This window comes from Consotaella salsifontis (assembly GCF_900167365.1).
GTDB lineage: Bacteria > Pseudomonadota > Alphaproteobacteria > Rhizobiales > Rhizobiaceae > Consotaella > Consotaella salsifontis.
The window spans coordinates 1-104785 of record NZ_FUXL01000015.1; the positions used below are offsets into that span (position 1 = coordinate 1).

84 protein-coding genes, 1 pseudogene and 1 riboswitch are annotated in these 104785 nt (G+C 63.7%); of the genes and pseudogenes, 41 read left to right on the forward strand and 44 right to left on the reverse strand.

Going from position 1 to position 104785, the window contains the following annotated elements:
• Window positions 1-389, reverse strand: a 389-nt coding sequence (locus B5D38_RS17455; RefSeq protein WP_131829958.1) for an NAD(P)/FAD-dependent oxidoreductase, incomplete at its 3' end; no start/stop codon positions are given.
• A gap of 182 nt (window positions 390-571) precedes the next feature.
• Between B5D38_RS17455 and B5D38_RS17460 the strand changes: the two genes are divergently transcribed.
• Together B5D38_RS17460 and B5D38_RS17465 are read left to right on the forward strand one after the other, a co-directional pair.
• The gene (locus tag B5D38_RS17460; protein WP_078709731.1) at window positions 572-1495 is read left to right on the forward strand and encodes a uracil-DNA glycosylase family protein; all 924 of its coding nucleotides are present in this window, start codon (window positions 572-574) and stop codon (window positions 1493-1495) included.
• Between the two features lie 127 nt (window positions 1496-1622).
• On the forward strand, window positions 1623-2882 hold the full coding sequence (locus B5D38_RS17465; RefSeq protein WP_078709732.1) for an MFS transporter: 1260 nt from the start codon (window positions 1623-1625) through the stop codon (window positions 2880-2882).
• A 284-nt stretch (window positions 2883-3166) separates the two neighbouring features.
• Here the strand turns inward: B5D38_RS17465 and B5D38_RS17470 are convergent, their stop codons facing one another.
• Window positions 3167-4126, reverse strand: coding sequence for a DMT family transporter (locus tag B5D38_RS17470; RefSeq protein ID WP_078709733.1), 960 nt, complete (start codon window positions 4124-4126; stop codon window positions 3167-3169).
• Between the two features lie 461 nt (window positions 4127-4587).
• Here B5D38_RS17470 and pepN point away from each other — a divergent pair, with 461 nt between their 5' ends.
• A complete protein-coding gene (gene pepN, locus B5D38_RS17475; protein ID WP_078709734.1) occupies window positions 4588-7233 on the forward strand; it encodes an aminopeptidase N in 2646 nt (881 codons plus the stop codon).
• Window positions 7234-7394: 161 nt separating this feature from the next.
• On the forward strand, window positions 7395-9698 hold the full coding sequence (locus B5D38_RS17480; RefSeq protein ID WP_245319332.1) for a PAS domain-containing sensor histidine kinase: 2304 nt from the start codon (window positions 7395-7397) through the stop codon (window positions 9696-9698).
• A gap of 66 nt (window positions 9699-9764) precedes the next feature.
• Here B5D38_RS17480 and B5D38_RS17485 read toward each other — a convergent pair whose 3' ends face one another.
• The 12 genes from B5D38_RS17485 to ccoN form a co-directional block, all read right to left on the reverse strand.
• Window positions 9765-12737 carry a bifunctional [glutamine synthetase] adenylyltransferase/[glutamine synthetase]-adenylyl-L-tyrosine phosphorylase gene (locus B5D38_RS17485; protein WP_078709735.1) on the reverse strand — a complete coding sequence of 991 codons (2973 nt, stop codon included), beginning with the start codon at window positions 12735-12737 and terminating at the stop codon, window positions 9765-9767.
• Window positions 12685-14175: a sensor histidine kinase gene (locus B5D38_RS17490; RefSeq protein WP_078709736.1), complete on the reverse strand. Its 1491-nt coding sequence runs from the start codon at window positions 14173-14175 to the stop codon at window positions 12685-12687. The genes B5D38_RS17485 and B5D38_RS17490 overlap by 53 nt, the downstream gene beginning before the upstream one ends.
• On the reverse strand, window positions 14175-14891 hold the full coding sequence (locus B5D38_RS17495; protein WP_078709804.1) for a response regulator transcription factor: 717 nt from the start codon (window positions 14889-14891) through the stop codon (window positions 14175-14177). Before B5D38_RS17495 ends, B5D38_RS17490 begins: the two co-directional genes overlap by 1 nt.
• Before the next feature lie 104 nt (window positions 14892-14995).
• Complete coding sequence (locus tag B5D38_RS17500; RefSeq protein ID WP_078709737.1) at window positions 14996-16516, reverse strand: Do family serine endopeptidase; 1521 nt, start codon at window positions 16514-16516, stop codon at window positions 14996-14998.
• Between the two features lie 135 nt (window positions 16517-16651).
• Window positions 16652-16810 (reverse strand): cbb3-type cytochrome oxidase assembly protein CcoS, encoded by a 159-nt coding sequence (gene ccoS, locus B5D38_RS17505; RefSeq protein ID WP_078709738.1) that lies wholly within the window; start codon window positions 16808-16810, stop codon window positions 16652-16654.
• Entirely contained in the window at window positions 16807-19104 is a 2298-nt protein-coding gene (locus B5D38_RS17510) for a heavy metal translocating P-type ATPase (protein WP_078709739.1), read from the reverse strand. Before B5D38_RS17510 ends, ccoS begins: the two co-directional genes overlap by 4 nt.
• Window positions 19105-19245: 141 nt before the next feature.
• Window positions 19246-19716, reverse strand: coding sequence for a FixH family protein (locus B5D38_RS17515; RefSeq protein WP_078709740.1), 471 nt, complete (start codon window positions 19714-19716; stop codon window positions 19246-19248).
• A complete protein-coding gene (gene ccoG, locus B5D38_RS17520; protein WP_078709805.1) occupies window positions 19713-21272 on the reverse strand; it encodes a cytochrome c oxidase accessory protein CcoG in 1560 nt (519 codons plus the stop codon). Before ccoG ends, B5D38_RS17515 begins: the two co-directional genes overlap by 4 nt.
• A gap of 157 nt (window positions 21273-21429) precedes the next feature.
• The gene (ccoP, locus tag B5D38_RS17525) at window positions 21430-22341 is read right to left on the reverse strand and encodes a cytochrome-c oxidase, cbb3-type subunit III (RefSeq protein ID WP_078709741.1); all 912 of its coding nucleotides are present in this window, start codon (window positions 22339-22341) and stop codon (window positions 21430-21432) included.
• A complete protein-coding gene (locus tag B5D38_RS17530; protein ID WP_078709742.1) occupies window positions 22331-22507 on the reverse strand; it encodes a cbb3-type cytochrome c oxidase subunit 3 in 177 nt (58 codons plus the stop codon). Before B5D38_RS17530 ends, ccoP begins: the two co-directional genes overlap by 11 nt.
• A complete protein-coding gene (gene ccoO, locus B5D38_RS17535; RefSeq protein ID WP_078709743.1) occupies window positions 22507-23307 on the reverse strand; it encodes a cytochrome-c oxidase, cbb3-type subunit II in 801 nt (266 codons plus the stop codon). The genes B5D38_RS17530 and ccoO overlap by 1 nt, the downstream gene beginning before the upstream one ends.
• Window positions 23308-23317: 10 nt before the next feature.
• The gene (gene ccoN, locus B5D38_RS17540) at window positions 23318-24946 is read right to left on the reverse strand and encodes a cytochrome-c oxidase, cbb3-type subunit I (protein ID WP_078709744.1); all 1629 of its coding nucleotides are present in this window, start codon (window positions 24944-24946) and stop codon (window positions 23318-23320) included.
• A gap of 73 nt (window positions 24947-25019) precedes the next feature.
• Here ccoN and B5D38_RS22095 point away from each other — a divergent pair, with 73 nt between their 5' ends.
• Window positions 25020-25301: a hypothetical protein gene (locus B5D38_RS22095; RefSeq protein ID WP_131829959.1), complete on the forward strand. Its 282-nt coding sequence runs from the start codon at window positions 25020-25022 to the stop codon at window positions 25299-25301.
• Between the two features lie 100 nt (window positions 25302-25401).
• Here the strand turns inward: B5D38_RS22095 and B5D38_RS17545 are convergent, their stop codons facing one another.
• A complete protein-coding gene (locus tag B5D38_RS17545; RefSeq protein ID WP_078709745.1) occupies window positions 25402-26259 on the reverse strand; it encodes a universal stress protein in 858 nt (285 codons plus the stop codon).
• Between the two features lie 373 nt (window positions 26260-26632).
• Here B5D38_RS17545 and B5D38_RS17550 point away from each other — a divergent pair, with 373 nt between their 5' ends.
• From B5D38_RS17550 to B5D38_RS17565, 4 genes are all read left to right on the forward strand, one after another.
• The gene (locus B5D38_RS17550) at window positions 26633-27673 is read left to right on the forward strand and encodes a DUF475 domain-containing protein (RefSeq protein WP_078709746.1); all 1041 of its coding nucleotides are present in this window, start codon (window positions 26633-26635) and stop codon (window positions 27671-27673) included.
• A 332-nt stretch (window positions 27674-28005) separates the two neighbouring features.
• A complete protein-coding gene (locus tag B5D38_RS17555) occupies window positions 28006-30456 on the forward strand; it encodes an EAL domain-containing protein (protein WP_078709747.1) in 2451 nt (816 codons plus the stop codon).
• Between the two features lie 82 nt (window positions 30457-30538).
• Window positions 30539-31114 carry a DNA-3-methyladenine glycosylase gene (locus tag B5D38_RS17560; RefSeq protein WP_078709748.1) on the forward strand — a complete coding sequence of 192 codons (576 nt, stop codon included), beginning with the start codon at window positions 30539-30541 and terminating at the stop codon, window positions 31112-31114.
• A 434-nt stretch (window positions 31115-31548) separates the two neighbouring features.
• Window positions 31549-31842: a DUF1289 domain-containing protein gene (locus B5D38_RS17565; RefSeq protein ID WP_078709749.1), complete on the forward strand. Its 294-nt coding sequence runs from the start codon at window positions 31549-31551 to the stop codon at window positions 31840-31842.
• A gap of 151 nt (window positions 31843-31993) precedes the next feature.
• Here the strand turns inward: B5D38_RS17565 and B5D38_RS17570 are convergent, their stop codons facing one another.
• The 13 genes and pseudogenes from B5D38_RS17570 to B5D38_RS22750 form a co-directional block, all read right to left on the reverse strand.
• Window positions 31994-32461 carry a Dps family protein gene (locus tag B5D38_RS17570; protein ID WP_078709750.1) on the reverse strand — a complete coding sequence of 156 codons (468 nt, stop codon included), beginning with the start codon at window positions 32459-32461 and terminating at the stop codon, window positions 31994-31996.
• 115 nt (window positions 32462-32576) lie between these two features.
• The gene (locus B5D38_RS17575; RefSeq protein WP_078709751.1) at window positions 32577-33053 is read right to left on the reverse strand and encodes a hypothetical protein; all 477 of its coding nucleotides are present in this window, start codon (window positions 33051-33053) and stop codon (window positions 32577-32579) included.
• A gap of 177 nt (window positions 33054-33230) precedes the next feature.
• Window positions 33231-34163 (reverse strand): alpha/beta hydrolase, encoded by a 933-nt coding sequence (locus B5D38_RS17580; protein WP_078709752.1) that lies wholly within the window; start codon window positions 34161-34163, stop codon window positions 33231-33233.
• A gap of 434 nt (window positions 34164-34597) precedes the next feature.
• Entirely contained in the window at window positions 34598-35092 is a 495-nt protein-coding gene (gene rirA / locus B5D38_RS17585) for an iron-responsive transcriptional regulator RirA (RefSeq protein ID WP_078709753.1), read from the reverse strand.
• Between the two features lie 200 nt (window positions 35093-35292).
• Window positions 35293-36375 (reverse strand): ABC transporter ATP-binding protein, encoded by a 1083-nt coding sequence (locus tag B5D38_RS17590; protein WP_078709754.1) that lies wholly within the window; start codon window positions 36373-36375, stop codon window positions 35293-35295.
• Window positions 36376-36396: 21 nt separating this feature from the next.
• Window positions 36397-37188 (reverse strand): ABC transporter permease, encoded by a 792-nt coding sequence (locus tag B5D38_RS17595; protein ID WP_078709755.1) that lies wholly within the window; start codon window positions 37186-37188, stop codon window positions 36397-36399.
• Complete coding sequence (locus B5D38_RS17600; RefSeq protein ID WP_116002819.1) at window positions 37185-38063, reverse strand: ABC transporter permease; 879 nt, start codon at window positions 38061-38063, stop codon at window positions 37185-37187. The genes B5D38_RS17595 and B5D38_RS17600 overlap by 4 nt, the downstream gene beginning before the upstream one ends.
• Before the next feature lie 97 nt (window positions 38064-38160).
• Complete coding sequence (locus tag B5D38_RS17605) at window positions 38161-39267, reverse strand: ABC transporter substrate-binding protein (RefSeq protein ID WP_078709757.1); 1107 nt, start codon at window positions 39265-39267, stop codon at window positions 38161-38163.
• Window positions 39268-39440: 173 nt separating this feature from the next.
• Window positions 39441-39797 (reverse strand): annotated as a pseudogene (locus B5D38_RS17610) (cell wall hydrolase); the annotation flags it as partial.
• A 262-nt stretch (window positions 39798-40059) separates the two neighbouring features.
• The gene (gene minE / locus B5D38_RS17615; RefSeq protein ID WP_078709759.1) at window positions 40060-40323 is read right to left on the reverse strand and encodes a cell division topological specificity factor MinE; all 264 of its coding nucleotides are present in this window, start codon (window positions 40321-40323) and stop codon (window positions 40060-40062) included.
• A complete protein-coding gene (gene minD / locus B5D38_RS17620; RefSeq protein WP_078709806.1) occupies window positions 40320-41135 on the reverse strand; it encodes a septum site-determining protein MinD in 816 nt (271 codons plus the stop codon). Before minD ends, minE begins: the two co-directional genes overlap by 4 nt.
• 51 nt (window positions 41136-41186) lie before the next feature.
• A complete protein-coding gene (gene minC, locus B5D38_RS17625; RefSeq protein ID WP_078709760.1) occupies window positions 41187-41939 on the reverse strand; it encodes a septum site-determining protein MinC in 753 nt (250 codons plus the stop codon).
• A gap of 209 nt (window positions 41940-42148) precedes the next feature.
• Window positions 42149-42283 (reverse strand): hypothetical protein, encoded by a 135-nt coding sequence (locus B5D38_RS22750; protein WP_280949399.1) that lies wholly within the window; start codon window positions 42281-42283, stop codon window positions 42149-42151.
• 331 nt (window positions 42284-42614) lie between these two features.
• Between B5D38_RS22750 and B5D38_RS17635 the strand changes: the two genes are divergently transcribed.
• From B5D38_RS17635 to B5D38_RS17645, 3 genes are all read left to right on the forward strand, one after another.
• On the forward strand, window positions 42615-43124 hold the full coding sequence (locus tag B5D38_RS17635; protein ID WP_078709762.1) for a copper chaperone PCu(A)C: 510 nt from the start codon (window positions 42615-42617) through the stop codon (window positions 43122-43124).
• 215 nt (window positions 43125-43339) lie between these two features.
• A complete protein-coding gene (locus B5D38_RS17640) occupies window positions 43340-43813 on the forward strand; it encodes an Hsp20 family protein (RefSeq protein WP_078709763.1) in 474 nt (157 codons plus the stop codon).
• A gap of 82 nt (window positions 43814-43895) precedes the next feature.
• Window positions 43896-44393 carry an Hsp20/alpha crystallin family protein gene (locus B5D38_RS17645; protein ID WP_078709764.1) on the forward strand — a complete coding sequence of 166 codons (498 nt, stop codon included), beginning with the start codon at window positions 43896-43898 and terminating at the stop codon, window positions 44391-44393.
• A 130-nt stretch (window positions 44394-44523) separates the two neighbouring features.
• Here the strand turns inward: B5D38_RS17645 and B5D38_RS17650 are convergent, their stop codons facing one another.
• Both B5D38_RS17650 and B5D38_RS17655 read right to left on the reverse strand, forming a co-directional pair.
• Entirely contained in the window at window positions 44524-44784 is a 261-nt protein-coding gene (locus B5D38_RS17650; protein ID WP_131829960.1) for a hypothetical protein, read from the reverse strand.
• Window positions 44785-45105: 321 nt separating this feature from the next.
• Window positions 45106-45687 (reverse strand): NAD(P)H-dependent oxidoreductase, encoded by a 582-nt coding sequence (locus tag B5D38_RS17655; RefSeq protein ID WP_078709766.1) that lies wholly within the window; start codon window positions 45685-45687, stop codon window positions 45106-45108.
• On the opposite strand from B5D38_RS17655, the gene B5D38_RS22100 reads away from it, so the two are divergent.
• Together B5D38_RS22100 and B5D38_RS17665 are read left to right on the forward strand one after the other, a co-directional pair.
• Window positions 45679-46014, forward strand: a complete 336-nt coding sequence (locus B5D38_RS22100) for a hypothetical protein (protein WP_131829961.1) — start codon at window positions 45679-45681, stop codon at window positions 46012-46014. The two genes, B5D38_RS17655 and B5D38_RS22100, sit on opposite strands and share 9 nt — an antisense overlap.
• Before the next feature lie 141 nt (window positions 46015-46155).
• Window positions 46156-46992, forward strand: a complete 837-nt coding sequence (locus B5D38_RS17665; protein ID WP_078709768.1) for a universal stress protein — start codon at window positions 46156-46158, stop codon at window positions 46990-46992.
• A 204-nt stretch (window positions 46993-47196) separates the two neighbouring features.
• On the opposite strand, the gene B5D38_RS22755 is transcribed toward B5D38_RS17665, so the two are convergent.
• On the reverse strand, window positions 47197-47331 hold the full coding sequence (locus tag B5D38_RS22755) for a hypothetical protein (protein ID WP_280949400.1): 135 nt from the start codon (window positions 47329-47331) through the stop codon (window positions 47197-47199).
• Window positions 47332-47610: 279 nt separating this feature from the next.
• On the opposite strand from B5D38_RS22755, the gene B5D38_RS17670 reads away from it, so the two are divergent.
• The 6 genes from B5D38_RS17670 to B5D38_RS17695 all read left to right on the forward strand — a co-directional run bounded on the left by B5D38_RS17670 (window position 47611) and on the right by B5D38_RS17695 (window position 55228).
• A complete protein-coding gene (locus B5D38_RS17670; RefSeq protein WP_425349339.1) occupies window positions 47611-49191 on the forward strand; it encodes a peptide ABC transporter substrate-binding protein in 1581 nt (526 codons plus the stop codon).
• A gap of 285 nt (window positions 49192-49476) precedes the next feature.
• Window positions 49477-50400, forward strand: coding sequence for an ABC transporter permease subunit (locus B5D38_RS17675; RefSeq protein WP_078709770.1), 924 nt, complete (start codon window positions 49477-49479; stop codon window positions 50398-50400).
• Window positions 50397-51320, forward strand: a complete 924-nt coding sequence (locus B5D38_RS17680; RefSeq protein WP_078709771.1) for an ABC transporter permease — start codon at window positions 50397-50399, stop codon at window positions 51318-51320. Before B5D38_RS17675 ends, B5D38_RS17680 begins: the two co-directional genes overlap by 4 nt.
• 3 nt (window positions 51321-51323) lie before the next feature.
• Window positions 51324-52352, forward strand: coding sequence for an ABC transporter ATP-binding protein (locus B5D38_RS17685; RefSeq protein WP_078709772.1), 1029 nt, complete (start codon window positions 51324-51326; stop codon window positions 52350-52352).
• Window positions 52345-53367: an ABC transporter ATP-binding protein gene (locus tag B5D38_RS17690; protein ID WP_078709773.1), complete on the forward strand. Its 1023-nt coding sequence runs from the start codon at window positions 52345-52347 to the stop codon at window positions 53365-53367. Before B5D38_RS17685 ends, B5D38_RS17690 begins: the two co-directional genes overlap by 8 nt.
• A gap of 277 nt (window positions 53368-53644) precedes the next feature.
• The gene (locus B5D38_RS17695; protein ID WP_131829962.1) at window positions 53645-55228 is read left to right on the forward strand and encodes a sensor domain-containing diguanylate cyclase; all 1584 of its coding nucleotides are present in this window, start codon (window positions 53645-53647) and stop codon (window positions 55226-55228) included.
• Between the two features lie 108 nt (window positions 55229-55336).
• On the opposite strand, the gene B5D38_RS17700 is transcribed toward B5D38_RS17695, so the two are convergent.
• The gene (locus tag B5D38_RS17700) at window positions 55337-55864 is read right to left on the reverse strand and encodes a MarR family winged helix-turn-helix transcriptional regulator (RefSeq protein ID WP_078709775.1); all 528 of its coding nucleotides are present in this window, start codon (window positions 55862-55864) and stop codon (window positions 55337-55339) included.
• 335 nt (window positions 55865-56199) lie between these two features.
• Here B5D38_RS17700 and B5D38_RS17705 point away from each other — a divergent pair, with 335 nt between their 5' ends.
• The 5 genes from B5D38_RS17705 to B5D38_RS17725 all read left to right on the forward strand — a co-directional run bounded on the left by B5D38_RS17705 (window position 56200) and on the right by B5D38_RS17725 (window position 62724).
• Complete coding sequence (locus tag B5D38_RS17705; RefSeq protein WP_078709776.1) at window positions 56200-57975, forward strand: N-acetylglutaminylglutamine amidotransferase; 1776 nt, start codon at window positions 56200-56202, stop codon at window positions 57973-57975.
• Window positions 57976-57978: 3 nt separating this feature from the next.
• Complete coding sequence (ngg, locus tag B5D38_RS17710) at window positions 57979-59691, forward strand: N-acetylglutaminylglutamine synthetase (RefSeq protein ID WP_078709777.1); 1713 nt, start codon at window positions 57979-57981, stop codon at window positions 59689-59691.
• A 2-nt stretch (window positions 59692-59693) separates the two neighbouring features.
• The gene (locus B5D38_RS17715) at window positions 59694-60848 is read left to right on the forward strand and encodes an osmoprotectant NAGGN system M42 family peptidase (RefSeq protein WP_078709807.1); all 1155 of its coding nucleotides are present in this window, start codon (window positions 59694-59696) and stop codon (window positions 60846-60848) included.
• Window positions 60849-61048: 200 nt separating this feature from the next.
• The gene (locus B5D38_RS17720) at window positions 61049-61687 is read left to right on the forward strand and encodes a trimeric intracellular cation channel family protein (RefSeq protein WP_078709778.1); all 639 of its coding nucleotides are present in this window, start codon (window positions 61049-61051) and stop codon (window positions 61685-61687) included.
• Window positions 61688-61792: 105 nt separating this feature from the next.
• Window positions 61793-61994: riboswitch (cobalamin riboswitch) on the forward strand.
• Between the two features lie 52 nt (window positions 61995-62046).
• Window positions 62047-62724 (forward strand): energy-coupling factor ABC transporter permease, encoded by a 678-nt coding sequence (locus B5D38_RS17725; RefSeq protein WP_078709779.1) that lies wholly within the window; start codon window positions 62047-62049, stop codon window positions 62722-62724.
• Window positions 62725-62808: 84 nt separating this feature from the next.
• Here the strand turns inward: B5D38_RS17725 and B5D38_RS17730 are convergent, their stop codons facing one another.
• Entirely contained in the window at window positions 62809-63231 is a 423-nt protein-coding gene (locus B5D38_RS17730; protein WP_078709780.1) for a MerR family transcriptional regulator, read from the reverse strand.
• Between the two features lie 72 nt (window positions 63232-63303).
• Between B5D38_RS17730 and B5D38_RS17735 the strand changes: the two genes are divergently transcribed.
• Window positions 63304-63534 (forward strand): heavy-metal-associated domain-containing protein, encoded by a 231-nt coding sequence (locus tag B5D38_RS17735; protein WP_078709781.1) that lies wholly within the window; start codon window positions 63304-63306, stop codon window positions 63532-63534.
• A gap of 98 nt (window positions 63535-63632) precedes the next feature.
• Window positions 63633-65759: a heavy metal translocating P-type ATPase gene (locus B5D38_RS17740; protein WP_078709782.1), complete on the forward strand. Its 2127-nt coding sequence runs from the start codon at window positions 63633-63635 to the stop codon at window positions 65757-65759.
• 54 nt (window positions 65760-65813) lie between these two features.
• On the opposite strand, the gene B5D38_RS17745 is transcribed toward B5D38_RS17740, so the two are convergent.
• The 3 genes from B5D38_RS17745 to B5D38_RS17755 form a co-directional block, all read right to left on the reverse strand.
• Window positions 65814-67199, reverse strand: coding sequence for a mannose-1-phosphate guanylyltransferase/mannose-6-phosphate isomerase (locus B5D38_RS17745; RefSeq protein ID WP_245319344.1), 1386 nt, complete (start codon window positions 67197-67199; stop codon window positions 65814-65816).
• Window positions 67200-67503: 304 nt separating this feature from the next.
• Window positions 67504-68457, reverse strand: coding sequence for an HWE histidine kinase domain-containing protein (locus tag B5D38_RS17750; protein ID WP_078709784.1), 954 nt, complete (start codon window positions 68455-68457; stop codon window positions 67504-67506).
• An 869-nt stretch (window positions 68458-69326) separates the two neighbouring features.
• Window positions 69327-70016: a LuxR C-terminal-related transcriptional regulator gene (locus B5D38_RS17755; RefSeq protein ID WP_165690896.1), complete on the reverse strand. Its 690-nt coding sequence runs from the start codon at window positions 70014-70016 to the stop codon at window positions 69327-69329.
• A gap of 259 nt (window positions 70017-70275) precedes the next feature.
• On the opposite strand from B5D38_RS17755, the gene B5D38_RS17760 reads away from it, so the two are divergent.
• A complete protein-coding gene (locus tag B5D38_RS17760) occupies window positions 70276-71073 on the forward strand; it encodes a LuxR C-terminal-related transcriptional regulator (protein ID WP_078709786.1) in 798 nt (265 codons plus the stop codon).
• A gap of 251 nt (window positions 71074-71324) precedes the next feature.
• On the opposite strand, the gene B5D38_RS17765 is transcribed toward B5D38_RS17760, so the two are convergent.
• Entirely contained in the window at window positions 71325-71789 is a 465-nt protein-coding gene (locus tag B5D38_RS17765) for a response regulator transcription factor (RefSeq protein WP_078709787.1), read from the reverse strand.
• A 468-nt stretch (window positions 71790-72257) separates the two neighbouring features.
• Here B5D38_RS17765 and B5D38_RS17770 point away from each other — a divergent pair, with 468 nt between their 5' ends.
• The 5 genes from B5D38_RS17770 to B5D38_RS17790 all read left to right on the forward strand — a co-directional run bounded on the left by B5D38_RS17770 (window position 72258) and on the right by B5D38_RS17790 (window position 87040).
• Complete coding sequence (locus tag B5D38_RS17770; RefSeq protein ID WP_245319335.1) at window positions 72258-72977, forward strand: sugar transferase; 720 nt, start codon at window positions 72258-72260, stop codon at window positions 72975-72977.
• The gene (locus B5D38_RS17775; protein WP_078709789.1) at window positions 72956-74968 is read left to right on the forward strand and encodes a non-ribosomal peptide synthetase; all 2013 of its coding nucleotides are present in this window, start codon (window positions 72956-72958) and stop codon (window positions 74966-74968) included. The genes B5D38_RS17770 and B5D38_RS17775 overlap by 22 nt, the downstream gene beginning before the upstream one ends.
• Window positions 74965-83055, forward strand: coding sequence for a non-ribosomal peptide synthetase/type I polyketide synthase (locus B5D38_RS17780; RefSeq protein ID WP_245319338.1), 8091 nt, complete (start codon window positions 74965-74967; stop codon window positions 83053-83055). The genes B5D38_RS17775 and B5D38_RS17780 overlap by 4 nt, the downstream gene beginning before the upstream one ends.
• Window positions 83052-85865: a condensation domain-containing protein gene (locus B5D38_RS17785; RefSeq protein WP_078709790.1), complete on the forward strand. Its 2814-nt coding sequence runs from the start codon at window positions 83052-83054 to the stop codon at window positions 85863-85865. Before B5D38_RS17780 ends, B5D38_RS17785 begins: the two co-directional genes overlap by 4 nt.
• A gap of 101 nt (window positions 85866-85966) precedes the next feature.
• Window positions 85967-87040: an alpha/beta hydrolase gene (locus B5D38_RS17790; protein WP_131829963.1), complete on the forward strand. Its 1074-nt coding sequence runs from the start codon at window positions 85967-85969 to the stop codon at window positions 87038-87040.
• Between the two features lie 59 nt (window positions 87041-87099).
• Here the strand turns inward: B5D38_RS17790 and B5D38_RS17795 are convergent, their stop codons facing one another.
• Complete coding sequence (locus B5D38_RS17795) at window positions 87100-88227, reverse strand: glycosyltransferase family 4 protein (protein WP_207552986.1); 1128 nt, start codon at window positions 88225-88227, stop codon at window positions 87100-87102.
• 149 nt (window positions 88228-88376) lie between these two features.
• Between B5D38_RS17795 and B5D38_RS17800 the strand changes: the two genes are divergently transcribed.
• Both B5D38_RS17800 and B5D38_RS17805 read left to right on the forward strand, forming a co-directional pair.
• Window positions 88377-89381 (forward strand): glycosyltransferase family 2 protein, encoded by a 1005-nt coding sequence (locus B5D38_RS17800; RefSeq protein WP_245319340.1) that lies wholly within the window; start codon window positions 88377-88379, stop codon window positions 89379-89381.
• A complete protein-coding gene (locus B5D38_RS17805) occupies window positions 89378-90517 on the forward strand; it encodes a glycosyltransferase (protein ID WP_078709792.1) in 1140 nt (379 codons plus the stop codon). The genes B5D38_RS17800 and B5D38_RS17805 overlap by 4 nt, the downstream gene beginning before the upstream one ends.
• Before the next feature lie 99 nt (window positions 90518-90616).
• Here the strand turns inward: B5D38_RS17805 and B5D38_RS17810 are convergent, their stop codons facing one another.
• Window positions 90617-90802, reverse strand: coding sequence for a hypothetical protein (locus tag B5D38_RS17810; protein ID WP_078709793.1), 186 nt, complete (start codon window positions 90800-90802; stop codon window positions 90617-90619).
• A gap of 160 nt (window positions 90803-90962) precedes the next feature.
• On the reverse strand, window positions 90963-91688 hold the full coding sequence (locus B5D38_RS17815) for a 4'-phosphopantetheinyl transferase family protein (protein WP_078709794.1): 726 nt from the start codon (window positions 91686-91688) through the stop codon (window positions 90963-90965).
• Between the two features lie 185 nt (window positions 91689-91873).
• On the opposite strand from B5D38_RS17815, the gene B5D38_RS17820 reads away from it, so the two are divergent.
• Window positions 91874-94033: a Wzz/FepE/Etk N-terminal domain-containing protein gene (locus B5D38_RS17820; protein ID WP_165690897.1), complete on the forward strand. Its 2160-nt coding sequence runs from the start codon at window positions 91874-91876 to the stop codon at window positions 94031-94033.
• 154 nt (window positions 94034-94187) lie between these two features.
• Window positions 94188-95318, forward strand: coding sequence for a glycosyltransferase (locus B5D38_RS17825; RefSeq protein WP_280949401.1), 1131 nt, complete (start codon window positions 94188-94190; stop codon window positions 95316-95318).
• Here the strand turns inward: B5D38_RS17825 and B5D38_RS17830 are convergent.
• The 3 genes from B5D38_RS17830 to B5D38_RS17840 all read right to left on the reverse strand — a co-directional run bounded on the left by B5D38_RS17830 (window position 95287) and on the right by B5D38_RS17840 (window position 98710).
• The gene (locus B5D38_RS17830) at window positions 95287-96300 is read right to left on the reverse strand and encodes a hypothetical protein (RefSeq protein ID WP_078709796.1); all 1014 of its coding nucleotides are present in this window, start codon (window positions 96298-96300) and stop codon (window positions 95287-95289) included. The genes B5D38_RS17825 and B5D38_RS17830 overlap by 32 nt on opposite strands.
• A gap of 125 nt (window positions 96301-96425) precedes the next feature.
• Window positions 96426-97541: a GDP-mannose 4,6-dehydratase gene (gene gmd, locus B5D38_RS17835; RefSeq protein ID WP_078709797.1), complete on the reverse strand. Its 1116-nt coding sequence runs from the start codon at window positions 97539-97541 to the stop codon at window positions 96426-96428.
• A complete protein-coding gene (locus B5D38_RS17840) occupies window positions 97496-98710 on the reverse strand; it encodes a glycosyltransferase family 4 protein (RefSeq protein WP_078709798.1) in 1215 nt (404 codons plus the stop codon). Before B5D38_RS17840 ends, gmd begins: the two co-directional genes overlap by 46 nt.
• 503 nt (window positions 98711-99213) lie before the next feature.
• On the opposite strand from B5D38_RS17840, the gene B5D38_RS17845 reads away from it, so the two are divergent.
• The 4 genes from B5D38_RS17845 (at window position 99214) to B5D38_RS17860 (ending at window position 104418) form a co-directional block, all read left to right on the forward strand.
• Complete coding sequence (locus tag B5D38_RS17845) at window positions 99214-100740, forward strand: oligosaccharide flippase family protein (RefSeq protein WP_165690898.1); 1527 nt, start codon at window positions 99214-99216, stop codon at window positions 100738-100740.
• A gap of 89 nt (window positions 100741-100829) precedes the next feature.
• The gene (locus tag B5D38_RS17850; protein ID WP_245319341.1) at window positions 100830-101600 is read left to right on the forward strand and encodes a methyltransferase, TIGR04325 family; all 771 of its coding nucleotides are present in this window, start codon (window positions 100830-100832) and stop codon (window positions 101598-101600) included.
• Window positions 101601-101623: 23 nt separating this feature from the next.
• Window positions 101624-102973 (forward strand): polysaccharide biosynthesis/export family protein, encoded by a 1350-nt coding sequence (locus B5D38_RS17855; protein ID WP_165690899.1) that lies wholly within the window; start codon window positions 101624-101626, stop codon window positions 102971-102973.
• 8 nt (window positions 102974-102981) lie between these two features.
• Window positions 102982-104418 (forward strand): hypothetical protein, encoded by a 1437-nt coding sequence (locus tag B5D38_RS17860; protein ID WP_078709802.1) that lies wholly within the window; start codon window positions 102982-102984, stop codon window positions 104416-104418.
• 51 nt (window positions 104419-104469) lie between these two features.
• On the opposite strand, the gene B5D38_RS17865 is transcribed toward B5D38_RS17860, so the two are convergent.
• On the reverse strand, window positions 104470-104785 hold a 316-nt coding region (locus tag B5D38_RS17865), incomplete at its 5' end, for a 4Fe-4S dicluster domain-containing protein (protein WP_207552987.1).

Below are 104785 nucleotides of genomic sequence, written 5' to 3' on the forward strand. Positions count from 1 at the left end.
GCCTTCTCGGCGAGCCAGCGGCACAGCGGCCCGAGCTCGACGACGAAGCAGCCGCGATTGTGCATCAGCTTCGGCATCAGCATCGTCGGCAGGCGAATGCCGCCCTGCGGGCCGTAAACGTGGAAGCGCTCGGCCTCGACCGGGATCGCATCCGGCCCGCCCTCGCCGCGCCATTCCGGCAGCAGACGGTCGAGCGCCGAAGGGTCGAGCACGCAGCCTGAGAGAATATGCGCGCCGACCTCCGAGCCCTTCTCCAGAACCACCACCGAAAGATCAGGGTCGAGCTGCTTCAGCCGGATCGCCGCCGACAGGCCTGCAGGCCCGGCACCAACGATCACAACGTCGAACTCCATGCTCTCTCGTTCGGGAAGCGTTCCGACGTCGCTCATCTTTAAGTCCTTCAATCGTCTATGCGCATCCCTGGCGCTAACGCGCCCGAACGCGTGCGGCAAGAGCAGCGGCCTTGAGAAATGTCGGCAAAACAGGAACAATTTGGCCTGATGGAACGTGCCACGACGGACGTCCAGGAAGGACGGTCGCTTTTTGTCGCGCCTTCCCCTAAGACAAAGCCATGAGCAACAGCGCGGATCGCAGACCCGGACGAGAGGCGGCGGCCCTTCTCGCCTTCTACGCCGAGGCCGGCATCGACGTGCTGGTCGGGGAAGCGCCACGCAATCGCTTCGCGGAAACCGAACAAGAGGCCGCCGCGCAAACCCGCGCCAAGAACAGGGCCGAAACGGCCGCACCGCAGCAGAGAGAAGCCGCAAGCGCTAGAGCATCATCCGGCGACGAGGCCACTCGCGCCGCGCCGCAACCGTCGGCACCCCAGGCATTTGCGACGGTGCGGGTCGCGGTTCCCGACGACGTCGCCATTGCCGATGCTCGCGAGCGGGCACGTTCGGCGGCGTCGCTCGAAGAGCTGGAGGCCTCTCTCGCCAGCTTCGAGGGCTGCAATCTCAAAGCCACGGCGCGGTCGCTGGTTTTCGGCAACGGGGCGGCTGATGCCGACCTCATGTTTATCGGCGAGGCTCCGGGACGGGAGGAGGATGCAGCCGGCGCTCCCTTCGTCGGCCGCTCGGGAAAGCTCCTGGACCGGATGCTCTCTGCCATCGGCGTTGAGCGGCAGGCGGTGCGCGTCACCAACACCGTGCCCTGGCGCCCGCCGGGCAACCGGCCGCCGACGCCGGCCGAGACGGAAATCTGCCGCCCCTTCATCATCCGCCAGATCGAGCTGGTGCGCCCGCGAATCATCGTCTGCCTGGGCTCGCCGGCGGTGAAGGCCGTGCTTCGCACCGACGAGGGCATCATGCGCCTTCGCGGGCGCTGGCTGAGCTTCACTTATGGTGTGGAGCAGGAGGAGATCGTGCCGGCGATGCCGATGCTTCATCCCGCCTATCTCCTGCGCCAGCCCGCCCAGAAGCGCCTCGCCTGGCGCGATCTCCTGGCCCTGAAGGAGCGGCTGGACGGCGACGGGAAGGGCTCGCAGCCCTCCTGAGCGGGTTATTTTTCCCGGGCGCCTTCTCGCCAAGTTCATCGAAATGCGATACGGCGCGGCTAGTCGGCCCAAACGAGCGACGAAATTCGCCCCGCGATCAGCATCCCGCGAACATCAGGCCACCTTCATGTCTCTCCCGATTCTCCCCATTGCGGCATTGATGTCGTCCACCTTCTTTCTTCTTGCCGGCGCCGGGCTGCAGGGAATCCTGCTGCCGGTTCGCGCGTCGATCGAGGGTTGGTCGGCCTATGAAATCGGGTTCCTCGGAACGGGCTACGCCGTGGCGTTCACGGCGAGCTGCCTGGTTGCTCCGCGCATCGTTCGCAGCGCCGGCCATGTGCGCACCTTCGCCAGCCTCGCAGCGCTTCTGGCCATCGCGGTGCTGATGAACGCGCTGATCATCCATCCCATCGCCTGGGTGCTGATTCGCGGCCTGTCGGGCTTTGCGCTCGCCGGGTCCTACATGGTCATCGAGAGCTGGCTCAACGAGCGCGTCACCAACGAGACGCGCGGCACCGTCTTCTCGATCTACATGATCGTGACCATGGTCGCGATGATGGCGGGTCAGTATGTCATGCCGCTCTCGCGGCCCGAGCTCGACACGCCCTTCATGCTGGGCGCCATTCTATTCGCTCTCGCGGTGATTCCAACGGCGCTGTCGCGCGCCCCCGCCCCTACGCCGCTGACCGTCGTCAAACTCGACGTGCCGATGATCTACCACAACTCCCCGGCGGCCGCCGTCGGCGTGTTCATGGCGGGCGTCATGGCGAGCGCGTGGAGCAACATGGCGCCGGTCTTCGCGGAACGGCTCGGCTTCAACACGACGGAGATCGCCACCCTCCTGGTGGCCACGATGGCCGGCGGCATTGCCTTCCAGTATCCCCTGGGCCGCTTTTCGGATCGCATGGACCGGCGCTACGTTATGGCCCTCGTCGGGCTGATCGGCGCGGCCGTCTCGGCGATCGCCACGTTCTCGGGCTCGGTAAGCTCGGCCTATTTCTTCGCGATCGCCTTTGCCATCGGCGGCGTCATGTACCCCTCCTATTCCCTGGCCGTCGCTCACGCCAACGACTACGCTGCGGAAAAGGACTTCGTGACCATCTCGTCGGGCCTGCTCATTCTCTATGGCTTCGGCACCATGGGCGGCCCTCTCTTCGCGGCCGCCCTGATGGCCAAACTCGGCCCACGCGGCATCTTCGTGGCGACGCTCGTTTCCATGGCCGCCTTCGCGATCTATCCGTTCTACCGCACCTTCCGGCGCGAGGCACCGCGGCAGGAGGATCGAACAGACTTCCAGACGATCCCCTTCGCGCGGACACAAACGCCGGCGACTTTCGTGCTCGATCCGCGCGCGGAGGCCGCCGAGCAGGTCGTGGAAATGCGCTGACGCAACAACGGCGGCAGTGGCGGTTTCTTCAATGCCGCCAATTGCTTGGGTGGGCTGCTTGAATCACCGCCCATGTCGGCCAGCCGCCTCTCCGGTCGGCATATGCAGCGGTGGTCGATCGCCGCTGCATATTGCACGATCGCTACATGATTTTCCCTGGTTCATCCGACGGTTAGGGGGATTAACCGATCCTTCACCATATGATGAAGAGCCGAATGCGCCGGCCGCTCAACATGAGCTCGAAGGCCGGCCGGCAAAGGATTCATGCGACTCGCGTTTTCCGGTCAACCGTTGGGCGTTGTCACCCGGCGAGCCTTGTTACGCTCGATACCGAGCTGATGCTCACGATAGATGATGAAGACGCCGGCGCCGATGACGATAAGCGATCCGATGATCGTCGTCAGAGAGATCGTCTCGTCGAACAGGAACACGCCAACGCCGATGGCCAGGATGAGCGAGCTGTATTCGAAGGGCGCGATCGTGGAGGCGTCGGCATAGCGATAGCAGCCGGTGAGAAGCAGCTGCCCCATTCCGCCACAGAGCCCGGCGGCGACGAGGTAGGTCGCCTCCATCCGCGTCGGCACCTTCCAGCCGAAGAAGATCGACAGGAGAGCAATCGCGCTGCACATGATCGAGAAATAGAGAACGATCGTCGCCGTTCGCTCCGTCCGCACAAGCCTGCGCACCTGGATAGCCGCGACGGCGCCGACCGCAGCCGCCGCCAGGGCGATGACGACGCCCGAGGTTTCCGCGTTGCCGAAGCCTGAGCCCAGAATGGTCAGCTTGGGCGCCGAGACGACGAACACGCCGGCAAGCCCGACGATCACCGCCGTCCAGCGGTAGGAGCGCACGACCTCGCGCAGGAAGATGGCGGCGAAGACGACGGTGAGAAGCGCCGAGGCATAGGAGATCGCGACAAATTCCGGATAGGGCAGCCGCGTCAGGGCGAAGAAGCCGAGCCCCATCGAGGTGACGCCCACGATGCCGCGCCAGACATGGCCAAGCAGATCGTTGGTCACGAACGCCGTTTTGAGAATGCCGAGCCAGCCGAGATAGGCGGCGACGGGCACCAGGGCGAAGAACGAGCGGAAGAAGACGATCTCGCCGGGCGGCACCTCGGGACCTGCCGCCTTGATGCAGGTCTGCATTCCGACGAAGAAGACGACGGAGACGATCTTGAGGCTGATGCCGAGAGCGGTGTTCGGCTGCGCCGTCACCGGCGGCGAGGAAGGAGACGAGTCCATCGTTCTATTTGATCTTGCGGCAGGAAGGACCGGGAGGGCGCGGGCGAACACCATCTGCGACAGCGGAAGGACGTACCGTCCGCTTAGAGGCGGCCCAGCGCGGGCGTCAGTAGCTCAGGTCTTGGGAACGGAACATCGTCCCCGGCGGGCCTTTCGGCGTTCGTGGCCGGGCGCAAGACAGCGAAGGATCGGCGCGGTCGAGGCGCGCCAAAGGTGCTTGACGCAGCGATGGCGAGCGCACGAGGATCATCAGCGAAACTCCGGATGAGAATGCGAAGGTGGGCGGAGCCGACGCAGCATTCGGCATCGGACTGTCTCATCTATAGCGTTGTCGACCAGCGTCGAGAAAGAAATCTGCATTTCGTGCACCAAAACGGTTGCCTCACATCCTTCGCGCCGTTGGCAACCACGTGAGGCGCCGCTAATCCCTCGGGCAGAGGGTTATGAAAGTGAGGAAGGCCATGGAAACCGATCAGGGACAAATCATCCGGCTCGAGGACTACCGGCCGTCCGATTTCGTCATCCACCGCGTGGACATGACGGTTCGACTGTTCGAGGGCTTCGCAGAAGTCAGCTCCAAGCTCACGATGGAGCGGCGGGCGGGTACCTCGCCCTCGACGGCGCTGGTTCTCGACGGAGATGAGCTGACATTGACGGCGCTCGCGCTGAACGGGACGCCTCTTCCTGCGGAGCGCTACGCCGCCAAGGCAGACGAGCTTCGCATCGAGGAGCTTCCGGCCGCGGGTCCGTTCGAACTGACGGTGGAAACGCGGATCGCGCCCGAGGCCAACACCAAGCTCATGGGCCTCTACCGTTCCAACGGCATCTGGTGCACCCAGTGCGAGGCGGAGGGCTTCCGCCGCATCACCTATTATCTCGACCGGCCCGACGTGCTCGCGGTCTTCCGCGTGCGGGTCGAGGCGGACCGGCGAGCAGCACCAATTCTCCTGTCAAATGGCAACCCGGCCGAAAAAGGCCCGCTCGCCGAGGGCCGGCATTTTGCGGTCTGGGACGACCCGTTTCCCAAGCCCTGCTACCTCTTTGCCCTGGTCGCCGGCGATCTCGACGCGCTGCACGACAGCTTCGTCACGGCGAGCGGCCGCGACGTGGCTCTTGCCATCTACACTGAAAAGGGCCTGAGCCCACGGGCGAGCTACGCGATGGACGCGCTGAAGCGGTCTATGACCTGGGACGAGCGCCGGTTCGGCCGCGAATACGATCTGGACGTTTTTTCCATCGTCGCGATTTCCGACTTCAACATGGGCGCGATGGAGAACAAGGGCCTCAACGTCTTCAACCATCGCTACGTGCTTCTCGACGCCGACACGGCGACGGACGCGGACTATGCGGGGGTCGAGACGGTCATCGCCCACGAGTACTTTCACAACTGGACGGGCGACCGCATCACCTGCCGCGACTGGTTTCAGCTCTGCCTCAAGGAGGGGCTGACGGTCTTTCGCGACCAGGAATTCAGCGCCGACGAGCGCTCGCGCCCGGTCAAGCGCATCGCCTCGGTGCGGACCCTCAAGGCCCATCAGTATCCCGAGGATCAGGGGCCGCTTCAGCATTCGGTGCGGCCACACGAATACCGCGAGATCAACAACTTCTACACCTCGACCGTCTACGAGAAAGGCGCCGAGCTGGTGCGCATGATCGAGACCATCCTCGGACGCACACGCTTCCGCGCCGGCATGGATCTCTATTTCGAGCGCCACGACGGCGAGGCCGCGACGGTAGAGGACTTCATCCGGTGCTTCGAGGAAGCGGGCGAAGTCGATCTGTCGCAGTTCATGCTTTGGTACGACCAGGCGGGCACACCCACGCTCACCGTGGAAAGCGCCTTTGACGCAAAGGCAGCCACGCTCACGCTGACGTTGCGCCAGGAGCTGACGCGCGGCGCGGCGAAGACCGGCATCGAGCCCATGCATATCCCGATCCGTTTCGGCCTTGTCGGCCCGAACGGCGAGGACATGAGCTTCGAGACGGTTTCGGGGGCAAAGGTCGAGGGCGACGTCATCCACCTCACCCGGCGCGAGGAGCGCGTCGTCTTCGGCGGCCTGGGGAACCGACCGCTGCTGTCGATCCTGCGTGACTTTTCTGCGCCCGTCACGCTCATCAGCGATGAGACGGAGCAGGACCGCCTCGCCCTCGCCCGGCTCGACCCCAATCCCTTCAACCGCTGGCGTGCTCTCTCCGACTCTGTCAGCGCGGAGTTGAAGCGCGCCACCGAGAGTGCAAGCTCGGGCTCTGCCTCTAGGATCAACCCCGACATCTGTGAGGCGCTCGTATCCGTCGCCGCCGATGGGCGTCTGGACCCCGAGCTTCGCGCCCAGACCCTGTCGCTTCCCGGCGAATCAGAAATCGCCCGCCTGATTGGGGAAAACATCGACCCCGACGCAGTGCATGCGGCCCGCAACGACATGCTGCGAGCCGTCGGAGAAGCCGGCCGCGAGGTCTTTTCGGCGCTGCGGGCCGAAATGGCCAATGACGCGCCATTCTCCCCCGCCCCGGAAAGCGCCGGCCGTCGAGCTCTTGCCAATGCGGCGCTCGAATACGTCGCAGTAGGCGCGAAGGACCCGGCCATCGCGGCGCGCCAGTTTGCCGCAGCCCGCAACATGACCGACCGGCTCTCTGCTCTCTCCGTCCTGATCAACCACTTCCCCGAGGCTCCGGCGAGCGTCGACGCTTTGGCGCTGTTCTATGAACGCCATAAGGGCGACACCCTGGTCATGGACAAGTGGTTCGCCATTCAGGCCGCCGTGCCGCGCCCTGAAACGCTCGAGGCGGTGCGCCAGCTCGAGAGCCACCCGCTTTTCACCCTGACCACGCCGAACCGCGTGCGCGCGCTGGTTGGCACCTTCGCGTCCGGCAATCAGGTGGCCTTCAACCGGGCGGACGGCGACGGATATCGCTGGGTCGGCAGGAAGCTTCTGGAGATCGACCGCCTCAATCCTCAGGTCGCGGCGCGCGTGGCGACAGCCTTCCGCTCCTGGCGCAGCTTCGAGGCAAAGAGACGAGCTGCCGCGCAGGCAACACTCGAGGATTTGGCGAACCAGCCGAACCTTTCAGTCGACCTGCGGGATATTGTGGATCGTTCGCTTCGCTAGTTGACTCAGGCACACTTCCGAGTCCGGCGCAAGGTCTGGACAAGGTGATTCGCATCTGATCAATTGTTAACGATTCGGAATGAGGGTTCCGGATCGTGCGGCGGAACACGAGGGATCAGATGATGGGGGCGGACGCGTCAAGCGTGCCGATTAGGAGACGTTTGCTCAATTTTCTGGATTGGGCAACTCTCTGGAACAGGCTCGCGGTCTCGCCCCGCGCCACCGCCAGGCGGGTGCTGTCTCGCCCGCTGGCGTCTACGGATTTCCTTGGCCGCTCCATCCCGATATTCGTCGTGCTCTTTCTGGGCGGCCTCGCCTGTGCCCGGTTCGCGACGCTGATCCAGGATGAGCATGACGCAGAAACGGCCGCGCGGCAGAAGCTGCAGATCGCGGCCAGCCTCCTTCAGAACCGTGGCGTTGCGGCTCCGCGTCCGGCGGAAGGCATGGCGGCAGAGGCTTCCGCGCTCTTGAACAGCGCGCTGCCGACAGAGCTGACCTCCGGCGGCATTTTCGCGCTCGTTTGCGATCAAAGCGGCAAGGTCATCGGCACAACGGCGGGCTACGACCGCTTCGTCGGTCGTCGTCTCGGCGAACTGCTACCCGGCGTTCACCCGCTCCTGATGTTCGGCGTCCAGGCCGGCGTTCTCGATTCGACCTTCGACGGCGAGGACGCCATCGTCGTCAACGCCCTTTTGGATCAGCCTCTGGGCTCGATCACCCTGATCCAGAACGAGGCGGACATCCTCGCCCCCTGGCGCAGCGCCATCTCCACCGAGGTCACCCTTTACGCCATCACCAGCCTGCTCATGCTGGCGATCCTTCAGGGCTATTTCCGTCAGATGAGCCACGCGCGGGAATCCAACAGCCTCTATGTAGAGGCTCACCAGCGCGTCGATACCGCGCTGGCGCGCGGCCGCTGCGGCCTTTGGGACTGGGATATCGCGCGTGGCCGCATGTACTGGTCCCGCTCGATGTACGAGATCCTCGGCATGCAGCCGGGCGAAAGCATCATCTCCTTTGCCGAGGTTGCCGAGCGCATCCACCCTGAGGATGGCGATCTCCTCCTTATCGCGCGGGCCACCGCCGCCGGCAAGCTGACCAATCTCGACCGTAGCTTCCGCATGCGCCACGAGAGCGGAGAATACCGCTGGCTTCGCGCGCGAGCCGAGGTGATGCGCTCCCTTGATGGCGACATCCACGTCATCGGCATCGCCATCGACGTGACCGACCAGCAGACGCTGGCACGCCGCAGCGAAGAAGCGGACATTCGCCTCTTCAACGCCATCGAGAACATCTCCGAGAGCTTCGTCCTTTGGGATAGCAATCGCCGCCTCGTGCTGTGCAACACCAAATATCAGCAGGTCCTCGGGCTCACCGAAGAGGAAGTACGGCCGGGGACGCCTTATGCCACAGTCATGGCCCGCGCCCGCAAGCCCATCGAGAACCGGCCTCTCGCCAACTCCAGCCTGAGCTCCGGCGAACGGGTGATGGAGGCGCTGCTGCCGGACGGACGCTGGCTGCAGATTTCGGAGCGGCAACTGACCGACGGCGGGTTCGTGTCCATCGGCACTGACGTCACGCCACTGAAGATGCACCAGGAGCGCCTGAGCGACTCAGAACGCCGGTTGATGGCGACGATCAGCGACCTTTCCGTCGCCCGGCGCGACGCCGAGGCCAAGGCCCACCAACTTGCCACCCTCAACCGCAGCTACGTGGTCGAGAAGGAGCGCGCCGAGGCTGCCAACCGCGCCAAGACGACGTTCCTCGCCAACATGTCCCACGAGCTGCGCACGCCGCTCAACGCCATCATCGGCTTTTCCGAGATCATGTGCCAGGGCAGCTTCGGCCCCCTCGGCTGCGAGCGCTACACCGAGTACGCCTCCGACATCCATCAGAGTGGCCACTATCTCCTTCGCCTGATCAACGACATTCTCGACATGTCCAAGATCGAGGCCGGTCGCCTGCTGCTGACGCAGGAGCCGATGAATCTCGCCGATACGATCGCCGACGCCATGAACATCATCAAGGTTCAGGCCGAACAGAAGTCCATCAGGGTCAAGGCGCAGATCGAGCACAACCTTTCGGTCGTCGCGGATCGCCGCGCCGCCAAGCAGATCCTCTTGAACCTTTTGGCCAACGCGGTGAAGTTCACCGGCAACGAGGGAGACGTTGCCGTCCGGGCGCGAACGCTGGGTGACGCGGTGGTCATCTCCATCTCCGATACCGGCATCGGCATTCCGCGCTCGGCGCTGGAGACACTCGGCCGTCCCTTCGAACAGGTGGAGAATGAGCTCACCCGCACCAACAAGGGCACAGGACTAGGCCTCGCGATCGCACGCTCCCTGATCGAGCTTCATGGCGGCCGCCTGCGCATCGCCTCGACGGTCGGCGAAGGAACGGTGGTGTCGCTTCGCCTCCCGGCGCGTCACACGGATAGCGGCGACAGCTTCGACGCTGCGGCCTGAGCCTCGTCGGCCGAGCATCCTGCCATGGCTTGCCGCCCGCATCGGACGGGCGGCGTCTTCCCGCTCTCAATCCGCCGAAGGCTTTTCCGGAAACGGCAGGAGCGAGAGAAACGCCTGCCGCACAGATCCGGCAATCTCGTCGGTCGTCGTCTCGATCTGATCCTGGCTCGGAAGATCGAGCGTTTCGGCGATGCGGTCGGCGAGGCCCGGCGGCAATTCGCCCACTCTCCAACACCCTTGGGGTCCCAGACGCATCAGCTGAATGATGCGGGTGAAGGCCTGCATCGCCATTTCCAGCGACAGCCCCAAGCCAAGGCTCGGAATGACGCCGGCGCGTTCCGCCACCGCGATGACCTCGACTGTCGGGCACCCGATGAAATCAAGCGAAACGCGCCCTTCGAGGATTGCCCACTGCGCGATGAACTCGAGGTCGATCAGTCCCCCCGCTCGCAGCTTGAGATCGAGAGCCCCGCGCGCCGGCTTGTCCCGCTCAATGCGAGCCCGCATCGCCGCGATATCGTTGCGGATCGAGCTTTCATCGCGCGGCTCGCCGAGAATGTCCCTGATCGTCGATTTGACCTCGTCGATGAAACCGGGATCACCTGCCACCGGTCGAGAGCGCGTCAGCGCCATCCGCTCCCAGGTCCATGCCTGGTCCTTTTGATAGCTGCGGAAGGAATCGATGTGCGTGGCGAGCGGCCCCTTGTTGCCGGAAGGTCGAAGCCGGAAGTCGACCTCGTACAGCACCCCCTCACCCATGGGAGAGGACAGGGCCGCAATCAGGCGTTGCGTCAGCCTCATGTAGTAGACCGACGTCGGCAGCGACTTGTCGCCGTCCGACTGCTCGGCGCCGTCGTCGTGATCGTAGAGCAGCATCAGGTCGACGTCGGACCCCGCCGTCAGCTCCCGGCTGCCCAGACGCCCCATGCCGAGCAGCACCATGCGCCCGCCCGAAACACGGCCATGGCGCTCGATGAACATGGCCTCCACCGCCTCGAACGCCGAGGCGATGACCAGATCGGCGATGTTCGAGAAGGCCGCGCCGGCGCCTTCGCCCTGCATGGTCCCCGACAGAAGGCGCGCCCCCACCAGGAACTGCTGCTCGGAAGCAAAGATGCGAAGGCGCGCCAGCGTGTCTTCGTAATCCTCCGCATCGTGAAGAAATGCCTCCAGCCTTTCGGCGAGCAGCGCCCGCGTCGGCGTCTCGCGGTAGAAGGCGGGATCGATCAGCGCATCGAAGACATGAGGCCGCGCGACGATTGTGCCGGCGAGGCGCGGCGCGCTGGTGATGACCAGCGCGAGAAGTTCGAGCAGTTTCGGATTGGCCGCAATCAGCGCGAAGAACTGTAGCCCCGAGGGAAGTCTTTCCAGGAAGGCGTCAAACGCCGCGAGCGCCGCGTCGGGATCGCGCGCGCGCCCGAAGGTGCGCAGGAGAAGCGGCAGGACGCGCGAGAGCTGGGTGCGGGCAGCGTCGGACCGCGTCGCGCGATATCGCCCGACGCCCCAGGCGCGGATGACCCTGGCAATATCGTCCGGACGCTGGAAGCCGATTTCGGTCAGATAATCGACAAGACGTGAGTCCTCGTCTCCGCCGAAAAGCCGCCCGATCCGGGAGTGCTCCGGCAGCGGGCCGCGATCGCCGGCGAAAAGCTCACCAAACCGCTGATCAACCACCTCCATGTGCCGCATCAGCTCGGCGGAAAATGCGGAAAAGTCCTTGAAACCAAGGAGCTTTGCGATCCGCAGGAGCCCTTCCTCGTCCTCGGGCAGACTGTGCGTCTGCTCGTCGGCGACCATCTGCACGGCGTGTTCGACCCGGCGCAGGAACCAATAGGCGACGATGAGCTCGCTCGCGGTCTCCTTGGCGATCCAACCGCCCTCGACCAGCTCGTGCAGCGCATCCTCCGTGGAGCGCACACGCAGGCGCGGCGAACGCCCGCCCGCGATGATCTGCTGGGTCTGAACGAAGAACTCGATTTCCCGTATGCCACCACGCCCGAGCTTGACGTTGTGGCCGGCCACCGCCAGCCCCTCGAAGCCGCGATGCCGATCGATCCGCTCCTTCATCGCCTTGATGTCGGAGATCGCAGCGAAGTCGAGGTACTTGCGCCAGATGAAGGGCGTGATCTCGGAAAAGAAGTTGGCGGCGGCGGCCTGATCGCCCGCGATGGTTCGCGCCTTGACGAAGGCGGTGCGCTCCCAGTTGCGCCCGCTGCTTTCGTAATAGGAGAGCGCGGTTGATACAGGGATGGCCAAGGGCATGGCGCCAGGGTCCGGCCGCAGCCTCAGATCGGTGCGGAAGACATAGCCGTCGGCGGTGCGCTCGCCGATCATCCGCACCAGACGGCGCACCAGGCGCGAATAGATGTCGACGGCCTCGCCTGGATCGAGAATGGCCGGCGCCCGCGAGTCGAAGAAGCAGATGATGTCGATATCGCTGGAGTAGTTGAGCTCCCGTCCGCCCAGCTTGCCCATGGCCAGAACGAAGAGGCCCGCTCCCTCCTCCGGTCGATCCCGATCAGGCAGACGTATCTTTCCGGTCCGGTCGAGATCGAGCAGGCAGAAGCGAAGCGCTGCCCCCACCGCGGCCTCGGCGAGATCGGAAAGGTCGGCGGTCGTCCGGCGCGCGTCGGCTGCGCCAAAAAGATCCCGCAACGCGATCAGGAGCGAGGCTTCATTGCGCAGCCGGCGCAGCTGCGCCATCAGCCGCGTCTCCGAACTCTCCGTGCCGGGAAGCTGCCGCAACTCCTCGACGACGGCGGTAATGCGCGCCCCTGCGTCCTCCTGAAACAGGCGCTCCAGCCAATCGGGGTGGATGAGGATCAGCGAGTTGAGGAAGGAAGAAAGATCGAGCACGGCCGAGAGGCGCGCACGATCCGCTTCATCCCCGGCCTCGAGGAAATGCCGAAGCGCCGGCAGGTCCTCCGCTGTGGCACGCTCCGCAAGATCGCGCAGCCATTCCGCAGCCCGATCCTTGTCGAGCGGCTCAGGATGGATGGGTCCGCCGATCTTCAGCCGGCTCGTCCCGCTTTCGTTCATGAGCCTCGGTTCCTCCTCTAATCGGCAAGTCGAGCGTTATGCGAAGTCCCGGCCCTGCGTCGCCGAGAACGACACGGCCGCCATGAAGCTGGGCAATCGCCTGGACGAGGGAAAGCCCCAGCCCCGAGCCAGGCTTCGAGCGGCTTTGATCAAGTCGAAAGAAGCGTTCGAGAACCCGTTCGCGCTTATCCTCCGGAATGCCGGCACCATTGTCCACCACCGAAAGCTGACAATGATCGTCCTGTCTTGCAAGCGACAGGGTGATGCGTGTCGGCCCTTCCGCTGGTTGCGCATACTTGAGAGCATTGTCGATCAGGTTGGAAAGCGCCTGCGCCAACAGCTCGCGGCTGACTTCACTCATCACCGGTTCGCATTCCCCGACGACCAGCTTGGCACCGGCCTCCTCCGCCAGCGGTTCGTATAGCTCGGCAACGTCGGCGACGATTTCACCGAGGTCCACCCTGGTCATCATCGCGGGGTGGAACCCGGCTTCGACCCGAGAGATCATCAGAAGAGCGTCGAAGGTGCGGATCATCTGGTCCGCCTCGCCTATCATGCCTTCGAGCGCCGCGCGTTGCGGGGTACTTTCCGGGCTGTCGCCGAGTGCTGCCTCGGCGCGGTTGCGCAGTCGCGTCAAGGGCGTCTTCAAGTCATGCGCGATGCTGTCGGAAACCTGCCGCTGCCCTTCCTGAAGCAGGGCGATCCGCGCCAGCAGCCGGTTCAGATTGTCGGAGAGCCGGTCGAATTCGTCGCCGGCTCCAGTCACGGGCAGACGCTCCGAAAGGTCGCCCGCCATGATGCGCGCGCTCGCCTCGCTCATCCGGTCGATGCGCCGCAGCGCCCGTCGTCCGACGAGAAGCCAGGCCGCCAACGCACCCGCCGTCATAAGGGCGAGCGCGAAGATGACGGTGCGCTTCACCAGCGCGTTGAAGCGCTCCTCGTCTCCCTGATCCCGCCCGATGAGTAGGTGCATGCCGTTGGGCAATTCCTCGATCTGGGCAACGGCCCGATGGATCTGCCCGCCGTCCTTTTCGCCGAAGCGCTGATAGAAGAAGGGTTCGGAGATATACCCCTCACGATCGAGAACGCCCGCAGCGAGACTCTGGACGTTGCCGGCCAGGATGCGGCCGAGCGGATCGGTGAGGAGATAAAGCGAGGCGCCCGGCTGGCGCGAGCGCACGGCGATCGTCTGCACAAGTCCGATGATTCCGGCGGCCTGGTAAATGCCGTCGATATCCTCGATTTCGTCGGAGATGGCCTGCCGGCTTTGGGACAGCAGGATGTTTGACGCGGTTGCGTTCACATAGACGACGAGGACCAGGGCAAACACGGCGAAAAGCAGCAGGAACACCGCCGAGAGGCGCACCGCCGCCATGCGCGACAGCGCCTTGAGGCGCTTACCGAAGCCCCGCCTGCCGCCGTCTGCGGACGCCGCCATCAGTCGTCGGTGCGCATGATGTAGCCGGAGCCGCGCACGGTGTGGAGCAGCGGCTTATCGAAGTCGCGCTCGATCTTCGAGCGCAGGCGCGAGATATGGACGTCAATGACGTTGGTCTGGGGGTCGAAGTGATAATCCCAGACGTTCTCCAGAAGCATGGTGCGCGTGACGACCTGCCCGGCGTGCTTCATCAGATATTCAAGCAGGCGAAACTCTCGCGGTTGCAGCACGATCGGCTTGCCGCCGCGTCGCACTTCGTGGGACAGCCGGTCGAGTTCCAGATCGCCGACCCGGTAAACGGTTTCGATGTCGCTGCCTCCGCGGCGACGGCCGAGCACCTCCACGCGCGCCAGCAACTCGGAAAAGGCGAATGGCTTGGTAAGATAATCGTCGCCCCCGGCCCGCAGCCCGGTCACGCGATCGTCCACCTGTCCCAGCGCGGAAAGGATGAGAATTGGAGTGGTGTCGCTGCGCCCGCGCAGCGCCGCGACCACGGAAAGCCCGTCCTTCTTCGGCAGCATCCGGTCCACCACCAAGACGTCGTAAGCGCGGGATGTGGCCATGAACAGGCCCTCGTCTCCGTCGCCGGCGTGGTCGGCAACATGACCGGCCTCGCGCAACGCCTTGACGAGATACTGGGCGGCTTCGTGGTCGTCTTCGATGATCAGGATGCGCATGGACGCAAGGTCTGGTTTCGATTCGGCGAAGACCATCATAAGGCCCTCCGGCAAGGGGGGAAACGACAACGGCGGCAGATCGTGTCGATCCGCCGCCGCAGGAAACCACGGGTTGCTTCACCCGCCAGTGACGGGAGGCGGCGTCAGCCCTTGGACAGGGGCAGCGCCACGAAGCGGTTCTGACCGTTGGTGCGCAACTGGAACAGGGCCGCCTTGCGCCCCGCATCGTTGGCGCTCTTCAAGGCCTTGTCCACATCGCCCTGGGACTTCACGTCGTTGCCGTTGATCGAGACGATAACGTCGCCGGTTTCGATGCCCTTGTCGGCCGCCGCCGAGGACGGATCGACATCGGTGATCACCAGCCCTTCGCCATCATCGGAAGGCGTGATGGTCAGCCCATAGCCCGAGAGCGAGGAGGTTGCGGCGCCGGGACGCGAGGGCGCGTTGTCGGTTCCCGCATTGGTCTCCTTGTCCAATGTCGCGAGGTCGCCCAGCGTCACCGACACCGTCTTCGATTTGTCGTTCCGCCAGATGGTGATGTCCACCTTGGTGCCGGGCCGGAAGGCCGCGATGGTGCGCGACAATTCGCGCGGGCCGTCGACCGTCTGGCCGTTGACCGCCGTGATGACGTCGCCCGTCTGGATACCCGCTTCCGTCGCCGGCGTATCGCTGTCCGGCATGGTGACGATGGCGCCCTTCGGCTCCGCCAGCCCCACGGCCTCGGCGATATCCTTCGTCACCGCCGAAATCTGGACGCCGAGCCATCCGCGCTCGACATTGCCGTGCTCACGAAGCGACTGGACGACGCTCTTGGCGACGGTTGCCGGAATGGCGAACGCGATGCCGACATTGCCGCCCGAGGGCGAGAAGATGGCGGTATTGACGCCGATCACCTTGCCCTGGAGATCGAAGGCCGGGCCACCCGAGTTGCCCCGGTTCACGGCCGCGTCGATCTGAAGGAAGTCGTCGTAAGGGCCAGCGCCGATATCGCGGCCGCGCGCCGAGATGATGCCGGCGGTCACGGAGCCGCCAAGACCGAACGGATTGCCGACCGCCACGACCCAGTCGCCGACGCGCACCTTCGAATCGTCGCCGAACTCGACATAGGTGAACTTGCGGCCGTTGGGATCGACCTTCAGAACCGCGAGATCGGTGCGCTTGTCGGCGCCAATGAGCTTGGCCTTGAGCTCCGTTCCATCGTCCAGCACGACGGTGAAGTCCGAGCCATCCTCAACCACGTGATTGTTGGTGACGAGATAGCCGTCATCGGAGATGAAGAAGCCCGACCCCTGCGCCATCGCCTTGTGCGGGCGAGAGGGGCGCTGCCCGCCATTGGGCATGTCGGGATTGCCGAACTGGAAGAAGCGGCGCAGCGGATGGTCCGGCGGCAGATTGCCGAACGGATTGTCGAAGTCGCTGCCGTCCGACATGTTCGTGTCGACGTTCTCCGTGACACGCACGGAAACGACGGCCGGCGAAACCCTCGACACCACGTCGGCAAAGCCGAAATTCTGCGCCGGCGCCTCGACCGTCACCGGGTCGGCGAAAACCGGGAGAGTGGAGGTCATCACGCCTCCCGAAAAAGCGAGACCGGCTGCTCCGGCCGCGAGCACGGCCGCACGCAGACGATTGCGACCGCTCTTCTTTTCAACATCGTTCCGCATCGGAGGTCCTTTTCCAGAGATTTTCTGCGACGCGAGGCGCAACGGCCTGCCGTCTTCGAGACTCTAGATAGGTGAACGGAGATTACCGGACCTTTTCGATGAGATGACGGTTTCGTAAGGTGCGATCCTGCGCACTTAGCGGGGCGGGAGCGGCTCTTCGTCATCCTCGAGAATACGAACCGCGTCGCCCTCCAGATCATCGAACTGCCCGTTCCGATAGGCCCAGAGAAACCCAAACAGTCCGGCGGCTCCGAGTCCCAGCGCGATCGGGATCAGAATGACGAGGACGTTCACGCGGTGGCCTCCCTTTGCGGCGCGGCGCGGCGCGGCTCCTCGGCTGGCACAATCGGCCGGCGGAAGGCAAGACGCAAACGCAGCGCATTCCCGACCACCACGAGCGACGACGCCGACATGGCGATCGCGGCGACGAGAGGTGTCACGCCGCCGATGACGGCGAGCGGCACGGCGATGACGTTGTAGAGAATCGCCAGGGCGAAGTTCTCCTTCACTGTTGCCAGAACGCGCCGCGACACGTCGAGCGCCGTCATTACGGCATCAAGGGAACGGCCGGTGAAGATGAAGTCGGCGCTCGCCCGCCCGACATCCGATGCCTCGGATGGCGTGATCGAGACATGCGCTGCCGCCAGCGCGGGTGCGTCGTTGATGCCGTCGCCGACAAAGAGCACGGCCCCTTCCCGGCTGAGGGATTCCACGGTTTCGATCTTCTGGCGAGGAGAAAGCTCGCCGAGAGCTTGATCCTCAGGAATACCGAGTGCCCGCGCGGTGCTCGAAACGCTCTCCTGCCGATCACCGGAGACGATCCACACTGGCAAAGAGGATGCGCGAAGGGTCGCGATGGTTTCGCCAGCCTTCGAACGGAGCACGCCCTCGACCGGCACCGGCCGCGCGGTTTCCCCCTCCGCAGCCAACCACAGGCTGGCCGGGGCCTCTTCTGATGCGTGCTGCGCCGAAATCCCGCCGACAAAGGATCGCTTGCCGAGGCGAATCCGCCTGCCGTCGGAAAGGCTGCCCTCCAGCCCCTCGCCCGCCGTCTCGGTCACGGCATCGAAGGCAGAATATGCGATCCCCCTCGAACGGGCGGACGAGACGACCGCCCGCGATAGCGGATGACGGCTGGCGCCAGCGAGGCTGGCGGCGAGCGCCAGCGTCTCGTCCGTCACCGTACCGGCGACGGCGAGACTGTCGGGCTCGGTCAGCGTTCCCGTCTTGTCGAACACCGCCTGTCGGATCTCCGCCATCCGCTCAAAAGCGGAGCCGGTGCGCACCAGGATGCCGCGTTGAAGCAGAACGCTGGCCCCGACGACCTGGGCGATCGGAACCGCCAATCCGAGGGCGCAGGGACAGGTGATGATGAGAACGGCAATGGCTGCGCGCAACGCGTCGTGCCAGTCGCCCGTGGCCACCATCCATCCGGCGAAGGTGGCGAAGGCGAGGATATGGACCACCGGTGCGTAGGCGGCGGCGGCGCGGTCGGCCAGCCGCATATAGGCGGCCTTGCCCTGTTCGGCAGCCTCCATGAGGCGAACCATCTCGGCGATCAGGCTGTGCTTGGCATCCGCCGTCGCCTCCACCTCGACCGTGGCCGTCAGGTTCAAGGCTCCCGCCTCCACCACATCGCCCGGCACCAAGGCCGCGGGCAGACTCTCCCCGGTGGCGAGCGAACGGTCGATATCGGTGCGGCCGCGAACGAGGCGGCTATCGACGGGGAAGCGCTCGCCGACCGGCACCTGAAGCCGCATGCCGGGCCTCACCTCGTCGATCGGCGCGTAGCCGACCTCGCCATCTCCATCGATCACCATGGCGCCCTTGGCGGCCATGCGCGTCAGCCGGGCGATGGAGCTGCGTGCCTTTTCCCGCATCTGCTGGTCAAGCACTCGGCCGATGAGGAGGAAGAAGAGCAGCGTCGCCGAAGCGTCGAACCACGTCTCGCCGCCGCCGAAAAAGGCTTCGTAGATGCTCATGCCGAGCGTCAGGAGGACGGCGAGAGAGATCGGAACGTCCATGTTGAGATGCCCGCCCCGCAGCGCGGCCCAAGCCGAGCGGTAGAACGGCTGGCCGGCATAGAGCACGGCGGGCACGGCAATCAGGCCTGAGATCAACTGGAAGAGATGCCGCGTCTCGCCCTCCGCGCCCGACCAGACGGAAACCGAGAGAAGCATGATGTTGCCGGCGGCAAAGCCCGCGACCACGAGCGCGCGCACGAGAGCGCCGAAAACCGGATCGGAGCGGCCATCGTCCTCCGACAAGTCCATCGGCGAGACGGTATAACCCAGCCGTTCCACCGCCTCGACCACGCGATAGGGATCGTCCATCGCTTCATCGACGACGGCCCGCACGCGCCGCGTCGAGAGATTGACGCGCGCCGACGCCACGCCGTCGAGGCGCATCAACCCTCTCTCGATGGTGGTGATGCAGGCAGCGCAATGAACTTCCGGGGCGAAGAAGACGAAGCTCAGTCGCCCCTCGCCGTCGGCGATGCCGGAGCGCAGGAATTCCTCCCGCCGAAGGTCCCGCGCATCCGGCGCGAGCTCGGTTTCGGAGACGCTCGATCCCCCGCAGCAGCTCATGCGGGCCTCCATGTCAGCATCATCGAAACGACCTCATGAACGGCCGAAGGATGATGCGATGCCAAAAGAGATAAGGACGGGCGAGCGCAAGGCGAGCCCGCCCCTTAGTCGCCACCACCGTCACCCGGTGCGGAAAGTTCGTCAATTGGAGATGACGAACCTGTGGGTCGTCACGAAGGAATCCCCCTCGCGGCCGACAGCCTCCACCGTCGCATCCCAAAGACCGGGTCCGAGGTTCGTTTCGGCGGTCAGCCGACCGTCAGTGTCCAACGCGGCGTTGAGAACATGATCGTCGGTGTCTGTCGTCGGGCGCGTCATCACGATGCGCGCCTTATCCGCCGGCGGATTGCCCTGAGGGTCCCTGAGGTCGACCGTGACGCGCCGCTCGTGAACGTCAAATTTTGCCGTCCAGCCAAGCGCCTGCTGGCGGCGCGCCGCCGCCAGCTTCTCGTTGAAAAGCTGGCTCTCGACATAGGAATTCTCGACGACGAGGCCTGACCACGTTCCCGTCGCGATGAACGCCATGGTGAAGTTCACCGCGATGACCACGCCGAAAAACAGCACCATGATCACCGCCATATGGGTGCCGGTGAATTCACGCGTCTTGGTCATCGGGCAACATCCTCAGGGGCTTCGAACACGGCGTCGATCGTGGTTCGTTCACCGCCATTCACATCGGAGATCACGAAGGTGAATTCATGGCGCGGCTCGGCAAGCGCCTCCGTCGGCGCGATCACCAGGACACGCTGCGTCAGCACCCGGTCCGGCTCGGCCCGAAGCACCACCGAACGGTCATCCCGCATCACCACGCCCGGCAGCTCGAGCGTCGCGCCCGTGAGGCCGCTGATCGAGACGGAAAAGTCTCGCGGCACCGTGACCATGTTCGAGATCTTGAGCGTATAGCCGTTGCGGATGGAGCCGTCGGACAGACGCACGTAAAGCGGATTGCGATCGTGGGCGACCGCCGCTCCGAGCCGGTCACGCGTTGCCAGCGAGGCCACCATGAGCAACCCAATGAGCAGCCAAATGCCGAGATAGATCAGCGTCCTCAGCCGCACCATCTCGCGCCAGCGGAAATGCACGAATCCGTCGCGCAGCTTGCCCGTGGCGTCGCGCACCTTGCTCGGCACGATGTGGCCTTCGGCGTCCTTCGCCCGCGCCATGTTGGCATTGTAGTCCGAAAGCGTCGCATAGGAGATCAGTCCGCGATCGCGCCCGACGCGTTCCATCACGCCATTGCAGGCGTCGATGCACAGCGCGCAGGTGATGCACTCCAGCTGCTGGCCCTGGCGAATGTCGATGCCCATGGGGCACACGGCCACGCACGCCTTGCAGTCGACGCAGTCGCCGACCGGGAGCCCCTGCGCGATCGCCTTCTTTTGGTGGCGTGAACGCGGCTCGCCGCGCCAATCGTTATAGGTGACGACCAGCGAGTTCTCGTCGAGCATCGCCGCCTGAATGCGCGGCCACGGGCACATGTAGGTGCACACCTGCTCGCGCATCAGACCGCCGAAGATGTAGGTCGTGGCGGTGAGGATGCCGATCGTGCTGTAGGCGACGGACGGCGCGTCGAAGTGGACGAGTTGGCCCAGAAGCGTCGGCGCGTCGGCGAAATAGAAGATCCAGGCGCCGCCGGTCAGGATGGCGATCACCAGCCATGTCGAATGCTTGGCAACGCGCTTCCAGATCTTGCTGAGGGTCCACGGCGCCTTGTCGAGCGCCATGCGCTGGTTGCGATCGCCCTCGAAGAAGCGCTCGACCACCAGGAACAGATCGACCCAGACAGTCTGCGGACAGGTATAACCGCACCACACGCGACCGGCCACCGATGTGATCAGGAAGAGCCCGAGCCCCGCCATGATGAGCAGGCCGGCGACGTAGTAGAATTCCTGCGGCCAGATTTCGATAAAGAAGAAATAGAAGCGCCGGTTGGCGAGATCGACCAACACCGCCTGATCGGGTGCGAAGCTGCCGCGATCCCACCGAAGCCACGGCGTCAGATAGTAGATCGACAGCGTGACCGCCATGATGATCCACTTGAGCCGGCGGAAACTGCCGTAGGCCCGCTTGGGGAAAATCTTCTTGCGGGCGGCGTAGAGAGAGGGGCGCTTCTTCTTCAGGCCGCTGTTCACGGCCTCGACGTTGAAGTTTTCCACCTCGTTCTGGATCAGCATGGACATCCTCCGTCTGGAGCTGCGGAGATGGTCAGTTCAGACGTTTTATGAAACTCAGGTAATATACGTAGAAGGACGCAGTTCGCTCGTAAAAGGTCCTGTCCGGCGGCATTTGGCACCGCCGGACAGCGGGTCACGAATTGGCGAGCACCTATTGGGCGGACGCCTGTTCGACGGTGGCGCCGCCGAGCGAGTACACATAAGCGGCGAGTTCCTTGACGGTCGTCTCGCCGAGTCGGGGCAGCCACGCTGGCATCACGCCGTGACGCGGCCCTGTGACCTGGGCAATGATGTCGGACTGCTTGCCGCCATAAAGCCAGATGCCGTCGCTAAGGTTCGGCGCGCCCAGCTCGTGCATCCCCTGCCCGTTCTCGCCGTGGCAAGCGGTGCAGTTGTCGGCGAAGACCTGCTGTCCGGCCGTGGCATCGCCGGACGAAGCCTTCTGGCCGGAGAGGCTTAGCACATAGGCCGAGACGTTCTCGATCTGCTCCGCGTCGAGAATGCCGTCACGCCCGAAGGCCGGCATCTCCGAAAAGCGGGTTTCGTCGCTACCGCTGCGAACGCCGTAGGAGATGGTCTGGACGATGTCGTCGATCGTCCCGCCCCAGAGCCAGTCGTCGTCCTGCAGGTTCGGGTAGCCGGGACCGCCCGTCGCGCCGGCGCCATGGCACTGGACGCAGTTGACGGCGAAAGCCGAGCGGCCCGCCGCGCTGGCGAAGCGGAAGAGATCGGCGTTCTGCACTACCTCGGCAGGCGTGGCCGCCGCGATCTGATCGCGGAACTGCGCCTGTTCCTGCGTGGCTTCGGCGACCTCTGCCTTGAGCGCGTCGCGGCTATTCCAGCCGAGCACGCCCGAGGTCGCCGAGTGAACCAGCGGAATCGCCGGATAAAGGACCACATAGACGATCGAGAAGAGAATCGTCCCGTAGAACGTCCACAGCCACCAGCGCGGCAGCGGCGTGTTGAGCTCCTTGATCCCGTCCCAGGAGTGGCCGGTGGTCTCAGTGCCCGTCGCCGCATCGACCTCCCTGCCGTGGGCGTCTTCGACTGGGTCATTCACCATCGACGTGATCCTCCTTGAAGGGAATGGCGGCGGCATTCCTGGCATTCGCGGATGCGCGCGGATTTAACAGAACGAAGCCGATCGCCACCGCGAAGAAGACGAACATGAAGGCCAGCCCCCAAGAGTCGGCGAACTGGCGCAGCATCGTGTAGGTCGCGTTGTCCATCAGCGCTGCTCCCCAGGCGCCGGATTATAGGCGGCGACGTCGACCAGCGTGCCCAGCATCTGCAGATAGGCCACCAGCGCGTCCATCTCCGTGATGCGGGAAGGATCGCCGTCGAAGTCGCGCGCCGTCACCTTGGGATAGCGCTGCTCCAACCCCGCCGTGTCGGCATCCGGCGTCGCCTGAGCCGAGAGGTCCGCCTTGGCGTTCTCGACGTCCTCGTCCGTATAAGGCACGCCGACGCGCTGGTTCGCGACGAGATGGGCGGCGATGTTCGGAACCTCAAGCGGCGTGTTGGCGAGAAACGCATAGGTGGGCATGATCGATTCCGGCACCACCGAGCGCGGGTCCTTGAGATGGGCCACGTGCCACTCGTCGCTATAGCGTCCGCCGACGCGGGCGAGGTCCGGCCCCGACCGCTTCGAGCCCCACTGGAAGGGGTGGTCGTACATCGACTCCGCCGCCAGCGAATAATGCCCGTAGCGCTCCACCTCGTCGCGGAACGGACGGATCATCTGGCTGTGGCAGTTGTAGCAGCCTTCGCGGATGTAGATGTTGCGACCGGCCAACTCGAGCGGCGTGTAGGGGCGCATGCCCTCCACCTTCTCGATGGTGTTCTCCAGGTAGAACAGCGGCACGATCTCGACGATGCCGCCGATGGTGACCACCAGGAACGACAGGACGAGGAGCAGCGTCGCGCTGCGCTCGATCTTGTCGTGATGGCGGATCAGTCCGCGGGCGACGGGGTCCGCCTTCACCTCAGGCGATTCCCCTTCCAGCGTATTCCCTTTGTCCTTGGCCATGATGCTCTTCCTACTCGGCCGGCTGCAGGGCGGCTTCGCCCATGGGGATTTCGGTCCGCTCGACGCCGCGGATCGTCTGGATGATGTTGTAGGCCATGATCACGCTGCCGCTGAGGTACATGACGCCGCCGAGGAGACGCATGATGTAGTAGGGATGCATGGCCGCGACCGTCTCAGCGAAGGAGTAGACCAGGAAGCCCTGATCGTCGTACTCGCGCCACATCAGACCCTGCATGATGCCCGAAACCCACATCGACGCCGCGTAGATGACGATGCCGATGGTGGCGAGCCAGAAGTGCCAGTTGACCAGACGCAGGCTATAGAGCCGGTGACGCTCCCAAAGCCGCGGGACGAGGTAATAGACGGCGCCGAAGGTGATCATGCCGACCCAGCCGAGCGCACCGGAATGGACGTGTCCGATGGTCCAGTCGGTGTAGTGCGACAGCGAGTTCACCGCCTTCACCGACATCATCGGGCCTTCGAAGGTCGACATGCCGTAGAAGGCGACGGCGATCACCATCATGCGGATGATCGGATCGGTGCGCAGCTTGTCCCAGGCGCCCGACAGCGTCATCAGACCGTTGATCATGCCCCCCCAGGACGGCATCCACAGCATCACCGAGAAGACCATGCCCAGCGTCTGCGCCCAGTCGGGCAGAGCCGTATAGTGAAGGTGATGCGGGCCTGCCCAGATGTAGAGGAAGATCAGCGACCAGAAGTGGATGATCGACAGGCGATAGGAATAGACCGGCCGGTTGGCCTGCTTGGGAATGAAGTAGTACATCATTCCCAGGAAGCCGGCGGTGAGGAAGAAGCCGACCGCGTTGTGGCCGTACCACCACTGCGTCAGCGCGTCCTGCACACCGGAGAAAGCCGAATAGCTCTTCGCGCCAAGGAAGCTCACCGGCATCGACAGGTTGTTAACGACGTGGAGCATGGCGATGGTGACGATGAAGGAGAGGTAGAACCAGTTCGCCACATAGATGTGCGGCTCGCGCCGCTTCACGATCGTGCCCAGGTAGACGACGAGATAGGCGACCCAGACGACGGTCAGCCACAGATCGACATACCATTCCGGCTCGGCATATTCACGCCCCTCGGTGATGCCGAGGACATAGCCGGTCGCGGCCAGCACGATGAAGAGCTGGTACCCCCAGAACACGAACCAGGCGAGATTGCCGCCGAAGAGGCGGGCCCGACAGGTGCGCTGAACGACGTAGAACGAGGTCGCCAAAAGGCCGTTGCCGCCAAAGGCGAAAATCACCGCCGAGGTATGGAGAGGCCGCAGGCGCCCAAAGTTGAGGTAGGGCTCGAGATTGAGAACCGGCCAGGCGAGCTGTGAAGCGATCAGCACGCCAACGGTGAAACCGACGACGCCCCAGAACACCGTTGCGATCACGCCGGCGCGCACTACATTGTCGAGATAGGCGCCCGTATCCCGCGCGCCGAAGATTGAAAACTTGGAACCTTCGGACGGCACGGTCTCCACCCGCCGAAGAAAGACGACCGTGGTGATCGCCAACACCAAGAACAGCACATAGGCGTGCGCCCTGAACGCATCGTCCGCCGCGAATGCCGCGCCCAACAGGGCCAGGAAGGCGGCGATCGCGACGACGATGGTCTCCGTCGCAAATTTCATTGGCAGGATCCTCTCCCAGAACGAGCGAACTCTGATTGTCTAGAATAACTCCAATCAGAGCCTTCTGCGATAATTGACCGCACTGTCGGTCACATTGATGTTAATCAAGGCGGGGCTTCGCCGCGTGATTCTCATTGCGGATTTGAACAACGACAAGCTGTACGGCTACGGAAACCGAGCGTCCAGCCCCGCGCGGGCGACGGTGTCGCAAGTCTGGCGCATCTGGGAGATTGGCTGGACGCCGTGGCGTCTGGGTAACGGGATGGGCCGATACGCCCATGCCGTGCATTTGATGCGCAGATGCAGGCGCCGCGCGCAGCGCGGCACCTCGTCCGAAAGAGCCTGTGAGATCTGATCCTCATCACGCGTGATCGCGGAGCCGTGAGGACCTTCGCTGGATCGGTCAACCAGCATGAAGACAGAGCTGCAACCGCCCTGTCCGCGCGCCGCCGGCGCTAGCGGACCAGCAGGACGGGCACCTTGCAGGTGCGCACCATCTCCGTGGTCGTGCTTCCGATGAAGAAATTGCGGATTCGGCCGTGACCGAACGCTCCCATCACCAGAAGATCAATGGCCTCCGCCTCGATCCGACCTGAAATGACCTTCTCCGGCTCCCCCGGCAGTGTCAGCGATTGAACCGAGTAGCCGGCCTTCTTCAGCTTACCGACCGCCTCCTCCATCCGCATCTTGTCTCCGCTGCCACCCGATCCCGCCATCACGACGTCGATCGCCACGCCCTTCAAGAGGGATTTGTCGACCAGGAAATCCACGGCCTTCATCACGGCGGGGCCGCCATCGAAGGCGATGAGAGCGCGTCGGACCGGCCGAAATGCCCGCGACGTCACGAGGACAGGCTTGGCGCTACCGCGCACCACCCGCTCGAGATTGGAGCCGAGATGGGCCTTGGCGAAGTCGGCGCCCTCTCCCCGCTTGCCGATCATCACGAGATCGGTGAATTCCTCGGTCTCGTTGACGGTATCAGCGACGTCGCCGTGGCGGAGACGGATGGTGATATTGCCCTTCACTCCGGCGCCCTGCAGACGCGCTTTTGCTTCTTCGAGAAGAAGACGGCCGCGCTTCTGCGCGAGCTTGTCGCTCTGCTCGTCCAGCTTGGCCTGCTCCAGGTCCAGAGCCTTGTGCTGATCACCATCCGGGCTGGGCGCGAGGTTGACGGACGCGCCCGTCGCCTCGCCATGACCCAGGACATGAAACAGAAGAACATCCGCGGAAAGGGCGGTGGCAGCCCATGCGGCGTGATCACAGACGCTCTTCGAGTACTCCGACCCGTCGATGCATACCAGGATCTTGGTCATCTTCGACTCCCGTCAATCAACCAAGCCCACGAAGAAGCCAGTCTGCGAGTGTGGGCTACCTGATGGCACGATTATCCCATGAAGCTGCTTTCAAGCTTGTTTCCATGGTAGGCGATATTTAGGAAAAGGTCGTGCGAGATTTTCCTAATATTCTCGTTGGCTCGATATTCAGGAAAGCTTTCTATCGGCAGAACACGCGTTGTTGCCACAAGCGAGCGCCACGTCGATTTGGCCCCAGCACGGCTGCCTGCCCGCTCCGATCATGCAAAAAAGTCGGGCTTCCGGCTGCTCCTGCCATTGCACTTGCCGGCGGGTTCCCACACATCGAGCAGCAGATGCCGTGCGGGCGGTCGGCGGTTGGTCTCGGGTATTCATGTCAAACTGGCGCATCTTCAAGTGGACGGGGCTGTTCACACTCCTGGGCCTCGGCCTCGCCACCTGGCTCGGCTGGTCCACGACCCATTCAGGACACGGCATGCTGGCGGTCCTGTTCATCTGCGCGGTTCTTGCGGTGCTCGAGGTTTCCCTCTCCTTCGACAACGCCATCATCAACGCGAAGATTCTTGAGCGGATGTCGCCCGTCTGGCAGCGGCGCTTTTTGACCTGGGGCATCTTCATCGCCGTTTTCGGCATGCGGATGATCTTTCCGCTTATGATCGTCGCCCTCGCCGCCGGCATCAGCCCTCTCAGCGCCTTTAACATGGCGATCCGCCATCCGTCGGAATACGCGCACATCATGGAAGGGTCGCGCCTGTTGATCGATGGCTTCGGCGGCAGCTTCCTGATGATGGTCGGCCTCCAGTACTTCTTCGATGCGAAGAAGGAAGTGCATTGGATCGGCCTGCTGGAGAAGCGACTGGCCCGGTGGTCCTCGCTCAAGGGCATCGAAGTCGGATTGCTGGTCGCCTTCATCCTCCTCTTTGCCCATCTCCTGCGCCCGGCGCAGTCTCTGACCTTCATGAGCGCGGCATTGATGGGGCTGCTGACGTTCCTCGCGATGGAGGTCCTCGGCCAGGTTCTGGATGCCTCTCGTCCGCAGATCGACGCGGCCAAGCGGGGCGGCATCGGAACATTTCTTTATCTCGAGATGCTCGACGCCAGCTTTTCCTTCGACGGCGTGATAGGCGCATTTGCGCTGTCCACGAACCTGTTCGTCATCGCCATCGGCCTCTCGATCGGAGCGCTCTATGTCCGCTCCATGACGATTCTTCTCGTCGAGCGTCAGACGCTGGGCGAATACCGCTTTCTCGAACACGGCGCCTTTTACGCCATCCTTCTCCTCGCGATCATCATGTTCGCCCAAACCATCGTCGAGATTCCAGAAGTGGCAACCGGCCTCGTCGGCGCGGGGCTCGTGATCCTCTCGCTGCGCTCGTCCGTTCGCTACAACGCGATCTGCCACCCCAAGCAATAGGTGAGACAGCCCCGCCTCCATTGCTGATCATGGAGTTTATTGCTCTGCGCGCGACGTGAGCCTTCCCACCCTGTCTCGGAGCAGATCGTCAAGCTGACTTTCTACAAGCGGAACCGCATCTTAAAGTTTGGCGCTCATAATCGAGACGATGAGGTGCTCGCTGCCGCGTCGCGATCGTGCTTGCCGTTTGGCCGCACCAAAGACCCGTGGATCTGTTGGAGGCAGGCGTTTTGCTTCTCCTTCGTCCGATCCCTCGAAGTGCGATGAAAGACATGATCCGATATTGCGGTTGGTTGGCTGAATAATTGCGTAGGAAAGAGAAACGTCCGCTGATGTCCATCCGCCTCAAGCTCATGATCAGCGGCCTTGCCCTCACGCTGGTGGCAGTGGCGCTCGGTGGATTCGCACATGTCCTCAATGGGCGGATCGCATCCAGCGCGTTCCTCACCTATGACGAGACGATCAACGCCGTGCGCGAACTCAATGAAGCGCAGACGCTGCTTCGGCAAGTCGTCTCCTCTCGCACCCAGGCGAAGCGCGAGAACGTCCCTGTCGACCGGCAGGCAGCGCTTATCCAACTCACGTCGGAATTCGGCGAGATCTCGCAGCACCTGCGCCTCGCCGCCGCCAACGCCACCTCAACGGCAGCCGCCGAGCAGACCCGCCGCATCGATGAATGGCTCAACCGGCTGCTCAAGGGGCGCGCCGCGCTGGGCAGCCCCGAGCTGTATCAAGAGCTGTCGGCGATCGACCAGGAAATGACCGGTGCTCTGACGACCCTCACGGCCGGCGGCGCCCAAATGCGCAAACGCGTCGAGGAGGAAACGAGCTCACTGACGAGCCGCGTCCAGATCGGCATCGCCATCGCGGTGCTCATCGGCCTCGGCATCACGGTCGCCCTCCTGCGCTCGATCGTCCCCCCGCTCAGGAGCGCAGTGGATCTGGCTTCGGCGATCGCCAGCGGCAATCTTCAGACGAACGTCGAGCACCACGGGAGCGGGGAAACAGGCGAGCTCCTGCGCACGCTGGACACGATGCAGAAGAAGATCGCGGCGGACTTCGGCCGCATCGAAACCTTCCTCGCCGAGCAGGAGACAAACTACTCCTGCCAACTCTCGATTCAGAACGCGCGCTTCGACGCGGCGCTGAACAACATGACCCAGGGCCTGTGCATGTTCGACACAGCCGGACGACTGGTTATCGTCAACCGCCGCTTTGCCCAGATGTTCGGCATGCCGCAGCTCGGCGTTCCCCTGGCGCAGGTGGGCTTTACCGCCGATCTTCGCCTCCTGCTGGAGCCCAACGGCAAGCAGGTCTTCTCTCATGAGCTGACGGACGGCCGCATCATCGAGGTTTCCAGGCAGGAGATGGAAAGCGGCGGCTGGGTCGCAACCCTCGAGGACATTACCGAGCGACGCCAGGCCGAGAACCGCCTCGCCCACATGGCCCGCCACGACGTGTTGACGGGTCTGCCCAATCGTCTTCTCTATCGGGAGTATCTGGAACAGGTCCTCGGCACGATCGAGGACCGGCAAAAGATCGCCGTTCTCAGCTTTGACCTCGACCGGTTCAAGGCGGTGAACGACACCATGGGCCATCCCGCCGGCGACGAGCTGCTGCTTCAGGTCACTCAGCGCATCAAGAGCTGCATCCGCAGAACCGACATGCTGGCGCGCATTGGCGGCGATGAATTCGCGGTCATTCAACGCGCCCGCCGCCAGCCCGACGTGGCACGGCAGCTCGCGGAGCGGTTGATCGCGGCTTTCGAGGACCCCTTCGTCATCGATCGGCACGAGGTCTCGATTGGCCTCAGCATCGGCATCTGCGGCGCGCGCGGCATCACGCATCCCGATCCGTCGCGTGCCGCGGATCTCTTGTCGAAAAACTGCGATGTCGCGCTTTATCAGGCCAAGCGCGAAGGCGGTAACACATCCCGCTTCTTCGAGGCCGAGCTCGACGAAAAGGTGCAGGAGCGCCGGCGCATGGAACTCGACCTGCGCAACGCGCTGCATCGTGGCGAATTCGAGCTGTTCTACCAGCCGTTCATCGACACCAGCGCCGGCGCCATCGCGGGCTTCGAGGCTCTCCTGCGCTGGCGGCATCCTCAGCGGGGCTTTGTCTCTCCGGCCGAATTCGTGCCGATTGCCGAGGAAGTGGGCCTGATCGACAGCATCGGCGCCTGGGTCCTGGAAACCGCGGCGACCCATGCCGCGGGCTGGCCCAGCGATCTCAAGGTGGCCGTCAACCTCTCCCCGCTGCAGTTCCGTAAGCGCACCCTGGTGGACGATGTCGCGGCGGCTCTGGAGCGCGCCGGACTGCCGCCGGAAAGACTGGAACTCGAAGTCACAGAGTCGCTGTTCCTCATGGATACGCCGGCTGTTCGCTCCGCGCTGGAAGGATTCCGGGCGCTCGGCATTCAAATTTCGATGGATGATTTTGGGACCGGCTATTCCTCCTTGAGTTATCTGCGGCGCTTCCCGATGGACAAGATCAAGATCGATCAGTCCTTCGTGCGGGATCTGGAAGACCCCGGCAACCTCGCCATCGTTCGGGCCGTCATGGGATTGAGCCACGCGCTCAACATGACCGTGCTGGCGGAGGGAGTTGAGACCGCCGAACAGCTCGAGATGCTGAGGCAGGAGGGCTGCACAGCCGTTCAGGGCTACTATTTCAGCCCGCCCCGCCCTGTCTCGGAACTTCCGACCGTGCTGTTCGAGATTGCCGCGCGTCTGGAGGAGACAAATGCGGCGAGAGGGGAGATGGAGGCCCGCGAGCGAGCCTGAGGGCATTGGGCGTCTAACCTCGTCTCGCATTGCCTCGGATGATATCGCGGTTGGCCAACCGTCTCCTCTTGCCGTGCCAGGGATGCCGTTGAATATTCCGAACGAAGCTTTCTTTGATCGACCGGCGGCATCCGTCGCGCAAGACCTCGTCGGTATGCTCCTGCTCTTTGATGGCGTCGGTGGACGGATCGTCGAGACCGAGGCCTATGACGAGAACGATCCGGCCTCCCACTCCTTCGTCGGCCGAACCGCGCGCAACGCGTCCATGTTCGGCCCTCCCGGCCGAGCCTACGTCTATCGCTCCTATGGAATCCATTGGTGTCTGAATGCGGTGTGCGAACCGGACGGAACCGGCGCCGCTGTCCTCATTCGCGCCATCGAGCCACTGTTCGGGCTGGATGTGATGGAGCGCCGGCGCGGCGTCGCCGATCCGCGAAAGCTATGCTCCGGCCCCGGCCGCCTTTGCCAGGCTCTCGCAATCGACCGTAGTCACGACGGCATCTCGCTTGTCCTGCCCCCCTTCTCCTTGACCGGAGACGCGACAGATCATGATATCGTCATAGGGCAGCGAATTGGCATCACGCGCGGCGCCGATACGGCGTGGCGCTTCGGCATTGCCGGTTCGCGCTTTCTCAGCCGCCCGTTCAAGAAGCGGTGAGCGGTCAGGCGTAAGCGCGCTGGCTGGAAGGGGTTGCCCGGGAAGCGCCGACAGTTCGCGGGCCTGGAATGGTGGAGGAGAACCGTGATGATCCGGCAGCACACGAAGCCTGCCAAACAGGCTACGGTCACCGAAACGGAAGCGGCGGACACTGTCTGCCGGAAATGCGGAGGAACCGGCGAGGTGGACGGGCATGTTTGCCCGCAATGCAAGGGCACGGGCCGGATAGCCGAACTCGTCAATCCCGCGTGAGGTTGGCTTTCTTGGCCGGGGTCACATGACCAGCGCCAGAACAGCGCGATCAAAATTCGGCGGTTGATTTTTCATCGGGCGACACGAGATGTGGCGCAGGCTTGGCGGGATGGGCACCCCATCTCGCAGAGTTATGGTTCGCCCCTCGCGTCGGGGTAGGCACTGAGTGCGGAGACCTTTTATTGGCGAAGACCTGGGCCAACGCCCCCTCCCCCTGCATCGATGTCTGCAAATACAAGCGCAAGGGGCGCTGCATCGGCTGCGGCATGACCAAGGACGAGAAGAAGGCTTTCGGCCTTCTCAGGGAAAAGGACGCCAAGAAGGCGTTCTTCCGCGTGCTACTGGATCGCCTAGCGGAACAGGGTGGAGCGGCGTTCTGGGCCACGGCCTATCGTCGCAAATGCGAGAAAAAGGGCCTGCCCTGCCCTCTCGACAAGCTGGACCTCTCCGAAGACGCGGAAGAGCCTGCCGCCTGATGCTCGGCGACCGTCAATACCGTTACCTTGGCGCGGCCAGCACGCGCGCCCCTTCGCATGAACGCAAAAAGGCCCGGCCTATTTGGCCGGGCCAGCGATCAATCGATCGGATTATCGCTCGGCGCGCTATCGCCGGCCAAGCAATGCGCGATCAGAGATGAGAGCGCAGCATCCACGCGAACTTGTCATGCGCCTGGATGCGGCCCGTCGCCATATCGTTGGTGCCCCAGTCGCCATGCTTGTCCGAGACTTCGGCAAGGGCGGTGAAGGTGGCCGACAACGTCTCCTGATCGGCGAGCAGCATCTCGATCATCTCGCGATCGCTGGCGTGACCATCATGCTCCTTGATGGCGCTGCGATCTAGGAACTTCGAGTAGCGGCCCTCGGCGTGAGCGTCCAACGCCTTGATGCGCTCCGCCACCTCGTCCTGAGCCTCGAAATGATCCTCATAGATCTTCTGGAACAACGCATGCAGCGGCCCAAAAGCCATGCCCGTCACGTTCCAATGGAAGTTCTGCGCCTTCGTCGTCGCGACCGCGACATCGGCCAAAGCCTGGCTGAGCCCCTCGACGAGTTCCTCTTTCGCGGTCGGATCAATCTTCGCTGCTATCAGTGCCATCGACTCTCTCCTATCTCGCTTGGCCATGGCCAGCGTGGCACAGGCTCTTTTGGAATAATTCCAAACTAGAGCCAAAGCCTCCCAGCTTCAAGGGCGCCCGCGCGCGAACGTTCCGCTAAACATCAAGCCCCTTCACGAGTCCGGCAGACAGAAAGCGCATCCACCGCCGGCCTTCCGACCTTACGCGCCACGCGATGAGGACTCCAGCGCCAGTCGCATCGTCCCGCCGCCATGCCGCAATCAGCCGCAGCAGCCAGCACTCGTCGTCTGAAACGGCTTCCGCGCCCGGACGATAAAAGGAAAGCCCGCGAGGAGCGTGATCTTCCAGGCCACGGAAAAAAGCGACGGCATAGCGCTCCAGCGAAGCCGTGGGCTCGCCCGCGAGGAGAAAGCAGGCCCGCTCCAGGTCAGGACGTGGCGCGAGACGGCTCTTCATCACCATCCAGCGCAACCGGTTCAGCTCGTCACGCTCTCTCGGGTTGAGATCGAACCCGGAGCGACACTCGCAGGCACCGCCCGCCTTATGACAGGGAAAGGCAAGAACCTTGCCCTCGCCCTGCCAGGAGTCCGCCTGCCGCGCCAGCAAACCCATCACAACCATCCTCGCATCGGAATTCGATAAACTGGATAATTGCAGTCAATATTCCTGTCAATCGTCCGGGCCATGACGCAGATCAAACCGGCGCGCCCGCTCGATACCGCCGCCGCAGCGCCGAGCGGGATCACGACGGGAAAAACGCGGGCACCTCGAAACTCGCGCAAGGCTAATTTAGGCGGCTGTCCCGAACTTGGTCAGCCAGGAGCCATACCATTTCGGCCATTCGGCCGAAGGAGAGCCAGGCTTGCCCATACCAAAGCCATGTCCGCCGCTCGGCAGGCTATGCAACTCGACTGGCACGCCGACGCGCTGACATGCCTGCTGCATCAGCACGCAATTTTGAACGCTGCAGATGGGATCGTCCGCCGTCTGCACGAGAAAGACAGGAGGGCAGTCTTTTTCAACGTGGCTGTCTATGGACCATTCGGCGCTCTTTGCCGGATCGGGCTTCTTGCCGACGAAGATGCTGTAGGTCGACGTCGTGTCATAGGGCAGGCGAAGAGTGATCACCGGATAGATCAGGGCTGCCGTCGCTGGCCGCGCCGAAAGATAATCCGCCTTATCGATGGGATCATAGGTCGGCTCGTCAGCCCGCGTCGCCACCAGTCCCGCGAGATGCCCGCCTGCCGAGAACCCGAGGACACCGATGCGGTTGGTGTCGATCCCGTAGGCCGCAGCATTGGCGCGAATGAGCCGAACCGCCCGCTGCGCGTCCTGAAGCGGCGCGAAGCCGCCCGCGCTCCATCCCTCGCCCGGCAACCGGTAGTGCAGCACGAAGGCGGTAATGCCCTTCGCCGCCAGCCACCGCGCCGCGGGCATGGCCTCGTTGTCCATGGAGATTTCGCGATATCCGCCGCCGCCCAAAACCAGCATCGCCGCACCATTGGGGTGCGCCGGCCGGATCACTTCCATCGCCGGCGAAGAGATGTTGCTCACCGCGCCGTTGATCAACCGCTCCGACTTGTCGATCGGACCGCCGCCGCCCGGCGCATCGCCAGGCCACATCGCGATGACATCGTTCTTTTCCACAGCGTCGCCCGCCCATGCCGGCCGCGTGAAAGCCGCCGCGGCAGCAGCCACAAGAAAGGATCTGCGAGATAGCACGTCGTGTCCCCTCCGTGCTCCAGCCAATATTCACCCACCGCCGATGACGCGCCTCCCCCGTGATCGACGTTAGACGAGCATCGATGAAAAGATTCCGAGCTCACGCCAGGAAGACGGAGAACCGTCGACCAGGATCGCAGAGCACGCATCCAACGCCCTGTTTTTAAAGCATAAAGATGGTTAAAAATCTGCGACTTTTCCGCATCATCCCGGCGACAAGATGCGGAGCGCACGCCAAGCGACCACAGCGCGAGGCGACGAAACTGTCGCGTCACGGAAAATGATGTCATGGGAGGGCGATCGTCCGCTACCGCGATTTCAGCCGCACCGCCGGGGCCGTCGCCGACCTGCGATACTGCCTGGAAGCCCCGCTTCTCTCTGGCGAGCCCCGTCGGTTCCGGCCGCGACCTGCGTCTGGCCGCTTTCGGCCGCTCTTAGCTGGCAGCCGCCAGAGCTCCCGGCACGGTAGTACCGCCACCGGGCGCCTCCGGACCGTCCAGTCCGAGGCGGGCGCGGATCGAACCCCGCTCCGCGACGAGGCTCTGGATGGTGAAGCCGCCAAGGGCGTTCAGGAACGCGTCGAGCGCCGCCTTGAGCGCGGCATTGAGCGAGCAGCTATTGATGAGCGGGCAATCCACCGCGCCCGTCTCGAAGCATTCGGCGAGCGCGAAGCTCTCCTCGGTCGCCTGAACCACTTCCTTCAAGGTGATTTCGTCGGCCGGCCTTCCCAGCCGGATGCCGCCATTGCGCCCGCGCACAGTCTCCACGAAGCCGGCTTCCACCAGCGGCTGGAGGATCTTGAACAGGAAGAGTTCAGAGACGGCATAAGCGCTGGCGATCTCGCCGACGCGGCTGAGCCGACCCTCGGTGTTCGCCGCGCAGTACATCAAAATACGGATCGCGTAGTTCGTCTGGCGTGTCAGACGCATCACGAGCCTCCATCAAGCGAAGTCGCTGACGGGCGCTATGGCTTAAAGCCTCTCCGTCGCTCACCTCGGAGACCCGCCCTACGATCAGGCCGCCTGGAGCAATTCGTGGCCGCCCGTTTCCTGAGCGATAGAAACCACAAATTTAGAAAGACTCCAAGAACTTTCGCCACCGCAGGGGGTGGAAATGCGAAAAGTCCTGGTTATTCCGCCGCTTCCGGAAGCACGACGGGTCCGCTCTCCAGCACCTGCAAGTCGCCGGGAGCAAAGTGAACCGTCGCGTTTGCGCCGCGCGGCGGAGGCGGCGAAGCGGGATTGTTGAAGGTGTCGAACAACAGCGTGCTGCCGCCGATCCGCAGGCGGATTCGCACCACCGAGCCGAGGAAGCTCACGTCCTCGATCGTGCCGTTCAGGCGGTTGGTCGCCTCCGGCCGAGGCGACAGAGAAACGGATTCAGGCCGCAGCGCCAGGGTAAACTGTTCGGCAGACGGACTGGCGGCCAAGCCCGGCACCGCCACCGTCTGGCCGTCGATGGCCGCGACCCCCTCGCCCACCGCGACACCATCCAAGGCGTTGAGCGTACCCACAAAGGACGCAACGAAGCGCGAGCGCGGATGATTGTAGATTTCGAAGGGCGTGCCGATCTGTTCGGCGCATCCGGCATTCATCACCACGATGCGGTCCGACATGGAGAGCGCTTCCTCCTGATCGTGAGTGACGAAGATGGTCGTGATGCCCAACTCGCGCTGGAGGGACCTTATTTCCTCCCGCAGGGAAACGCGGATCTTGGCATCCAGCGCCGACAGCGGTTCGTCGAGCAGGAGCACCCGTGGGCTCGGCGCAAGAGCGCGGGCGAGCGCCACGCGCTGCTGCTGGCCGCCGGAGAGCTGGTAAGGATAGCGATGGGCGAGGTCCGGCAGCTTGATGAGCTCCAGAAGCTCCATCACCCGCCGCGCGATCTCGGCCTTGCCCTGCCCCGCGACCTTGAGTCCGAAGGCCACGTTGTCGAACACCGAGAGGTTGGGAAACAGGGCGTAGGCCTGGAACACCATGCCGATATGCCGCTTGTTCGGCGGCAGCCGCGTCACGTCCTCGCCACCGATCCTGACCCGTCCCGTCGTTGCGCTTTCGAAGCCCGCGATGATGCGCAGCATCGTCGTCTTGCCGCAGCCGGAGGGGCCGAGGAGCGAGATGAACTCGCCCTTGGCAATGGTCAGGTTGAAATCCTTTAGAACTGCGTTCGGTCCGAAGCTCTTGCCGACGCCCTCGATCTCGACGAAGCTCATGGCTCTGCTCCCTGGAAAATCCTAGCGCCGTTGCCGCGCTTTGTGCGCCGGTCGCGCCCCGAGTGACTGCATGAGAACCATGCAAGCCCACGTCACGGCAAAGGCGATCATCGCCAGCGCCGAAGGCTCATAGGCACGGTTGGTACCGATCAGCGCAAGATAGGGCCCGAAGGCCGGGCGGTTGAGAAGGCTCGCTAGCACGAACTCGCCGATGACGATGGCAAATGTCAGAAACGCACCGGATAGAACGGCGGCACGGACATTGGGAAGGATCACCGTGGCGAGAATCCGCCCCCGGCTGGCGCCGAGGCTCTCGCCCGCCTCCGTCAAGGTGCGGATGTCGATGGCGCCCATACCCGTGTCCACAGCCCGGTACATGTAGGGCAGCGACAAGGTGACGTAGCCGAGGACGAGCAGAACGTTCGTCCCTCCCGCCGTCGCGGTCAGCGGCACCAGCGAGGACGAATTGTACATCCTGATATAGCCGAAGACGAGAACGATGGGCGGAATCACCAGCGGCAGCAGCGTGATGAACTCGACCACGGAGCGCAGGCGCGGGAAGCGCAGCCGCACCCAGTAGGCCGTTGGCACCACCAACAACGCGCCGAGCAAGATGGCCGCGACGGCAGCCACCACCGAGAAGGTGAAGGTATGGCGGAACTCGGGGTCGGCGAAGACAACCCTGTAGGCCTCGAAGCTCCACACGCCGCGAATCATCGACAGCGAAAACTCGAAGGTCGCCATCAGCGGCAGGAGAAAATAGGCCGCCGCGACGAGAATGACGATCGTCGGACCGAGACGCGATCCCTTCATCGCTGCCATCTCTCGGCGCGCATGCGCAGCACGATATAGAGAAGGTTGGAGCAGCCGGTGATGAGGATCATCCCGAAGGCCAGCGCATAGCCGAGGTTCGGGTTGTAGAGAACATCACCGCGAATCTGCGCGTAAAGAAGGATCGGCACGATATTGAGCGAGGAACCGGTCAGCGCATAGGCCGTCGCAACCGCGCCGAAGGCATTGGCGAATAGCAGCAGGAAGCAGCCCAGTAGCGAAGGCAGGAGCACCGGCAGCGCCACATTGGTCCAGTATTGTCGCTTCGTCGCCCCGAGGATCAGCGCCGCCTCGCGCCATTCGCGCTTCAGCCCGTCGAGCGCCGGCACGATGATGAGCACCATCAGCGGGATCTGGAAATACATGTACGTGACGGTGAGCCCCCAGAAGGAGACGACGTTGAAGCCCATCCGGTAGATGTTGATGCCGAACGTATCCCTGAGGAAGAGTGTCACCAGGCCCAGGCGCCCCAACGTGGCCAGAAAGGCGAAGGCGAGCGGGATGCCGGCAAAGTTCGAGGCGACGCCCGAAAAGGTCACGATGGTCGGCCGTATCCAGCCCGGCAGGCCGCCATGCACGATGGCATAGGCGAGAAAAAAGCCGATCACGGCGCCAAGGCCCGCCGAAGCCACGGAAACCTCGATCGAGATGCGGTAGGCGGCGACGATGTCGGGCGAGAAGAGGCCGGCGAGATTGTCCAGTGTGAACGCGCCGGTGGCATCCTGAAACGCGCCGACCACGAGATAGGCCGTCGGCGCGATCAGAAAGAGAATGGCGAAGGCGAAAAACGGCACGGTGCCGAGCCAGCCCCACGATAGCCGTGCCCCCTGCCATCGCGCCGGACCGCGCACGGTCACGGCAGCCCCGGCGTCGTCGGCGGCGCTCACTGGGCGCCTCCACTATAGTGGAAGGCGGCAATAGCCGCCGTCCACCCTGTCGGGGAAATACGCATGGTCACTTGACGGCAGCGCCGACGACCTTGTCCCATCCGTCAGCGATGGCCGCCTTCGCGGCGTTCTGATCATCGAGGCTCGGGAACACGGCCTTCTCGTAGTTTTCCGCCGGCGGAAGCTTGTCGAGCAGATCCTGAGGGATCTTTCCGGCCTTCGACATCGCGTTGAAGCGGATCGGGTGGCAGTAGCCCTTCAGCCAGGTGAGCTGACCTTCGTCGGAATAGAGATACTCCATCCACAGCTTCGCCGCGTTGGGATGCGGCGCATAGGCGCTGATGCCCTGAACGTAGACGCCGGCGACGACACCGGAGGACGGAACGGCGACCTCGAGCGGGGGGTTGCCCTTCATGCTGTCGCGCATGGCGAGAAGATTGTAGTCCCAGTTGAGCGCAACCGGCGTGGTGCCCTGGGCGATCGGGGCGGCCTCCGCGTCGACCGGAACGAAGTTGCCCTTCTCGTTAAGCTCCTTGAAGAAGGCGAGCCCCTTGTCGGCAATGTCCTTGCCGTCCTTGGCACCGGCCGAAAGGCCCGCGCCGTAAAGCGCCATGATGGCATTGTTGGCCGTGCGGGGATCGCCCGCCAGAGCCACCGCGCCCTCGTAGTCGTCCTTGAGCAGGTCGGACCAGTCCTGCGGCACGGTCTTGATCACGTCGGTGTTCACGCCGAAGGCGAGCACACCATAATAGTCGCCGTACCAAGCGCCATCGGCATCCTTCGCATCGTCCGGAATCTCGTTCCAGGTCTGCACCTTGTAAGGCATCAGCAGACCGTCTTTTTTCGCCGTCGGGCCGAAGGAGAGGCCGACGTCCAGAACGTCGGGAGCCTGCGGCCCCTTGTTGCCCTTATTCGCCTTCACCGCCTCGATCTCGTCGCCCGAACCGGCCATCGGGTTCAGCTCGTTGATCTGGATGCCGTACTTGGCCTTGAAGCCCTCGATCATCTCGCCGTAATTGCACCAGTCGTGCGGCAGGGCGATGGTCGTGAGCTGTCCCTCAGCCTTGGCCGCGGCGACGAGATCGTCCATTGAGGACGACTGGGCGGCGGCAAGACTGGTCGACATCGCCAAGATCGCAGCCAGCGATCCAACACGGCCGAGATGGTCAGTCATAGGATTCCCCCTGTGGATGGCGAAGCCGACATCGGCCGCCTTAGTCACGGCCCGCGTAACATGACGCGATGACACTTCCGTGTCACTGAAAAAAGGTCGTCAGGCTTCGTTACTCACGGCCAGAAGCGCCTTTGGGGAAAAGGCGCGAGGCGGCGGCGCCGCAGTCAGCGCAGCTTGATGTAGAAGGCGTTGCCGCCGGCGACCGCCGTATAGAACATGTTGTCATAGGGAAAGGAGAGGCCGGCCGTGTGGAAGAACTCGGCTGATCCGACCTGCGCGTGGCGCGCGCCCCTCAGCACGAAGTCGGCCATGCGATAGGCACGCTCGCGGCTCTTCGGCTCCGTCATCGCGCGGGTCAGCGCACCGGGCGCGAATTGGTTGCGCTGGCCGACGACGGCGCAGACGCTGCCCGGAAAATCCTTCGACTGGACGCGGTTCATCACCACCGTGCCGACCGCGACCATCCCCTCCTCGCTGGAGCGATTCGATTCGAAGTACATCACCCGCGCCATGCAGTCGCGCTCCGAAAGCCGTGGCTCGGGGCGAAAGAGCGCGCATCCGCTCAGGCTCGAAAGGGTAACAAGGCCGAGAACCAGAGAGGAACGCGACAACAAACGCAAGACCATGATCGTCTCCAGACTCCTGGCGGACGAAGGCGATCATGGGGCATAGGGTTTACGAAATGTTGAATGCGATGCGCTGATTCAAACGGAGAAGGCCCGGCGCGGGTCGTCCGGGCCGGGCTTACGTCTGGTATTGGACGATGGGCGCCATGCAGGCGCCCACCCTGCGTCAATGTGCCAAGCGCGTCGCGGCGGGAAACTCGATGTCGACGGCCAGCGTGGAGACGGCGTCTCCCTTGTCCATCTTCACCTTGACCTTGTCGCGATCTACCGAGACATGCTTGGCGATGACGGCAAGGATTTCCTCGCGCAGGACTGCCACGAGATCGGACTGGCCGATCTCCGCTCTCTCATGAGCCAGGAGCACCTGGAGCCGCTCTCGGGCGGCCGGCGCGGTGCTCGGCTGGCGCTGGAACAAACTGAATATGTTCATGCTGCCCTCCGACTGAAGAGCTTGCCGAAGAGGCCGCGGCGCTCCTCGGGGATGACGATGGGCAGCGCCTCGCCGTGGAGACGACGCGCTGCGTCGCGATAGGCCTGCGCCGGAGCGCTGCGGCCGTCGTTCATGGTGACGGGCGTGCCGAGGTTGGACGCCCGGAGAACATCGACGCTCTCGGGAATGATGCCGAGGAGCGGGATCGACAGGATCTCGAGGACGTCGTCTACCTTCAGCATGTCGCCGCGCTCGGCCCGCTGCGGATCGTAGCGGGTGAGAAGAAGGTGCTTGTCGATGCGCTCGCCGCGCTCTGCGCGCGCCGTTTTGGCGTCGAGGAGGCCGATCATGCGATCGGAGTCGCGCACCGAGGAAACCTCGGGATTGGTGACGACGATGGCAACGTCGGCGTGGCGCATGGCGAGAGTGGCGCCGCGTTCGATGCCGGCGGGGCTGTCGCAGATGATCCAGTCGAACTTGCTCCTGAGATCACCCATCACGCGCTCGACGCCTTCGGGCGTCAAATTGTCCTTGTCGCGGGTCTGGGAAGCCGGCAGCAACGCGAGCGTGTCGAGGCGCTTGTCGCGGATCAGGGCCTGCGCCAGCTTGGCGTCTCCCTGAACGACGTTGATGAGGTCATAGACCACTCGCCGCTCCGCGCCCATGACCAGGTCGAGGTTGCGCAGGCCGACGTCGAAATCGACCACGCAAACGCTCTCGCCGGTCTGCGCGATCGCGGCGCCCAGGGCAGCGGTGGACGTCGTTTTGCCCACGCCTCCCTTGCCCGATGTAACCACAACTACCGTGGACATGCTTCTCTCATCCTTCTTCATGAGGGGTTCGAGACCCTGTTGATCTGCTTGTTAATTGAGAGGGGCCGTCCTGATGACGTCGCCCTCGAGCCAAACCTGGACGGCCTGCCCGCGCCAATGCGGGTCCATGTCGTCGGCGGTCTTGTAGAGTCCGTCTATGGCGATGAGTTCCGCCTCGAGTTTTCGGCAGAAGATTCGCGCCGACGGGTTGCCGGCCGAGCCTGCCATCACGCGGCCGCGAAGCGCCCCGTAGACGTGGATCGAGCCGCCGGCGATGATTTCGGCGCCGGAGGCCACCGAGCCGAGAACGGTGACGTCCCCTTCCGGGAACATGATCGACTGACCGGAACGGACCGGATCCTCGATCAGAAGCGAGGGCATCGAGCCCTGCGTATGATGTTCGGCGTGGACAACCTCCACGGCGGGCGCCGGCCGCGGCGCCGCGGCAGCCATGGGCGCGGCAGGCGCATCCGGAACCTCGATGTCGCCAGCCGGACGGCCGCCGCGCATCTCGGGGGGCATGCCGGGACCGAGCAGCGAGGGCTTGGCCCCCTCGACGCCCATGATTCGCACGTTTCGGGTCGCAAGCTCCTCCACGAGATCGGCCAGATCTTCCCGCGTCAGCGGCAGCCCCGACACGTCGAGCACGATCGGCCTGGTCAAGAAGAAGCCGGTGGAGCGGCGCGCCAGATCGTCGAGCTGATCGAGCCACGGCCCGAATGGCATTTCGGGCGAAAGCACCAACGCCAGAAACGAGCGGCCGCGAAGGCGCACCGGGCTGGGCTTGGAGGATGCATCGGTCATCGTCGTGATTTCGCCTTCCGGCCGAAGCCGGTTAATTCGGTTAACTGTTGATTAACTAACGCCGCCCGCCTTGCCCGACGCTGACCTCGGTCCAGTTTGCCCTTTCGCAAAATCGGGCGGTGGAGAATGGGCCACACCACGGAAAGGCCGGGAGATGACGGCCGCCCGGTTTCGTGCCAAGGAGATTTATGGAGTCGCTGAGACACATTTTACGGACGCGCTCGACGCGCCTCGCGGTCGTCGCCCTGATCGCCCAGCTCCTGCTTTTCCAGGGGTTGGTGGCGGGCATCGGCGCGCCGATGGCGGCCGGCGTCCTTCATCGTGCCGACGCCGTGATCTGCCATGTCTCAGCGCCAGACGCCGGGGCGAATCGAACGGAACGTCCCTCCCCTAGCCGTCAAGGCACGCAGGACTGCCCCTGCTGCGACTTCTGCATTCCCCACGTCGTTTCCTCGGGCATCGTGCCGCCGGCCGAGGCTTGGGAGGGCGGCTGGCTTCCCTCTCGCGCGAGTCATCGGCCCTCTATGCGCGGGCATCCGGCGCAACATCCGCACCGGCTTGGACTGGCCCCTGATCCGCGGGCGCCGCCTTCTCTTTCTCTCTGAGATTCTCGCAGTGCCCGTCAGCATCTGATGCTGCCCGGAAAAGCCGAATTCCATTGAGAAAGAATGAGACATGACCATTGCCAAGACGATCTTCCTCGGCGCCGCTCTTGCCCTTGCGAGCACCGCCGCCTCCGCGCACGACTACAAGGTCGGCTCCCTCCACATCGTTCATCCCTGGGCGCGTGCGACAGCTCCCTCGGCCGAGGTCGGGGGCGCCTACATGACCATCGAGAACAAGGGAAAGACGGCGGATCGCCTCCTCGGCGGATCGACCCCCATCGCCGAGAAGGCCGAGGTTCACACCATGGAGATGGTGGACGGCGTGATGAAGATGCACGAGGTCGATGGCGGCCTGGAGATTCCGGCAGGCGGCGAGGCATCGCTCGCGCCGGGCGGCTATCATGTAATGATCGTCGGCCTGAAGCAGCCGTTGAAGGAGGGCGAGCGGGTGCCGCTGACGCTGAAGTTCGAGAAGGCCGGCTCGGTCGACGTCGAACTGGCCATTGAGGCTTTCGGCGCCAAGGAGTCGGGCAAGCACGACCACTCCTCGATGGATAAGTCGATGGAAAAGAAGAACTAGAAACAGGCCATAAGCTTGGGGGCGCTCCGGCGCCCTCAAGCCCGCGATCCCAGCCGCTGTCGTCACCGCGCGAGAGCGTCCGCGCCTCTTGAAGCCATCATTCCCCAAAACCATATCAACAGTGATCCGATCGCCCGTAAGGGGACCGGATGTCGAAGGGCGCCAGCTCTTTGGCGCCCTCGTAAGATCCATGTTGCTCAATGGAGGATATGGTTATGAGGACCAGTCTGGATTTTGCTCCACTCTTTCGCTCGAGCGTCGGCTTTGACCGGATGTTCGACCTTCTGGAGCGCGCTGCGGAAGCCCAGCCCGTCGATAGCTGGCCGCCCTACGACATCGAAAAGACCGGCGATAACGCCTATCGCATCGTCCTGGCCGTCGCAGGCTTCACGCCGGACGAGGTCGAGCTGACCTACCAGCCCAACCTGCTCGTCGTCAGCGGCCGCAAGCCGGGCAGTGACGCCCCCGGTCACTATCTCCACCGCTCCATCGCCGGGCGCTCCTTCGAGCGCCGCTTCAGCCTCGCCGACCACGTATCGGTGGTCAACGCCACGCTGGCCGACGGCCTTCTGTCGATAGACCTCGTGCGCGAGGTGCCCGAAGCGATGAAGCCGCGACAGATCGCCATCCGCTCCGATGCGGGCCCGCAGACGGAGCGGCTGTCGGCCGCTGAGGACAAGGCGGCCTGATCCAGCACCCCGGCGGGAGGCGCCGCCTCGGTGCGACGCTTTCCGCCTTCGCGACTAGTTTCAAAGAAGGAGCTTTTCAGCCATGAGCATGCGTGACCTCATTCCGTGGACGCGCAACGACAAGCTCGCGCCCACCTCGTATGGCATCGAGGACCATCCACTCTTCACCTTGCAACGGGAAATGGACCGCTTCCTCGACAACGCCTGGCGCCGCTTCGCCATCTCGCCGAACGAGCGAGACATGTTTGCCAGCGGCTGGCCGAGCATGGAGATGTCCGAAACCGAACGCGAGATTCGCGTGACGGCGGAAATCCCTGGGCTTGATGAGAAAGATGTCGAGGTGCTCTTCGACAATGGCGTTCTCACCTTGAAAGGGGTCAAGAAATCCGAGGTCGAGGACAAGGAGCGCCAGTTTTCGGAGCGCTTCTTCGGCCGCTTTGAACGTAGGCTGGCCATCGGCGACGGCATCGACCGCGACCACATCGACGCCTCCTTCAAGAATGGCGTCTTGACGATCGTCCTGCCGAAGACCGAGGAGGCCAAGGCCGAGACGAAGCGCATTCCAATCAAGCGGCAGTAACCACCAATGGCATCGGCGCGGCTCTTCGGGGCCACGCCGATGCCGATTATGGCCCCTCGCAAGAAGCGCCGAACCAAGCCGGTCCGGCGCTTTTCCTATTCCACGAAAGATCCCTTCGTCTTGGGTCGATTCACGCCCTCAGCGTGGGGCCCAGGGACCGCCGGGCGATGGCAGCCTGGCTCAACAAACGATCCGGCAGTTTTCTCGAAGAGCGTCCCGGATGGCGCAGCCAGACAGAAACTTCAAAGCCCATGCGATCGACACGTTCCGCGTCTTCCAGCGCTGAGCGCAAGGCTGCGAGCCGCGACGGAAAGCGCCCGGCGCGCTCGCCACGCATCGACACCGTCCACTCATCGTCGAGTGGTTCGACGACATAATCGACATGGCGCATGTGCATCGTCATCCCACAACCTCCCTGTTGCGCAAGACACTGCCGGCCGGTCCTGCGGGTCAAAAGCCTGAGAGGCGGCGCGGTCTTGTTGATGAGGGCCGCGGTAGCTCGCCGAATTCGCGTGGACCCCGGTCCTTCGACCTCATCCACCAAGCCAAGAAGTCTGCCGACCCGGCTTCCTCTGCCTGAATCCGCTTTCCTTCGGCGTCGGGCGCCGGCCAGCCGTCAACGCCGGCGACACCTCAGGTCAATATAATGATTCGTTAACAACTTTGAAATGAGTTTCGATGTTGCACCGCGCAAAGTCCGTGGTCACGATGCTCAAAACGCCGCCTCGCCATAGCGCCTCAGCTTTTTCTGGTAGCGGGCGAGCCGAGCCTCGCCGATACCCTCCACGCGGCCGATCAGCGTCCGCCTGATGGGGTAGAAGCCGCTCACCCCCAGCACGCTCTTTTCGAGCACGGCAATGCCGTGAGCGCCATGAACAAGGCGAAAGGCGAGCGCCGGCATCCCCATCGTGGCGACGATGCGCGCCGAACGCCCATCAAGAAGCTTGCGCGGCACCCGTGCCCCTCTCAGCTCGAAAGCGAAGCCGGGACGAAGCACCTGCTCCCAAAAGGCCTTGAGCAGCGCGGGCATGGCGCCATGCCAGATAGGAAAGAAGACTCCCAAATGATCGCACCACCGCAGCTCGTCCTGGGCGAAGCGCAGGATGCCGGGAGCTTGCGAGAAATCGCCATCGCGCGTCGAACGCAGCATGGGAAAGTTAAGCGAGGCAAGATCGAGGGTGATCACGTCGTGGCCGCCGTCCTCTGCGCCCTCTTGATAAGCGAGCGCCAATCTTCGTGAAAGACGCTGCGCGTCGGGATCGGGGTGACCCTGGATCAACAGAACATGCGCCATGACTTCAGTACTCTTCGGCGACCAGGTTCAGTTTCTCACGCTCCTATCAATTTTGGTCATTGCTTTCGATCAAGCCGCCGCATTCATCTCAAAGAAGAGGAAAAACAGCGATTTTCCTTCGACGAGGCGTTTCATCGCGGCGCTTCCCAAAAAGAATGCGGTCTGGCGCCTCCCTGTGCCATAGAACCGCCCGCCGGCCGTCATCGCGATGTTTTCCTTGTCGCCCGCAACCTGAAATGGAGCCAGCAACGCGACCTTCGCTGGCGCTCCGACATCCGATCCGAGCCTCACATCATCGGCACATGGCCTTTGCTGCCCGCGCAATGACCATTGAGCCGCAGACGGAATCCCTTGATCCCCGTCAAGGCTCTCCCTATGCATTATGCTCGTATGCACTTCGAAGCGGCTTTGTCTCGATCCCGCCCGGCAAGGTACGCGGCGAAACTCTCAGGCCGAAAGGAGGAAGCGATGCGCTTCAAGACGGTGCTCAGCGTGGTCGGCGTGAGCCACTCACTCAAGGATGTCGAACTCGCCAAGGACTTGTGCCGCGAGATCGGTGCTCATTTGTCGATTCTCGTCGTTTCGGTTGCGTCCCCGCCGCCGATCGGGGAGTACGCGGCAATCGTGTCGGAGGACTGGCTTTACGATCGCCGCGCAGAAATGACGACGCTCCGCGAGAAGGTCTCCGATATCAAGGATTTGATGGGCAAGACGGACGTCAGCTTCGATGTCGACGGCGTCTACCCCGAGCTGATCAGCACCGCCCATTCGGTCGGCCACCGGGCGCGCTTTTCCGATGTCGTTGTACTTGGCCCTGCTTATGCCATTGACGAACAGCTCCGCACCAACGTCCTCGACGGCGTGCTTTTCGAAGCGCAGCGGCCAGTCCTCGTGGTTCCCGAGGGAGGCCATCCGACACTGAAGCCGAAAACAGTGATGGTTGCATGGGCCGCCGGCTTGGAGGCGACGCGCGCGACCCGCGAAAGCCTGGACCTGCTGTGCGATGCCGATATGGTGTCGATCACGCTGGTCGACCCGGATGCCAGCAGCCGTGACACCAGCGCCGATCCCGGCTCGGACGTCGCCGCCTATCTCGCCCGCCACGGAGCGAAGGTGCGCGTCGACCGGCTCCCCTCCTCCGGCCGCCCCGTCTCGGACACGCTCAATCAACAGGCGATCGATATTTCCGCGGATCTCATCGTGATGGGCGCCTACGGCCATTCGCGCCTTCGCGAGCGCCTGTTCGGTGGTGTGACGCGCGCGATGATCGAGGACCCGCGCGTTCCCCTCCTGCTCGCCCGCTGATGGCGAGCGGCGGAGAGAAAACCTCCGCCATCCACATTCTGTGAAACGAAGAGGCCGGCGTCGACGCCGGCCTTTTTCTTGCACGCGTCGCTATGCGAGGGCGCCCCTGCCCATAGCAAAAAGCCGGCGTCGAGCGCCGGCTTTGGTGACAACGGTGATCGATCCTCGATCGATGTCAGGCCGAAAAGGCCACGGCAGCCGGCCTCAGCCGACCACCTCGTCCTCGCGCTGTGCGGCGGCATAGAGTTCGTCGACCGACTCGACGCAAGCCTGCTCCACAGCCTCGGCCGGGGTGATGAGATGCTCCTCGAGAGCGTCCAGGATTTCTTCTGCGGACATGACGATTCCCAAAAATTGTAATTGCTGTTTCTTGTTCTTGCTGGCGGCCGGCTACGGGAAAACCCGCCAGAACGCACGGCCACACAAAGTGTCATTGTGAAGGACGAGCGGATGGCTACGCCATGTGTCGAATCGTCGCTCTCACAGATGGCGTTTTTTTGTCAACGAGTCCACACGCGCGTCTATCGCCTATAGACAAAGCTCCTCGCTTTGTACGAGAAAATGATAAGTGCTGAAGAGAACATTCAGCTAAAACAGCGAGGTAGGCAACCGATGCACATGAGTTTCCGATCGATCGGCGCGGCGCTGGCGCTCACGACTTTACTTTGGGCCGGGACCGCCAGCGCGGTGCAGCTCAACGTCCATAACGGGGGCGACGTCACGTCGCTCGATCCTCAGAAACTCTCGGGTGACTGGGAAAACCGCGTCGCGGGCGACATTTACGAAGGCCTGATGACGGAGGATGCCAAGGCCAAGCCTATCCTCGGCGCCGCGGAAAGCTACACGGTCTCCGACGACGGCCTCGTCTACACCTTCAAGATCCGCCCCGACGAGAAATGGTCGGACGGCGAGCCGGTGACGGCCGATGATTTCGTGTTCGCGTTCAAGCGGTTGATGGACCCGAAGAACGCCGCCGAATATGCCTACCTTCAGTACACGATCAAGAACGCCGAGGCGATCAACACCGGCAAGATCGACGACATCGACCAGCTCGGCGTCAAGGCGATCGACGACAAGACGCTGGAGATCACCCTGGAGCACCCGACGCCCTATTTCCTGGGCGCGCTCACCCACTACACCGCCTATCCGCTGCCCAAGCACCTCATCGACAAGGTCGGTGATCAGTGGGTGCAGATCAGCAACATCGTCACCAACGGACCCTACAAGCCGGTCGAGTGGATTCCGGGCAGCCATGTCCTGACCCAGAAGAACGAGTACTGGCACGCCACGAACGATCTGAAGATCGACGGGGTGAAGTTCTTCACGCTGGAGGACAACTCGGCCGCGCTGAAGCGCTACCTCGCCGGAGAGTTCGATATCCTGACCGAGTTTCCTACCGACCAGTACGAGTGGCTGCAGCAGAATCGCCCCGGCGAAGCCCATGTCGCGCCGTTCGCGGGCCTCTACTACTACGTGATGAACTCCACCAAGGCGCCATTTGACGACGAACGGGTGCGCCAGGCTCTGTCCATGGCGGTCAACCGCGAGGTGATCGGGCCGCAGATCCTCGGCACGGGCGAATTGCCAGCCTATGGCTGGGTGCCGCCGGGCATGGCCAACTATGAGGGCGAGCAGGTCAAGGTCGACTGGGCCGATCTGCCCTACAACGAGAAGGTCGCCAAGGCCAAGGAACTGTTGAAGGAGGCCGGCTACGGCCCCGATAAGCCGCTCAGCATCACCCTGCGCTACAACACCAACGACAACCACAAGCGCATCGCCGTGGCGCTCGCCTCCATGTGGAAGCCGCTGGGCGTTTCCGTCGAGCTCTACAACACGGAGGTCAAGGTTCACTACGCCGACCTGCGTCAGGGCTCGTTCGAGATCGCCCGTGCTGGCTGGCTGGCCGACTACAACGACCCGGACAACTTCCTGAACCTCCTGAAGACCGGCGTCGAGATGAACTACGGCAAGTGGTCGAACGCCGACTACGACAAGCTGATCGACGAAGGCAACTCGACCACCGACATGACCAAGCGCTCCGAACTCTTCAAGAAGGCGGAAAAGCTGGCCATGGAAGAATCGGCCGCCATGCCGATCTATTTCTACGTTTCGCGTCAGGTCGTCTCCCCCAAAGTCACGGGGTACGAGGACAACGCGTTCGACATCCATCGCACCCGCTGGATGACCAAGTCCGAATAAAACCTTGGATTGTTACGGCGAGGTGCCTTGTCACCTCGCCGTCACTGGTGCAAAAGGCGCGCCATTCGCCGTGCCAAGTGCGCCATATCAATTTCCTTGGGGGGACTGCACAGTATCAGGCGGATACACGGCGGTGCAGCCCGTGTGGGGTCGGACCGAAGCATGATCGGTAAAGACCCCGGCTTCTTGTCGGACGATTATCGGGGAGGATCGAACGATCGAGCGGCGTCGATTGACGGCCGCGCTGCGTTCTCCTTTGTCCCAAGCCAGGAGAGGTGACTTTTCATGCTCGGTTACGCCTCGCGTCGCCTCTTGACGACGCTCCCGGTCATTTTGATCGCCATCACCGCGGCTTTCTTCATCCTGCGGCTGGCGCCCGGAGGGCCTTTCGACCAGGAGCGAGCGCTGCCGCCAGAGGTTTTGGCGAACCTGCGGTCCTACTATCATCTCGACGATCCCCTGATCGTCCAGTATTTCCGCTATCTGGTGCGCCTCGCGCATTTCGACCTCGGGCCGTCCTTCGTCACTAAGGACTTCACCGTCGCCCAGCAGATCACCATCGGCCTGCCCTACACCATGACGCTTGGCACCTGCGCCTTCGTCCTGGCCGTGGTCCTCGGTATCACAGCGGGCATCTTGGGAGCGCTCTACCAGAACCATGCGGGCGACTACCTCATTGCCGCCGTGGCGATGACGGGCCTCGTGGTTCCAAACTTCCTCACCGCGCCGATCCTGCAGCTCGTCTTCGGCGTCAACCTGGCATGGCTGCCCGTGGGCGGTTGGGGCGACGGCTCGATCCGCTTCCTCATCATGCCGGTGACGGTGCTTTCGCTGTCCCACATCGCGCGCATCTCTCGCCTCATGCGCGGCTCGATGATCGAGACGATGAACGCGAACTTCATCAAGACCGCCAAGGCCAAGGGGATCGGGCGCCGACGAACCGTCCTGCGCCATGCGCTGCGCCCAGCCCTCACGCCCGTCGTCTCCTATCTCGGCCCGGCAGCCGGCTACCTCCTCACCGGGTCGATCGTCGTCGAGTCGATCTTCGGCATCCCCGGTGTCGGAAGGTACTTCGTCGGCGCGGCGCTGAATCGTGACTACGGCATGGTTCTCGGCACGGTCGTCTTCTACATGTCGATCATCCTGGTTCTGAACCTCCTCGTGGACCTCGCCTATGCGTGGCTCGACCCGAAAGTGAGGACGCGATGACCCTTTACGTGGACAAGCGCGAGGCGCTGGAGAAGCGCTTTCTCGTCCCCGACACCGAGATGCCGGCCGGCAAGCCGCGCTCGCTGATGCGCGACGCGATGCGGCGGCTCAGGGCCAACAAGGCGGCCGTCGGCGCCATTATCGTTCTGTCCCTGATCATCATTCTCGCGGTCCTGGGCCCCTACTTCATCCCCTATGATTACGAAACGCCGGACTGGGGCGCTTTCCGCGCGCCGCCGGACTTCGCCAGCGGGCACTACTTCGGCACGGACCAGAACGGGCGCGATCTCTTGGCCCGCGTTCTCTACGGCACCCGCGTGTCGCTGACCGTCGCGATCATCGCGACGTCCGTCTCCGTGACCGTGGGCGTTCTTTACGGCTCGGTCGCGGGCTTCGTCGGCGGGCGGACCGATCAGGCGATGATGCGCTTCGTCGACGTCATGTACGCTCTGCCGTATCTCCTCTTCGTCATCCTCCTGATGGTGATGTTCGGACGCAACGTCTTCCTCCTCTTTGCCGCCATCGGCTTGCTGGAGTGGCTGACCATGGCCCGGATCGTGCGCGGCCAGACCCTGTCGCTCAAGGAGCGGGAGTTCGTCGAGGCAGCGCGGGCCTCGGGCGTCTCCACCCTGCCGATCATCCTGAGGCACATCGTCCCCAATCTCGTGGGTCCGGTGGTCATCTATGCGACCCTCACCATCCCGGAGATCGTCATCACCGAGAGCTTCCTCTCTTATCTGGGCTTTGGCGTGCAGGAACCCCTGACCTCGCTCGGAACCCTGATCTCCGAGGGCGCGAGCGTCATCCAGGTGATGCCGTGGCTCCTGTTCTTCCCCGGCGCCGTGCTGGTCTCGCTCCTTCTCTCCTTCGCCTTCATCGGCGATGGATTGCGCGACGCCTTCGACCCGAAGGATCGCTGATCCATGGCCGACACTCGCGAAACTCTGCTTTCCCTCACCGATTATTCGGTCGCGTTCGATACGCCTGATGGTGTGGTTCAGGCGGTGAGCAATCTCGACCTCGACATAGCGCCGGGCGAAACGGTAGCGGTGGTGGGCGAATCCGGCTCGGGCAAGAGCCAGACGTTCAACGGCGTCTTCGGCCTCCTCGCGCGCAACGCCCGCACGGGCGGCGCCGTGAACTTTCTTGGCCGCGATCTTCTGTCCTTGTCGTCCAAGGAACTCGACAAGGTGCGCGGCCGCGACATGGCGATGGTCTTCCAGGACCCGATGACGGCCCTCAACCCGGCCATGAAGATCAAGCGCCAACTTGCCGAAACGCTGGAGATCCATCGCGGCAAGAGCCGCAGGGAAGCCGAGCGCGAGGCGCTTCAGATGCTCAAACAGGTCGGCATCCCCGACGCTGAGCGCCGCATCAACCAATATCCCCACGAGCTCTCGGGCGGAATGCGCCAGCGCGTCGTGATCGCCATGGCGCTGCTTTGCCAACCCAAGCTCATCGTCGCGGACGAACCGACGACGGCTCTCGATGTGACGATCCAGGCGCAGATCCTCGATCTCTTCCGTGATCTCACCCAGAGCTTCAGGACGGCGCTCGTCCTGATCACCCATGATCTCGGCGTCGTCGCCGGCATCGCCGATCGCGTCGCGGTGATGTACGCCGGCCGCATCGTCGAGGAAGGCAAGGTTGACGATCTCTTCAGCCGGCCGGCCATGCCCTACACCGCCGCGCTGATGCGCTCCATCCCGCGTGTCGACCGAGAAGCGGAGGCGGTGGAGCCCATTCCCGGTCGCCCGCCCAATCTCATTCATCCCCCATCGGGCTGCCCTTTCCACCCTCGCTGCCGCTTCGCGGAAGAGAAATGCGTGCGCGAGCGCCCGCCCCTCGGCGAGGTTAGCGCCGGTCGGCGCGCCGCCTGCTGGTTCCCCTTCATTGATGCCGAGGCCGGCACCGGCGGTGAAAACGCTCTCGCGGAGACGGCCAATGTCTGAGGCACTACTTTCGGTCCAAAACCTCTCGACAGTCTTCGAACTGCGCGCCCGCTCGCCCTTCGCCAAGGCGCCGAAACTCAAGGCCGTCAGCGATGTCTCTTTCGACCTGAAGGAGGGCGAGACTCTCGGGATCGTCGGCGAATCGGGTTGTGGCAAGTCGACATTGGGCCGCTCCATTCTTCGTCTCATCGAGCCCACTGCGGGACGTGTCGTCTGGCAGGGCCGCGAGCTGACAGATCTTTCGGCGGAAGAGATGCGCAAGGCCCGGCGCGACCTGTCGATTATCTTCCAGGACCCCATCGCCTCGCTCGATCCTCGCATGACCGTGGCGGACATCATCGGCGAGCCACTGCGCGTGGCAGAACCATCGCTGGATCGCAAGACGCGGCGCCAGCGCGTCCTGAAGGCCATGGAGGAAGTCGGCCTAGCGCCGGAGATGATCAACCGCTACCCGCACGAGTTCTCCGGCGGACAGGCGCAGCGCATCGGCATCGCCCGCGCCATCATCACGGAACCGAAGCTCATCGTCTGCGACGAGCCGGTCTCGGCGCTCGACGTGTCGATCCAGGCGCAGATCATCAATCTGCTCCGGGGACTGAAGGAGCGGCTCGGGCTGACGCTCATCTTCATCAGCCATGATCTTTCGGTCGTTCGCCTCGTCTCGGACCGGATCCTGGTGCTCTATCTGGGCCGGGTCGTCGAGATCGGGCCTCGCGGCGACGTCTTCGCCCGCCCGGCGCACCCCTATACCAGGGCGCTTCTGTCGGCCGCCCCCATCCCGGACCCCGACGTCGCTCGTTCGCGCAAACGAATCCCGCTGCAAGGCGACCCGCCCTCGCCGATCAATCCTCCCTCGGGTTGTGCCTTCCGCACGCGCTGCCCCATCGCGCGCGATGTCTGCGCCAAGGAGATTCCTCCTCTCATTCCCGTGGAAGGCGGCACACATCGTTCCGCCTGCCTCTTTGCCGAAGAGGTTCTGCGGTCGGGCGACGACATCGCCTCGGCCAGCGTCTGACACCTCAAGGGTTAAGGCCGGCCGGCCGATCGGCACCAGATCGTCCGCCCGGCCACCCTTCGGCATGAAGACTCAAGTCGATACGTAAATATTAATTTAGTTTATCATTGGCTCCCCGCCTAAATACATCTTTCTCATGAATATAGATTCATTGGTCTTTCTGCTCACCTTACGTTAACGATTGGCGCCTAGCCTACACGTAGGGGGAGAATCACTCTGCCGACGCTCTCCTCCCGGTGCTCTTGCCAGCACTGCCCGCCGGCCGTGGGAGGGGCTTGTGGACGAGTTGAATCAAGGCAGCCCGATGGGCTGGATTCGCTGGGCTCTGCGGTTCAACAACGGCTTTCTGGCGCTGCTGAGTTTCGCGTTCCTGGCGATCTTCATCGTCCTTCTGTTCGAGATGCATCGGGACGCATGGCGGCAAGCCATGACCACGATGGATGATCACGTCAATTCGGTGAGCGGCGATGTCCTGAGGGACGTCGAGATGTTCGACGGCGCCTTGCGCTCCTTGCAGACCAGCGCTCTCCTGGCCCGGCCCGAGCAGACCCGCTCGATGCTTCAAATGCTATCGGGCCCGCTTTCACGAGCGGGTCGCCTGCTCATCCTCGATGAAACCGGATCGACCGGCGGCCGGGCCGGAACGCCAGGCGCCTCATACGGCCAGATCGATTTCTTCAAGAGCCACCTGGAGACGGTGAGACACAGCCTCTTCATTGGGTCTCCCTTCACCGACCCCGCGAGCGGTGAGCCGGCGATCGGCTTCAGCCGCCGGTTGCAGGACACGTCTGGCGCTTTTGCCGGAGTCGTGGCGGTCGTGGTGCCGATGGCCTATCTCCGCGAGAGCACCGAGGGTCTGGAGGCCACGCGAACCAGCGCGGTCGGCCTCTACAAGGCGGACGGCACGGCGTTGGTCTCGCCGTTCCGCAGCTCCGCGGCCGCCGGCATACCGCAGTCGAGCAAGGAACTGCTGCCGTATCTTTCCAAATTCTCCAGTCTGCTGATCGACCGCGATCCCTACAGCGGCATCAAATGGGTGACGAAGTTCCGCAGAGTGCGCAACTTTCCATTGGTGGTTACGGCCTCGGTTTCGGAGGAAAAGATCTATGCTTTCTGGCGCGAGATCGCCTGGGCGCTCGGCGCAGTCTATGCGATTCTCATCGTTGCTTTTGCAGCTTTCGGCTTTCGCCTGACGCGCGAGCTCAAGCTGCGCCGCATGAACGAACATCGTTACCGCCAACTCAGCGATCTCGATGGGCTGACCGGCATCGCCAACCGACGCCGCTTCGACGAATCCGCCGTGATGCAATGGCAGCGCGCCGAGCAGACCTGCAAGGCGCTTTCGCTGCTGCTCATCGACATCGACCATTTCAAGAACTTCAACGACTCCTACGGCCATCAGCAGGGCGACGACTGTCTGCGTCTCGTGGCGGAAACCGCCGGTCAGTGCGTGCGCGACACCGACCTCTTGGCGCGCTACGGCGGCGAGGAGCTTGTGGTGGTGTTGCCAGGCCTCGACATCGCGACGGCACAGGCGGTGGCCGAGCGCATTCGTTCGTCCATCGAGGCGCTGGCCGTGCCCCACCGCGGCCACCCGACCAGGGGCGTGGTCACGGTAAGCGTGGGATGCGCGGCCACCTATCCGGCCTGCCCGCCGGTGGGAGCAACGGTTGCCGATCTGGTGGCCGCCGCCGACCGGGCCCTCTATCGCGCCAAGGCCAGCGGCCGGAACATGGTGGCGATGGAGGACGTGATCGCTCCGCCGCCGTTCGAGCGCCCGAGCAGGGAACGGGTGCAAGGCATCAATGAGATCAGGCGGCGGGAAGCGAAAGAACATCCCACGGAGCCTCTCCCCGTTTGACGGATGCTGACGAGATACGGCCGGTCTTCCAGATCTGATCGAAGCCGGAGGAATGGACAGGTGCGCGGGATGCGATGCACGGCTTTCGCATCTCTAACACCGTCAACTTTATGGCGCAGCCGCAATGGAGTTGCTGACGTCCGAGGAATCCGGAGAAGCGGCGGCTCCGGCTTCCCTTCCTCGACCCGCCTCAAGATTGGCTTTCATCTTAGCGAAGGCGGCTGCGATCGAATTCCGGCCGGCCTCATCGAAGCCCTCCCACAATCTCTCCGACAGGGCGAGGTGCAATGGCGCGACCTGCTCCAATAGACGTTCCCCGCCCGTTGTGGCCTCGACGATCCTGACGCGACCGTCCTTGTGATCGCGCCGGCGCTGAACCAGCCCCTCGCCCTCGAGCTTGTTCACATAAGCCGAAATCGTCATCGGCTCGACGCCCATCTGCTCTGCAATGGTGATCTGCCGGGCGTCGCCCAGCCAGAAAACGTTGAAAAGCGTTCTAACCAAGCCTTCCGTTAGGGATGATCCGGCCCCAATTTCTCGGTCGAAAACAATTTTCCAGTGTCGCGCCACCTCAGCAAGGAGAAACCCGAAGTCCATCGCGTCGATCTGGCATGCTGTCTTGGCGGCTTCATCCATGTTTCGACCAAGCTTTCCCCAGTGCCGGCGCGCCGGTGTGCCCCGGCCAAGCTACATTGACTTTGCGTCACAGCAAACGGGGAAGGAATTTTTTACTACCCTGAGGCCCCGAGGACGAGCAAGAGCTGAAAGTTACAGATTCTGGGAGAAGATCAGCAGTCGTCGCATTAACGATTTCGGCGGCTGGCCTATATGATCCGCGAGAGTGCCGCATGCCGTTTCCGGCGCGTGCGGCCAGGGTTTGTCCTGGACGGACCCGTTTCATCGCGTCGCGCGGTTAAAACCGCTGCGGCTCTTGAAGGTCACTGCCCAGTCAAGAAAGGGAACGCCCCCTTATGTGCGGAATTTGCGGCGAGATTCGGTTTGACGGCCGACCTGCTTCCCCAGACACGCTCTCGCGAATGGCTGCCTGCCTCGAACGGCGAGGGCCAGACGGTGTCGGTCAGATCGTACGTGGCAGGATTGGCCTCGGCCATCGCCGACTGAAGATCATCGATCTGTCCGACAAGGCCGAGCAGCCCATGGTGGACCCGGCCCTTGGTCTCTCCATCGCCTTCAACGGCTGCATCTACAACTATCCGGAGCTGCGTCAGGAGCTGCAGGCTCTCGGCTACAGCTTCTTTTCGCATGGCGATACGGAAGTGATCCTCAAGGCGTTCCATGCCTGGGGCAAGGATTGCGTCAAGCGCTTCCACGGCATGTTCGCCTTCGCCATCGCGGAGCGTGACAGCGGCCGTGTGACACTGGCTCGCGACCGTTTCGGCATCAAGCCGCTCTATCTCTCCCAGGACGAAAAGCGGCTCTACTTTGCGTCTTCGCTGCCTGCCATCTTGCAAACCCGCGACGTCGACAAATCGATCGACCGAGAGGCGTTGCACCACTACATGACTTTCCACGCGGTGGTTCCACCGCCGCTGACCATCATCAAGGGCGTGCGAAAACTGCCGCCGGCGACGGTGCGTGTGGTCGAAGTGGACGGAAGCTTCTCCGACGAGGTCTTCTGGGCGCCGACCTTCGGAATGCGTCCCGGCGACGAGAAGCGCTCGTCCGAGGATTGGCGCGATCTGGTCATTGACGAGCTGAAGAAGGCGGTTCGGCGCCGCATGGTGGCCGACGTTCCTGTCGGCGTGCTGCTTTCCGGCGGCGTCGATTCCTCGCTCATCGTCGGACTTCTGGCCGAGATGGGGCAGAAGGACCTCAACACCTTTTCCATCGGCTTCGAGGACGCCAATGGCGAGGTCGGCAACGAGTTCGTCTATTCAGATCTCATCGCCGAGCATTACGGCACCCGCCATCACAAGATCTTCGTACCGGGCTCCGAGCTGATGGAGCATCTACCGGGCGCGATCGGCGCGATGTCGGAGCCCATGGTGTCCTACGACAACATCGGCTTCTATCTGTTGTCGCGCGAGGTCTCGAAACACATCAAGGTGGTGCAGTCAGGCCAGGGGGCGGACGAAGTGTTCGGCGGCTATCACTGGTATCCACCGATGCGGCAGGCCAGCGATCCGCTCGCCGCCTACTCGAAGGCCTTCTTCGACCGCAGCCACGAGACGCTGAAGAGCCAGCTCTCGCCCGAATGGATGGCCGACACGGACGTCAGCCGCGACTTCGTCGCCGCGCACTTCGCCCAGGCCGGTGCGGAAAACCCGGTGGACAAGGCGCTGCGCATCGACGCCCACGTGATGCTGGTGGACGACCCGGTCAAGCGCGTCGACAACATGACCATGGCATGGGGCCTGGAGGCGCGCGTGCCCTTCCTGGACCACGAGCTGGTGGAAGCGGCGGCGCGTGTTCCCGCCGAGGAAAAGCTCAAGCAGGAGGGCAAGGGCGTCCTCAAGGAGGTCGCGCGCCAGGTGATCCCGTCCGAGGTCATCGACCGCAAGAAGGGATACTTCCCGGTTCCGCAGCTCAAATATCTCTCAGGCCCGACGCTTGAGATGGTGCAGGACGCCCTCGGCTCCGAGGCTGCCCGAGGACGCAATCTCTTCCAGAAGCGCTATCTCGACGCACTCTTCGACGATCCCGGGGCGCACATCACGCCGCTTCGCGGCTCGGAGCTCTGGCAGGTCGCTCTCCTCGAACTCTGGCTTCAGCAGCAGGGGCTTTGAGCCATGGGTGAGCATGACGACAGCAAGGAAAGCGGCCCAGGCGCGGTCCTCGACTGCGGTTGGGGCAAGCTGATCTTCGGCCAGACCTTCGATGACCCCGCGGCGATCGTCGACCTTCTGCGCGCGGAAGTGCCGGAGCGACGCGACATCGCCTTCTATGTGAAGGACCCACACGTGGTCCTCAGCCATGGCCCGCAGGAGCTTTTTCTCGATCCGTCCCACACGTTCCGGCTCGACCTTCACGGCTTTCACCCCTCGGCGGAAACGCCCCCGGGCTTTTCCATCCGCCGGCTCAAGTCGGAGACCGACGCCCAGGAGGTGAACCGGATTTATCAGAGCCGTCGCATGGTGCAGGTCGAGCCGGCCTTCTTCTGGCGCCACCGCGCCAGCCGCGAACTCATCCACCTGGTGGCGGTGGACGACGTGACCAACGCGGTCATCGGAACGGTGACGGGCGTCGACCACAGCGCGGTCTTCGACGATCCGGAAAAAGGGTCTTCGCTCTGGTGCCTGGCGGTCGATGCGCAGGCCGTTCATCCGGGCATCGGGCGCGCTCTGGTCGAAGCCCTCGCCCAGCATCTCAAGGAGGCCGGAGCCGCCTTCATGGATCTGTCGGTGATGCACGACAACGAATCCGCCATCGCACTTTATGAGAAGCTCGGCTTCCAGCGGATCCAGGTGTTTGCCGTCAAACGCAAGAACGAGATCAACGAGCGCCTGTTCACCGGCTTCGCCGAGGATTTCGACGCCCTCAATCCCTATGCCCGGATCATCGTCGACGAAGCATTGCGGCGCGGCATCCATGCCGAGATCACGGACGCGGCCGGCGGCTTCTTCCGGCTCACCTATGGCGGGCGCTCCATCCACTGCCGCGAGAGCCTCTCCGAACTGACCTCCGGTGTCGCGGTGTCGATCTGCGACGACAAGGCCGTGACGCGGCGCGTGGTGCAGGCGGCCGGAGTGGTCGTGCCGGAGCAGACGGAAGCGGGCGAGGATGAGGCGGCCATCGCCCGCTTTATCGAGAAGCATGGCGCCATCGTCGTCAAACCGGCGCGCGGCGAGCAGGGGCGAGGCGTTGCCGTGGGCCTGCGCACACTGGATGAGGCGAAAAGCGCGATCGCGGTCGCGCGCCAGCACTCGAACAGGGTCCTGATGGAGGCCATGTTCGATGGTGACGACCTGCGCCTCATCGTCATAGACTTCCGTCTCGTCGCGGCGGCCATGCGCCGTCCTCCCATGGTGACGGGCGACGGCAAGCACAGCATCCGGGACCTGATCGAGCGTCTTTCGCGCCGTCGCTCAGCCGCCACCCATGGCGAAAGCCAGGTGCCGCTGGACGGCGAGACGGAACGCTGTGTCAAGGACGCAGGCTACGCCATGGACGACGTGCTTCCGGAAGGGACGACGATCAAGGTCCGGCGCGCCGCCAATCTCCACACCGGGGGGACGATCCACGACGCCACCGGAGAGGTTCACCCACGCCTCGTTGAGGCGGCCATCGCCGCCGCCCGCGCCATCAACATTCCCGTCTGCGGCATCGACCTCATGGTGAAGTCGCCCCGCCAGCCGGATTACGTATTCATCGAGGCGAACGAACGGCCGGGGCTGGCCAACCACGAACCGCAGCCGACGGCCGAGCGATTCATTGATCTCTTGTTTCCCCTGTCGATCCCGTCTTCAGTGCGTGTCGCACAACGGAACCGGCTGAGGAGTTGATCGTGCCGCGGCTGACAATCGATACGAAATACCTGACCAATCAGCTCAAGGCCCTTCTCGCGATCCCCAGTCCGACGGGCTACACCGACACGATCGTGCGATACGTCTCGCGCGAGCTGGAACGCCTGGGCCTCACGGTCGAGCTGACGCGCCGTGGAGCCATCCGGGCCTTGTGGCAAGGCAGCCGCCGCGCCTCGGCGCGGGCCATTGTCAGCCATGTCGACACGCTCGGCGCGCAGGTGAAGGCACTGAAACCCAACGGGCGCCTGGAGCTGGTGCCCATCGGAACCTGGTCTGCGCGCTTTGCCGAGGGCGCGCGCGTCATGCTCTTTTCCGACAAAGGGACCTATCGCGGCACCATCCTGCCGCTCAAGGCTTCTGGCCATACCTTCAACCTCGATATCGACACCGCCCCCATCGGTTGGGATCATGTCGAGCTTCGCGTCGACGCGCTCGCCCGCGACCGCCATGAACTGATGCGGCTTGGCATCGAGATCGGCGACATTGTCGCCATCGATCCCCAGCCGGAATTTCTCGACAACGGCTTCATCGTCTCGCGGCATCTGGACAACAAGGGTGGCGTCGCCGTCATGCTCGCCGCGCTGGAGGCCATGGAGCGGGAAAAGACCGTCACGCCGGTCGATATCCATTGGCTGTTCACGATCGCCGAGGAGGTCGGCGTCGGTGCCGCCTCTATCCTGACACCCGATATCGCCTCCATGGTGGCCGTGGACAACGGCACCTCCGCGCCGGGGCAAAATTCCTCCGAGTTCGGCGTCACCGTGGCGATGGCGGACCAGACCGGTCCCTTTGACTACCATCTGACGAAGAAGCTGGTGCGCCTCTGCCAGGAGGAGGACATCCGCTACCAGAAGGATATCTTCCGCTATTATCGCTCCGACTCGGCCTCCGCCATCGAGGCAGGCCACGACGTCCGGACGGCGCTCATCACCTTCGGCGTCGATGCCTCCCATGGCTGGGAGCGAATTCACGTCCACGCCCTTCGCTCGCTGGCGGAACTCATCACCGCCTATGTCACCTCACCGGTCGAGATCGAGCGCGACCGGAACCTCCACGCAGGCCTGAAAGGCTTCACCCGCCAGCCTCTCGCGGAGGCGGAGCAGGATCTCGCCAGCGACTCGGATCCGGCTGAGTAGCCGCTAGTAGACGTTAGCCGGTCACCGAGCCGGAGCTTTTCGGGTCCTGCCTGCCGACCTCTCGGCAAGGTCTCTGTCCAATGATATGGCGAGCGCGGAATCCTGAGTGCCTTGGTGCGCGGCGGGAACGGCTCGTCACTTCGTTCACGAAGCCGTTGCCACCCGTGCCGAGAAGCGGGGAAGAGGTCGCAAGGCAGATCATGTTCGATACAGTGACAACCGTCCTCGAATGGTTCGGACTCTGCATCTTCAGCGTGACAGGCGCGCTGGTCGCCTCTCGCAAGCAGATGGATATCACCGGCTTCGCTTTGCTCGGCTGCGTCACCGGCCTGGGCGGCGGAACCTTCCGCGATCTGGTTCTCGGCCTGACGCCGGTGTCCTGGGTCGAACATCCCAGCTACATTATGGCGACGCTGATCGTCGCCTGCCTGACCTTCTTCTTCGCCCATATTCCCCAGTCCCGATATCAGTATCTGCTGTGGTTCGATGCCGTGGGCCTCGCCCTCTTCGCCGTGGTGGGCGCGGAACGCGCGCTCAACGCCAGCAACGACCCGATCATCGCCGTTGCGATGGGAGTTGCGAGCGCGGCGTTCGGCGGAATCCTGCGGGACATTATCGGCCAGGAGGAACCGGTAGTCCTGAGCCGCGAGATCTATATCACCGCCGCTTTGGCCGGCGCGGTCGTCTTCGTGGCGCTGGTTCGCCTTGGTGTGCCGCGTGAAATCGCGGTGGGTCTCGGCTTTTGCACGGGGCTCATTCTCAGAGGCGCGGGGTTGATCTGGGGCCTGTCCTTTCCCCGCTATCAGCCAAGACCCGGAAGGCCCATCGGCAAGCCCTGATGATCGCCGCGACGCGCCCCTGCTTGGTCGGGTGCGAGAGTATCCGAAGGTTTGCACGCTGCGCCTCGTCGGCAAGCACGGCTTGGCGATCCCGTCAGGAGTAAGCTATAGCTTTTGATCGATGGTCGCCCGGTGGACTCAGCCGGGCGTGAAAAGGGAACTCGGAAGGGTTGCGACCCCAAGCCGAGGCTGCCCCCGCAACTGTATGCGGCGAGCCTGCGCTCACATGCCACTGGCCAGCGGCCGGGAAGGCGAGCGCGCGCTTAGACCCGCGAGCCAGGAGACCTGCCATCGCCAACCGCGCCGTCCGGCGCAATTTTCAACCTTGTCCGCACGGCGGGTGCGGAAGGAGTTTTGGAATGCATATCGAACCCGGCGTCGTCGACGGCGCCAAGATCGTCCTTAGCTATGCGACGGCCGTCGCTTCCTTTGGCCTTGCCGCCAAGATGGTGCGCGATACGGTCCGCTCCGACGGCGCCCTCGCGGTCGCGGGACGCAGCCTCGTCACGACGGCCCTCGTCTTCTCGTTTTTCGAGCTTCTGCCCCACCATCCGGTCGGCGTGTCCGAGGTGCACCTCATTCTCGGCTCGACGCTTTATCTGATGTTCGGCGCCGGGCCGGCGGCCATCGGCCTTGCCATGGGGCTGCTGATCCAGGGACTGTTCTTCGCGCCTTTCGACCTGCCGCAGTACGGCATGAACGTGACGACGCTTCTCGTTCCCCTGTTCGCGATGGGATTCATCGCCAGGCGCATCATTCCGGCGCGCACCGCCTATGTCGACGTCACCTATCGGCAGGCGCTGACGCTTTCCACGTCCTATCAGGGCGGGATCGTCGCCTGGGTCGCCTTCTGGGCGCTTTATGGGCACGGCTTTACCGCCGCCAACCTCGCCTCCATCGCCTCCTTCGGCGCGGCGTACATGACGGTGATCCTGGTCGAGCCGCTGGTCGATCTGGGAGTTCTCGCCGGGGCGAAGTCGCTTGCCGGGCTCACTCGCAATCCGCTGTTCCTGCGCCGCCTGCACCAGGCGGCCTGACACCCACCGGCTCAACCCGGCTGAGGTCGACAAATCCGAAGGCCGCGCTCCCCAGCGCGGCCTTTGCCGTCTCTGCCGTGCGGTTCAGTGCCGCTCGTGAAGACATTCGCCGTGATCGCCCAGCACCTCGATCACCCGGCAATGAGCGACCGTATCCCTCGGGCAATCCGTCATTCGAACGACTTCCTCGCGCAGCGCGGTGAGCCGCGCGATCTTGTGGTCGATGTCGGCGAGATGGGTCCTGGCGATGGCGTCGGCGTCCGCGCAAGACCGCGACGGATGATCGGAAAGCTCCAGCAATTGCCGAATCGCCTCGACCTCAAAGCCGAGCTCGCGCGAATGCCGAATGAATCGCAGGCGCTGAAGGTCGGCTTCGTCATAGAGGCGCCTGTTGCCCTCGGTGCGCGCCGTCTCGGGCATGAGGCCGATCTGCTCGTAATAGCGGATCGTCGGCACCTTGATACCGCTCGCCTTGGACGCCTCTCCGATCGAAACCCCATGACCCATCATTTTTTCGCTTGCTCCTCTAGCCGCTAGAGGAAGTACGCCTGCGGTCGCACCCAATCAAGGAGGCCGCAAATGGACCAGGAACTCACCGCCACCACCCTCAGCGTCGTCGGCATGGACTGCACGGGATGCGCGCGAAAGATCGACGGCGCACTGCGCGCCCTCGAGGGCGTGCGCGACGTTTCCCTGCACTATCCCGACACGACGCTGGGCGTGCTGCATGACCCTCGCGTCACCGAAAGCGATATTCGCACGAAGGTCGAAAGCCTCGGCTTCGACGTCGGCGCCGCGCCGGCTCTGTGAGGCCGCGCCATCACGCGGGCGGCGACACTCCTCTGAGGGCCGCCCTGCCCGGCGTCCATACGGCTCGCAGCCTCGCGATCCGATGAGGGATGATCCAAATGAGCGAAACATTGATGGAATCGCGCTTCCGCGTGACCGGCATGGATTGCGGCGCGTGCGCGGCGAAGATCGATACGGCTGTCCGCCGCATGTTAGGCATTGTCGAGGTGTCCGTCTCCTATTCGGCGGGGACCCTGGCGGTGCGCCATGACGGCACGGTCGAGGACGACGCTGTCGTCCAGCAGGTGAAGCAGCTTGGCTTCGACGCTCGCGCCAACGCCCCGGAGGCCGGCGATGCGGCACCCCCTGCCCCGGTCCAGGATTCGAACTGGTGGCAGACGAAGAAGGCGCGGGCGACGCTGGCCTGCGGCATCGCCCTCGTGGCGGCCTATCTTGTCGGCCACCTCTTCCCGTCAGTGGAGTGGGCTGCCTTCGTGCTGGCGCTTCTCGTCGGGCTGGTTCCCGTTGCCTGGCGGGCCATCGTCGCCGCGCGCTTCGGCACGCCCTTCTCCATCGAGATGCTGATGACCGTCGCCGCCGTGGGCGCGGTGATCATCGGCGCGACCGAGGAAGCCGCCGCCGTCGTCCTGCTCTTCCTGATCGGTGAAATGCTGGAAGGCCTTGCGGCAAGCCGCGCCCGCCAAAGCATCTCGGCCCTGACCGATCTGGTTCCCAGAACCGCTCTGGTGGAGGAAGACGGCCAAGCGCGCGAGGTTGCCGTCAACCAACTCAATATCGGTCAGGTGATCCTGGTGCGACCGGGCGACCGCATCGCCGCCGACGGCGAGGTCGTCGAGGGGACAGGTGAAGTGGACGAGGCACCCGTGACGGGCGAGAGCGTTCCCAAGTCGAAGGGACCGAAGGACGCGGTCTTCGCCGGAACGGTCAACGCAGCCGGTGTCCTTCGCGTGCGCGTCACCGCGACAGCGGCCGACAACACCATCGCGCGCATCGTCCGGCTGGTCGAGGAAGCGCAGGAGGCCAAGGCGCCCACGGAACGCTTCATCGACCGTTTCGCGAGGGTCTATACGCCCATCGTCGTCCTGGCGGCCGTCCTCGCCGCCACCGTGCCGCCGCTGCTCTTCGGCGCGCCCTGGCCCGAGTGGATCTACAAGGCGCTAGCCCTTCTCCTGATCGGCTGCCCCTGCGCGCTGGTGATCTCGACGCCCGCCGCCGTCGCCGCCAGTCTTTCCGCCGGGGCGCGTCGCGGCCTTCTGGTCAAGGGCGGCGCGGTCCTCGAAAACCTGCGCGGCTTGACCGCGATCGCCTTCGACAAGACCGGCACCCTCACCGAGGGCAAGCCGAAGATCACCGATGTCCGTGCCTTCTCGCGCTCTGAAAAGGCGGTCGTCTCCATGGCGGCGGCTCTGGAACGCGGGTCCAGCCATCCCCTCGCGCTGGCGGTTCTCGACGAGGCGAAGGCGAGCGGCGCCGCCATTCCTCCCGCCTTCATGGCCTCGGCCATTGCCGGCGAGGGCATCTCCGGCAATGTGGGGGGAGAAACCGCCTTTTTCGGCGCGCTCGCGGCCGCAGAGCGACGCGCCGAGCTGAGCGCCGAAGCCCGCTCGGCGGTCGAAGCATTGAACATGGATGGCAAGACCGTTTCGGTGCTGATCGTCGGCGGCGAGGCGGTCGGCCTCATCGCTTTCCGTGACGAACCTCGTCCCGACGCGCACGCGGGATTGGCGAGCCTGCGCACCGCCGGTATCCGCACGATCATGCTGACGGGCGACAACAACCGCATCGCCGAGGCTGTCGGCCGCGACCTCAGCATCGAAGCGCGCGGCGGGCTGATGCCGGAGGACAAGCAGCGCATCGTTCGATCGTTGCAGCAGGAAGGGCTGGTCGTCGGCAAGGTCGGCGATGGCATCAACGATGCCCCCGCCCTTGCGGCGGCCGATATCGGCATCGCCATGGGCGGCGGCACCGATGTCGCGCTGGAAACGGCCGACGCGGCGGTTCTGCATGGTCGTGTCTCGGATGTCGCCGACCTCATCGCGCTCTCCCGGGCGACGATGCGCAATATCGCGACCAACATCTCCATCGCTCTCGGCCTGAAGGCGGTGTTCCTGGTTACGACCATCATGGGGATCACGGGGCTTTGGCCCGCCATTCTCGCCGACACGGGAGCCACCGTGCTGGTGACGGCCAACGCCATGCGCCTCCTGGGCTGGAAGCCCCGCTAGGACTGGTGTCAGCAGGGGATTGCGCACCGCTCCCGATGCGCAATCCCGCCAGGATCAGCCGCGCGCGTAGACGTCCTCGATGCGGACGATATCGTCCTCGCCGGTGTAGCTGCCCACCTGAACCTCGATCAGCTTCAGGTCGATCTTGCCCGGATTGCGCAGGCGGTGGATGCAGCCTATCGGCAGGTAGGCCGCCTCGTTTTCGTGGTAGAGCTTGACGGTATCGTCGATGGTCACTTCGGCGGTGCCGCACACCACCACCCAGTGCTCGGCACGGTGATGGTGCCGCTGCAGGCTGAGACACCCTCCCGGCTTGACGCATATGTGCTTGACCTGAAAACGCGGCCCGATATCGACGCGCTGATACCAACCCCACGGCCGGTGAATCCTCAGGTGCTCGCTGGCTTCCCGCCGTCCCTCGGATTTCAGCTTGGCCACCAGCCGCTTGACGTCGGACACCGCGTCCTTTGCGGCGACCAGGACGGCATCGTGCGTGGTGACGACGACGACGTTCTTCAGGCCCAGCACCGTCGTCAGAATGTCCTCGCTGTGGACGAAGCTGTTCATCGTCGCCAATGTCGCAACATTGCCCTCCAGGACATTGTTCTCGCCGTCCTTCTGCTTGATCTCGTACAGCGCGTCCCAGGAGCCGATATCGGACCAGCCGCACTCCGTCTCGACAACGCCGCCCAACTGGGTCTTTTCCATGACCGCGTAGTCGATGGAGACGGTGGGCGAAGCGGCGAAGCTCGCCGCGTCCAGCCGGATGAAATCGAGATCGCGGACCGCCCTGTCGAGCGCCGCCGTCGCCGCCTTGAGCACATCGGGCGCAAGCGCCTGCATTTCCCTCAACATCACGCTCGAGACGAAGACGAAGTTGCCGCTGTTCCAGACATAGCCTTTCGCCAGATAGCGCTGCGCCGTCTCCGCGTCGGGCTTCTCGACGAATTCGTCCAGCACGAAGGCGCCTTCTCCAAGGTCCCTGCCCCTGCGGATATAGCCATAGGCGGTCGCGGGCTGATCCGGCGTGATGCCGAGCGTCATGATGCGCCCCTTGCAGGCGAATTCGGAGGCCCGCCCGGCCGCAGCGAGGAAGCTGGGCTCGTCCTTGATCACATGATCGGAGGCCATGACCAGACACAGCGCCTCCGGCTGCCGCCGTTCCGCCATCAAGGCGCCGACGGCGACGGCTGCGGCGCTGTCTCGCCGATCCGGTTCCAGAACGATATCGGCACTAATGCCGAGGGACGAGAGCTGCTCGGCGCAGATGAAGCGGAAACTGTCATTGGTGATGACGATGGGGCGCCCGAAACCATTGCCGCTGACACGCCGCACCGTCGCCTGGAAGGGCGAGACGCCGTCGTCCAGCAGCTTGATGAACTGTTTCGGCATGCTGTCGCGCGACACAGGCCACAACCTTGTGCCCGCACCGCCTGCCATGATGACCGGAACGACTTCGCGCAATGGGTTCACGGCATCTCTCCCTTTGGGTTGGACGAAGACGCGGGCGGCCATACGCCGGCAGCGGCTGCGCTGTCGCCGACCATTCCGATCGAGCATGTTGGTTCGGAGCGCCGTCTCGCGGGAGTGAGCGTCGCAGCCGGACGGGTGCCGTTCAATGCATCCTTCGGCTGTACATCAAATATGCCGCGTTACGCCTTTTCCCTGCGCGGCACATCTTTGACGTCGCGAGCAAGGGGGACGGGTAAAGGGTCACACCGCGACCGTGGCCGTCCATGAACCGTTACGAAGCCGCCAGTCCTCCTTGCTCCGGCTCGTCCGCAACAAGAGAAGAAAGCGTGAGACGGTACCATAGCCCCTCGGGGCGAAATTCCAGCTCCGCCGTTCCACAGAGCGGCGTGTGCCCATCGCCGCCGATAACGTTCATGCCGAAGCCCGAGCGCGGCGGCGTCTGCGCAGGAGGAGCGCCGGTTTCGACCCACTCGAGAATGAAATTCTCTCCATCGACCTTCCAGATGACGGAGAGATGGCCGGCGGGCGTGCTCAAGGCGCCGTGCTTGACGGCGTTCGTGACCAGTTCGTGGATGATCAACCCGAAGCCTTCGGCGTCATTTCCCGATGCGACAATCGGCGGACCGGCGAGGCTGATTTGCGAAGGCGGCAGATGCGCCATTTCCGTTCTCAGCAGATCCCCCACATCCAGCGCCTCAAGACTGATCCGCAGAAGGCGCTGCTGTATCGTCCAGAAGGCGCGCAGCCGCTCTTGCAGCGCCGCGTGGTAGTCCGTCACCGTCTCGTGTTGCTCCGCGAGGACTCTGACGACAGAAAGGACCACCGGGAACGCATTATTCAGGCGATGAAGACGCTCTCCTAATACGAATTGCTGCTGCCGAAGCGCCGCCCGCTCCTGTTGCAACTCCGAAAGATCATCGACATCGGCGACGATCGCGTAAAGACGTCCCACCTTGCCGTTATCCAGTCGCCCGCAGGCAATGACGATCGAGCGGGAATGTCCATCCGGCCGCAGAACGCGCAGGAAGATCGGCTTTCCGCCAACGATCGCCTCGGCCTTCAGGGAAGCGGCGGGAATATAATCTTGGGGGTCGATCCGCGTCAGGATGCGGCGAAGGGTCAGACGCGACTGAGGGCGGAATCCCAGGAGTTGCTTGAAGAGCGGCGAGGCTGAAACGCGCTCGCTGTCCGGTTCGATCTCGGCTATACCAAAGTAGCCAAACATCGGAATTGCTTTCTGTTATGCGGAAGCGATGAGCCGGGTAGATTTGGCGACGCCGTGCCCGGCTTCAGACCAAGATGTCGGCGCCAGCACCCCCCAGAGCGACTCCCTTCGAACAGGCCATGCGAGACGTCGCGAGGTGCGCGCCGCGCCCGTAGCCACGCCCAAGCCGGCACGACCTCCGATTGAGAACAAATACAACAACACAACCACACTCGACAGAACAGGTGAGCAACAAATCCGATACAATTTGGTCTCCAACGCCGTCACCCTGGGGACGGCTATCCAATCATGCATTAGTATACACTTCAATGGCAAGACATGAATACAAGTGCTTATATGGATATGCCGCTACAAATTGCGACAAATCGCAGGGGAAACTTATGACTACTGAACAGGATCAAAAGTATCATATATAGAAATTTAGACTCAGACCCTGCCTGCAAGATGCAACTTCACATACGCCAAAGGGATATGCGGAAGTTGGCCGAAGCTTGCCCCGAGACCGATCGTTGACCGTTGCGCTCCGCCACTCCATGGACAACGCGCGGGCTGTGAAGCAGACGGAACATCGTTGGTTCCGAAGAGATTTTGCCCAATTGCGCCAGATTCGCCGATCAACGACGAGATGGCACCGCCCGGTTTCCCCAAAGCGCCATCGATAACGACAGACAGTGCTGTCGTGGGCGCGCCGTCTCGGCCGTCCCGCATGCGCCGGATCGGGCTAGACAGGGAACCGGAAGACGCGGCTAGCGCTTCCCTTGACGTGACCGATGCTCCGAACGAACCTACTGCCACCCGCAGGACACGATCAATCGCGAGGCCAAAAGCAGGGGAGACGCGGTATCATCGGAGACGGTGAGACGTTTCTGTCAGCGCCCTTCAGAGATTTCAGCCCGGCTCAGCTTCAACCACGCCGGCGCCTCAAGGGCAGCCATGGTGCGGTTTTGCACGTTGAGAACGCGCATGATGGCAGCGACATGAACCTTGACGGTCATTTCGGAAATCTTGAGCCTTCGCGCGATCTCCTTGTTGGAACAGCCGTGTGCGACGAGCTCCAACACCTCCGTCTGCCGCTTGGTCAAGCCTTCTTCATTATGTTCCGATGCAACGAACCCACCGCTTGGATGGCTTGGATGACTTGGATGGCGGCACTTCCGCCCAGCTGCTTCCGCGAGGAAGGGCGGTACATAGAGGCCTCCGTCGAGAATATATCTGAAGGCTGCCAAAATCTCTTCGTCGGACTGGGCCTTGCTGATGTAGCCGTGGAGGCCTTTCGACAGAACATCGAGCACGTCATCCGACGCCTCCGATGCGGAAAGGACCACGAAACGCGCGGAGGGACACAGGTCCCGAAGGCGGTCAACTCGGCCAAGCACAGGTTCCCCAAGCAGATTCAAATCCAGAATAAACATCCGGATGTCGCCGGCCGCCTTGGCGATAACCGACGCGCGCTCGATATCTGCTGCCTCAAAAACCTCGGCGTCATCGCTGAATGACGACAAAAGCGTTCGCAAGCCAACTCTGAACAGCCCGTGGTCGTCCACAATGAGAAACTTCATCGGACGGATCCTCTCCATGCCATCAGCGCCTGCGACAAGCCGTCAAGGGATGTGAGGCGTGAGGCAGCCCATTCCGCGCCGTATGCATCATCCGGGTACGAATAAACCTGCGTCCCGGTCAGCCTTTCCACGTTCTCCCCATAGTCTAGCCTGAAATAGTTACACATCAAGACTCATTTTCAGCACGACCAACTTTGCCATAAGTTGCTTAGCATATCCTCGCCTTACGTCGGGGGTAGGTTGGAGAAGAGAGGCTGCGATGCAGAACGTAAACGTTAGGCAGACAAAAATTCTTATTGTCGACGCCATGGAACTTCGGCGCGCCGGACTGGTCTCCATGATCGCTTCATGGGCTGCTTCGATGGATGTCGAAACGGTATCGATAGCGCCCGCTGAGCTTCGCGTTCACCCTTTGGATGACATCTCATTGGCGCTATACGGCGTTGGCGGCACCTCGCTGCTTCACAGCAGTGTGCAGGAATGTCTTGCGGAACTGCGGGATGCCCTGGAAGGCCGACCGATCGTCATCGTCTCGGACCTCGACACAGCCCGCGAAGCGGTTTGCGCTGTGCGCTCTGGCGCACAAGGCTTTATCCCGACAAGTCTCAACTGTACGGTCGTGCAGCAAGCCCTCCAGTTCATTCGGGGGGGTGGGACCTACTTCCCGCCGGTGGCCCTGCTGAAGCTGTCCGAATCCGGAAGCCGATCCGGCGAACGGGATGGAGGATATGGTGCAGATGCCCCGGATGGCGTTGCCGCCGATCTCACGCAAAGACAGCGCGATGTCCTAGCCCTGCTGCAGCTGGGCCAATCGAACAAGTTGATCGCCAGGGAACTGGACATGCAGGAGTCGACCGTGAAGGTGCATGTCCGCCAGATCATGCGCAAGCTGGGAGCCGCCAACCGGACGCAGGTTGCCTTGCTTGCCGTGAAAGCCCAGGAACAGAAATTGGCAGGTGAGAAACTTGGCGCGTTCGACGATTCTCACCTCATTGGAGGGACGAGCTTCATGTCCAGCGGAGCGGACCTCTTTCATCGCCACGCGCCCTCGTCATGACAACGAAGTGCATGAGGCGGGAAGGTCGCGGCCCGGCTCATGCGTGCACTCCACTTTGGATGAATAGCCCGTCGACCACGGCTCAGAATCGATTGCGCGGAGGGCGGAAGCGGAATACGGCTCGCCTCGCCGCTATTGCCTCGTGGCGCAGCACTGGAGTGAGGTGCGATCGAGAAGGATCGGCCTCCTCTCAACCCTTGGTTAGGCGGGCTGCTTTTCCGTAGAGTTACAAGGTTTTACGCCGTGATCTGCTAGCTGCGCAGCAACGTTGCTGGTGGGAAATAGACGCCACCATTCAGGATGAGGGTGAAGGCCTGGAGCGCGAGCTCCGGGGCGATCGACGTTGGAATATAGCCCTTCGCGTTCGCCTCGAACGCGAGGACAACCTCTGCGGGGTCCTCGCGATCCGATATGACGACGATCACCGGAGGAGTCTCCATGGCCGTGAGCTCGCTCAGCCAGGCCCTCACCTGCGGCGTTCTCACCGAGCTGGCCCCAAGGTTGATGAACGCCATCTTTGCCGGCTCGGAGATCACACCGGCGGCTGATGCCAGCGCATCATAGACAACCACCTGCTGCTCGGTTTGCCACGACGACAAGAAGGACAGGAATTCCGCGCGCCGTAACGGCTGGAGGTCGTAAAGCGCGATCCGGCACTGGGCGGTCGCGGGTTGAGACTGCTCCTCCATCTCGGTCGCGCTTGCCACATGGTTCATGGTGCGGCGTCCTTGAAAACTCCACCCGGCCACGGGTCGGCCGGAAATTCGGCTCCTGCCGCAACGAAGCCCGTGATTCTCTTAGTATGAGACGCCTCCAGAGCACGAGCGATCTTTCGAACGACAACCCACTGGGACTTTTTCACGCCCGAATATACCCACTGGCTTACTTTCCCCAAAAAACAGCCCAAAGCATCTCCTTGGAAAACTATAGTTTCAAGGAATACCTCTAAAGGTACGCCCTGCGATTTCTTCCTTGCCCTAACGCGCAACCAGAAATTTATTCTTCATCAAGGATTTTCAGATTCTCCGCGCGTTGGAGGCAGGCATGCCTGAAGATGACTGTCGAGCGACCCGTCGAAGCAAAACTACGGGATCGCGCCAGGCTCACCAGTTTGGCTCCGCCCTCCCCCGTTTTCCGACATGCCCCAGGAAATCGCATGACCGTCGGCCTGTGGAGTGACCGGCATGGACACCACCCCCACCTTTTCCCCTCTCGGTTCCGGCATGCCCATAGCAGGCACTCAGGCTCGGCCTCTCGTGCCGGAGAGCGCAACCGGGGTCGATCCCAGGCCTTTTGTTGGCAAGCGGGTGTTCGACCTGATCGTCGCGCTGGCGATACTCGTGTTCTTCGCACCGTTCATGTTGATGATCGCCGTCGCGATCATGATGACCGACGGGGCGCCCGTGCTGTTCAAGCATCGGCGCATCGGAGCCGGGGGCCAGCCGTTCGACTGCCTCAAGTTCCGAACGATGGTGCGCGACGCGGACAAACGCCTCGCCGATCTGCTTCAGGCCGACGATCAGGCGCGCCAGGAATGGCTCCTCTCCCAGAAGCTCAAGAACGATCCTCGAGTGCTGCCAATGGGCAGATTCCTGAGGGAGTCGAGCCTCGATGAGCTGCCGCAACTCATCAACGTCCTGAAGGGCGAGATGAGCCTCGTCGGCCCCCGCCCGGTGCTGCTCGACGAGTTGACGCAGCAGTACGGCGAAGAAGGGAAGCGCGCGTACATCTCCATAAGGCCGGGCATTACAGGGCTTTGGCAGGTCAGCGGCCGAAGCTGCACCGATTACAGCAGACGAGTAAGTTTGGATATTCAGTACAGCAAAAATGCATCTCTCAGCACAGACATAATAATATTGATCAAGACCGTGGGGGTCGTCCTATGGCGCAATGGAGCTTACTAACCCCGCATAGTCCAGAAACATCGAATATTCATGCCTCTCCCGATGGGCTTGGCACGTCTTCCGACCATGACGACGCGTCCTACGATCCACATATCACCGTCGACGCCTTGTTCGATCGCTATGCGGCGTCACGGCCAAACGCCACGGCGATCATCGGCCCGAGCGGGCGCGTCACCTATCGGGAGCTGTTCGAGCGATCCGAGGCTCTGGCATCCAGGCTGATCAGCCTCGGCGCGACCGCGGGCGACTTCATCGCGATCATGGCCGGCCGCGGCACTGAAACGATCGTCGCCATGATCGCAATCCTCAAGATCGGCGCCGCCTTCGTTCCGCTCGACCCGATCTATCCTCGAGAACAGCTCCTGCGGATACTGGACGACTGCCACCCAAAGGCCGTTTTAGCTGCAAAGCCCTTCGTTGAATTGTGCCGGAGCATCGCACCCACCGATGCGCAGCTGCTGCCGCTCGGCGACATCGGATCGCGCGACGGCGTCCTGCCCGCCCCTGCTGCGCGGGTCTCGGCAGAGAGCAGCAGCCCCGCCTACGTGATGTACACCTCCGGCTCGACAGGCCGGCCCAAGGGCGTTGTGGTTCCGCACCGTGCAATTGTGCGGCTCGTCCGCGCGCAGACCTATGTAGGGTTCGCTGCCGACGAGGTGTTTCTGCACCTTGCGCCGCTGGCATTCGACGCCAGCACCTTCGAGATTTGGGGCGCCCTCCTCAATGGCGGCTCCATCGCCATCGTCGAAGAGCCCAACCCCTCGCTCGACACGATTGCCGAAGCGATCCAACGTTACGGCGCAACAACCGTCTGGCTCACCGCCGGCCTATTCCACTTGATGGTCGATCATCACCTGTCAGCCTTCAAGGGGGTGCGCCAACTGCTTGCTGGCGGAGACGTGCTTTCCCCGAGGCATGTCCGGAAAATCCGCGAGGCCTTCCCCCACTGCCGCTTTGTGAACGGCTATGGGCCGACGGAGAACACCACATTCACCTGCTGCTTTCCCGTGACCGCCGAGACATGGACCGATGGTCCGTTACCGATCGGATCACCGATCGCCCATGGCGACATCGCCGTCATCGACGAGCACTTCCGCCCGGTGGCAAAAGGCGATGTGGGGCAACTGGCGGCTTTTGGGGACGGCCTGGCGATCGGCTATCTCGGGCAACCGGAACAGACGCGCGAAAAGTTCGTCGAGCTGGTCGGGCCCGATGGCGAAGCCCGACGCTGCTACCTGACTGGCGACCTCGTCCGCCAACGGAACGATGGCCTGATCGAATTCCTTGGCCGCGCCGACCGCCAGGTCAAGATCGCGGGCCGGCGTATCGAGCTGGACGAGATCGAACACGTCATAAGGCGGGACGCCGGCGTCGCCGATGCCGCCGTCGTGGCCATGACCGACGCGTCCGGCAACAAGCGCATCGCGGCCATCGTGGTGGCGACGGACAACGATCGTCATCTGCCGGCGCCCGAATTCGCCACGGGTCTCGCCGTGCGTCTCGCCGATCGCTTGCCTCAGTTCCAGATCCCGTCGCGGATCGAGGTCGTTCCAGCATTCCCGCTCAATCCCAGCGGAAAGGTCGACCGTAAGCACCTGACCGCCCTTCTCGAAGACCAGCCGTCGAAGCTGCCGGACATGCCCGCCAGCATCGCGCGTCTGGAGCGACAGGGCGTCGCCAGGGTCATCGAGGAGGTCTGGCGCTCGGTGCTGCGCTGCGGCCCCATCGAGCCACAACAGACGTTCTTCGACCTCGGCGGGCGGTCTCTGCAACTGATCGAGGCTCATGCGGTCCTCCAACAGGCGATCGGTCGGAATTTCGATGTCGTTCTGATGTTCCGCCACCCGCGCCTTCACGAGCTTGCCAGCGCGCTGACCGAGTTGATCGGATCCGCGCGCCAATCCCCCGCCGACAGAGTGGCAACGCCGACCCGCTGGCATGAGCCGCGGGATCGGGCCGCCCGCCTCCAGCGCGCCCGGAGAAGCCGATGAACATGCTCGACAACAACGAAAAAACTCGCCCATCGAAGCTTTCAAGCCGCGCTGACGAGCCGATCGCGATCGTTGGAATGGCCGGCCGCTTCCCCGGCGCACCCGACGTCGAGACCTTCTGGCGGAAGATCAAGGCGGGTGAAGACCTTGTCACCCGGTTCCGACCGGAAGAAATCGAGGACGGCTTCCCTCCGGAAACGCGCGCCTCTCCGGACTACGTGCCGGCCCGCCCGATCCTCGACGACGTCGATCTGTTCGACGCCCACGTCTTCGGCATGTATCCGCGTGAGGCGGCGCTGACGGACCCGCAGGCCAGGATATTCCTGGAAATATGCTGGGAAGCGCTGGAAGACGCGGGCTGCGACCCGAGCCGCTATCCTGGCGCCATAGGTGTCTGGGCCGGCTGCAGCATGAGCACCTATTTCCTGCACCACGTGATGCAGGATCGCGCCGCCATCGAGGAATTCACCTCCAACTATCAGGTGGGGTGTTACCCCCAGCTTCTTTGCGCCCTGACCGATACGTTTGCCACGCGCGTCGCCTACAAGCTCGATCTGCGCGGTCCGGCCGTAACCCTGCACACCGCCTGCTCGACCTCGCTGACGGCGGTCGCCCAGGCATGCCAGAGCCTTGCACTCGGCCATGCCGACATGGCGCTTGCCGGCGGCGTCTCGATCACCTTCCCCCAACGACGCGGCTATCTCTACCAGGACGGAGGAATGGCCTCGCGCGATGGCCGGTGCCGCCCCTTCGACGCGGATGCCGACGGCACGGTGTTCGGCAGCGGCGCCGGGGTCGTGGTTCTCAAGCGGCTGGCGGATGCCCTCGCTGATCGCGACCAGGTCTACGCCGTCATTCGCGGCTGCGGGATCAACAACGACGGCTCCGACAAGATCGCGTTTACGGCGCCGAGCATCGCCGGACAGGCCGAGGCCATTGCGCTCGCCCACGCCATGGCCGATGTCGACCCGGCGGATGTCGGCTATGTCGAGTGTCACGGCACCGCGACGCCGTTGGGCGACCCGATAGAGTTCCAGGGGCTCACTGAGGCATTCGGGCCTCGGCTGCAAGCCGAGAGCTGCGCGCTCGGCTCGGCCAAGGCCAATATCGGCCATCTCGATGCCGCCGCCGGCATCACCGGATTGATCAAGACCGCCCTCGTGTTGCGGGATGGTGTGATCCCTCCGATGACGCATTACCGCACGCCGAACCCTCGGATCGACATCGAGAACAGCCGCTTCTACGTGCCGACCGAACTCAAAGCTTGGCCGTCCGACGGTCGGCCTCGTCTCGCGGGCGTCAGCTCTTTCGGCGTCGGCGGAACCAACGTCCACATAGTCATGCAGGAGCCGCCGGCGGAAGTCGATCGAGACACTATCAACGATGAGACCGCGCATATTCTGCCGCTTTCGGCCGAGACCCCTGAGCAGGTCGCCACCCTCGCGACGAGCCTGGCCAGCCGCCTGACGGCCGATGAAAATCTATCCGTCCGCGACGTCGCTTTGACGCTGCAACGCGGCCGGCGTGTTTTCCGCAATCGGCTGGCCATCGTCTGCCGCGATCGACGGACCGCGATCGACGGGCTTCGCGAGAGGTCGAACAAGGCCCGTCAGGCCGCGGAAGCCGCGCCCTCGCTGATCTTTCTCTTTCCAGGACAGGGCGCGCAGTATCCGGGGATGGGCAGCGGCCTCTATCGCAGCGAGCCCGCGTTCGCCGAATGGATCGATCGCGGCGCCGAAATCCTGAGGCCGCTGATCGACTGCGATATCAGCCAACTTCTCTGCTACGGCGAGCCGACCGATGCCGAGGCGGCCCGCGCGCTCTCCGAAACGCGCCTCACCCAGCCGGCGCTGTTCCTGACGGAATTCGCCCTCGCCAAGCTCTGGATGTCTTGGGGGCTCATGCCCGACGCGATGGTCGGCCACAGCGTCGGCGAGTTCACGGCGGCGGCGCTGTCCGGCGTCATCGGGTTCGACGACGCCATCCGCTTGATCGCCGCTCGCGGCAGGTTGATGCAGGCCGAGCCAGCCGGCGCCATGCTTTCCGTGCGGGCTAGCGTCGAGACCCTGCGCGATCTCCTGGTCGACGGCATCGATATCGCGGCGCGCAACGCGCCGCAGCTGTCGGTATTGGCCGGCCCGTTCGAGGCCGTCCAGCGCATGGAGGAGGTGTTGGCGGGTGCGGATATCGCAGCCAAACGGCTTCACACCTCCCATGCCTTTCACTCGGCGATGATGGACCCCGTCGTCGAGGCGATGCGGCATCAGGCAGGGGACATCACCTACCGCTCTCCGTCGATCCCCTTCGTGTCCACGGCCACGGGTCAATGGGTGTCTCCGGAACGTCCATGGTCGAGCGACTATGTCGCCCACCATTGCCGCGCCACGGTGGTCTTCCAGCAGGCGCTGGAAACGGCCTGCGAAGGCCGCACACCGGCCCTCCTGGAGGTCGGCCCTGGAAGGACGTTGCTCGCCTTCTCCGGTCAGACGCTCGGCCGGGATCGGCAGGCGGTTCTCGTCCAGTCGCTGCCGGATCACGACCGCGCTCTCGACGATGAAACGTCCGTCGCGACAGCCTTCGGCGATCTCTGGTGCGCCGGCGCCAATGTTGATTTCGCGCGGCTGAGCGACCGGGGAGGCCGGACCGTTTCGCTGCCGACCTATCCGTTCCAGCGCAAGCGCCACTGGATCGATCCGCCCCGTTACGCCACGGCAGACGCCCCCCTCGCCTCCGCCCCGGCGGATCAGCCCGCCATAACTCCCGACGCTGCGCCGTCCTCACAAGTCACGGAAACCACCATGACAATCTCCATAGCGCCGGTCGCCGCCGACAACACAGAACTGCTGAAGGCCCGTCTTCTCGAGATCCTCGCCGACCTTTCAGGCGATAGCTTCGAGGCAAAGCACGCCGACTGCTCGTTCCTCGAATTGGGCTTCGACTCGCTCTTTCTCGGCCAGTTCGCGCAGCGGATCGAACGCGATTTCAAGGTCGCCATCACCTTCCGCCAGTTGCTGGCGGACATCCCAAGCGTGCGCGATCTCGCCGATCATCTGAAGAGCCGGATGCCTGTGGAAGTTGCCGCCCCGGTCGCTCCCATGGCAACGAACACGGCCGCACCGATGGCACCGGAGCCCCCCCGCTCCCCGGCGCCAAACCTCTTGCCGACTCCTACCATCTCCGTTGCGGCCGCTGCGGGGCGAGGGTCCACCGACGCCGAAACCCTGATGCAGGCGCAGGTAAGGGCCATGCAGACGCTCTTTACCCAGCAGCTGCAGGCGCTTGGCGCGCTGGCCTCGTCACCGAATGTCGAGACGGCGACGCAGAGCATGCCTCAAGTGGCGTCGGCGGCGGCCGCCGCGCCGAGCGCGCAGCCCGCCGCACCGGCCCCGCAAGCCATTGCCCCAACTGTAGAGGAACCCGCAGAAGATGCCAATCCGCGCTTTGCCCTGGCCCGGATCAAGTCGCGGATCGCCACCGAGCGCACCCCCGCGCAGGACAGCTTCATCGCCGACCTGACCGCCCGCACCTGCGCCCGCAACGCGAAGTCGAAAGCCTATACGGCCACGCACCGCCCGGCCCTTGCGGACCCGCGCGCAGCGGCCGGCTTCCGCGCCGAATGGAAGGAGATGGCCTTCCCGCTCGTCTCCGGCCGGTCGAAGGGCTCGCGGATCTGGGACATCGACGGCAACGAATACATCGACCTCGTCAACGGCTACGGCCAGACGGCCTTCGGTCACGCGCCCGACTTCGTTCTTGAGGCGTTATCGGAGCAGATGGCGGCGGGCTTCGCTATCGGTCCGCAAGCCGATCTGGCCGGCGAGGTCGCCGAGCTCCTCGCGGAGATGACAGGCCACCAACGCATCACCTTCTGCAACACCGGCTCCGAAGCGGTCATGGCGGCCATGCGCGTCGCTCGTGCCGTCACCGGCCGCGAGCGGGTAGTGGTTTTCGCCAACGATTACCATGGCCAGTTCGACGAGGTTCTGGTGAAGGGACGCGCGAAAGGTGGCGCTCCCGCCGCGCTGCCAATCGCCCCAGGCATACCGCGCGCCTCGGTCGGCAACATGGTCGTCCTTCCCTACGGCGACCCGGCGAGCCTCGACTGGATCCGCGCGCAAGCAAATGATCTCGCGGCCGTCATCATCGAACCGGTGCAGAGCCGGCATCCGGAGCTGCGTCCGCTGGAGTTTGTGCGGGAGCTTCGCCAGGTGACGCAGAACGCCGGCATCGCGCTTGTCTTCGACGAGGTCGTCACCGGTTTTCGCGTCCATCCCGCTGGGATGCAAGGTCTGTGGGGCATCAAGGGGGATCTTGCGACCTATGGAAAGGTCGTCGGCGGCGGCATGCCGATCGGCATCCTGGCCGGCCGTGCCCGGTTCATGGACGCGCTGGACGGCGGGCAGTGGTCCTACGGCGACGCATCGGTTCCCGAGGTCGCGCCCACCTTCTTCGCCGGAACGTTCGTGCGCCATCCGCTCGTGCTGGCGGCAACACGCGCTGTGCTGCGCCACCTAAAGGATCAGGGTGCCGCGCTGCTTGAGCGCACCGCGCAGCGCACCGGCGCTCTCGTGAGCGAAATCAACGGCGACCTTTCGGCACGCGGCGTGCCTGTGCGCGCGGAGACGTTCTCGAGCTGGTTCATGGTGAACTTCGGCGCCCACGACCCGCTCGGCAGCCTCGTCTATCCGGCGCTTCGCCTTTCCGGCATCCACATCCAGGAGGGCTATCCCTGCTTCCTGACGACGGCGCATTCCGAAGCCGACTTCGAGCAGATCGCCAAGGCGTTCCGCGACGCCATCGATAGCGTTCAGGCGGTCGGCATTCTCGCGGCCGCTCCGGTCAAAAGCGAGGCTGTGCAGACACCGGCGAACGGCCCGGAACCCGATCAGGCCGCGCCGACCGAAGCCCCTCTCACCGAACCGCAGACAGAGATCTGGCTCGCCAGCCAGCTCGGCGACGAGGCGTCCTGCGCCTTCAATGAATCGGTTTCCGTGCATCTGGAAGGCAGGCTGGACATCGCCGCGCTGGAAGATGCGTTAGCCGAGCTGGTGCGGCGGCACGATGCCCTCCGCGCTCGATTCTCTCCCAGTGGCGACCGCTTCACCGTGGTTGCCCCGTTCCGGCTGGAGCCGGAGCGGATCGACCTGACCTCAGAGAGCGATCCCGACGCTGCCTTGGCGATAATTCTGCACGACGACGCCGACACGGCGTTCGATCTGGTGGCCGGGCCGCCGGTGCGCGCGCTGCTCGTCAAGATGGCGAGCGACCGCTTCGTTCTGGTGCTGACGGCGCACCACATCATCTGCGACGGCTGGTCGATCAACGCGCTGTTGAAGGAGCTGTCAGTCCTCTACTCGGCGCGTCTCACCGGCACCACGCCCGACCTGCCGCCCGTGCGCGGCTTCGCCCACTACGCCCTCGACCAGGCGGCTGCGCGTGACACGCACGGCAAGGAAGAGGCCTATTGGCTGGCAGAGTTCGCCACCATTCCCGAGCAACCGGAATTGCCGCAGGACCGGCCACGCCCGACGATGCGCACCTTCGGCGGCGCGACGGCGACGGGCTTCGTCGATGCCGATCTTCGCCGGGCGCTGAAGGCGGCGGGGGCAAAGCAGGGCGCGACCTTGTTCACGACCCTTTTTTCAAGTCTTCAAGTGCTGATCGGGCGGCTCAGCGGCGCCAGCGATATCGTTCTCGCCGTGCCGACCGCAGGCCAAATCCTCGTGGACGATCCGGTCCTGGTTGGACACTGCGTCAACTTCCTGCCGATCCGCTCACCATTCGACGCATCCGAGACCATGGCCGAGCACCTCAAGAAGACGCAGCGGCGGATCTTGCGCGCCTTCGATCATCAGGACTTCACCTATGGCACGCTGGTCCGCAAGCTCGACCTACCACGCGGCGTCGATCGTCCGCCACTGACGTCGATCCAGTTCAATCTTGAGCGTGTCGCGCCCGGCGCGGTGTTGCAGAACCTGAAGACGACCGTCGTTCCAAATCCCAAGGCGCGGGCGAATTTCGATGCGTTCTTCAACGTCGTCGAAAGTGAGGACGGTCTTCGGATCGATGTCGACTTCAACACCGAGATCTTCGAGCGCGAGACGATAGAGCGCTGGCTGTCGCATTGGCGCACGCTGCTGGCGGCGATCGCCACCGACGCGGAGCAGCGCATCTGCGATTTGCCGCTGCTCTCGGCGGCCGAGCTCGAGCATCTCATCAATGGCGTCAATGCGACGAAGGCCGACTATGATCGATCCGCCCGGGTCCACGATCTGATCGCGGCGCAAGCCGCTCACGCACCTGACGTGACCGCCTTCGTCCACCAAGACAGGACGATGACCTATCGCGAGCTTATGGAGCGCAGCGATCGACTGGCCGCCCATCTCTCTCGCCGGTTGCCGCCCCGGCCCGGCCGCGTCGCGGTGGCGGTTGAGCGTTCTCCCGATATGGTCGTGGCCCTGCTGGGGATTCTGAAATCCGGCCGCGCCTATGTGCCGCTCGACCCGCGACACCCGCACCTGCGCTTGAGCGCCGTTCTGCAGCAGGCAACCCCCGACGCGCTGATCTGCCACGACGAAGCCATCGCCGCGCTCGGCCGGGACAGGGGCGCCGAAATCATTCGGATCGACAAGCCGCTCATCGACGACAATGGCGAAGGCGAGGGCTTGCTGGTGCCGGTCGAGGCGGAGGACCCCGCCTATGTCATCTTCACGTCCGGCTCGACCGGAACGCCCAAGGGCGTCGAGATCCCGCACCGGGCGGTCGTCAATTTCCTCGCCTCGATGGCCGAGCGGCCGGGGCTCACAGCCGATGACACGGTTTTGGCCGTAACCACCGTGTCCTTCGACATCGCGGTGCTCGAGCTGCTTCTGCCGCTCACGGTGGGCGCCAAGGTCGTCATTGCCGATCATGACGAGGTGCTGGACGGGTTCAAGCTGGTCGAGCGGATTGCAGCGGGCGGGATCACGCTCATGCAGGCGACGCCCACGCTGTGGAGCATGCTTTTGGAAGCCGGGCTCGAGCCCGATCCGAGCTTGCTCCTCCTGGCCGGAGGAGAGTCCCTGCCGCTGGATCTAGCCCATCGCCTCGCGCCGATCGGCCGCGAGCTGTGGAACATGTACGGCCCGACGGAAACAACCATCTGGTCTTCCGTTGCCGAAATCCGCGAGCCGATCGATCGCATCACGATCGGCCGGCCCATCGACAACACCGAACTTCACCTTCTGGACGAGAACGGCAATGTCGCGCCGATCGGTGTCGTCGGGGAGCTTTGGATCGGCGGCGACGGCCTGGCGATCGGCTATCATGGGCAACCCGGTCTCACCGCAGCGGCCTTCCAGATGCGGTCCCTGGCCGGACGACCGCCACGTCGGCTCTATCGAACCGGCGATGTCGGACGCAGGCTTGCCGACGGAACGATCCAGCTGTTCGGCCGCCGCGACGGACAGGTCAAGTTGCGTGGCTTTCGCATCGAACTCGGCGATGTCGAGGCCGCGATCCGCACGGCGAATGATGTGCTTGCTGCGGCGGCGGACGTGCGTGCGAACCCAAACGGTGACAGGCAGCTCATCGGATATTTCGTCACCCTGCCAGGGGCGGAACCCAGCGCGAGCACACTCGCGGCTCATGTCGCGGCACAGGTGCCGAACTACATGGTGCCGTCGGTTTGGATGAAGCTCGATCGCCTGCCGCTCACCGGCAATGGCAAGCTCGACCGCAAGGCGCTCCCCTCCCCGGCCGAAGCATCCTCGGCCGGCAACTTGGCTGACCGCGTCGTGACGCCGCCGGCGGACGAGCTGGAGCAGACACTGGTCGAGATCTGGAGCGACGTTCTCGGCATTACGCCGATCGGCACGACCGACAATCTTTTCGCGCTCGGTGCCGATTCCCTCAACATCTTCCGCATCGCCGCCCGCATGATCGACCGCAATCTCGGCCTTGAGGCGCGTCACCTCATGCAGCACCCGACGATCGCAGAGCTCGCCGCATTCGCTCGCGCCGCTGGCCCGGCGTCGCAAAGGGTCGGCATTCCCTCCCTCAAGGCGTTCCGCCACGGCGCGCGCCGCAACGAAACGGTGGACGCATGATCTCCCAGGCGCACATCGCCCTTGAAGAAGACGTCGACGTCATCGGCACATTCCCCTGCTCTGCAAGTCAGGAGCGCTTCTGGTTCCTGGACCAGTTCAGTCCGGGAAACCCGGCTCTCAATGTTGCGGTTCGCTGGGAAATACGGGGTGCCATCAGCGCTGCCAATATCGAGGAGGCATTTCGTGGCGTGATCGCCCGGCACGAGATTCTCAGGACTCGCTTCTTGGTCGAGGGCGGGCGTCCGGTCCAGCAGGTGATGAGGAATGCCGAATTCCGGATCACCGAGGTCGATATCCGCGCCATCCCCGCTGCGGAGCGCGAGGCGAGGATGCAGGCAATCGCGATGGAGGACGGCGCCAAGCCCTTCGACCTCGGTCGTCCAGGCCTCATCAGGGCCATTCTGATCCGGCTGAGCAACGACAGGGCCATTCTCGCCATCACGGCTCACCATATCTGCTTTGATGGCTGGTCCATCGGCATTCTCGGCCGCGAGTTCGGAAGGATCGCTGCAGCGCTCGATTCCGGCCGCGATCCGGGGCTTCCGGAACTGCCGCTACAATACGCCGACTACGCGCTTTGGCAGCGCGCGTACTTCGCCAGCGACGCTTTCGCTGAAGAGGTTGAGGAATGGCGCCGTCAGCTGGCGGATGCCCCCTATTTCGAGTTGGAGCCGGACCACCCGAGGACGGCGCAGCGCACATACCGGTGCGACAGCGCCACAGCTGATCTTCCACCCGCCTTCGGCGAACGGCTGGAGGCGGAGGCCCATCGCCGCGCGATGTCGCCGTTTGCCTTCGGATACGGCGTGCTCAGCGCGATGTTGTGCGCCGTGGCCGGTGGCTCACCTGAGGTCCTCCTCGGTACACAGCTTGCAGGACGCAGCGACGTGGATCTTGAAGGTCTCATCGGCGTGTTCATCAACAGCCTCGTCCTGCGGCTGGAGACCTCGCTCGACCGGTCGATCGACCAGCATTTGAAGAATGCGGACGCGGTCGTAAAGGCCGCGCTGGTCAGGCAGAACACGCCGTTCAACAAGCTCGTCGAAATCGTCAATCCGCCCCGCGACCCCTCGCGCACACCGCTCGTGTCGATCAACTTCCAGCTCCAGCACGCATTCATGGAGAATGCTCGCTACGGGAGGATGGAATTGCTGAGCGTCCCCTCCCACGCTCCCGGTGCGATCTACGACCTCAACTTCGTCATGGTCGGGCGGCCGAACGGCTGGCGCATGGCGCTGGAATACAACGCTGATCTCTTTGACCGGGCAACGGCGGAGAACCTGCTCGAACACTGGCAAAGCGCATTCGCGATAGCCTTCGAGCATTCCGAGAAGACGATCGGGGAGATGGGCTTCCCGGTGATCGGAACCCGACCGCGTATCAGCGACGCGGAGCGACTGGCCCGCATCGAGCAGACCCTCCTTGCCCACGATCTGGTGGACCACGCCGCAGCGATCTTCTACGTCGACAATGCCGGCCAGCGCCGCATTCAGGCCTTCGTCACGGCATCCCCCGACGCGGCCATTCCCGTAGAGGGTCTGCCGGCGCGACTGTTGGCCGATCTGTCAGCTGAAGACGGCATGGAGGTCCCTGACGGGATCAGCGTTCTGCACGACCTTCCGCGCAAGACACCGGTCGAACCGCAGCCTTCGTCCTCCGAACGCCCGATGACCTTGCCTGCGCACGGCGTGCCGGCAATGCCGGTTGACGCCACTCTGGAAGCAAAAGTGGCGCAGATATGGGAACAGGTGCTCGGCGTCAGCGGAGTTTCAGCGGCCTCGAATTTTTTCGATCTGGGCGGCCACTCGCTCCTAACAGTGAGGATGATAGCCCAGGTCCGGAAGGAGTTCGGCTGCTCACTGGACCTTCCCGCCGTCTACCGCAACCCGACGCTCCGCGCGATCACGACCCAGCTGGCCTCTGCCATGGCCGCAACGGCGCCGGCAGCCTCGACGGCGATCGCGGATGAGACGGCGGACTGGCGGATCGTCGAGATGCAGACGGCAGGCCCGGGCATTCCGGTCATCACCATCAACAATGTCGGCATCATTCACGCCATCACGAAAACGACCGCCCGCAACCGCCGGATGGTCTGCGTCCGCCTGTTCGAACCGGGACGGGATCACGGGCTATCGGGTCTATCGCTCGAGCAGATCGCCAGCCGTTACCTGGAGGTCGTGCAGGCTATCCGCCCCAAAGGTCCCTATGTGCTGCTAGGCGAATGCGTGCATGGTGTTCTCGCGTATGAGGTCGCACAACAGCTGTTGCGGCGCGGCGAGCACGTCGCCCTCCTCGTAACGCTCAACATGTGGCATCCGACCTATTCCCGGCGCTTGAGTTCAAAACAACGCTGGCAGATCCGGCTGAGCCAGGTCTCCCACAACTTCAAGCACGTCCGCGCCGGCAAGAAGACGTTCGTGCAGTTCCTCGGCAACTATTCCCTGCCACACCGTTTGGGCCTCTTCCGCGCGGCCCGGGCGCTTGGTCTTTTGAGGGCCATCCCGCCACGAACCGGTTCGGCCGAGCAGGAAGACTTCCTGATGACGCTGTTCCATGCGCGGGATCAGTATGTTCCGGCCCCCTACGAGGGCCCGATTTTGCAGATGCTGACGCCAGACTGCCCAACCGGGCGCGGGTTTGATCCGACACTCGGCTGGGACGGTGTTTTCACCGGGCCGGTGACGCTGTCCCCCGTCGAGCCCCTCGGAACCATCCCGACCGAAGGCAGCGGACGCCGCGCGATTGCGGAGGTGGTCGCAGATACCCTCGTCGACGTGGATGCGAGCCTGGGAGGGAGCCGGGCGAAATGAAGCCGAACCGCTCGCGTCTCGCGGTCCTGGCCATTCTATTCATGGCCGCGACTTCGATGGTCGCGGACACACCCTCAGTCTACCACGTCCTGAAAGAGCACATGAGACGGATTGCATTTCCGATGGCGATGGCTCCTGAGCCGACCGGGACCTATCCTGTCGGCCGCGAAACGCTGCAGTTGGCGATCGGCGGGCGGAGTACCACGATCGATCTTTGGTACCCGGCCGCGTCGGGGCCAGACGCGGCAAGACGCCGCTGGAGAGCTCTCGCCGATTTCGTCTTGCGTCCCACTTCAGCGCGAGCTCCGGCGGTGGCACCCGCCAGGGAAGAGCACGGACATTGGCCCCTGCTCGTCTACAATCCGTCGTGGTTCTCAGAACGGAGCGACAACAGCTTCACGCTCGCCAATATCACCAGTCATGGGTTCATGGTGGCGGCGCTCGACGACGTGGTTCACGACGCGCCCGCGAACGATCGGGAGGCGCAGACAGCCAGCCTGGATTTCAGCTCCGATGCGGCCTTCGAGCAGTCGCGCCTGGTGGCGGACCGCCGAGTGACCATGGCAGCGAAGCGCTCGTCTTCCGTGATCGATGCGCTCGCCGCGCTTCCTCCATGGAACGAAATGATCGATTTCCGGCACATCGGCGCGATCGGCTTTTCTTTCGGTGGCGCGGTGGCGGCCGAGCTTGGCCGCAGCGACGCACGCATTCGCGCCGTCATCAACATGGATGGCGCAACATTCGCGGAAGCCGCCCGATACGGCCTGAACGTTCCCTACCTTTTCCTGTCGAGCGGCGAGCTTTTCCCGTCCCGCAGCGCTCTTGACAGTGAAGATCCGGCGACCCGCTTCGCTGCTCGCGTCTCTTTGATCGAGGCGCGGCGGCAGGTCGAGCGCTCCAATCGGCCCGGCTATCTCAGCCTCGTCCTCCCGATAGCCACTCACCTCGACTTTTGCGACAGGCTCGTCATGCCGCCCTTCGAGGCTCTGCGGGAGGCACGGACGATCGATCGGATAAAGCTATGGCATGAGCTCAATTCGGTGCTGATCGACTTCCTCGATCGCTCTGTTCGCGACCGTGCCGATCCCTCGGCACCGATGCACTGGTCGCCGGACTTTCAGTCCATCAAGCAGGCTCGCCTCGCTTCGATTCCGACGGAGGCGACCACGCCATGATCATCATGAAGCCACCATCCCATATAGCGCCAATTACCGTCAGCGCCGATCATCCACGATCAGACGACTGCGGCGACCGTGTCGATGATCTTCGTCAGGTCACGAGCCGCGACATCCCAGGTCAGGCGCGCCGCCAGTTCGCCTCCGCGTCGCCGCAGATCGTCCGCCAATCCGACCTCGTTGAGCAAACGTTCGAGCGTCGACTCCACCGCGCCGGGCACAGCGGGATCGTAAACGAGGGAGGCCGCGCCGCAGATTTCCTCCACCGCGCTGCCACCGGCCGCGATCACCGGGCAGCCGCAGGCGAGAGCTTCGACGGGCGGCAATCCGAACCCCTCGTAGCGGGATGGAAAGAGCAGACAGGCCGCGTTTTCCAGCAGCGCGCGAAGCTCGCCGTCGCTGACGCGACCGAGCCGCATGGCCGGAAACTCGACGCCGTCGACGCCGCTACGGAAAACGGCCGGATCGACGGTGCCGGCGATCGCCAGCGTCATGCCGCGTGCGTCGAGCATTCCGGCGATCCCGCGAAGGCTGCCAAGGCCTTTGTGCGCGACGCGGTTACCCACCACCAGGGCATATTGCCGTGGCCGCAGTTCGTTTCGGTTCAGCACCGAGTCATCGGCGAGAACGTTCAGGATGTGGTCGGCGCCCTCCCCCACGACGAGAATCCTGTCGCCCGGAATGCCCAGCCACTTCGACAGACGCTGGCGCGAGAACTGCGAAACCGTGACGATCCTCGCGCCGCTCCGGGTGATCAGCCAGTGGTGAGCGCGATACCACTGGCGGAAACGCCAGGAGTAGGATTCCGGCGTATCGAAGACGCCGGCGTCATGGACGACGACCACCTGTCGGCGTCCGGCGGCGATCGGCCCGGTATTGCCGAGGTTGAGCAGAACGCGCCCGCGCGCCGCCCGCGGCAGTTCCACCTGCTCCCAGGCATGACCGCGCAGCCGGCCGACCTTGCGAAGGCGCAGCGCGTCCAGCGCCGGCATCTCGTCGGGCAGAGCGGGAACCAGGACTTCCGCCGCCGGCCACTCGCCGCGTGTGGCGAGCCGGTCGAGGCTTCGCAGGATTTCGCCGGCATAGCGCTGAACGCCGGTGACCGGCTGCACAAGGAAGCGCCCGTTGATCGCAACGGGAGCGAGGCCGGGTCGAGCGGTTCTGCCTGTCTCGTGCATGACATCCATGATCGCTGTTCCGCCGGTGCTCGTTGCGGGCTCCGAAGCGCGCCTGGCCGCCCGGCAGCCGCAAACGCTCGGTGGCAAGAATTCCAACGTCTCGTCAGCCGCGAAAGCAACCCCAACCAAAGAACTATACCCCCGAGGGAGGGACAGTGATGGAAGCCCTGGGTTCGCATTCCAGCCATCGCTCGATGTCAGGCGAGGAAAGAGCGTCTGTTCCGCTTCAGGAGAGCGGTGCGACGGGCTCGCGAACATCCCACATGCGCCTTGCCGTGGGCATCCCGACGATCGGCCGTCCTGCGATCGTGCGCGGCGCGCTGCGGGAACTGATGGATCAGACTCGGCTGCCGGATCTGGTGGTGATCTGCGCGTCACGCCCGGAGGACGTCGAGGGTCTCGCGGCAGACCCGGCATCAACCCGCATAGTCTTCTCGACCCCGGGCGCCTCACGGCAGAGAAACGCAATCATCGACGCGGCGAAGGATTGCGACGTGATCGTCTTTCTCGACGACGACTTTCTCATGCAGCCCGATTATCTCGCCGAGACGGAACAGGCGTTCCTCGGTGAGCCGGCACTGGTCGTAACGACGGGCACGGTCATCGCCGACGGGATCGGCGGCCCCGGCCTGGAGCTGGAGGACGGGCGCGTCTTGCTTGATGCCGATCGAAAGCTGAGATCGACACGCCCGGCGACTGCTCAACCCCGGGACGCGCCAACCTTCTGCGGATACGGCTGTAACCTCGCTTTTCGTGTCGAGGTGGCGAACCGCCACGGCATTCGGTTCGACGATCGGCTGCCGTTCTATTCGTGGCAGGAAGACGTCGATTTCTCGCGACGGCTCGGCCTGCACGGCAAAATCGTGCGCCTTGGCCGAGCGCGCGGCGTGCATCTCGGCACCAAGGTCGGCCGAGGCTCGGGCGTCAGGCTCGGCTACTCCCAGATCGTCAATCCGCTCTACCTCGCACACAACTCGCGAGGCCGGATCTATCCCTATGGCTATGCTCTCGTGCGGATCGTCCGCAACCTTTCCGCCAATCTGCTTCGGTCGATCCGCCCAGAGCCCTACATCGATCGGCGCGGACGGCTCCGGGGCAACATGACAGCACTCGGCGACGTCCTGCGAGGACGGTTGGAACCGGAAAGGGCGGCCGGCCTATGAACTTCGTTCTCAAGAAGGGGCCGGCATCGGCCCTCCACCGCGTCGCGAGCACGATATGGCTCGGTGCATGCCGACGCGCCGCCGCGTTCCACATCGCCCGCCATCATCCGGTTCGCGACCTGTCGACCATTGCCATCGTCGCCCCGCTCGGCCGGCGAAACGGCATCGGTCAGGGCGCGCGGCTGCAATATGCGGCCTTCAAGTCGGCCGGCAGAGCCGTTGAACTCGTTGACGCAACCGCCGCCTTGCGCAATCCCATCGCGCGTGTTTCTCACGCTGCCGCCTCGGCTTATGTCTTCCATTGCGGTGGCCCGCAGACGGCGAATCTTCTCCATGCCGTTCTTCCAATGGCCGCACAGGCTTGGCGCATCGGATACTGGGCATGGGAGTTGTCCACCCCGCCCCAGGACTGGCGAGCCTTCGCCGGCATGGTGTCGGAGATATGGACGCCCAGTCGCTTCGCGGCAGACAGCTTGGCTCAGATTTTCGATCTTCCCATCCGCGTCGCGCCTCATTCGGTTCCGGTAAGCACGGCGCGCCGACGCAATGTCGCGGCGCCTTTCACCGTTTTGGTAATGGCCGACGGGCGATCCAGCCTTTCGCGCAAGAACCCCGGCGCTGCCATCGCCGCCTTCCGCAAGGCATTCGGCGACGATGCGAGGGCGCGCCTGTTCGTGAAGCTCAACGGCACGGGAAAGGACGTCGCCGGTCTGGCCGCTCAGGTCGAGAAAATGTCCAACGCGCGGCTGATCACGCGCTATCTCGGCGCGGCGGAACTCTCGGAGCTCTACCAGTCGACCGACGTGCTGCTCTCGCTGCATCGCGCCGAGGGGTTCGGCCTGCCGCTATTGGAGGCGATGGCGCACGGCATCCCCGTCGTCGCAACCGGCTGGTCCGGGAACCTTGAGTTTATGAGCTGCGCCGATAGCGTACTCGTCCCGTATCGCCTCGTTCCGGTGCGCGACGAAGCGAAAATCTACTCGAGTGGAACCTGGGCCGAACCCGACATCGAGGCGGCCGCGGCCGCCCTCCGGCGCCTGGCGGACGAGCCGAACCACTATTCCCGACTTGCCAGGGATGCCTACGCGGCGGCTCGGGCCGCCTATCGTCGATCCATCGAGCTCTGCGCGGAGTAAGGCCATGTCAGTTGCGAACTGCTGCCAAACCCTGCCGTCGAACGCCTCCACCGGGCGGCAACGGCCTGCCGCTGTTCGGCGACCGCGTGGGACCTTTGGTTACATCGCCAATGCCAACGCCACCACCAGCCAGAAGACGGCGCAGCCTGCAATCACCGCTATGCGGACACGACGGCCGGTCCAGAACGGGTCGTCCTCCGCCCCGCCGGACATCGCGGACCAGCGGCTCTCAGGTGCCGCACCATCGGCAATACCCTGCCTTGCTTCGACGGGAGCTTCTTTCATCGGGTCGTCTCGTTCAGGCCCAAAGCGCGATGCTGAAATCCTGCATGTCTTTTGGACCACCGGCTTGCGGCAAAACGACGGCGTGAGGCGCATGGGGCGGACGTTTCGAGGGCCGGCAGGTCAAGTCGCGTCACTTTATCGCTTTATGGTTAATCCCTGGCTAACAATCGGGAAACGGTTGGCCGACGACGACCGCAACTTCCGTTCGCCGCAGACGCAACGCCACCTGCCCCCCGCCCGCATGGGCAATCGCGCCCACTGCCTTGCCATCGGCGAGGTCCAGATGGATCAGCCGCCATCGCTCGAGGCCGCCATGGGCTGCGTCGATGCGCGTGAAGCGCGCATCCTCAGCAGGATCGAGCGACACGTCAAAAGAGGACAGCGGCATGGAAAGTCCCTGACCGGACGCCTTCACAAATGCCTCCTTGCGCGTCCATCCCAGAACAATGGCCCGTTCGCGCTGCGAAGCCTCCAGTCTGGCGAGGCTTTGCTGTTCAGCCGGCGAGAAGATCAGGCTCGCCAAGCTCTCCTCGAGCGGCCGCACGATTTCCACGTCGACCCCGACTTCCAGGGTCTGAGAGACGGCGAGCACGGCGATTTCGCCGCTGTGGCTCAAGTTGAAGTGGGGCGCCGGTCGGTGCGGCAGCACGACCGACGGCTTTCCGAAGGCGTTCACGGTAAACGCCAAGGCAGCCGGAGGCACGCCCAGTTCATCGCCAAGGATCATCCTGAGACGACCGCGCGCCACCGTGAAGCGCTGCCGATCCCGATCGAAAACGAAAGCCGCGCGCCGCATCAGTTCGCCGTCGCCAAGGTGACGAACGTGCTCGTCCACCAGATGGTCGGGCAGATCGAGCACCCAGGTCCAAATATCGATCCGCTGCATGCTCCCATCCGCCTGTTCATGCGGTGGCCCGGCCCTTGCACCGATTGGCCTTCGGCGCCGCCTCTGCCATCCGGCGCTCACACCGCGAACCGCCCGTCGCCCTCCAGGACAGGTCGTCGATCATGAACATATTGAACTCTTCCCTTCCCCTTCCGCAACGGGATCGTCCCATCCCGGCGCAAGACATGATCGACCTCAGTGGCTTGTTCCGCATCATCTGGCGAAGGAAAGGGACCATCGCCCTCGTCGTCGTCGCGACGGTCGCTCTGACCGGCACCTGGCTGCATTTCGCGACGCCGATCTACACCGCCTCCTCGTCGATCCTTCTCGATACACGCGAACAGCACATCACCAATGTGAAGGAAGTCGTGTCGGAACTTTCCGTGAGCAGCTCGGTCATCGCGGGTGAGGTTTCGGTCGTCATGTCCAATCTGTTGGTGGGCAAGGTCGTCGATCAGCTCCACCTCGTCGACGATCCGGAATTCGACCCTTGGATTCCACGTGCTCCCAGCTATGCCGACCAGGCGAAGGATCTACTGCGAAGAGCCTTTGCGGCCGTTGGGATTGCCGACCTGTGGCCACTAGAGGCCGATGACAGGTCTCGTCAGCCGGCCGCATCCAAAAAGGCCGAGGCGCGCCGCGTTGTCATCGAGGCCGTTCAAAACCATCTCAGCGTAAGACAGAGTGGCATTGCCTACGTCATCGAGGTTTCATTCAGTTCGCCTGACCCGCTCACGGCGTCACGCGTCGCCAATGCCGTGGCCCAGCGTTACATACAGGACCAGATCGACGGCAGCCGAGAGGCGACCCGCCGCGCGGCTGTTTGGCTCGGCGAGCGCATCGAGGGGCTGAGGGTGCAGGTCGAAACGGCTGAGGTGGCCGTCGTGAAGCTACGCGCGCAGCAGGCGCGCGAAGAGGGTGGCGGCGTCGACGTCGTGACCCAGCAATTGAAAGAACTCAACAGCGCACTGGTCACAGCCAGCGCCGCCAGGGCCGCTGCGGATGCGCAGTACCGGCAGGTCGCGAACCTGCTCGAAACCGGCGGCGTTGAAGCGGCGTCGCGCGTCGTATCCTCGCCGCTCATCCTGACGCTGAGCCAGCAGAAGGCGGAACTCGAGCGCAACCTCGCCGAATTGTCGAAACGATATGGCGCGGCCCATCCGGAAGTGGTCAAGGTGAAGGCCGGTATTGGGGATGTCGAGCGCGCCCTTGAGCTGGAGGTCCAGAAGGCACAAGCCACCATGCGCAATGATCTAGCGGTGGCGGTCAAGCGCGAGACGCAACTGACCTCCGAGGTCGAAACGGCACAGGCTCGCCTGACGAAACTCGCGGAATCGTCCGTCCAACTGCGCCAGCTCGAAAGGTCGGCGGCTGCAACGGCCTCGGTCTACGAGAGTTTCCTTGCACGCTACAAGGAAACTTCCCAACAAGCCGATCTTGAGCGGGCCGGGGCGCGGCTCATTTCCGTCGCCGAGCCTCCGCGCGCCCCCTCGCATCCCCGCAAGAAGCTGATCCTGGCCCTCGCGGGCATCGCCGGCGGTGTTCTCGGGTTGGGTCTGGCGTTCGGTCTCGAGCTGTTCTCGACCGTGTTCCACACGCCGGACGAACTACATGCCCGAACCGGTCTGCCTGTGCTTGCCGTACTGCCAGCGGTGCGTCGGCGCACGAACAAGCGATGGCTGGTTCGCCAGCTTGTCGCACGTCCCACCACCCGCTTCATCGAGGCCGCGCGCGATCTGCGCACCTCGTTGGCCCTGCTCCAGGGTGACGTCACGCCACAGGTAATCATGGTCACGTCGGCGCTGCCTGGCGAGGGAAAGTCCACCACGAGCATCACCCTGGCCTATCTCCAGCACGTCGCGGGGCATCGATCCGTCATCATCGATTGCAATCTGCGCCGTCCGTCCCTCGCCAAAATGTTCGGCGCGGACGACGCACCCACCATCGAGCCCTACCTGCGGGGGGAAGCGTCAATAGAAGACATCGTCTCGATCGACCCAGCCACCGGCTTGCACCTCATCGCAGCCGCACCGCGTAAGAGCGTCGAGGACGAATGGTTGCACTCCAGCCGGTTGGGTGAGCTGATCGAGGTTTTGAGAGACCGATACGACTTCGTTATTCTCGATGCCGAGGCGACATCATCGACTTCGGATTCGCTGTTGCTGGCGCAGCGCGCGGATGCCGTGCTGGTTGTCGTGCGCAGTGGTCGGACCTCAGCCTCGGCGGTGCTGCATAGTCTCGACAGGCTTGAGGTTTCCCATTGCCAGATTGCCGGCACCGTACTCTCGCAAGCGCCCGCGAACGTGCGGACCGATTCCTTGAGGGGAGGCCGTCGCTTTGGTTGATCAGAATGTGTGCCTGGACGGGCATGCCCTGCCCCTTCCCGCAACGTTGCGCGAAGCGCCGTCAGAGCGCGCGCTCCGACCAGAGCTCCAGCCTCCTGCGCGGCCAAGAAGCATCCCTGCGCGCGACAATCCCCGCCCTCGACGCATCGCTATCGTGCATTATTGGCTGGTGGGCATGCGTGGCGGAGAGCGGGTCCTCGAAGAGATTCTGTCGCTTTTCCCGACGGCGGATCTCTTTACGCACGTTGCGATCCGCGAAAACCTGTCGGAGGCGCTACGAAACCGCCCTATCACCGAAACGTTCATCGGCAGATTGCCATTCGCACGCAAGCATTACGCTAGGTTCCTGCCGCTCATGCCGTTGGCGCTGGAGGAACTGGACCTGTCCGGATATGACCTTGTCATCTCTTCGGAATCGGGACCGGCAAAGGGTGTCATCGCGCCCCCAGGATCAGTTCACGTCTGCTACTGCCATTCGCCGATGCGCTATGTCTGGGATCAATATGGCGCCTATCGCCAGCAACTCGGACCACTCGGCCGCCTCGCCTTCAGCGTGACGGCTCACGGCCTGCGGACGTGGGATGTCGCCACCGCCGCCCGGGTGGACCAGTTCGTCGCCAACTCCGCCTTCGTAGCAGAGCGCATCCGCCGCTACTATAAGACTGAGGCCAAGGTCGTTCACCCGCCAGTCGAACTCAGCGCCTTCTCGCTGCCGCGCGAGCCCGGCACAGGCGATTATTTCCTGTTCGTCTCAGAGCTGGTCGGCTACAAACGCGCCGATCTCGTGGTCGAGGCATTCAACAGGCTGCGCCTCCCGCTCGTCGTGGTCGGCGATGGCAAGGAAGCGCCGGCGCTCGCCCGGCGAGCCTCGCCGAACATCTGTCTGACCGGTCGCGTATCCCAGGAAAGGCTGGTGGAGCTCTATCAGAACGCCCGCGCGCTGGTTTTCCCCGCGCTCGAGGACTTTGGAATCGTGCCGCTCGAGGCGATGGCATGCGGCGTGCCTGTCATCGCATATAGTCGCGGCGGCGCCCGCGAGAGCGTCGTTGCCGGAAAGACCGGATTGTTTTTCGACGAGCAGAACGCCGATGCCATCATCGACGCTGTGGAACGCTTCGAGACCCAGCGCGCGACGTTCGATCGGCGTCAGATCGCCGCCCATGCGCAGAAATTCTCGCCGGAGGTGTTTCGCAAGCGGTTTCGCCAATGCGTGGATGGCGCCATTGCGCGAGCAAGGCGAAGAGATGCGGCATCTACCGGCCGGACGGGCGTGTCTGCCGAATAACCTCTTGGGCGGCGGCGAAGGCGGGCTTCTGCGGCCCTACCGTCCACTGTCCGCCGCTCCCCTTGACCATGGAGACCACACCCATGCTCGCCTCGAAGCTCGGCGCCCAGTATGGCTCGTCGAACAGCTCGTAGATGAACGTCGCCTCGACATCATAGGCTTTGTTCAATTCGACCAAGCGTCGCATCATCGCGCTGAGGCCGGCGGCCTGGCCCTCCTTGCCGTCCTTATGGCTTCCCTGCGAATGGTTAAACTCCGTCACCCATATGGGTTTGCCGTACCGAGCGAGGGTTCTGAAGGGAGTATCATCCTTGTACTCGTACATGTGCCACACCGTGATCTCCCAGGCGATGTGGTCTTTGGCGAGCCGCTCGAAAAAGCCGAGATGACCCCATCCGGCGGTTCCGATTGCCCGGCGAGCTTTGGGATTGGCTGCGGCGATGCCCTCCGATAGTCCACGCAGAACAGCAGCGACCTTGAGATAGCGGGGAGTGAAGTACTCTCCGGGTCCGACGCCGGCGGCCGGTCCCCATTCGCAGGGGTACTGCGTCCCATCATCCCGCATCTCGCAAGGCTGGATGATGGCATAGTTCTCCAACTCGTTGCCGAGTTCCCATATCTCGACATCAGGGAAGGCGCGGGCGAAGGCCTCCGCGAACGCGGCGCTCTGTGTCCGAAGCTGCTCGGCGGTGCTGCTCTTCAGGCGGACGGGTGGAATGAGGATGGGAAGGATGTCGATGCGGCGCTCCCGCGCGGTCTCCAGGAGAAACCGCAGCTTGTCGCGCTGATCGAGGCTGGTGACGTCGACCCGATAGGATGTTCCGCCAAGCTCATGGAGCTGCTCGATCTGCTCGGCATAGCTCAAACCGGAATAGGCGGTGAACGGGTGCCCATTGGCGCCCCAGATCATCTCGGCCCACCCCACACATGGGAGCATGCCGAGGAGGAGCGCGGTAGCGCGAACCACGATCTTTAAGGCCATTGGATGCCGTCTCCCGGCTGTTCAGAGATCGGGAAGCCGACGTGCGATCACCCGCGAACGGTTGGACAACATCGGAGGCCGCCCGCACCTTGTAGGCGCAGGCGGCCCATCGGCGCGTGCCCTGCTCAGGGATGCAACGGAAAGAGCTCCTTTATCGTCGCATCATGTCCGTTCGGTAGTCCGTCGCGCACCTCGATTTCGTTGGGTGTCTCGCGTGCCAGATCGGCATGCACCATCATCCGGCAAAGCTCGCGGACTTCCACCAGGGGCCGCCAGCCGAGAACCTCCTTCGCCTTGCGTGGCGAGCCCAACAGCAGATCCACCTCCGCCGGCCGACGCAGCGCCTTCTGAATACGCACCAGAGGCCGGTTCATCGACGCGCAAAATCCGACCTCGTCGTCGCCCTCGCCGCGCCACTCCAGATCGAGATCGGCCGCCGCAAAGGCCATCGTGGCAAAATCGCGCACGGTCGACGTCGTTCCTGTCGCCAGGACGAAGGTGTCGGGTTTCTCTGCCTGGAGCATCCGCCACATTCCCTCAACGAAATCTCCGGCGAACCCCCAGTCGCGTTTGGCATCCAGGTTGCCCAGAAAGAGCGTCGTCTGCAGGCCCGAGGCGATGCGCGCGACGGCCTGGGATATCTTGCGGGTCACGAACTCCGGCCCGCGCAGGGGCGACTCATGGTTGAACAAGATGCCGGAGCTGACGAACATGTCGTACGATTCGCGATAGTTGATCGCCGACCAATGGCCGAACAGCTTTGAGACGGCATAGGGGCTGCGCGGATAGAACGGCGTGTTTTCATCCTGCGGAACTGCCTGGACCCGGCCGAACATCTCCGCCGAGGATGCCTGGTAAATCCGGATCCGCGGATTGACGATGCGGGAGGCCTCCAGCATCTGCAGGGCACCAAGCGCCGAGATCTGCGCCGTCGTCGTCGGCTCCTTGAAAGAAACGGCAACGAAGCTCTGGCCAGCCAGATTGTAGATTTCGTCGGGCTCGAAAGCGGCAATCGCCCGAATGTTGGAGCCGAGATCGGTCAGGTCGTGCTCGACCAGCGTCAGGTTCTCATGGGTGTCGACGCCGAGTTCCCGCAGCCGCCAGAAGGTCTGGGCGCTGGTTCGCCGATAGCCGCCGGCAACCTTGTAGCCTTTCGACAGCAACAGGCGCACCAGATAGGCGCCATCCTGCCCTGTCACGCCTGAAACGAATGCTCTCTTGGCAGCGCTACCTTCGGGCATGAAACCTCACTCTCCGCGCAATGTGCGTTCCAAAGGGCGTTCACATGATCCCTGAACTCGACCCGGAAACGTTCATTCGAAAAGCGGCAGGCGTGCTGCCGGATCGCCGCGGCGTCGAAACGGCCGACCATTCTTTCGAACCGGTCGACCGCATCGCAGATGGCCTCGACGCTCTGTTCCCAGAAGTGCAGCCCGGTAACGCCGTCCACGACGGTCTCTGACGCTCCGCCCCGGCCGTAAGCCAGCACTGGCGTTCCGCAGGCCTGCGCCTCGATCGGCGCGATGCCGAAATCCTCTTCGGCAGCGAAGATGAACGCTTTGGCCTCCTGCAGGTGCCGCAGCAAAACTGCGTCCTCCTGGTATCCCAGGACGGAGACGTTCGGGCCGGCGCGTTCTACAGCGTCGCGATACTGCGGCCCATCGCCGATGACGACGAGCTTCTTGTCGGGCATATGGCGGAAGGCTTCGACGATGAGCCCGATCTTCTTGTAGGGAACCAGCCGCGAGGACGTCAGGTAGAAGTCCTTCTTCTCGCCGCCCATCTGAAAGTAATCGGTGTCGACACCGGGATAGATAACGGCGGCGTCGCGCCGGTAGAACTTGCGGATTCGCCTGGCGATGTATTCCGAGCAGGCGATGAAGCTGTCGACGCCGTTGACCGTTCGCAGATCCCATATCCGGGTTCGATGCAACATCCAGCGAGCCACCATCGCGCGCAGACCACGGTCGATTTTCTGCTCGCGCAGATATTGGTGTTGAAGGTCCCAGGCATAGCGCATGGGCGTATAGCAATAGCAGATGTGCAGCTGGTTCGGTGCCGTGATCACTCCCTTGGCCACGGCATGGCTGTTGGAAATGACGATATCGTAGTCCGACAGGTCGAACTGCTCGACGGCGAGCGCCATCAATGGCAGGAGATTTCTATACATCTTTCGAAAGACGCGCATTCCTTGCAGGAAGCTCGTCTTGAATACCTTGCCATTGTAGAATTTACTGAACTTCCCGTCACTGAAGTCGAAGAGGCAGAAAACGTCAGCGTCCGGAAATTCCTTCAGCATTTCGGAAAGGACTTTCTCCGAGCCGGCATAGGTGACAAGCCATTCGTGCACGATGGCGATCTTGGGATTCCGGTTCGAACCCTTGCCGATGTATTCGGGCTTCGTAAGCATGACGTTATTTGCCCAGGAATTATTTCCGAATAACTAAAATCCATAAATCCAGAAATCATTCCCGGTTCAAGTGCAAATAATGGGTCGACATCCATCAAAAAGAATTATGCCGATTTCGGCGTAAGCCCCCCTTGCCGCGGCGCAATTACACTTCAGCGGGACTTGCAGCGGTGCTTGAAGCAGTCCTTAGGCCTTCAACGCCTTTGAAAAGCACGGCGCTCTCAACAGAAGGGGGCCTGTCGAGGCGATGGTTCCGGTCCAGCGCGGGAAGACCCGAGTCGCGGGCGCAAGAGCTTCCGTAAGAGCCCACAGAGCGCGTTCGTCGTACCGCCGATTGCGCAGATGAGCCCACCGACTGCCACGACTAGACTGGGCGGCAATGTTTCGGCCTGCCCTCCTGCGCCGCACGAAGCCCCGCACCACCGCTCCACCGCACCTCAACCTAAGGGACGCGATACCTCGATGGCACGACAAGTCCACGGCGCCGCAATAGATCCCACGAAGTGCGTAGTGACGCCATGATGCATCCCTCCCTTTCTTCCCGAGCGGCATTGAAACCGAACTTCTCCGCCTTGAATGCTGGAGGGTGGACGGCCGCTACCCGCGTCACATCGCAGATCTCGCAGTTCGTCATCATCCTGATCGCGAGCCGGTTTCTCGGCCCTGCTGAATTTGGCGTGTTCTCGCTGGTTTCGGCGGTGGCGTACGCACTGCTCAGGATCGCCGACGCCGGCTGGAGCGAATTCATCATCAGCTGGCGCGGCGATGAGAGCTTCATCGAGGCAACGCTGACCCTGTCGCTCATCGCCGGGCTGATCATGTCGCTTCTGGGGCTTCTCGGCGCGACATTCGTTGACGAGGTGATGGCGTCCCCGACAGAGGCGCATCTTATGGCGCTGTTCGCGCTTTGGATCGTGTTGGCAACCTTGAGTTCGGCGCAGGGCGGCGTCCTGACACGGCGACAGCAGGTGGCGCCACTCTCGACCATCTTGATCGCGGCGGAAGGTGTGGGCTTCGCGGTGACAGTGACGGCTCTCTTCACCGGTGCGGACTTGTTCTCCTTGGCCTACGGGCGTCTTGCGCAGCAAAGCCTGCAGATGGTCGCCTCCGCGGCCCTTACCGGGGCCCGACCGCGCGCTTTGCCGGACCGGGCGGTGATCCGCGAGGTTCTGGCGTTCACGCGTCACATCTTCCTGACGCGCTGGCTAAACCTCATGCGCATGTACGCGTCCACCTTCCTCATCGGCCTGTTTCTCGGGCCGCAGAGCGTGGGCCTATATCGGGCCGCCGATCGGCTGGTCGGCGCGTTGATGGAGCTGATGAACGAACCCGCGCGCATGTTGGCTTGGCTCCTTCTCCGGCGCGCGGCCGTCAGGGCGCAAGCCGAGGGCCTACCGGTTCGGGAGACAGTGCGAGAAACGGCGGAGCTGATGCTGCCCTTGATCATCGCCATCGCCCTTCCCTGCCTGGCCTTGTTGGCACTCTTCGCGGATACGGTCATCGCATTCCTGCTGGGCGAAGGGTGGCGCGGCGCCGCTCCGATCGTCACGATCCTCGCGATTGCCAGGGCTTTGGTCGTGCCGTCGTCCGTGACCGAGGCCCTTCTTTCGATCCTTGGAGAGGTCCGCCGGTTTCCGCCGGCCTCTCTTATCAACGCCGTTATCAGCATCACGGCCCTCGCGATTGCCGCTCAGTTCGACGCGGTCGCGGTGGCCGTTGGCGAGTTGGTGGCCGGAACGGGCGTTCTGGCGACCACGATCTGGCTTCAAAGGCGGTATGGCGGTGTTCGCTGGGGGCTGGTGGCCCGGCATTCCCTCTTCATCGTGCCATCCATCGCCCTCGGGCTCGTGGTCGCCGAGACCATTAGTCAGACCTTCGCTGCCGAGCTCCCAGGCATCATGCGGACGCTGGTGGCCTGCGCGGCGGCTACGGTGATCTACGCGGCGGCAGTCGGGCTGCTGCGCCCTGTGGCGGTGCGGATCGCGTTTTCACTGTGGCGCCAACAAAGGGCAGCAGAGGCGGCGATATGAAACAGGCATTGCTTCGCGCGCCGAGCGCTGTTGGACGACCAACAGATATGCTCAAGAGCTGCAAACGGTCCCTCGCAACAGTGGCCGGCATGATCGATGTCGGCTTCCGGCGCGCCGAGTTCATGCTGCGTCCACGCAGACGGAGCTTCAGCGGCGCCTATGCGTCGTTCGATGTCGCGCTTGCAGCGGTACCGCGCGGCTATCTTTCGGGCTACGCGCACGAGGAGATTGCCGACATCTGCTTCGAGGAAATGTGCAGCGTCATGGTCTGGGACTATCCGGTCCTGTTCTGGCTCTCCCGGCTGCACCCCTGGGTATCCAGCGTCCTCGACGCCGGCGGTCACATGGGCACCAAGTTCAGGGCGTTCGACCCCCTGCTTTCCCTTAAAGGCAACTGGCGCTGGATCGTCTATGACACGCCGCCGGTCGTCGCGGCGGGGCGCAAACGGGCAGAGGCTGACGGTCTCGATGCCTCCTTGAGCTTTGTCGACAACCTCGCAGACGCCGAACCGACGGATCTCCTGCTCGCATCGGGCCTCTTCCAGTATTTCAACGGCACCCTGTCCGATTTTCTTTCCCGACTGCCGGCCCTGCCGCCATACGTCATCTTGAACAAGGTCGCGCTCAGGGACGGCGAAACCGTCGTGACCCTGGAGCGGATCGGAAAGGCCTATGTGCCGTATCAGATCCGCAATCGCGCCAGCTTCCTGCAGGACATCGCCAGCGCCGGCTACGTCATCGCCGATCGCTGGGTCATTCCGTCTCTCAGCCACTCCATCCGCTCCCATCCCGAATTGGGCAAAAGCACCAGTTGCGGATTCTATCTGCGACGGGCCGGCGACACGTTCGATTTGGCATGAGCTATCGAGGGAGGTCACGCGTCGTGCGCCACATCCAACGTCATGATCCGGAGCCGATCCTTCAGCGCGGCGGCGTCGGGTCTCGATCGCTCCCCCGAACGCTGGTGGCAGCGGCCATCGTCATTGCGGCGCTGGCCTTGAGCACCGCTTCCGCCTTGGCGCAGAGCGAATACCGACTGGCCATTGGGGACATCGTGGAGTTCGATTTTCTCGACGACGACCAACCGCCCCAGCGCCTGACGATCGCCGATGACGGGAGGGTGCAGCTGCCGCTCATCGGGGGAACGAAGATAGCGGACTTGACGCAGTCCGAGGCGCTCGCCTCCATCCGCCAAGCGTATATCGATCGCAAATTGCTGGTCGACCCGAAAGTGAACCTCGCCATCGCCGAGTTCCGACCGGTGTTCGTGCTCGGGGACGTGCGCGCTCCCGGCTCGTTTCCGTTCCGTCCGCTTTTGACCGTCGAGCAGGCGGTCGCGCTGGCGGGGGGGCCCTCGACATTGATAGGAGACGAGCAGAGCCGCATCCTTCAGCGGACAGCCCTGCGCAGCAGCATCGAGGCCATCGATGCCGACCTGGCTCGCGCCGCCGTGCGCAGCGCCGGCGCCCGCGCCCAGATCGACTCCCTTCCCCACATCGCCGATGAGGACATTCCGGAGCGGATCGCCAATCTGGTCAGTCCGCGCTTCCTGGACGAGATCAAGGAGATTCAGGAAAAGATCATCGCGGTCGATAGCGAGGCTTTCCAGAGCGAGAAGGCATCGCTTGAGACGTCCGTGAGCCAGGCGGAGCAGGAAATCGCCCTGCTCAACGATCTCGCCACCAACCAGAAGAAGGCGATCCAGTACTTCCAGGACGAGGTCGACCGTTCGCAGATCCTCAAGGACCGGCAGCTGACCGCCGGCAGCGAAGTCGCGCGGCGCGAGCAGTCGGCCACGGAAGCGCGCAGCCGGCTCCTCCAAATCTACTACCAGATCGCACAGGCCAACCGGAACCTGGGAGATTTCCGCAGGCAAATCTCCCAGGCCAGCTACAACCGCAAGCAGCAGGGGTGGGCCGAGTACCAGAAACAGCAGACAGAGATCGACAAGCTCTTCGCGCAGCGGCAGTCGACCGAGGAGCAGTTGGTTCTGCTCACCGGCTGGACCGAGGCAGACGCGGCCGACCGCAGCGATCCGGATATCACCTATCGCATTCGTCGCTGGCAGAACGGCAGTTACGCCACCGTTCCGGCGACGGCCTTCTCCGTCGTATCTCCCGGCGACGCGGTGGCCGTTGTGGTGGAAAGGCCGAGACACACCGTTCCCGAAGCGATGGATGACGGGCGCCAAACATCTGAACTCACGAAATCCGCCGGCGCGGCGGTGCGATAGAGCGCGTCATGGAAGCCTTCGCGGTTACGCCCGTTGTGTTCGGACTGTGGCTTTGCTGCGCGCTCATCAGCCTCTCGGCCGCCTATTCGTTCACCATCCTCATGCTGCCGTTCGGCATGATGGCCGTGCTGATCCTGCCAAAGCTGGGCGGCCTGTCGTTTCTGGCCGTCAACATGACGGCCGCACTGACAGTGGGCGTGATGACGATCGACCTGGCGGCGCGACTGCTGCGCGGCGAAAAACTCCAGACACCGGCGCAGACCTTAATGATCGGGGCCTACGGAGCCTATTCGTTGCTTTCCGCAACTCTTCTCGTGCGATTGTTCGAGGGCGACTTCGCGGTGTTCTCTCTCGGTCGAGCAGCCAACGGCGTTAAGGTCAGCGTTCATTTCAATTCCGTCGTCTCGCCGCTCAGTTCGGGAAACTCCAATCTGTCGCAGGCCACCTATGTCCTTCTGAGTTGTGCATTTTTCGTCGCCAGCTGCGCGATCCTGCGGCGCCGGGGCGTAGCGTTTGGCGACAGGCTGTTACGCGCCGTCGCTCTCATCAATTTCGCTCTCGGCATGCTCGACATGCTTCGGTTCGACAAGCTCATGGAGCCGATCCGCACCGCGACCTACGCGCTCGCGAACGAGCAGACCAGCGCGGGCATGTCGAGGGTCATCGGCGGCTTTCCGGAACCCTCGGCCTTTGGTCCATTTTCCGTGGTTCTGTTCGCTTATTTCGCGGGAGCCTTCATCGGCTCTGGACGGGGCAAGGACGCGCTTTTTGCACTGTTGAGCCTCAGCATGGCCATAGCGTCCCTGGCAGCGAGCGCCTTCCTCGCGATCGCAGCCGCGAGTGTGGTTTTAGGTTGGCAGGTCCTTGCCAGGGCATCGGATGCCTTCGAACGCCGGGCGACCCTTTTCATGCTGATCAGCGTTTGCGCTGTCGTTGCGCTACTGTGTGTTGTGCTAATGAGCCCGATCGCGGAGCTGGGAGAGCGGGTGATCAACGAGGTCATCTTCCAGAAGGCCGACAGCACCTCGGGTCTGGAACGCGGTGCCTGGGCTGCAGGTGGCATCACCGCCTTCTACGAAACATACGGCCTGGGGGCAGGTGTCGGTTCGCTTCGCTCGAACGGTCTCGCATCTGTGGTTCTCGGCAGCGTCGGGATTCCCGGCGCTCTCGCTCTCGCGGCCTTCTTCATCGCCTCCTTCGTCGGCACCCTCCCTCAAGGAAGCGCGGGCGGCCCCAGGCGCGTCTATCGGGGAGCGCAAGCCGCAGCGAGCGCTCAAATCGCCGCCCTGTTCGTCAGCGGCACGGTGCCGGACCCCGGTATGCTCACGATGTTTTTGGCAGCGCTTGCCATCACGGCAAAGCGGGAATGCTTGGCCTCGGTCGCCGAGCCCAAGCGAATGCCGAAACCGCCGATTGGGCCGCAGGCACTAGCCTGGAGAGGCTAGATGAACGTCGCAGTGAAGCGTCACGCTGATGAGTACCGCGCCCAGCTCGCCTCACATTACCTGATAGGTTGGTCCCTCTCCGCCCTGCGGGGGGACCCAGGTGATGTTGCCGTTGGGGTCCTTGATGTCGCAGGTCTTGCAGTGGATGCAGTTGGCCGCGTTGATGACGAAGCTCGCCTCCCCGTCCTTCTCCACCCACTCATACACCCCCGCCGGGCAGTAGCGCTGCGACGGCCCGGCGTAGACGTCGTGTTCCGAGCGCTTCTGCAACCCCATGTCCTTCACCACCAGATGGACCGGCTGGTCCTCCTCGTGATGGGTGTTGGTCAGATACACCGACGACAGCCGATCGAAGGTGAGGACGCCG

What these genes read in the sequence shown, in the direction of transcription:
- B5D38_RS17735 (WP_078709781.1), top strand. Translation starts at nt 63,304, where the DNA reads ATGGACCAGGAACTCACCGCCACCACCCTCAGCGTCGTCGGCATGGAC.
- B5D38_RS17590 (WP_078709754.1), bottom strand. Translation starts at nt 36,375, where the DNA reads ATGAGCTTCGTCGAGATCGAGGGCGTCGGCAAGAGCTTCGGACCGAAC.
- B5D38_RS22755 (WP_280949400.1), bottom strand. Translation starts at nt 47,331, where the DNA reads ATGTCCGCAGAAGAAATCCTGGACGCTCTCGAGGAGCATCTCATCACC.
- B5D38_RS17595 (WP_078709755.1), bottom strand. Translation starts at nt 37,188, where the DNA reads ATGAAGGGATCGCGTCTCGGTCCGACGATCGTCATTCTCGTCGCGGCG.
- minC (WP_078709760.1), bottom strand. Translation starts at nt 41,939, where the DNA reads ATGACCGATGCATCCTCCAAGCCCAGCCCGGTGCGCCTTCGCGGCCGC.
- B5D38_RS17485 (WP_078709735.1), bottom strand. Translation starts at nt 12,737, where the DNA reads ATGAACGAAAGCGGGACGAGCCGGCTGAAGATCGGCGGACCCATCCAT.
- B5D38_RS17470 (WP_078709733.1), bottom strand. Translation starts at nt 4,126, where the DNA reads ATGGACTCGTCTCCTTCCTCGCCGCCGGTGACGGCGCAGCCGAACACC.
- B5D38_RS17705 (WP_078709776.1), top strand. Translation starts at nt 56,200, where the DNA reads ATGTGCGGAATTTGCGGCGAGATTCGGTTTGACGGCCGACCTGCTTCC.
- B5D38_RS17840 (WP_078709798.1), bottom strand. Translation starts at nt 98,710, where the DNA reads ATGCTTACGAAGCCCGAATACATCGGCAAGGGTTCGAACCGGAATCCC.
- B5D38_RS22750 (WP_280949399.1), bottom strand. Translation starts at nt 42,283, where the DNA reads ATGGCAGATCACGGCGTCGGCACGATGAAGGACGCCGGCCGCCATCGG.
- B5D38_RS17700 (WP_078709775.1), bottom strand. Translation starts at nt 55,864, where the DNA reads ATGGATGAAGCCGCCAAGACAGCATGCCAGATCGACGCGATGGACTTC.
- B5D38_RS17460 (WP_078709731.1), top strand. Translation starts at nt 572, where the DNA reads ATGAGCAACAGCGCGGATCGCAGACCCGGACGAGAGGCGGCGGCCCTT.
- B5D38_RS17605 (WP_078709757.1), bottom strand. Translation starts at nt 39,267, where the DNA reads ATGACTGACCATCTCGGCCGTGTTGGATCGCTGGCTGCGATCTTGGCG.
- B5D38_RS17820 (WP_165690897.1), top strand. Translation starts at nt 91,874, where the DNA reads ATGATCGACCTCAGTGGCTTGTTCCGCATCATCTGGCGAAGGAAAGGG.
- B5D38_RS17550 (WP_078709746.1), top strand. Translation starts at nt 26,633, where the DNA reads ATGTCAAACTGGCGCATCTTCAAGTGGACGGGGCTGTTCACACTCCTG.
- B5D38_RS17545 (WP_078709745.1), bottom strand. Translation starts at nt 26,259, where the DNA reads ATGACCAAGATCCTGGTATGCATCGACGGGTCGGAGTACTCGAAGAGC.
- B5D38_RS17765 (WP_078709787.1), bottom strand. Translation starts at nt 71,789, where the DNA reads ATGAACCATGTGGCAAGCGCGACCGAGATGGAGGAGCAGTCTCAACCC.
- B5D38_RS22100 (WP_131829961.1), top strand. Translation starts at nt 45,679, where the DNA reads ATGCGCCATGACTTCAGTACTCTTCGGCGACCAGGTTCAGTTTCTCAC.
- B5D38_RS17805 (WP_078709792.1), top strand. Translation starts at nt 89,378, where the DNA reads ATGAACTTCGTTCTCAAGAAGGGGCCGGCATCGGCCCTCCACCGCGTC.
- B5D38_RS17760 (WP_078709786.1), top strand. Translation starts at nt 70,276, where the DNA reads ATGCAGAACGTAAACGTTAGGCAGACAAAAATTCTTATTGTCGACGCC.
- B5D38_RS17690 (WP_078709773.1), top strand. Translation starts at nt 52,345, where the DNA reads ATGTCTGAGGCACTACTTTCGGTCCAAAACCTCTCGACAGTCTTCGAA.
- B5D38_RS17780 (WP_245319338.1), top strand. Translation starts at nt 74,965, where the DNA reads ATGAACATGCTCGACAACAACGAAAAAACTCGCCCATCGAAGCTTTCA.
- pepN (WP_078709734.1), top strand. Translation starts at nt 4,588, where the DNA reads ATGGAAACCGATCAGGGACAAATCATCCGGCTCGAGGACTACCGGCCG.
- B5D38_RS17635 (WP_078709762.1), top strand. Translation starts at nt 42,615, where the DNA reads ATGACCATTGCCAAGACGATCTTCCTCGGCGCCGCTCTTGCCCTTGCG.
- B5D38_RS17665 (WP_078709768.1), top strand. Translation starts at nt 46,156, where the DNA reads ATGCGCTTCAAGACGGTGCTCAGCGTGGTCGGCGTGAGCCACTCACTC.
- B5D38_RS17860 (WP_078709802.1), top strand. Translation starts at nt 102,982, where the DNA reads ATGGAAGCCTTCGCGGTTACGCCCGTTGTGTTCGGACTGTGGCTTTGC.
- B5D38_RS17570 (WP_078709750.1), bottom strand. Translation starts at nt 32,461, where the DNA reads ATGGCACTGATAGCAGCGAAGATTGATCCGACCGCGAAAGAGGAACTC.
- B5D38_RS17745 (WP_245319344.1), bottom strand. Translation starts at nt 67,199, where the DNA reads ATGGCAGGCGGTGCGGGCACAAGGTTGTGGCCTGTGTCGCGCGACAGC.
- B5D38_RS17655 (WP_078709766.1), bottom strand. Translation starts at nt 45,687, where the DNA reads ATGGCGCATGTTCTGTTGATCCAGGGTCACCCCGATCCCGACGCGCAG.
- B5D38_RS17800 (WP_245319340.1), top strand. Translation starts at nt 88,377, where the DNA reads ATGGAAGCCCTGGGTTCGCATTCCAGCCATCGCTCGATGTCAGGCGAG.
- B5D38_RS17575 (WP_078709751.1), bottom strand. Translation starts at nt 33,053, where the DNA reads ATGGGTTTGCTGGCGCGGCAGGCGGACTCCTGGCAGGGCGAGGGCAAG.
- B5D38_RS17830 (WP_078709796.1), bottom strand. Translation starts at nt 96,300, where the DNA reads ATGGCCTTAAAGATCGTGGTTCGCGCTACCGCGCTCCTCCTCGGCATG.
- B5D38_RS17560 (WP_078709748.1), top strand. Translation starts at nt 30,539, where the DNA reads ATGCCGTTGAATATTCCGAACGAAGCTTTCTTTGATCGACCGGCGGCA.
- B5D38_RS17645 (WP_078709764.1), top strand. Translation starts at nt 43,896, where the DNA reads ATGAGCATGCGTGACCTCATTCCGTGGACGCGCAACGACAAGCTCGCG.
- B5D38_RS17775 (WP_078709789.1), top strand. Translation starts at nt 72,956, where the DNA reads ATGGCGCAATGGAGCTTACTAACCCCGCATAGTCCAGAAACATCGAAT.
- B5D38_RS17815 (WP_078709794.1), bottom strand. Translation starts at nt 91,688, where the DNA reads ATGCAGCGGATCGATATTTGGACCTGGGTGCTCGATCTGCCCGACCAT.
- B5D38_RS17670 (WP_425349339.1), top strand. Translation starts at nt 47,611, where the DNA reads ATGAGTTTCCGATCGATCGGCGCGGCGCTGGCGCTCACGACTTTACTT.
- ccoO (WP_078709743.1), bottom strand. Translation starts at nt 23,307, where the DNA reads ATGGCCAAGGACAAAGGGAATACGCTGGAAGGGGAATCGCCTGAGGTG.
- B5D38_RS17675 (WP_078709770.1), top strand. Translation starts at nt 49,477, where the DNA reads ATGCTCGGTTACGCCTCGCGTCGCCTCTTGACGACGCTCCCGGTCATT.
- gmd (WP_078709797.1), bottom strand. Translation starts at nt 97,541, where the DNA reads ATGCCCGAAGGTAGCGCTGCCAAGAGAGCATTCGTTTCAGGCGTGACA.
- B5D38_RS17720 (WP_078709778.1), top strand. Translation starts at nt 61,049, where the DNA reads ATGTTCGATACAGTGACAACCGTCCTCGAATGGTTCGGACTCTGCATC.
- B5D38_RS17685 (WP_078709772.1), top strand. Translation starts at nt 51,324, where the DNA reads ATGGCCGACACTCGCGAAACTCTGCTTTCCCTCACCGATTATTCGGTC.
- B5D38_RS17515 (WP_078709740.1), bottom strand. Translation starts at nt 19,716, where the DNA reads ATGACCAAGACGCGTGAATTCACCGGCACCCATATGGCGGTGATCATG.
- B5D38_RS17500 (WP_078709737.1), bottom strand. Translation starts at nt 16,516, where the DNA reads ATGCGGAACGATGTTGAAAAGAAGAGCGGTCGCAATCGTCTGCGTGCG.
- B5D38_RS17755 (WP_165690896.1), bottom strand. Translation starts at nt 70,016, where the DNA reads ATGAAGTTTCTCATTGTGGACGACCACGGGCTGTTCAGAGTTGGCTTG.
- B5D38_RS17650 (WP_131829960.1), bottom strand. Translation starts at nt 44,784, where the DNA reads ATGCGCCATGTCGATTATGTCGTCGAACCACTCGACGATGAGTGGACG.
- B5D38_RS17850 (WP_245319341.1), top strand. Translation starts at nt 100,830, where the DNA reads ATGATCGATGTCGGCTTCCGGCGCGCCGAGTTCATGCTGCGTCCACGC.
- B5D38_RS17555 (WP_078709747.1), top strand. Translation starts at nt 28,006, where the DNA reads ATGTCCATCCGCCTCAAGCTCATGATCAGCGGCCTTGCCCTCACGCTG.
- ngg (WP_078709777.1), top strand. Translation starts at nt 57,979, where the DNA reads ATGGGTGAGCATGACGACAGCAAGGAAAGCGGCCCAGGCGCGGTCCTC.
- minE (WP_078709759.1), bottom strand. Translation starts at nt 40,323, where the DNA reads ATGAACATATTCAGTTTGTTCCAGCGCCAGCCGAGCACCGCGCCGGCC.
- B5D38_RS17725 (WP_078709779.1), top strand. Translation starts at nt 62,047, where the DNA reads ATGCATATCGAACCCGGCGTCGTCGACGGCGCCAAGATCGTCCTTAGC.
- B5D38_RS17740 (WP_078709782.1), top strand. Translation starts at nt 63,633, where the DNA reads ATGAGCGAAACATTGATGGAATCGCGCTTCCGCGTGACCGGCATGGAT.
- B5D38_RS17490 (WP_078709736.1), bottom strand. Translation starts at nt 14,175, where the DNA reads ATGGCGGCGTCCGCAGACGGCGGCAGGCGGGGCTTCGGTAAGCGCCTC.
- B5D38_RS17770 (WP_245319335.1), top strand. Translation starts at nt 72,258, where the DNA reads ATGGACACCACCCCCACCTTTTCCCCTCTCGGTTCCGGCATGCCCATA.
- B5D38_RS17795 (WP_207552986.1), bottom strand. Translation starts at nt 88,227, where the DNA reads ATGGATGTCATGCACGAGACAGGCAGAACCGCTCGACCCGGCCTCGCT.
- B5D38_RS17680 (WP_078709771.1), top strand. Translation starts at nt 50,397, where the DNA reads ATGACCCTTTACGTGGACAAGCGCGAGGCGCTGGAGAAGCGCTTTCTC.
- B5D38_RS17730 (WP_078709780.1), bottom strand. Translation starts at nt 63,231, where the DNA reads ATGGGTCATGGGGTTTCGATCGGAGAGGCGTCCAAGGCGAGCGGTATC.
- B5D38_RS17530 (WP_078709742.1), bottom strand. Translation starts at nt 22,507, where the DNA reads ATGGACAACGCGACCTACACGATGCTGCGCCAGTTCGCCGACTCTTGG.
- B5D38_RS17790 (WP_131829963.1), top strand. Translation starts at nt 85,967, where the DNA reads ATGAGACGGATTGCATTTCCGATGGCGATGGCTCCTGAGCCGACCGGG.
- B5D38_RS17640 (WP_078709763.1), top strand. Translation starts at nt 43,340, where the DNA reads ATGAGGACCAGTCTGGATTTTGCTCCACTCTTTCGCTCGAGCGTCGGC.
- ccoP (WP_078709741.1), bottom strand. Translation starts at nt 22,341, where the DNA reads ATGGTGAATGACCCAGTCGAAGACGCCCACGGCAGGGAGGTCGATGCG.
- B5D38_RS17495 (WP_078709804.1), bottom strand. Translation starts at nt 14,891, where the DNA reads ATGATGGTCTTCGCCGAATCGAAACCAGACCTTGCGTCCATGCGCATC.
- B5D38_RS17810 (WP_078709793.1), bottom strand. Translation starts at nt 90,802, where the DNA reads ATGAAAGAAGCTCCCGTCGAAGCAAGGCAGGGTATTGCCGATGGTGCG.
- B5D38_RS17510 (WP_078709739.1), bottom strand. Translation starts at nt 19,104, where the DNA reads ATGAGCTGCTGCGGGGGATCGAGCGTCTCCGAAACCGAGCTCGCGCCG.
- ccoN (WP_078709744.1), bottom strand. Translation starts at nt 24,946, where the DNA reads ATGAAATTTGCGACGGAGACCATCGTCGTCGCGATCGCCGCCTTCCTG.
- B5D38_RS17785 (WP_078709790.1), top strand. Translation starts at nt 83,052, where the DNA reads ATGATCTCCCAGGCGCACATCGCCCTTGAAGAAGACGTCGACGTCATC.
- B5D38_RS17750 (WP_078709784.1), bottom strand. Translation starts at nt 68,457, where the DNA reads ATGTTTGGCTACTTTGGTATAGCCGAGATCGAACCGGACAGCGAGCGC.
- minD (WP_078709806.1), bottom strand. Translation starts at nt 41,135, where the DNA reads ATGTCCACGGTAGTTGTGGTTACATCGGGCAAGGGAGGCGTGGGCAAA.
- rirA (WP_078709753.1), bottom strand. Translation starts at nt 35,092, where the DNA reads ATGCGTCTGACACGCCAGACGAACTACGCGATCCGTATTTTGATGTAC.
- B5D38_RS17465 (WP_078709732.1), top strand. Translation starts at nt 1,623, where the DNA reads ATGTCTCTCCCGATTCTCCCCATTGCGGCATTGATGTCGTCCACCTTC.